This is a genomic window from Phenylobacterium sp. (genome assembly GCF_037189685.1).
Taxonomy (GTDB): Bacteria; Pseudomonadota; Alphaproteobacteria; order Caulobacterales; family Caulobacteraceae; genus Phenylobacterium.
Window position 1 is genome coordinate 1 of record NZ_JBBCIT010000015.1, and the last position, 100,376, is coordinate 100,376.

98 protein-coding genes and 1 pseudogene are annotated in these 100,376 nt (G+C 71.0%); 53 read left to right on the top strand and 46 right to left on the bottom strand.

What is annotated here, in order from left to right; genetic code table 11:
- Positions 1–52: 52 nt before the first annotated feature.
- The 5 genes from WG212_RS11520 to WG212_RS11540 all read left to right on the top strand — a co-directional run bounded on the left by WG212_RS11520 (position 53) and on the right by WG212_RS11540 (position 5,991).
- Entirely contained in the window at positions 53–625 is a 573-nt protein-coding gene (locus WG212_RS11520; protein WP_337187241.1) for a hypothetical protein, read from the top strand.
- A complete protein-coding gene (locus WG212_RS11525) occupies positions 625–1,530 on the top strand; it encodes a hypothetical protein (RefSeq protein ID WP_337187242.1) in 906 nt (301 codons plus the stop codon). The genes WG212_RS11520 and WG212_RS11525 overlap by 1 nt, the downstream gene beginning before the upstream one ends.
- A gap of 199 nt (positions 1,531–1,729) precedes the next feature.
- Entirely contained in the window at positions 1,730–4,348 is a 2,619-nt protein-coding gene (locus WG212_RS11530) for a hypothetical protein (protein ID WP_337187243.1), read from the top strand.
- 4 nt (positions 4,349–4,352) lie between these two features.
- The gene (locus WG212_RS11535) at positions 4,353–5,366 is read left to right on the top strand and encodes a DUF4402 domain-containing protein (protein ID WP_337187244.1); all 1,014 of its coding nucleotides are present in this window, start codon (positions 4,353–4,355) and stop codon (positions 5,364–5,366) included.
- A 67-nt stretch (positions 5,367–5,433) separates the two neighbouring features.
- On the top strand, positions 5,434–5,991 hold the full coding sequence (locus tag WG212_RS11540; RefSeq protein WP_337187245.1) for a peroxiredoxin: 558 nt from the start codon (positions 5,434–5,436) through the stop codon (positions 5,989–5,991).
- 8 nt (positions 5,992–5,999) lie between these two features.
- On the opposite strand, the gene WG212_RS11545 is transcribed toward WG212_RS11540, so the two are convergent.
- Complete coding sequence (locus WG212_RS11545; protein ID WP_337187246.1) at positions 6,000–6,476, bottom strand: DUF2059 domain-containing protein; 477 nt, start codon at positions 6,474–6,476, stop codon at positions 6,000–6,002.
- A gap of 233 nt (positions 6,477–6,709) precedes the next feature.
- On the opposite strand from WG212_RS11545, the gene rpsF reads away from it, so the two are divergent.
- The 5 genes from rpsF (at position 6,710) to alr (ending at position 10,829) form a co-directional block, all read left to right on the top strand.
- Entirely contained in the window at positions 6,710–7,072 is a 363-nt protein-coding gene (gene rpsF, locus WG212_RS11550; RefSeq protein WP_337187247.1) for a 30S ribosomal protein S6, read from the top strand.
- Between the two features lie 18 nt (positions 7,073–7,090).
- Positions 7,091–7,372: a 30S ribosomal protein S18 gene (gene rpsR, locus WG212_RS11555; RefSeq protein WP_293379161.1), complete on the top strand. Its 282-nt coding sequence runs from the start codon at positions 7,091–7,093 to the stop codon at positions 7,370–7,372.
- A gap of 14 nt (positions 7,373–7,386) precedes the next feature.
- Complete coding sequence (rplI, locus tag WG212_RS11560; RefSeq protein ID WP_337187248.1) at positions 7,387–7,977, top strand: 50S ribosomal protein L9; 591 nt, start codon at positions 7,387–7,389, stop codon at positions 7,975–7,977.
- Between the two features lie 254 nt (positions 7,978–8,231).
- Complete coding sequence (locus tag WG212_RS11565; protein WP_337187249.1) at positions 8,232–9,734, top strand: replicative DNA helicase; 1,503 nt, start codon at positions 8,232–8,234, stop codon at positions 9,732–9,734.
- Between the two features lie 6 nt (positions 9,735–9,740).
- Complete coding sequence (alr, locus tag WG212_RS11570) at positions 9,741–10,829, top strand: alanine racemase (protein ID WP_337187250.1); 1,089 nt, start codon at positions 9,741–9,743, stop codon at positions 10,827–10,829.
- A gap of 25 nt (positions 10,830–10,854) precedes the next feature.
- On the opposite strand, the gene WG212_RS11575 is transcribed toward alr, so the two are convergent.
- Positions 10,855–12,024: a Yip1 family protein gene (locus tag WG212_RS11575; protein ID WP_337187251.1), complete on the bottom strand. Its 1,170-nt coding sequence runs from the start codon at positions 12,022–12,024 to the stop codon at positions 10,855–10,857.
- 131 nt (positions 12,025–12,155) lie between these two features.
- Between WG212_RS11575 and radA the strand changes: the two genes are divergently transcribed.
- The 5 genes from radA to WG212_RS11600 are packed head-to-tail and all read left to right on the top strand — an operon-like array spanning position 12,156 to position 17,442.
- Positions 12,156–13,577, top strand: coding sequence for a DNA repair protein RadA (gene radA / locus WG212_RS11580; RefSeq protein WP_337187252.1), 1,422 nt, complete (start codon positions 12,156–12,158; stop codon positions 13,575–13,577).
- Positions 13,574–14,176 (top strand): CvpA family protein, encoded by a 603-nt coding sequence (locus WG212_RS11585; protein WP_337187253.1) that lies wholly within the window; start codon positions 13,574–13,576, stop codon positions 14,174–14,176. Before radA ends, WG212_RS11585 begins: the two co-directional genes overlap by 4 nt.
- The gene (purF, locus tag WG212_RS11590) at positions 14,173–15,666 is read left to right on the top strand and encodes an amidophosphoribosyltransferase (RefSeq protein ID WP_337187254.1); all 1,494 of its coding nucleotides are present in this window, start codon (positions 14,173–14,175) and stop codon (positions 15,664–15,666) included. The genes WG212_RS11585 and purF overlap by 4 nt, the downstream gene beginning before the upstream one ends.
- Positions 15,663–16,646, top strand: a complete 984-nt coding sequence (locus WG212_RS11595) for a bile acid:sodium symporter family protein (RefSeq protein WP_337187255.1) — start codon at positions 15,663–15,665, stop codon at positions 16,644–16,646. The genes purF and WG212_RS11595 overlap by 4 nt, the downstream gene beginning before the upstream one ends.
- A 34-nt stretch (positions 16,647–16,680) precedes the next feature.
- The gene (locus WG212_RS11600; RefSeq protein ID WP_337187256.1) at positions 16,681–17,442 is read left to right on the top strand and encodes an SDR family NAD(P)-dependent oxidoreductase; all 762 of its coding nucleotides are present in this window, start codon (positions 16,681–16,683) and stop codon (positions 17,440–17,442) included.
- On the opposite strand, the gene der is transcribed toward WG212_RS11600, so the two are convergent.
- The 9 genes from der to WG212_RS11645 form a co-directional block, all read right to left on the bottom strand.
- Complete coding sequence (gene der, locus WG212_RS11605) at positions 17,390–18,973, bottom strand: ribosome biogenesis GTPase Der (protein ID WP_337187257.1); 1,584 nt, start codon at positions 18,971–18,973, stop codon at positions 17,390–17,392. The genes WG212_RS11600 and der overlap by 53 nt on opposite strands.
- 22 nt (positions 18,974–18,995) lie before the next feature.
- Entirely contained in the window at positions 18,996–20,384 is a 1,389-nt protein-coding gene (locus tag WG212_RS11610) for a PQQ-binding-like beta-propeller repeat protein (RefSeq protein WP_337187258.1), read from the bottom strand.
- The gene (locus WG212_RS11615; protein WP_337187259.1) at positions 20,381–21,130 is read right to left on the bottom strand and encodes a tetratricopeptide repeat protein; all 750 of its coding nucleotides are present in this window, start codon (positions 21,128–21,130) and stop codon (positions 20,381–20,383) included. The genes WG212_RS11610 and WG212_RS11615 overlap by 4 nt, the downstream gene beginning before the upstream one ends.
- A gap of 91 nt (positions 21,131–21,221) precedes the next feature.
- Entirely contained in the window at positions 21,222–22,202 is a 981-nt protein-coding gene (locus WG212_RS11620; RefSeq protein WP_337187260.1) for a sensor histidine kinase, read from the bottom strand.
- A 188-nt stretch (positions 22,203–22,390) separates the two neighbouring features.
- A complete protein-coding gene (panB, locus tag WG212_RS11625) occupies positions 22,391–23,218 on the bottom strand; it encodes a 3-methyl-2-oxobutanoate hydroxymethyltransferase (RefSeq protein ID WP_337187261.1) in 828 nt (275 codons plus the stop codon).
- Between the two features lies 1 nt (position 23,219).
- Positions 23,220–23,594: a hypothetical protein gene (locus tag WG212_RS11630; RefSeq protein WP_293379116.1), complete on the bottom strand. Its 375-nt coding sequence runs from the start codon at positions 23,592–23,594 to the stop codon at positions 23,220–23,222.
- Positions 23,587–24,198, bottom strand: coding sequence for a sigma-70 family RNA polymerase sigma factor (locus WG212_RS11635; protein WP_337187262.1), 612 nt, complete (start codon positions 24,196–24,198; stop codon positions 23,587–23,589). Before WG212_RS11635 ends, WG212_RS11630 begins: the two co-directional genes overlap by 8 nt.
- A gap of 28 nt (positions 24,199–24,226) precedes the next feature.
- A complete protein-coding gene (locus tag WG212_RS11640) occupies positions 24,227–24,610 on the bottom strand; it encodes a DUF6249 domain-containing protein (protein WP_337187263.1) in 384 nt (127 codons plus the stop codon).
- Between the two features lie 144 nt (positions 24,611–24,754).
- Positions 24,755–25,102 (bottom strand): ArsC family reductase, encoded by a 348-nt coding sequence (locus WG212_RS11645; RefSeq protein ID WP_337187264.1) that lies wholly within the window; start codon positions 25,100–25,102, stop codon positions 24,755–24,757.
- 61 nt (positions 25,103–25,163) lie between these two features.
- Between WG212_RS11645 and WG212_RS11650 the strand changes: the two genes are divergently transcribed.
- Positions 25,164–25,433: a DUF2164 domain-containing protein gene (locus WG212_RS11650; protein ID WP_337187265.1), complete on the top strand. Its 270-nt coding sequence runs from the start codon at positions 25,164–25,166 to the stop codon at positions 25,431–25,433.
- Here WG212_RS11650 and WG212_RS11655 read toward each other — a convergent pair.
- The 8 genes from WG212_RS11655 to WG212_RS11690 form a co-directional block, all read right to left on the bottom strand.
- Positions 25,423–25,977: a 2'-5' RNA ligase family protein gene (locus WG212_RS11655; RefSeq protein WP_337187266.1), complete on the bottom strand. Its 555-nt coding sequence runs from the start codon at positions 25,975–25,977 to the stop codon at positions 25,423–25,425. The two genes, WG212_RS11650 and WG212_RS11655, sit on opposite strands and share 11 nt — an antisense overlap.
- Before the next feature lie 96 nt (positions 25,978–26,073).
- On the bottom strand, positions 26,074–26,523 hold the full coding sequence (gene rpiB, locus WG212_RS11660; protein WP_337187267.1) for a ribose 5-phosphate isomerase B: 450 nt from the start codon (positions 26,521–26,523) through the stop codon (positions 26,074–26,076).
- A 5-nt stretch (positions 26,524–26,528) separates the two neighbouring features.
- A complete protein-coding gene (gene guaA, locus WG212_RS11665; protein WP_337187268.1) occupies positions 26,529–28,103 on the bottom strand; it encodes a glutamine-hydrolyzing GMP synthase in 1,575 nt (524 codons plus the stop codon).
- A 184-nt stretch (positions 28,104–28,287) separates the two neighbouring features.
- On the bottom strand, positions 28,288–29,565 hold the full coding sequence (locus WG212_RS11670) for an RsmB/NOP family class I SAM-dependent RNA methyltransferase (RefSeq protein ID WP_337187269.1): 1,278 nt from the start codon (positions 29,563–29,565) through the stop codon (positions 28,288–28,290).
- A 4-nt stretch (positions 29,566–29,569) separates the two neighbouring features.
- Complete coding sequence (locus WG212_RS11675) at positions 29,570–29,974, bottom strand: MAPEG family protein (RefSeq protein ID WP_337187270.1); 405 nt, start codon at positions 29,972–29,974, stop codon at positions 29,570–29,572.
- 24 nt (positions 29,975–29,998) lie between these two features.
- Entirely contained in the window at positions 29,999–31,459 is a 1,461-nt protein-coding gene (guaB, locus tag WG212_RS11680; RefSeq protein ID WP_337187271.1) for an IMP dehydrogenase, read from the bottom strand.
- 71 nt (positions 31,460–31,530) lie between these two features.
- On the bottom strand, positions 31,531–32,721 hold the full coding sequence (locus WG212_RS11685; RefSeq protein ID WP_337187272.1) for an MFS transporter: 1,191 nt from the start codon (positions 32,719–32,721) through the stop codon (positions 31,531–31,533).
- Positions 32,718–33,515 (bottom strand): class I SAM-dependent methyltransferase, encoded by a 798-nt coding sequence (locus WG212_RS11690; protein WP_337187273.1) that lies wholly within the window; start codon positions 33,513–33,515, stop codon positions 32,718–32,720. Before WG212_RS11690 ends, WG212_RS11685 begins: the two co-directional genes overlap by 4 nt.
- Before the next feature lie 54 nt (positions 33,516–33,569).
- On the opposite strand from WG212_RS11690, the gene WG212_RS11695 reads away from it, so the two are divergent.
- Positions 33,570–34,475: a LysR family transcriptional regulator gene (locus WG212_RS11695; RefSeq protein ID WP_337187274.1), complete on the top strand. Its 906-nt coding sequence runs from the start codon at positions 33,570–33,572 to the stop codon at positions 34,473–34,475.
- Positions 34,476–34,539: 64 nt separating this feature from the next.
- Positions 34,540–35,409, top strand: a complete 870-nt coding sequence (locus WG212_RS11700) for a sulfurtransferase (RefSeq protein WP_337187275.1) — start codon at positions 34,540–34,542, stop codon at positions 35,407–35,409.
- 9 nt (positions 35,410–35,418) lie between these two features.
- On the opposite strand, the gene WG212_RS11705 is transcribed toward WG212_RS11700, so the two are convergent.
- Both WG212_RS11705 and WG212_RS11710 read right to left on the bottom strand, forming a co-directional pair.
- The gene (locus WG212_RS11705; protein WP_337187276.1) at positions 35,419–36,123 is read right to left on the bottom strand and encodes an RlmE family RNA methyltransferase; all 705 of its coding nucleotides are present in this window, start codon (positions 36,121–36,123) and stop codon (positions 35,419–35,421) included.
- Positions 36,120–37,232 (bottom strand): Ppx/GppA phosphatase family protein, encoded by a 1,113-nt coding sequence (locus WG212_RS11710; RefSeq protein ID WP_337187277.1) that lies wholly within the window; start codon positions 37,230–37,232, stop codon positions 36,120–36,122. The genes WG212_RS11705 and WG212_RS11710 overlap by 4 nt, the downstream gene beginning before the upstream one ends.
- Positions 37,233–37,394: 162 nt before the next feature.
- On the opposite strand from WG212_RS11710, the gene hspQ reads away from it, so the two are divergent.
- Both hspQ and phhA read left to right on the top strand, forming a co-directional pair.
- Entirely contained in the window at positions 37,395–37,724 is a 330-nt protein-coding gene (hspQ, locus tag WG212_RS11715; protein WP_337187278.1) for a heat shock protein HspQ, read from the top strand.
- A gap of 105 nt (positions 37,725–37,829) precedes the next feature.
- On the top strand, positions 37,830–38,699 hold the full coding sequence (gene phhA / locus WG212_RS11720; RefSeq protein WP_337187279.1) for a phenylalanine 4-monooxygenase: 870 nt from the start codon (positions 37,830–37,832) through the stop codon (positions 38,697–38,699).
- 67 nt (positions 38,700–38,766) lie between these two features.
- On the opposite strand, the gene WG212_RS11725 is transcribed toward phhA, so the two are convergent.
- Together WG212_RS11725 and WG212_RS11730 are read right to left on the bottom strand one after the other, a co-directional pair.
- Positions 38,767–40,077, bottom strand: a complete 1,311-nt coding sequence (locus tag WG212_RS11725; protein WP_337187280.1) for an amidohydrolase — start codon at positions 40,075–40,077, stop codon at positions 38,767–38,769.
- Between the two features lie 11 nt (positions 40,078–40,088).
- Positions 40,089–41,213, bottom strand: a complete 1,125-nt coding sequence (locus WG212_RS11730; RefSeq protein WP_337187281.1) for an anhydro-N-acetylmuramic acid kinase — start codon at positions 41,211–41,213, stop codon at positions 40,089–40,091.
- A 248-nt stretch (positions 41,214–41,461) separates the two neighbouring features.
- Here WG212_RS11730 and tyrS point away from each other — a divergent pair, with 248 nt between their 5' ends.
- The 4 genes from tyrS to WG212_RS11750 all read left to right on the top strand — a co-directional run bounded on the left by tyrS (position 41,462) and on the right by WG212_RS11750 (position 44,896).
- On the top strand, positions 41,462–42,718 hold the full coding sequence (tyrS, locus tag WG212_RS11735) for a tyrosine--tRNA ligase (protein WP_337187282.1): 1,257 nt from the start codon (positions 41,462–41,464) through the stop codon (positions 42,716–42,718).
- Between the two features lie 40 nt (positions 42,719–42,758).
- The gene (locus WG212_RS11740) at positions 42,759–43,220 is read left to right on the top strand and encodes a peroxiredoxin (protein ID WP_337187283.1); all 462 of its coding nucleotides are present in this window, start codon (positions 42,759–42,761) and stop codon (positions 43,218–43,220) included.
- A 106-nt stretch (positions 43,221–43,326) separates the two neighbouring features.
- Positions 43,327–44,481 carry a M23 family metallopeptidase gene (locus WG212_RS11745; RefSeq protein WP_337187284.1) on the top strand — a complete coding sequence of 385 codons (1,155 nt, stop codon included), beginning with the start codon at positions 43,327–43,329 and terminating at the stop codon, positions 44,479–44,481.
- Positions 44,462–44,896 carry a polymer-forming cytoskeletal protein gene (locus tag WG212_RS11750; RefSeq protein ID WP_337187285.1) on the top strand — a complete coding sequence of 145 codons (435 nt, stop codon included), beginning with the start codon at positions 44,462–44,464 and terminating at the stop codon, positions 44,894–44,896. Before WG212_RS11745 ends, WG212_RS11750 begins: the two co-directional genes overlap by 20 nt.
- A gap of 36 nt (positions 44,897–44,932) precedes the next feature.
- Here WG212_RS11750 and prfB read toward each other — a convergent pair.
- The 3 genes from prfB to WG212_RS11765 all read right to left on the bottom strand — a co-directional run bounded on the left by prfB (position 44,933) and on the right by WG212_RS11765 (position 49,802).
- Positions 44,933–46,043, bottom strand: a protein-coding gene (prfB, locus tag WG212_RS11755; RefSeq protein ID WP_337187286.1) for a peptide chain release factor 2 whose coding sequence is annotated in 2 segments (ribosomal slippage) — positions 44,933–45,973 and positions 45,975–46,043 — 1,110 coding nt in all. Because the reading frame shifts where the segments join, the coding sequence is not laid out codon by codon here.
- Positions 46,044–46,107: 64 nt separating this feature from the next.
- A complete protein-coding gene (locus WG212_RS11760) occupies positions 46,108–48,489 on the bottom strand; it encodes a penicillin-binding protein 1A (protein WP_337187287.1) in 2,382 nt (793 codons plus the stop codon).
- 155 nt (positions 48,490–48,644) lie between these two features.
- Positions 48,645–49,802, bottom strand: coding sequence for an N-acetylmuramoyl-L-alanine amidase (locus WG212_RS11765; protein WP_337187288.1), 1,158 nt, complete (start codon positions 49,800–49,802; stop codon positions 48,645–48,647).
- Between the two features lie 484 nt (positions 49,803–50,286).
- On the opposite strand from WG212_RS11765, the gene WG212_RS11770 reads away from it, so the two are divergent.
- From WG212_RS11770 to WG212_RS11780, 3 genes are all read left to right on the top strand, one after another.
- A complete protein-coding gene (locus WG212_RS11770; protein ID WP_337187289.1) occupies positions 50,287–52,932 on the top strand; it encodes a ribonuclease E/G in 2,646 nt (881 codons plus the stop codon).
- 171 nt (positions 52,933–53,103) lie between these two features.
- Positions 53,104–54,495: a M48 family metalloprotease gene (locus WG212_RS11775; RefSeq protein ID WP_337187290.1), complete on the top strand. Its 1,392-nt coding sequence runs from the start codon at positions 53,104–53,106 to the stop codon at positions 54,493–54,495.
- Between the two features lie 37 nt (positions 54,496–54,532).
- Positions 54,533–55,270, top strand: a complete 738-nt coding sequence (locus tag WG212_RS11780) for a DsbA family protein (RefSeq protein WP_337187291.1) — start codon at positions 54,533–54,535, stop codon at positions 55,268–55,270.
- Positions 55,271–55,349: 79 nt separating this feature from the next.
- Here WG212_RS11780 and WG212_RS11785 read toward each other — a convergent pair whose 3' ends face one another.
- The 4 genes from WG212_RS11785 to WG212_RS11800 form a co-directional block, all read right to left on the bottom strand.
- A complete protein-coding gene (locus WG212_RS11785; protein WP_337187292.1) occupies positions 55,350–56,717 on the bottom strand; it encodes a HAMP domain-containing sensor histidine kinase in 1,368 nt (455 codons plus the stop codon).
- 4 nt (positions 56,718–56,721) lie between these two features.
- Complete coding sequence (locus WG212_RS11790) at positions 56,722–57,405, bottom strand: winged helix-turn-helix domain-containing protein (protein ID WP_337187293.1); 684 nt, start codon at positions 57,403–57,405, stop codon at positions 56,722–56,724.
- The gene (locus WG212_RS11795) at positions 57,402–57,863 is read right to left on the bottom strand and encodes a hypothetical protein (RefSeq protein WP_337187294.1); all 462 of its coding nucleotides are present in this window, start codon (positions 57,861–57,863) and stop codon (positions 57,402–57,404) included. The genes WG212_RS11790 and WG212_RS11795 overlap by 4 nt, the downstream gene beginning before the upstream one ends.
- Before the next feature lie 62 nt (positions 57,864–57,925).
- Entirely contained in the window at positions 57,926–60,145 is a 2,220-nt protein-coding gene (locus tag WG212_RS11800) for a TonB-dependent receptor (RefSeq protein ID WP_337187295.1), read from the bottom strand.
- Between the two features lie 281 nt (positions 60,146–60,426).
- Between WG212_RS11800 and WG212_RS11805 the strand changes: the two genes are divergently transcribed.
- Entirely contained in the window at positions 60,427–61,917 is a 1,491-nt protein-coding gene (locus tag WG212_RS11805; RefSeq protein WP_337187296.1) for an FAD-dependent oxidoreductase, read from the top strand.
- Positions 61,918–62,015: 98 nt separating this feature from the next.
- Complete coding sequence (locus tag WG212_RS11810; protein WP_337187297.1) at positions 62,016–63,419, top strand: aldehyde dehydrogenase family protein; 1,404 nt, start codon at positions 62,016–62,018, stop codon at positions 63,417–63,419.
- Between the two features lie 39 nt (positions 63,420–63,458).
- Here WG212_RS11810 and WG212_RS11815 read toward each other — a convergent pair whose 3' ends face one another.
- Genes WG212_RS11815 through thiS form a run of 3 tightly spaced genes read right to left on the bottom strand, consistent with a single transcriptional unit; the run spans position 63,459 to position 64,931 of the window.
- Complete coding sequence (locus tag WG212_RS11815) at positions 63,459–63,941, bottom strand: DUF6882 domain-containing protein (protein WP_337187298.1); 483 nt, start codon at positions 63,939–63,941, stop codon at positions 63,459–63,461.
- Positions 63,938–64,729, bottom strand: a complete 792-nt coding sequence (locus tag WG212_RS11820; protein WP_337187299.1) for a thiazole synthase — start codon at positions 64,727–64,729, stop codon at positions 63,938–63,940. Before WG212_RS11820 ends, WG212_RS11815 begins: the two co-directional genes overlap by 4 nt.
- A 1-nt stretch (position 64,730) precedes the next feature.
- Positions 64,731–64,931: a sulfur carrier protein ThiS gene (thiS, locus tag WG212_RS11825; RefSeq protein ID WP_337187300.1), complete on the bottom strand. Its 201-nt coding sequence runs from the start codon at positions 64,929–64,931 to the stop codon at positions 64,731–64,733.
- Positions 64,932–65,229: 298 nt separating this feature from the next.
- Between thiS and aroQ the strand changes: the two genes are divergently transcribed.
- Genes aroQ through accC form a run of 3 tightly spaced genes read left to right on the top strand, consistent with a single transcriptional unit; the run spans position 65,230 to position 67,538 of the window.
- A complete protein-coding gene (aroQ, locus tag WG212_RS11830) occupies positions 65,230–65,667 on the top strand; it encodes a type II 3-dehydroquinate dehydratase (RefSeq protein WP_337187301.1) in 438 nt (145 codons plus the stop codon).
- 30 nt (positions 65,668–65,697) lie between these two features.
- Positions 65,698–66,189, top strand: coding sequence for an acetyl-CoA carboxylase biotin carboxyl carrier protein (gene accB / locus WG212_RS11835; protein WP_337187302.1), 492 nt, complete (start codon positions 65,698–65,700; stop codon positions 66,187–66,189).
- Positions 66,190–66,194: 5 nt separating this feature from the next.
- Positions 66,195–67,538 (top strand): acetyl-CoA carboxylase biotin carboxylase subunit, encoded by a 1,344-nt coding sequence (accC, locus tag WG212_RS11840; protein WP_337187303.1) that lies wholly within the window; start codon positions 66,195–66,197, stop codon positions 67,536–67,538.
- Positions 67,539–67,759: 221 nt separating this feature from the next.
- On the opposite strand, the gene WG212_RS11845 is transcribed toward accC, so the two are convergent.
- From WG212_RS11845 to WG212_RS11860, 4 genes are read right to left on the bottom strand one after another with little or no spacing between them, the layout of a single operon-like run.
- Entirely contained in the window at positions 67,760–69,118 is a 1,359-nt protein-coding gene (locus tag WG212_RS11845; protein WP_337187304.1) for an ATP-binding protein, read from the bottom strand.
- Positions 69,115–69,789, bottom strand: coding sequence for a response regulator transcription factor (locus WG212_RS11850; RefSeq protein WP_337187305.1), 675 nt, complete (start codon positions 69,787–69,789; stop codon positions 69,115–69,117). Before WG212_RS11850 ends, WG212_RS11845 begins: the two co-directional genes overlap by 4 nt.
- A gap of 19 nt (positions 69,790–69,808) precedes the next feature.
- Positions 69,809–70,324, bottom strand: coding sequence for a PepSY domain-containing protein (locus WG212_RS11855; RefSeq protein WP_337187306.1), 516 nt, complete (start codon positions 70,322–70,324; stop codon positions 69,809–69,811).
- Between the two features lies 1 nt (position 70,325).
- Positions 70,326–71,516: a glycosyltransferase gene (locus tag WG212_RS11860; protein ID WP_337187307.1), complete on the bottom strand. Its 1,191-nt coding sequence runs from the start codon at positions 71,514–71,516 to the stop codon at positions 70,326–70,328.
- A gap of 113 nt (positions 71,517–71,629) precedes the next feature.
- On the opposite strand from WG212_RS11860, the pseudogene aat reads away from it, so the two are divergent.
- Positions 71,630–72,232 (top strand): annotated as a pseudogene (gene aat / locus WG212_RS11865) (leucyl/phenylalanyl-tRNA--protein transferase); the annotation flags it as partial.
- Here the strand turns inward: aat and WG212_RS11870 are convergent.
- On the bottom strand, positions 72,217–73,203 hold the full coding sequence (locus WG212_RS11870) for a DUF2155 domain-containing protein (protein WP_337187308.1): 987 nt from the start codon (positions 73,201–73,203) through the stop codon (positions 72,217–72,219). The pseudogene aat and the gene WG212_RS11870 sit on opposite strands and share 16 nt — an antisense overlap.
- A 2-nt stretch (positions 73,204–73,205) precedes the next feature.
- Positions 73,206–73,610: an NADH:ubiquinone oxidoreductase subunit NDUFA12 gene (locus WG212_RS11875; protein ID WP_337187309.1), complete on the bottom strand. Its 405-nt coding sequence runs from the start codon at positions 73,608–73,610 to the stop codon at positions 73,206–73,208.
- A gap of 184 nt (positions 73,611–73,794) precedes the next feature.
- Between WG212_RS11875 and WG212_RS11880 the strand changes: the two genes are divergently transcribed.
- A complete protein-coding gene (locus WG212_RS11880; RefSeq protein WP_337187310.1) occupies positions 73,795–76,281 on the top strand; it encodes a ribonucleotide reductase in 2,487 nt (828 codons plus the stop codon).
- A gap of 87 nt (positions 76,282–76,368) precedes the next feature.
- On the top strand, positions 76,369–77,352 hold the full coding sequence (locus WG212_RS11885; RefSeq protein ID WP_337187311.1) for a pentapeptide repeat-containing protein: 984 nt from the start codon (positions 76,369–76,371) through the stop codon (positions 77,350–77,352).
- 48 nt (positions 77,353–77,400) lie between these two features.
- Here WG212_RS11885 and aspS read toward each other — a convergent pair whose 3' ends face one another.
- A complete protein-coding gene (gene aspS / locus WG212_RS11890; RefSeq protein WP_337187312.1) occupies positions 77,401–79,182 on the bottom strand; it encodes an aspartate--tRNA ligase in 1,782 nt (593 codons plus the stop codon).
- Positions 79,183–79,362: 180 nt separating this feature from the next.
- On the opposite strand from aspS, the gene WG212_RS11895 reads away from it, so the two are divergent.
- Together WG212_RS11895 and WG212_RS11900 are read left to right on the top strand one after the other, a co-directional pair.
- Complete coding sequence (locus tag WG212_RS11895) at positions 79,363–80,790, top strand: amidohydrolase (RefSeq protein WP_337187336.1); 1,428 nt, start codon at positions 79,363–79,365, stop codon at positions 80,788–80,790.
- Entirely contained in the window at positions 80,787–82,145 is a 1,359-nt protein-coding gene (locus WG212_RS11900) for an amidohydrolase family protein (RefSeq protein ID WP_337187313.1), read from the top strand. The genes WG212_RS11895 and WG212_RS11900 overlap by 4 nt, the downstream gene beginning before the upstream one ends.
- Here the strand turns inward: WG212_RS11900 and WG212_RS11905 are convergent.
- Both WG212_RS11905 and WG212_RS11910 read right to left on the bottom strand, forming a co-directional pair.
- Positions 82,100–82,969, bottom strand: a complete 870-nt coding sequence (locus WG212_RS11905; RefSeq protein ID WP_337187314.1) for a hypothetical protein — start codon at positions 82,967–82,969, stop codon at positions 82,100–82,102. The two genes, WG212_RS11900 and WG212_RS11905, sit on opposite strands and share 46 nt — an antisense overlap.
- Before the next feature lie 12 nt (positions 82,970–82,981).
- Positions 82,982–84,343, bottom strand: coding sequence for a serine hydrolase domain-containing protein (locus WG212_RS11910; protein WP_337187315.1), 1,362 nt, complete (start codon positions 84,341–84,343; stop codon positions 82,982–82,984).
- A 100-nt stretch (positions 84,344–84,443) separates the two neighbouring features.
- Here WG212_RS11910 and WG212_RS11915 point away from each other — a divergent pair, with 100 nt between their 5' ends.
- The gene (locus WG212_RS11915; protein ID WP_337187316.1) at positions 84,444–84,935 is read left to right on the top strand and encodes an NAD(P)H-dependent oxidoreductase; all 492 of its coding nucleotides are present in this window, start codon (positions 84,444–84,446) and stop codon (positions 84,933–84,935) included.
- Positions 84,936–84,950: 15 nt separating this feature from the next.
- The gene (locus tag WG212_RS11920; protein ID WP_337187317.1) at positions 84,951–85,814 is read left to right on the top strand and encodes a TauD/TfdA family dioxygenase; all 864 of its coding nucleotides are present in this window, start codon (positions 84,951–84,953) and stop codon (positions 85,812–85,814) included.
- On the opposite strand, the gene WG212_RS11925 is transcribed toward WG212_RS11920, so the two are convergent.
- Positions 85,780–85,950 carry a hypothetical protein gene (locus WG212_RS11925; protein WP_337187318.1) on the bottom strand — a complete coding sequence of 57 codons (171 nt, stop codon included), beginning with the start codon at positions 85,948–85,950 and terminating at the stop codon, positions 85,780–85,782. The two genes, WG212_RS11920 and WG212_RS11925, sit on opposite strands and share 35 nt — an antisense overlap.
- A 240-nt stretch (positions 85,951–86,190) precedes the next feature.
- Here WG212_RS11925 and WG212_RS11930 point away from each other — a divergent pair, with 240 nt between their 5' ends.
- From WG212_RS11930 to WG212_RS11960, 7 genes are all read left to right on the top strand, one after another.
- On the top strand, positions 86,191–86,979 hold the full coding sequence (locus WG212_RS11930; protein ID WP_337187319.1) for a hypothetical protein: 789 nt from the start codon (positions 86,191–86,193) through the stop codon (positions 86,977–86,979).
- A 182-nt stretch (positions 86,980–87,161) separates the two neighbouring features.
- Positions 87,162–88,289, top strand: coding sequence for an NAD-dependent epimerase/dehydratase family protein (locus WG212_RS11935; RefSeq protein WP_337187320.1), 1,128 nt, complete (start codon positions 87,162–87,164; stop codon positions 88,287–88,289).
- 64 nt (positions 88,290–88,353) lie between these two features.
- The gene (locus tag WG212_RS11940; protein WP_337187321.1) at positions 88,354–89,334 is read left to right on the top strand and encodes a sensor histidine kinase; all 981 of its coding nucleotides are present in this window, start codon (positions 88,354–88,356) and stop codon (positions 89,332–89,334) included.
- Positions 89,335–89,588: 254 nt separating this feature from the next.
- On the top strand, positions 89,589–89,936 hold the full coding sequence (locus tag WG212_RS11945; RefSeq protein ID WP_337187322.1) for a glycine zipper 2TM domain-containing protein: 348 nt from the start codon (positions 89,589–89,591) through the stop codon (positions 89,934–89,936).
- Positions 89,937–90,033: 97 nt separating this feature from the next.
- Positions 90,034–90,960 carry a DUF481 domain-containing protein gene (locus tag WG212_RS11950; RefSeq protein ID WP_337187323.1) on the top strand — a complete coding sequence of 309 codons (927 nt, stop codon included), beginning with the start codon at positions 90,034–90,036 and terminating at the stop codon, positions 90,958–90,960.
- A 54-nt stretch (positions 90,961–91,014) separates the two neighbouring features.
- Positions 91,015–91,404, top strand: coding sequence for a hypothetical protein (locus WG212_RS11955; protein ID WP_337187324.1), 390 nt, complete (start codon positions 91,015–91,017; stop codon positions 91,402–91,404).
- A gap of 141 nt (positions 91,405–91,545) precedes the next feature.
- Positions 91,546–92,007 (top strand): HtaA domain-containing protein, encoded by a 462-nt coding sequence (locus WG212_RS11960; RefSeq protein ID WP_337187325.1) that lies wholly within the window; start codon positions 91,546–91,548, stop codon positions 92,005–92,007.
- Between the two features lie 52 nt (positions 92,008–92,059).
- Here WG212_RS11960 and WG212_RS11965 read toward each other — a convergent pair whose 3' ends face one another.
- Positions 92,060–92,584: a PEPxxWA-CTERM sorting domain-containing protein gene (locus WG212_RS11965; protein ID WP_337187326.1), complete on the bottom strand. Its 525-nt coding sequence runs from the start codon at positions 92,582–92,584 to the stop codon at positions 92,060–92,062.
- Between the two features lie 152 nt (positions 92,585–92,736).
- Here WG212_RS11965 and WG212_RS11970 point away from each other — a divergent pair, with 152 nt between their 5' ends.
- The 4 genes from WG212_RS11970 (at position 92,737) to WG212_RS11985 (ending at position 95,696) form a co-directional block, all read left to right on the top strand.
- A complete protein-coding gene (locus WG212_RS11970; protein ID WP_337187327.1) occupies positions 92,737–93,750 on the top strand; it encodes a LuxR C-terminal-related transcriptional regulator in 1,014 nt (337 codons plus the stop codon).
- 391 nt (positions 93,751–94,141) lie between these two features.
- Positions 94,142–94,894, top strand: coding sequence for an SDR family oxidoreductase (locus tag WG212_RS11975; RefSeq protein ID WP_337187328.1), 753 nt, complete (start codon positions 94,142–94,144; stop codon positions 94,892–94,894).
- A 102-nt stretch (positions 94,895–94,996) separates the two neighbouring features.
- Positions 94,997–95,257, top strand: coding sequence for a hypothetical protein (locus WG212_RS11980; RefSeq protein ID WP_337187329.1), 261 nt, complete (start codon positions 94,997–94,999; stop codon positions 95,255–95,257).
- A complete protein-coding gene (locus tag WG212_RS11985; RefSeq protein WP_337187330.1) occupies positions 95,232–95,696 on the top strand; it encodes a hypothetical protein in 465 nt (154 codons plus the stop codon). The genes WG212_RS11980 and WG212_RS11985 overlap by 26 nt, the downstream gene beginning before the upstream one ends.
- Positions 95,697–96,135: 439 nt before the next feature.
- Here the strand turns inward: WG212_RS11985 and WG212_RS11990 are convergent, their stop codons facing one another.
- Positions 96,136–96,639: a PEPxxWA-CTERM sorting domain-containing protein gene (locus WG212_RS11990; protein WP_337187331.1), complete on the bottom strand. Its 504-nt coding sequence runs from the start codon at positions 96,637–96,639 to the stop codon at positions 96,136–96,138.
- 289 nt (positions 96,640–96,928) lie between these two features.
- Here WG212_RS11990 and WG212_RS11995 point away from each other — a divergent pair, with 289 nt between their 5' ends.
- From WG212_RS11995 to WG212_RS12005, 3 genes are all read left to right on the top strand, one after another.
- Entirely contained in the window at positions 96,929–97,144 is a 216-nt protein-coding gene (locus WG212_RS11995; protein WP_337187332.1) for a hypothetical protein, read from the top strand.
- Positions 97,145–97,200: 56 nt separating this feature from the next.
- Entirely contained in the window at positions 97,201–97,605 is a 405-nt protein-coding gene (locus WG212_RS12000; protein WP_337187333.1) for an SDR family oxidoreductase, read from the top strand.
- An 86-nt stretch (positions 97,606–97,691) separates the two neighbouring features.
- A complete protein-coding gene (locus tag WG212_RS12005) occupies positions 97,692–99,356 on the top strand; it encodes a hypothetical protein (RefSeq protein ID WP_337187334.1) in 1,665 nt (554 codons plus the stop codon).
- Here the strand turns inward: WG212_RS12005 and WG212_RS12010 are convergent.
- Positions 99,353–100,291 (bottom strand): IS481 family transposase, encoded by a 939-nt coding sequence (locus tag WG212_RS12010; protein ID WP_337187335.1) that lies wholly within the window; start codon positions 100,289–100,291, stop codon positions 99,353–99,355. The two genes, WG212_RS12005 and WG212_RS12010, sit on opposite strands and share 4 nt — an antisense overlap.
- Between the last annotated feature and the right edge of the window lie 85 nt (positions 100,292–100,376).

The following is a 100,376-nucleotide window of genomic DNA, read 5'->3' on the forward strand; positions in this document are numbered from 1 at the left end:
CGGCGCGGCGGCCCTTGCGCCCCCGCCGCGCCGGGGTCCAGGTTGTCCTGGCATGACGCGCGTGTTCCCTCCGTCCGGCCTTTCCGCCGCCCTCCTCCTGGCCAGCACCCTGCTGGTCAGCGCCGCGCTGGCCGGAGCCTCGCCCGCCCGCGCCGCCGACGCGACCGCGCCGGCGCGGGCCGGCATCGTGGACCCTGCGATGCTGCGCCTGGCGTGGCCCACCGCCATGCCGAACGTCAGCGAGGCAGGCGCCGGGCTCTCGGGCGCGCAGTTCACCGGTGAGATCCCATCGATGGGGATGGCCAACACCATGCCGGCCAACGCGCGGCTGGTCATCCGCAGGATCGATGACACGGGACAGGTCGTGACGGCGCCCGTCGGCTTCCGGGTGATGGCCGGAACCGGCCGTCGCGACCTCGTCGTGCGGACCAGCCCAGCGAACATCACGACGCAAGAGGCGCCCTCGGTCGACCGCCCGGCCGACAGGAGCGCCGACGGCCTGATCGTCGGCGGGGGCCTGATCGTGGGCGGCGCCCTGGGCGGCGACGCGGCGGCCAGCATCGGCGTGGGTCTCGGCCCGGACCTGGCGGCGACCACCCTGGCCGTCGTGGTGCAGTACAACTGATGTGGCGCCGCCGCCTCCTCGCCGCGATCGCGGCTCTCAGCGCGCTCGCGGCGGCGGCGCCCGTTTCCGCCCAGGAACCGGCGGCGTCCGCGACGGGCGCCTACCTCAACCTGACGCCCAAGCGCGTCACCCTCGATCGGGGGCGACGCAACAGCGCTGTTTACCTGGTGAACCAGGGCGACCGGCCGGTGACGGTGGACATCGCCCTCGTCGACCGGGTGATGCTGCCTGACGGGCAGATCTCGGCCGTCGATTCATCCGAGCGCCAGGCCGAGGTCCAGGCCGCCGCCGCCGGCCTGAAGTCGGCGCGCGCGCTCCTGCAGGTCTCGCCCCGGCGTGTGGTGTTGCAGCCCGGCCGCCCCCAGACGGTGCGGGTGCGCCTGTCCTCGATGCCCGAAGCGGCGGCCGGCGAGCACCGCAGCCACCTGACCATCACCACCCTGCCCCCGCCCGAAACGGGCGCGACGGCCGAGGCCGCCGCCGGTGGTGGCGCAGCGGGCGAGCTGCGCTTCCAGATCGCCGCGGTCTACGGACTCTCCATCCCGGTCATCGTGCGGCCGGGGGAGCCCGACGTCGCCGCGCGGATCGAGAACGCCCGGATCGAGCACGCCGCGGCGGCAGGCGACGGCGGGCCGCCGGTCCGGCGGATCACCCTGGTCGCCTTCGACGTGGTTCGGACGGGGACCAGCTCGACCTATGGCAACTTCGAGGTCCGCATCGCCGGCGCGCCGAAGTCGGCCGAGCCCCTCGGCCTCGCCCGCGGCGTGGGCGTCTATCCTGAAACGGCGCGCCGGGCGGTGCGTATCCCGCTGACCCGCGAGCCCGCGCCCGGCGAGCGCCTGGAAGTGACCTTCACGGACGACGACACATCACCGGGGAAGGTTCTTGCACAAGCCGCGCTCTAGAGCGCGGCGGGCCAGAGCGGACGCCCGTTTCGCCCCAGGATCGCGTTCCGACATATCGAGGTCCTGGCCGGCTCATTGCGCCGCAGCGTTCCTCTGCGCCGGCCTGGCCGTTCCGGCGACGGCGCAGAGTCCCCAGGCTGCGCCTGCGGCCGCACACCGCGGGCTGGATCCCGACACGCTCCTGCTCTTCTCGGCCACGTTGCAGAACCTCACCCTTAGCGAGGGCCTCGGCGCCTACGGCGATCCCGAGGATCCCCTGCTGCCCGCGGGCGAACTGACCCGGCTGCTCGAAGCCGACATCGACGTCCTGCCCGGCGAAGGCCGCATCGTCGGACGTCTCGGCCAGGCGCGCCGGCCCGTCCTCATGGACCTGAACGCCGGCGTCCTGCGCACGGGCGGGCGGGACACCGGCGGGCGGGAACAGGCGCTGGCGCCCGGCGACGCGGTGGTCACGCCGACCGAGATCTATGTCCGCGCGTCGGTCCTGGGTCTTCTCCTCGACACCCGGCTCGACGTCGCAAGCGACGAACTGGCGCTTCGCCTGCACCCTCGCGAGAAGTTCCCGGTGCAGGCGCGACTGGAGCGGGCAGGCGCACGCCCCGGCGGCCGGACGGCCGCCTTCCAGGACGAGACGCTGCGGATCGAACAGCCCTATGCGGCCTTCACCCCTCCGGGGATCGACGTCGTGCTGGAGGGCGGCGTGGGCCAGGGCCGCCGCGACAGCACCTTCCGCTACGACCTGCGCCTGGCCGGCGACCTCTTCTGGTCGAACGCCCAGGCCTACCTCGCCTCGGACGAGGACGGACGCGCCACCAGCGCCCGCCTCCTGCTCCAGCGCCGCTCGGCCGAGGGGGCCATGCTGGGTCCGCTGCATGCGCGCGAGATCAACCTGGGCGACGTCTACGCACCGGCCATGTCGATGGGGCCGCGCACCATCGCCGGCCGGGGATTCACCGTCTCCACCGCGCCGATCGAACAGGCCAGCGTCTTCAACAGCATCGACCTGCGCGGCGAACTGCCTCCCGGATTCGACGTCGAACTCTACGTCAACGACGTGCTGCGCGCCTCGACCAACCAGGCCATCAACGGCCGCTATGAGTTCCTCGACCTGCCGCTGTCGCCGGGCCTGAACGTCGTCCGGGTCGTCACGTACGGCCCACGCGGCGAGCGGATCGAGGAAGTCCAGGTTATCAACGTCGGCGCGGCGCTGCTGCGGCGCGGAGAGGCCCAGCTCGCCTTCGGGCTGGTCGATCAGAATCAGCCGCTGTTCCGGCTGCGGGACAGCGGCGTCCCCGTCATCGGCGACCCCCGGCTCTTCGCCGGCGACGGCCTGCGCGCGGTGGCCACGCTGAACTACGGCCTCACCGACCTCGTCAGCCTGGCGGCGGGCGCCGCGCGCGTTCCCCAGCCGGCGGGCGGGGGGCTGGGCGTCTTCAGCCTGGGCGCCCGCACGTCGCTCTTCGGCCTCGCGACCCAGGTCGACGGCGGCTGGGATTCGCGGGGCGGACGCGGCGCCGCCCTGGGGGCCGCTGGACAGTTCGGCGACGTGGCCGCCGTCCTGCGCCATGCCGAGTACCGGGGCGGCTTCGTGGACGAGAACAACCTGGGGATCGACGCCCGCTTGCAGCTCCGGCGGCGGAGCGAACTCACCCTCGATTCCAGCGTCGATCTCCGGGGCCGCATCATCCCCGTCTCGATGCGGGCGATCCGGAACGAATACGCGGGCGGGTCCTACGATCTCCTGGCCGCGACCCGCGCCTCGACGGGGCTCGGCCAGGTGCTGCTGTCGACCGGCCTTGAGTACGAACGGCGCGCCCTGCGGCCTGCCGCGGTGTCGGAGACTCTCAAGGGCTATATCTCGGCCTCGACGTTCCGGAACTACCGGTGGCAGATCCGCACGTCGTTCGACTACGACATCCTGCCCGACTTCAAGGCGCGCTTCTTCAGCCTGGTGGTGGACCGCCGCCTGTCGGACACCTGGGCGCTGCGCTTCGGCCTCGGCCAGCCGCTGGACCGCGCGAACGACTGGAACGTCACGGTCTCCAGCATCTACGGCGCCCCCTTCGGCGACCTGGCCCTCACCGGCGAGTACGACAACACCCGGTCCGACTGGCGCATCGCGGCGCAGTGGAGCTTCGGCCTGGGCTACGATCCCGACCGCGGCTGCTACGAGGTGCTGCGCCCGGGCCCCGGAACCGGCGGGTCAGTGCTGTTCAACGCCTTCCTCGACGAGAATGGCGACGGGGTGCGCCAGGCCGGGGAGCCGGCGACCGCCAATGTCGGCCTGAACGGCGGCGTCGCCCGCGAGACCGTCACTGGCCCGGACGGCCGGGCGATGGTCACCGGACTGGGCGCCGGCCCCTCGGCCTATATGGACGTGAACCTGGAGCGGCTCGAGAACGCCGCGGTCTCGACTCCGCCCACCCGGCTCCACCTGCGGCCCCGGCCGGGATCGGTGACACGGGTCGACTTCCCCCTGCAGCCGACCGGCGGGGTGATGGTCCGGGTCGAACTGCTCAGGGACGACGGCCAGCGCGTGGGCCTGGCCTCGGTGCGACTGCAACTCGTGCGGGGAGAGGGAAAGCCGGTGGAGGGCGTCACCGAATTCGACGGCTCGGCCGTCTTCGATGCGGTGCCCAAGGGTTCCTGGCGCCTCCGGCTCGAACCGGCCCAGGCCGCGAAGCTGCGGATGCGGCTGCTGGAGGAGCCCGCTATCGTCATCGGGGGCGATGGCGACTTCGCCCCCGACGTGACGGTCCAGGTCCGGTTCGAACCGGCCGCAAAGGACACCACCACGGCGCAGACGGGAGGCGGCTAGGGCGATGCGGACGAAGCTCTCTTCCAGGCGCCTCGCCGGCCGGACGCTCGGACTCCTCGCGGCCCTCGCCGCGCCGCCCGCGCAGGCGGCGGTCTATACGGTCAACGTGGAGAACCCCATGGACATCGGGACGGTGGCCTCGGCCGCGGCCGGCGACACCGTCTTCCGCATCGACCCGGGCAGCGGGGCCGTCACGGTCCTTTCCGGCGGCGGGCGGCGGCTGACCGCGGGCGGCGCACGGGCCTCGGTCACGGTGACCTGCCGCCACACGCGCGCCGGCGAGACGACCTGCGACACCGCCAACGTCCCCATCCGGGTGGCGGCCATCGGCGCGACCACCGGCCGGGCCCGCGCCTTCCAGGCGTTCAGCGTGACGATGGGCACCGCGACGCTGGTCGGGCCGCCGACGGGGGGACAGCCGCTGGACTTCTCGATCGCCCCCCCGGGGCACAATTCCCCCAAGACCTTCTTCGTCGGCGCCGACTTTCCGGTGGCCGGCGACGATTCCGGGCTGCCCACAGGGATGGGCGAAAACACCTTCTCGGTCAGCGCCCTGGACGGCGCGGGCTTCTCGATGGGCGGCGACGCCGACCGCGGCCGGGCCCGCACCTACCGCGGCCTCTCGGTCGCCGCGACCTCGGACCTCAACTTCGGCCGCATCCAGCTTCCCGCGACCGGATCCAGCAAGATCACCATCGACCAGAGCACGGGGAACCGGACGGTGACGGGCGGCGCCTTCGCCTGGCCCACGCCGGCGCCGACCCGCGGCGCGTTCACGATCAGCGGCGAAGGCGGCCAACTGGTCTCCGTAACCATCCCCACGGCGGTCACCCTGACGGGACCGGGCAGTCTGACCGTCAACCTGACCGACACCGCCCCCGCCAGCCCGCGCCTCAGCGGCGCGCTGGGCGCGGCGGGGGCCTACAGCTTCAACATCGGCGGCGTGCTCACGATCACGCCTGCGACGCCGACGGGCGCCTATTCCGGCGTGATCACCGTCAGCGTGGACTACAACTGAGGTCGTTGCGTCGCGCGGAAGCTGATATTCAAGGAGCCGACGCCGTACAGGCCCGGAGGATACGCCCATGACCCGCCACGCCCTGATGAACCAGGCCCTCATCGCGGCGTTCGCCGCCGCGCTCGTCGCCTCGCCCGCGCTGGCCGCCCTCAAGCCGGGGGACAAGGCTCCGGACTTCACCGCCCAGGGCTATCAGGCCGGCAAGGCGCTGACGTTCTCGCTGGCCGACGCGCGAAAGAAAGGCCCGGTGGTGCTGTATTTCTTCCCGGCCGCCGACACCAAGGGCTGCAACCTCGAAGCCAAGATGTTCGCCGACGCCATGCCCGAGTTCGCCGCCAACGGCGCGACCGTCATCGGGGTGACCGCCGGCAAGCTCGACAAGCTCCAGCAGATCTCGTCCGACACCGACAAATGCTCGGGCAAGTTCCCGGTCGCCGCCGATCCGGGCGCGAAGATCGCCAGGTCGTACGACTCGGTCATGACGGCGATGCCGAACCTGTCGGACCGGACCTCCTACGTGATCGCCCCCGACGGCTCGGTCATCCACGCCTACTCCAAGCTGGACCCCACCGAACACGTCGCCCAGACGCTATCCGCCGTGAAGGCCTGGAAGGCGAAGAAGTAGATCTTCCCCTAGCAGCCGATCTCCTTGCAGATGCGTTCGTGCATGTCCCGCTCCATCCGGGGCATCAACGCGTTCAGGGCCGGGACCGACCTGGCCATGAACGCGGGCGTCTTGGCGATCAGCGACTGGCCCAGCGGGCTCTCGTAGTAGTCGACCGCCGCCTGCAGCTCCTCCCGTGTGAAGGTCTCCACGGTCGCCGGGATCATGGCCTCCATCAGCATGGGGGTCACGGCCCGCATGGATTCCGCAGCGGCGTGCGTGACAGCCTCGGTGAGTTCGGCGTTCGGCCGCTGCCCCCGGGCCTTCGCCGCGCGCTCGATCATGGCAGGCATCAGGTTGTTCATCATCGCGCTCACCTGGCTCTCCATGCGGAGCGCCGCCATGTAGCGCCGGGCCAGATCGCGCGCGTCGTCCGACGGCTCGGCCCAGGCCGGCGTCCCGAAGGCAAGGCCGGCCACGAACCCCACCAGCACCCATTTCCGCATGTCGCTCCTCCCCGATCGGCGGCAGGATCGGATGGCCGCCCCCGCACTGCAAGGCCGTAACACCCTTGCCCTCGCGAGCCTTTTCCCCTAAGAGCCCGCCTCTTCTACGGAAGGCGGTCTCTCGCGGAGCCTGAATGGGTCGGGAAACACCCGGCCGCCGCGGGCAGAGCCATCGTTTCCGGCGGGCTTCCGCCGCCGGACGCGCCGCCTTCCACAACGGAAGAAGGAAACTCATGGCGCTCTACGAGCACGTCGTCATCTCGCGGCAGGACATCTCGCCGCAACAGGCCGAAGCCCTCAACGATCAACTCAAGACCCTCATCGAGGAAGGCGGCGGCAACGTCGCGAAGATCGAATACTGGGGCCTTCGCAACCTCACCTACCGGATCAAGAAGAACCGCAAGGGTCACTATTCCCTCCTGGCCATCGACGCCCCGGCGGACGTCGTGAAGGAGATGGAACGCCAGCTCAGCATCAACGAAGACGTGCTGCGCTACATGACCGTGCGCGTCGAAGAGCTCGATCTGGAGCTCTCGCCGATCCTCGCCCGCCGCGATCGCGAACGCGAACGCCGCGACGACGCCCCGCAATTCTAGGAAAGGGAGGCTGACTCCATGAGCGAAGAGACCTCCGCCGCTCCGGCTCCGGCCGCCGGCGCCTCGGCCGGCGCCCCGCGCCGCCCGTTCTTCCGCCGCCGCAAGGTGTGCCCGTTCTCCGGCGCCAACGCCCCGAAGATCGACTACAAGGACGTGAAGCTGCTCCAGCGCTACGTGTCCGAGCGCGGCAAGATCGTGCCGTCGCGCATCACCGCGGTGTCCGCCAAGAAGCAGCGCGAACTGGCCAAGGCCATCAAGCGCGCCCGTTTCCTGGCGCTGCTTCCCTACGTCGTGAAGTAAGGGAGGCTAGGCACATGAAAGTCATTCTGCTCGAACGGCTGGAAGGCTGGGGCACGCTCGGCGACGTCGTGAACGTCAAGGACGGCTACGCCCGCAATTTCCTGCTGCCCCGCCAGAAGGCGCTGCGCGCCAATGCCGCCAACCTCAAGGTCTTCGAAGCCCAGCGCGTCGAGATCGAGGCCCGCAACGCCAAGACCAAGGAAACGGCCGGACGCGCGGGCGAAAAGCTGGACGGCACGCAGTACATCCTGATCCGCCAGGCCGGCGAAAGCGGCCAGCTCTACGGTTCGGTCACGGGCCGTGACGTGGCGGACGCGGTCAACGCCGAAGGCGGCAAGATCGAGCGGGCCATGGTCGTGCTGGACAAGCCGATCAAGACGCTCGGCATGCACGAGGTGAAGGTCCGGCTGCATTCGGAAGTGGCGGTCACCGTCACCCTGAACATCGCCCGCAGCCAGGACGAGGCCGAACGCCAGGCCCGCGGCGAGAACGTGATCGCCTCGCAGTTCGAGGACGAGCGTCAGGCCGCCGAAGAGGCCGCCGCCGACCTCCTCGAAGGCGGCGCCGGCCAGGCTGCGCAGGACTACGCGCCCGCCGACGCCTGAGGACGGCGCCGACACCGACGACATGAAGCGGCGCGGGGGATGCCCTCCGCGCCGCTTTCGTTTGGCCACCAGCTCCAGACCGGCCCTACGTCCGATTCTGACGTCGGCGCGGGTGAGACTCTGCACCGTTCGTCTGTGCGGCTCTCCGTCCCGCACCGCCTTTGTCCACAGGCTCGAAACTGTGTGTGGACAGGTTGGGCCGGCGCGGGCGCGCCGCCGTGATCCGGAGGCTCACCTTGGCTATCGATAGACCCATGGCCCTCGTCCCGGCGCTCGACCTCCGCCCCCCCCAGCCCACCGCGTCCAACGACGTGTCGATCCCGCACGCGCCGGCCAACGTCGAGGCCGAACAGGCGCTGCTGGGCGCCCTGCTCTACGACAACGCCGCGTTCGAGCGGCTGGGCGACCACCTGCAGCCCGAGCACTTCTTCGAGCCGCTCCACCAGCGGCTGTTCCAGGCCATCCAGACCAATATCCGCAAGGGCCAGCTCGCCGAGCCGATCCTGCTGGCCGAACACTTCGCCCGAGATCCGGCGTTCGAGGAGCTGGGCGGCCTGCGCTACCTCGCCGACCTGGTCGACCGCGCCCCGCCCGCCGCCAACGCGCCCGACTACGCCAATGCGGTCTACGACCTCGCCCTGCGGCGCGACCTGATCCGCATCGGCGGCGACATCGCCGCGACCGCCCAGCGCGGCGACGCCGAGCTCGACGCCCGCGACCAGATCGAGGCGGCCGAACAGCAACTCTACCAGCTCGCCGAGACGGGCGGCGTCTCCCAGGGCTTCGTGAACTTCGCCGACGCCCTGCGCGGCGCCGTGGCGATGGCGGCCGAGGCCCATAGCCGCGACGGCGGCCTGGCCGGCCTCTCGACCGGCCTGATCGACCTCGACCAGAAGATCGGCGGCATGCACCCGTCGGACCTCATGATCCTGGCGGCCCGGCCCTCGATGGGAAAGACGTCGCTCGCCTGCAACATCGCCTTCGACGTGGCGCGGCACTACGCCTGGGAGCCACAGCCCGACGGATCGCGGAAGACCGTCCGCGGCGGCGTCGTGGCGTTCTTCTCGCTCGAAATGTCGGCCGAGCAGCTCGCCATGCGCCTGCTGGCCGAAGCCTCGGGCGTCTCGGGCGACCGGCTCCGCAAGGGCGAGATCGACGCCATGGAGTTCGGCCGCATCCGCGATGCGGCGCTCGAGATCCAGGAGGCCCCGCTCTATATCGACGCCACCGGCGGCATCACCCTGGCCAAGCTGACCGCCCGGGCCCGGCGGCTGAAGCGTATGGTCGGCCTCGACCTGCTGATCGTCGACTACCTCCAGCTCATCACCACGGGCGCCGGCGGCCCCGACAACCGGGTGCAGGAGGTCTCGATGATCACCCAGGGCCTGAAGGCCCTGGCCAAGGAGCTCGCCATCCCCGTGCTGGCGCTCTCGCAGTTGAGCCGCCAGGTCGAGAACCGCGAGGACAAGAAACCCCAGCTTTCGGACCTGCGGGAATCCGGCTCGATCGAGCAGGACGCCGACATGGTGATGTTCGTCTACCGCGAGGAATACTACCTGAGCCGCCTGGAGCCGCGGGAAGGCACGCCCGAGCACTTCACCTGGCAGGAGCAGGTCGACCAGGTGAAGGGCCTGGCCGAGGTGATCATCGGCAAGCAGCGCCACGGCCCGATCGGCACCGTGAAGCTGTCGTTCAACTCCGACACCACCAAGTTCGGCAATCTGGCCCGTGACTCCGGCCGCTACGATCCACATTAGGCGCGGATGATCCCTTCCGACCGCGCGCGGCTGGTCATCGACCTCGACGCCCTGGCCCACAATCTCGCAACCCTTCGCGACGTCACGCCCGGCGCGGAGGTCGCCGCCGTGGTCAAGGCCGACGCCTACGGCCTCGGGGCCGGGCCGGTGTCACGCCGCCTCTGGGCCGAGGGTGTCCGGCGGTTCTTCGTGGCGCGCGTCTCGGAGGGCGAGGCGTTGCGCCGGGAACTGGGCGACCGCGAGGCCGCCATCTACGTCTTCGACGGCCTGCCGCCCGGCGCGGCCGGCCGGTTCGACGCCGCGCGCCTCACGCCCGTGATCGCCACCCTGCCCCAGGCGCACGCGGCGCTCGCCCTGGCCGCCGCCCGGGGCGGCTACGAGGCCGCCGTGCAGATCGACACCGGCATGAACCGCCAGGGGCTGACCCTGGAGGAAGCCCGCGCGCTGGCCGGCGCGCCGCGCGGCCTGGGCGCGCTGGATGTGCCGCTGCTGGTCAGCCACCTGGGCTCGGCGACCGATCCGGGCGAGGCGCGCAATCCCGAACAGCTCGCCCGCTTCCGCGAGGCCCGCGCCCTGTTTCCCGAAGCCAGGACCAGCCTGGCCGCCTCCGGCGGGGCGTTCCTGGGCCCCGAGTACCGGCATGAGGTCGTGCGCGGCGGCGTGAGCCTGTTCGGCGGCGGCCCCGAGGAACGCCCCGACCCGCGCCTTCGCGCCGTCGCGACACTCACCGCGCCCGTCCTCGACGTCCGCAACCTGCGCTCCGGCGACCGCCTGAGCTACGGCGAGGCTTTCACGGCCGACCGGCCCATGCGCGTGGCCGTGGTCGGCGCGGGCTATGCCGACGGGGTGATCCGCGCGGCGACGGGACGGGGCCGGGCGTGGGTCGCCGGCGCCTTGCGGCCCTTGCTGGCCGTGAACATGGATCTGCTGGTGGTCGACATCGGCGACGCGCCCGTCTCGCCCGGCGACCCTGCGGAAGTCCTGGGGCCGAACGCCCTGCTGGACGACCTCGCCACCGCAGCCGGCACCGTGGCGCACGAAGTGCTCGTCCGCCTGAGCCATCGGGCCGAGCGGATCTACCTCGGCGAAGCCTGACGGCGCGCCGAGGTCTCCGAAGTCGTCAGTCGGCCTTCGCCGCCGCCTCCAGACGGTTGAGGCCGACGGCCGCGACCGCCGACTTCAGTTCGTCCATGGTGACGCCGTCGCCCTGGGCTCTCACCCAGAAGCGCTGGCCGACGAGCACCCCGTACTCGCCCCGGCGCGCCTCGCGGTCGTAGCTTTCCTGGGTCAGCCGGCCATCGACCTGCCCCATCTTCTCGTAGCCCGTCGCCGTCTCCTTGGACGAGCGCGCGTTGAAGGCGCCGGCCAAGCCAACCAGGGCCGCCGCACCACCCGCATCGGTGACCTCGAGGGTGATCCGCGAATCGCCCCGGGAATACTCGGCCTCGGCCTGCGCGCCCTGGATGGCGCCGACGCCGCCGGCGCCGGTGCTGACATCCCCGCGTGTGAAGCCCGCGAAGCCGCCCGGAAGATAACCCTTCAGCGCGTCGGGATCGGAGACCGGCCCCGGCTCGCCCTTCTCCAGCGCCTTGCCGAGCGCCTCCAGCTTGGCGACGTCCACCTCGCCGGCGCCCGGGATGTTCACCTTGCCGCTGACCTCGACGTCGCCCAACGCCCCGCGTCCGCCGCCCGTCATGGACGTCACCGCGCCGGTCACCATGCCGATGACGAGACCCAGCACAACGGCGATCACAACGACGACCACGGTGTAGGGCACGGCCTTCTCTTCCGGCGTCTTCATCAGACGGGGGAGGCCCTTGCTCAGGAGAAACAGGCTGTAGAGCGCGCCCAGAAGCCCCACGATCCCCAGCATCGGGATCAGCGAGAACACACCGGCGACCCAGGACGCCGTGGAGGCGTAGGCCGCGACCTTCAGCGCCTGGAGCCGATCCTTCTGGCCTCCGAAGGTGGGCGCGAGGCCGTCGATGATCAGGGCGACCACATAGACCATCACCAGGCTCAGCACGAAGCTGACCACCGCCTGGGTCACTGCGCTCGCCGGCGACAACTTCACCGTAATGCCCATGGCACCGGCGCCGAGCACGGCCATGCCCACCGCGCCGCAGACCGCCGGGATCGCCGCCAGCGGCGCGATATAGCCCGTATAGAGCTGTCCCACGGTCGGCCGCTCGCCGTCGATCACGTCCCAGGTGGGCGAGGGCTTGGTCAGGATGTCCTTCACCCGCGCGACCAGCCCCGCGCCGGCCGATCCGGGTTCCACTACGCTCATGATCTCGCCTCTCCCTGCGTCCGAAACTGTCGTAGGGGCACCGTAACCCTTGAGCCCGCCACCGCAACCCATCGCACAGACCGTTCCCTCGGCCTGGGCTAGAGTTCCATACGCTCGAATCAGGAGACCTCATGGCCCGCGACGGCGCCGTCTATGCCTGCCAGTCCTGCGGCGCGACCCAGACCCGCTGGTCCGGCCAGTGCCCGGCCTGCGGCGCCTGGAACAGCCTGGTCGAGGAACTGACCACCCGCCCGCCGGGCGGGCTGAAGCCGGCCTCGAAGGCGCGCACCCGGCAACTGGCGTTCCAGGGCCTGGACGAAGCCACGCCGGCGCCGCCCCGCATCGCGACGGGCGTGGACGAGTGGGACCGTGTCTGCGGCGGCGGGGTGGTGCCGGGCTCCGCCATCCTGGTCGGCGGCGACCCGGGCGTAGGCAAGTCGACCCTGCTGCTCCAGGTGGCCGCCAGCGCCGCGCGGCGGGGCGTGCGCGCGGCCTATATCTCGGGCGAGGAGGCCGTGGAGCAGGTGCGCGGTCGCGCCCACCGCATGGGCCTGGCCGACGCGCCGGTGCGCCTGGCGGCCGAGACCGGCCTGCGGGCCATCGTGGACGGCCTGAAGGCCGATCCCTTCGACCTCGTCGTGATCGATTCGATCCAGACCCTGTGGAGCGACGCCCACGAGGCCGGCCCCGGTTCGGTGACCCAGGTCCGCGCCGCCGCGGGCGAACTCGTGCGGCTGGCCAAGTCGCGGGGCCTGGCGGTGATCCTCGTGGGCCACGTCACCAAGGAAGGCGCCATCGCGGGGCCTCGCGTGGTGGAACACATGGTCGACGCCGTCTTCGCCTTCGAGGGCGAGCGCGGCTATCCGTTCCGCATCCTGCGCGGCGCCAAGAACCGCTTCGGCGCCACCGACGAGATCGGGGTCTTCGAGATGGGCGACGCGGGCCTCGCCGAGGTGAAGAACCCCTCGGCCCTCTTCCTCGACACCTCGGGCGAGCGGGCGGCCGGCGCGGCGGTGTTCGCCGGTATCGAGGGATCGCGCCCGGTGCTGGTGGAGATCCAGGCGCTGGTGGCGCCTTCGACCTACGGCACGCCCCGGCGGGCGGTCGTCGGCTGGGATTCCGGGCGGCTGGCGATGGTGCTCGCCGTTCTCGAGGCGCGCTGCGGCCTGGGATTCGGGGACCGGGACGTCTACCTCAACGTCGCCGGCGGCCTGCGCATCTCCGAACCCGCGGCCGACCTGGCGGCGGCGGCCGCCCTCGCCTCCTCCGCCTTCGATGTCGCCCTGCCCCAGGACTGCGTGGTCTTCGGCGAGATCAGCCTGTCGGGCGAAGTGCGACCGGTCAGCCGGATGGACGGGCGCCTCAAGGAGGCCGCGAAGCTGGGCTTCCGTCGCGCGCTGGGGCCGCTGGACGCCGACGCCGGCGCTCTCCTCGCGCCCCCGATCGCCCCCATGGGCGTCGGCCGCCTGGCCGACGCCGTCCAGAGAATCCAGGATGCCCGGTGGACCCCAGGGGGAACCCCCAAGGGGACACTGGGCGGAAGACGCCCGTGACCCAGTTCGATATCCTCGTCCTGGCCCTGCTCGCGATCTCGGCGGCGGTCGGCTTCGCGCGCGGCGCCGTACGCGAGGTGTTCGCCCTGGTCGCCCTCGTCGCGGCGGCGGGCCTCGCCATCGTCGCCCTGCCGGCCTTCGGTCCCTCGGTGCGCGACGTCATCCCGGGTTGGCTGGGGACGGTGGCGACCCTCGTCCTGGTCTTCGCCGTGGCCTTCGTCGCCCTGCGGCTTATCGGCGCGGGCGTCGCGCGCCAGGTCCAGAACACCCAGATGCTGGGCTTCCTCGACCGCTCCCTGGGCCTTCTGATCGGGCTGGGGCGTGGCCTGATCGTCCTGGGCGCCCTCTACCTCATGTTCAACGCCGCCACGCCCGAAGACCTGCGCCCGCGCTGGATCACCGGCGCCCAGACCTGGCCCGCGGCCGCCAACATGGGCCGCCTCCTCCAGTCCCTCGCGCCCCGTGGACTGGACCTTGCCGACAGCCTCCGCCCCGCCTTTGATCGCGCCATCGGCGACGGGTCAGGTGACAGAACGGCGACAGAGAGGTACGAGGCCCGCGAATCCGCCGCCGCCGACCGTCCGGAGCCTTCCCGATGAGCCTGACTCACGCCGCCGAGCGTTGGTCGCAGCCCCTGCGCGACCCCGACGACGACTCGCCCCGGCTGGAGTGCGGCGTCTTCGGCATCTACGAGACGCCCGAGGCCTCCGGGATCACCGCGCTCGGACTTCATGCTCTCCAGCATCGGGGCCAGGAAGCCTGCGGCATCGCCTCGTTCGACGGCCAGCGGTTCCACACCGAGCGCCACATGGGCTACGTCGGCGACGCGTTCGGCGGCGGCGACCTGGGCAAGCGCCTGCCGGGCCGCACCGCCATCGGCCACACGCGCTACTCCACCGCCGGCGGCAGCTTCATCCGCAACGTCCAGCCGATGTTCGCCGACCTCGAGGCCGGCGGCCTCGCGCTGGCCCACAACGGCAACCTGACCAACTTCCTGGCGCTGCGCGCCCAGCTCGTCTCGGAAGGGGCCATCTTCCAGTCCACCTCGGACTCGGAGGCGATCCTGCACCTGATCGCCCGCTCGCGCCGGGCCCGGTTCCTGGAGCGCTTCACCGAGGCGTTGCAGCAGATCGAGGGCGGCTACGCCCTGGTCGCCATGACCAACAAGAAGCTGATCGGCGTGCGCGATCCCCTGGGCATCCGCCCCCTGGTGCTGGGCGACCTGAACGGCAAGGCGGTGTTCGCGTCCGAGACCTGCGCGCTCGACATGGTCGGCGCCACGTTCGTGCGCGACGTCGAGCACGGCGAGATGCTGGTGGTGGACGAGAAGGGACTGCGCAGCTTCCGGCCCTTCCCGGCCCAGCAGGCGCGGCCCTGCATCTTCGAGTACGTCTATTTCGCCCGCCCCGATTCCGTCGTGAACGGCCAGTCCGTCTACGACGTGCGCAAGCGCATGGGACGGCGGCTGGCGCAGGAGACGCCGGCCGACGTGGACGTGGTGGTGCCGGTGCCCGATTCCGGCGTGCCCGCGGCGCTCGGCTTCGCCCAGGAGGCGAACCTCCCCTTCGAGATGGGCATCATCCGCAATCACTACGTGGGCCGCACCTTCATCCAGCCCACCCAGGGCGCCCGCGAACTGGGCGTTCGGATGAAACTGGCGCCCAACCGGTCGGTGCTGGCGGGCAAGAAGGTGCTGCTGGTGGACGATTCCATCGTGCGCGGCACCAATTCCGTGCGGGTCGTCCGCATGGTGCGCGAAGCCGGCGCCGCCGAGGTCCACCTGCGCAGCGCCTCGCCGCCGATCAAGTGGCCCGACTACTACGGCATCGACATGCCCGACCGAGACAAGCTGCTGGCGGCCAACCACGACGTCGACGAGATCGCCCGCATCCTGAACGTGGACTCGATGGGCTACCTGTCGGTCGACGGCCTGTATTGGGCGATGGGCGCCGAGCGCGACCCGGCCAACCCCAAGTTCACCGACCACTACTTCACCGGCGACTATCCCACCCGGCTGCTCGACCGCGAGATCGCCGAGGGGCGGAACGAAATCTCCCAGCGCCAGCTCTCGTTCCTGGTCGACGCGTGAGCGGTAAACCCGCCCTCCTCGGGCGGATCAAACCGGACTGGTACCTGATCCTCATCATCTCGGCCGGCGCGCTCGCCAGCGTCCTGCCCGCGCGGGGCGACGCGGCGGAGGGCCTGGGCCTCGCAACGAAGATCGCCATCGCGATGGTCTTCTTCCTGCACGGCGCGCGGCTCCCGCGCGAGGCGGTGCTGGCGGGCCTGACGCACTGGCGGCTGCACCTGACCATCTTCGCGGCGACCTTCGTGCTGTTCCCGGCCCTGACGCTGGGCTTCACCCGCCTGCCGGCCTGGATCAGCCCGCCCGAGCTGGCCGCCGGCCTCATCCTCCTGGGCTGCCTGCCGTCCACGATCCAGAGTTCGATCGCCTTCGTGGCGGTCGCGCGCGGCAACGTGCCCGCCGCCGTGGCCGCGGCCTCGGCCTCCAACCTCGTGGGCGTGTTCCTGACGCCGGCTCTGGTGGGCCTCCTGATGCGCGCCGAGGGCGCGATCAGCCCCGGCGCGTTCTGGAGCATCATGATCCAGCTCCTCCTTCCCTTCGTGACGGGTCAGGTCCTGCGGCCCTGGATCGGCACGGCCGTCGCACGCCACGGCGCCCTCCTCGGCAAGCTGGACCGGGGCACCATCATCCTCATCGTCTATGTGGCCTTCTCCAGCGCCGTCGTGGACGGCGTGTGGAGCCGGCTGAGCGGGCTCGACCTCGTTCGCCTGCTGGCGATCTGCGCGGTCCTCCTGGCGGCCGTCCTCGCCATCACCACCGTCGCGGCGCGCCGCCTCGGCTTCGACAAGGCCGATGAGATCGCCATCGTCTTCTGCGGCTCGAAGAAGTCGCTCGCCAGCGGCGCGCCCATCGCCGCGGCGCTCTTCACCCCCGCCATCGCCGGAGTGGCCATGATCCCGCTGATGGTGTTCCACCAGCTCCAGCTCATGGTCTGCGCCGCGCTGGCCCAGCGATACGCCCGACGCCCCGATACGACGCCCTGACACGACACTCGAAAGCGGCTAGAGACGCCGCCTCATGTCCGAACGCCCCCTCCACGACGCCCCCCTTCACGACCACGTCGCCCTCGTCACCGGCGCCAGCCGCGGCATCGGCAAGGCCGCGGCCCTGGCCCTGGCCGCGGCCGGCGCGCACGTGATCGCCGTGGCGCGCACCCAGGGCGCGCTGGAAGCCCTCGACGACGAGATCCGCGCCCTCACCGGCCAGCCGGCCACCCTGGTCCCGATGGACATCGGCGAGGTGGACGGCCTGGACCAGCTCGGACTGGCGATCCACCAGCGGTTCGGCCGGCTGGACATCCTCGTCCACGCCGCGGCCCTGCTCGGCCCCATGACGCCCGTGGCCCATATCGAGCCCAAGCACTGGGACCGGAACATCGCGGTGAACCTCAGCGCCACGTTCCGCCTGATCCGGTCGGCGGAACCCCTGCTGCGCGCCTCCGCGCGGCCGCGGGCTATCTTCCTCACCAGCAGCCGCGCCCAGCGGCCGAAGGCTTTCTGGGGAACCTACGGAGCCACGAAGGCCGCCGTCGAGAACCTGGTCCGCACCTGGGCCGACGAACTGGAGCAGACGAAGGTCCGCGCCGTCCTCCTCGACCCCGGCGCCATGCGCACCCGCATGCGGGCCGAAGCCATGCCCGGCGAAGACCCGGCGAAACTGCCCGACCCGGCCGAGATCGGCCCCCTGATCGTGGAACTGGCCCAGGTCGACCTGGGCCTGCCGACCGCTAACGTGGCTTTCGCGGACTGGAAGACGGCCGGGACGCCCGCTTCGGCTTGACGCCGGGCCGGGCCAGCTTGGCCGCACGCCCACGCGGGGTTCCCGCCTTGGGCTTCTTCGCCTTCTGCGGCGCCTTCGGCCTGCCCTCGGCGCCCTCCCGCGCCTTTTCCGCCGCCGCCTTGCGGGCCTTGGCCGCCAGGCCGGTCCGCGCCGACGACGGAGCCGTCCGCGCCGGGCCCGGGCCGCTCTTCTCCTCGCCCTCGGCGTAGGGGTTCTTGTTCGAGCGCACCGACAGGCGGATCGGAACGCCCGGCAGGTCGAAGCTCTCGCGGATCGAGTTGATCAGATAGCGCCGGTAGTGGTCCGGAAGCTGGTCGGCGCGGCTGGCGAACAGCACGAAGGTGGGCGGGCGGGCCTTGGTCTGGGCCACGTACTTGGGCTTCACCCGGCGGCCGTTCACCGCCGGCGGCGGGTGCCGTTCGACCGCCATCCGCAGCCAATCGTTCAGATCGCGCGTCTTGACCTTGGTGGTCCAGTCGCCGTGCGCCTTGAGCACCGCCGGCAGCAGCCGGTCCAGCCCCCGCCCCGTCTCGGCCGACAGCGCCACCATCGGCGAGCCACGCACCTGGGGCAGCAGCCGGGTCACCTCTTCCTGCAACTCGGCCAGACGCGCCGCCGCGTCGGGGATCAGGTCCCACTTGGCCAGCACGAAGACCAGGGCCCGCCCCTCACGCTCCACGAGGTCGGCGATCTGCAGGTCCTGGATCTCCAGCGGGTGCGTGGCGTCCATCACCAGCAGCACGACCTCGGCGAAGGTGATGGCGCGGATGGAGTCGCCGGTGGAGAGCTTCTCCAGCTTCTCCTGAACCTTGGCCTTGCGGCGCAGCCCGGCCGTATCCACCAGCCGTATGGGACGGCCGTCCCATTCCCAGTCCACGGGGATGGCGTCGCGGGTGATTCCGGCCTCGGGGCCCGTAAGCAGCCTGTCCTCGCCGATCAGGGCGTTCACCAGCGTCGACTTGCCCGCGTTCGGCCGTCCGACGATCGCGATGTTGATCGGCTTGACGCCGGCCTCTTCGTCGTCCTCGGCGTCGGGATCGGGCGCGAGCGCGGCCACGGCGGCGTAGAGATCTGCCATTCCCTCGCCGTGCTCGGCCGAGATCGGCACCGGCTCGCCCAGGCCCAGCCCGAAGGCCTCGAGCACGCCGGCCTCGGAGGCCTTGCTCTCGGACTTGTTGGCCGCCAGCACCACGGGCTTGCCCTTGCGGCGCAGGAGTTCGGCGAAGATCTCGTCGGCCGGCGTCACGCCCTCGCGCGCGTCGACGACGAACAGGGCCACATCCGCCTCGTCCACCGCCAGTTCGGTCTGGGTGCGCATCCGCGCTTCCAGGCTCTCGTCGGTGACGTCCTCGAAACCGGCGGTGTCGATGAGCTGGAGATCCAGGTCGCCCAGCCGGCCGGTCGCGAACCGGCGGTCGCGCGTCACGCCCGGCTGGTCGTCCACGATGGCGAGCTTCTTGCCCGCCAGCCGGTTGAACAGCGTGGATTTGCCGACATTCGGCCGCCCGACGATCGCAAGTTTGAGCGCCATAGGGCGAAGTCTACCTGACCGGTCAGCGGATCGCGATCAGATCGGCGTCCTGGGTCACCACATACAGGGTGTCGCCCATGGCGATCGGCGAGATGGTGGCCGAGCCCTTGAGGCCGATCCGGCGCTGGATCTCGCCCGTCTTGGCGTTGAGCACCACCATGTCGCCCGTCTGGCCGGTGATCAGCAGGCGCTCGCCCGCCAGGAGCGGGCCCGACCACAAGGGGCGGTTCTGCCGCTGCCCGCTGATGCCGAAGACGCCGCCGACCTTCTTGCCCTTGAAGCCCTCGTTGAGGTCGCGCATCCAGTAGATCTGGCCCGTCTCGCGGCTGGCGCAGATGACCTCGCCGCCCTTGGAGACCACATAGACCACGTCGCCCGCCGGCCACGGGGCCGTCACACCCACCACCGGCAGGCTCCAGAGGGCCTGGCCCGTGCGCAGGTCGGTGGCCGCGAACACGCCCGAATGGCTGACCGCGAACACGTCGCCCTGGTAGATCACGGGGCGACCGGCGATGTCGCGGATCTCGGACAGCGCGCTGGTGCGGCTCGCGCGCGAAAGCGCCTCGTTCCACAGATCGTTGCCGTTGGCCGCGCGAAGCGCCACCAGCTCGCCCGAGCCGAACGCCGCCACGACGGTGTCGCCCGACACCGCCGGGCTGGACGCCGCCAGGATCCGGGCGGGCTCGGACAGCGCTTGGTAGGTCCACGACGGCGCGCCTGTGGCCGCATCGAAGGTCAGAAGGGTGTTGTCCAGCGCAATGGCCATGACGCGGCCCGCAGCCACCGTGGGTGCGCCGTGGATGGCTTCCGGCGTCCTGGACCGCCATCCGATGGCCCCTGAACGGGCGTCCATCTGGAGCACTTCCCGGTATCCGGTGGCCACATAGAGCTTTCCGTCGGCGTAGGCCATGCCGCCGCCGAAGGCCAGACGGTCGCGCTTGTTGTCGCCCGGATTGGTGCTCGTACGCCAGACCTGCGCGCCCGTGCGGGCGTCCAGGGCCGCGACGCGCCCCTCGGAATCCATGGCGAAGACCTTGCCGTCCGCCGCCACGGGGGGCGCCGTCACATAGCGGCCCCGCTTCGAGCCGTCGCCGAAACTGCGGCGCCACGCCACCGCCAGGTTCTCGCCGAGCGCCACGTTGCCCAGCGCCTGTTCCGGCGTCCCGCCGGGCAGCGGCCAGGCCGCCACCGTCTGGGGTTGCGGCAGAGCGAAGTCGACCCCTTTCAGGGCTTCGGCCGGCTCAAGGATCTGGTCAGCCGGAACGATCGAGATGCGCTGGCCCTCTCCCGCCATCTCCGAGGGGCCGTCGTCATCGCGGTCGAACGGGTTCAGGCGGCTGATCGTGGAGCAGCCGGACAGGCCGATCGCGATCACGGTGACGGTCGCGAGGATCGTGGAACGGCGGATCATTGCGGCGCGACGTCCTGGGCTTGCGGGACGGCCCCTTGCGGGCCCACGACGGGCGGCGGCAGCGCCTGGGCGGCCTTCACCACGGCGGCGACCTCCTTGGCCGAACCGGAATCGATCAGGCCCATGGCGGCGCGCGCCCGCGACTGGGCGCCTTCGCCCGCGTCGAGCGATTGCGAGATGACGACGAAGTCGCTGCGGGCGCCCGAAAGGTTCCCGGCCCGGATCTTGGCGAAGGCCAGCGCCTCGCGCGCCTGGATGCGGTATGGCCGGCCGTCTTCCATAAGGGGCTTCAAGCGCGCCTCCACGTCGGTGAAGCTCGCCGTGTCGAGGAGGGCCAAGGCGGATTTGAGGCGGGCGGCGTCGCCCAGCGCGGCGTCAGGCGCGGCTTCGGCGGCCTGATCCAGCAGCTTCACCGCCTCGTCCGTCTTGTTCTGCGACATCTGGTAGGCCGCCAAGTGCATCAGCGACAGGGCCTTGTAGCCCGGGGCCTGCGACTTCGAGGTCTCGGTCCAGACCTGCAGCGCCTTCTCGCGATCGCCCGCCTGCAGGGCGTCGATCGCCTCGGCGTACTGGTCCGAAGCCTTCGCGATGTTGTTGCTGCGCCAGGTGTCCCAGCCCCAGTAGGCCAGGGTGGCCACCAGGGCCAACGCCGCGATCCCGAGCACCCACGGCAACACCTTGCGCCCAAGTTGCTTGTAGCGGTCGGAGCGAAGCTGCTCTTCGACCTCTTCGAAAAGATCGGTCACGTGTGGGGGGCTCCGGGGCGCCGCATAAACGAGGGGCGGAACCTATAGCGCGCCGCCCGGCGCCTCAAGCCTTCGGAAGGGGCCACCCGACTCATCCGCTCAGCGTCGTGGCGTACGGCGTTCCCGGAGCCACCGCCGGGGCGTCGGCGTCGGCGGCCGGAATGCTCAGTTCGCAGACCACGCCCTCGGGCTCGAACCGTCGCTCGGCCTTTCCGCCCTGGGGCCTGAGCACCACCTCGAACAGCCGTGCGCCAAAGCCCTGCCGGGACGGCGGGGTCAGGGGCGGCCCGCCCCGCTCCACCCAATCGAGCCGCGCGCCGTCGCCCTCGACGGACCACCGCACCGCGATGCGGCCCTGCGGCGCCGCCAGCGCGCCGTACTTCACCGCGTTGGTGGCCAGTTCGTGGAACAGCAACGCCAGGCCGGCCGCCACTTCGGCGGAAATCCGGAACGGCGGGCCGGCGATGTCGAAACGTTCGCGGTCGAACGGCGCCAGCGCCAGCGCGACGACCCGATGCAGGTCGGGCGCCCCGCCTTCATCCTGCACGACGAGATCCTGCGCCCGCAGAAGCGCTTCCAGGCGGGCGTTGATGACCGTTTCGGCCTCGGCAGGAGAGGCGGCGTTTCGCGCGCTCTGGCGGACGATGGCCATGATCACGAACAGCGCGTTGCGATTGCGGTGGGCCAGTTCGCCGACCAGCGTCCGGAGCTGCGCCTGAGCCTCTCCCAGACGCGCCTCGCTGAGCCGGAGCTTCCGGACGCTGTCGGCCATGCCGGCGGCGACGGCGACGACCAGCGCGCCGGCCGTCCAGAAGCCGAGATGAACCGCCAGCGTGTCGGCCGACACCGGCAGCAGGAAGAGCGCCGCGCCGGCTCCACCGACGACCAGGCAGGCGCTCCCGCCGACATATCCGCCGAGGATGGCCGCCAGCAGCAGGGCCGGGAACATGGGCAGGAACGGGACGTTTCCACCCAGCAGGGTGTCGGCGACCACACGGATGCCGACCGCGACACCGCCGAACACAGCGCCCAGCGCGATGGACCGCCACGGTGGGGGCGCCCTTTCGGGCAACCAGGCTCGCCAAGCCACATGCATCTCCCTGCAGGCATCAAGGCCCGTGACGGGCTTCGGCGCAACCTCAAGTTTGCGGGAGGCTCCCCACACGCGACGTCTTAGCCCTCCGCGCGCACCGTGGCCGTCGGCAAGACGACGCAACGAACGCCGGGCCCCCGTCGCAAGTCCGGTCGATCCTCCCGAGGTCAGCCGGCCTTGGCGAAGTAGATCTCGGCGGGCCCGGGGAAGCGCCGGTTGCGCACGTCGTCCGCATAGGCGGCGATCGACTGGGCGATCTGGCCGCGGATGTCGCCATAGCGGCGCACGAACTTGGGCGTCCAGTCGAACAGACCCAGCATGTCGTCGGTGACCAGGATCTGGCCGTCGCAGCCGGCCGAGGCCCCGATGCCGATGGTGGGAACCTCGATCGTCTCGGTGATCTCGCGGGCCAGGCCCTCGGCCACGCCCTCCACCACCACGGCGAAGGCGCCCGCCTCGGCCGCCGCACGGGCGTCCTCCAGGATGCGCACCCGCTCCTGATTGGTCTTGCCCTTCGCCCGGAAGCCGCCGTCCACCATGATCGCCTGGGGCCTGAGGCCCACATGGCCCATCACTGGAATCCCGCGCTTGACCAGATACTCGATGTTCTCGGCCACGGCGGGACCCGCCTCGACCTTCACGGCCGAGCAGCCGGTCTCCTTCATGATGCGCGTGGCGTTGGCGTAGGCGGTTTCGGCCGAGCCCTCGTACGAGCCGAAGGGCATGTCGACCACCACCATCGCCCGCCGGGCGCCGCGCATCACCGCCTGGCCGTGCAGGATCATCATCTCCATGGTGACGCCGACGGTGTTGGGGAGGCCGTGGACCACCATGCCCACACTGTCGCCGACCAGCAGCAGGTCGCAGTGCTCGTCCAGCAGTTCGGCCATCGGCGCCGTGTAGGCCGTCAGGCAGACGATGGGCGTCTGCCCCTTGCGCGCGGCGATGTCCGGCGCCGTCAGGCGCCGCACGGCCTGTTCACGATGACTCGACACTCTAGATCTCCTCGATCACCCGCGAGACGGCGAAACCCAGCGTCACCACCGCCAGGCCGACCGCAATCCAGACGCCATAGCCTCCGGAGAGCGCCGACACCATGTCGGAAGCCGGTGTGACGCGCGCAAGGCCCTGTCCCAGCACACGGGCCGAGTGCTCGGCGGTCTCCATGCGGTCGAAGAGATTGGACAGGACGAGTTGGCTGGCGCCGACCACCCCGCCGGCCAGACCCGCAGCCCCGATGAGCCAGCGGCGCAGGTTCCAGCCGCGGTCGAGCCGGCGTTCGATGCGCTCGGCGAACCCACGCGCGTCGGGCAGTTCGGGCGCGTCGGCGAAGAGCCGCTCCAGCCGGCGTTCGAATTCGAGATCAGCCATTGCCCCGCTTCCCTTCCACCGCAGCGCCATCCGCCTGTTCCGGAGGCGGCGCCAGTCGCGTTCGGAGCTTCTCCAGACCACGTTTGACATGGGATTTGACCGTTCCGAGCGGCAGGTTCAAGGCGTCCGCCGCCTCGGCGTGGGACAGGCCCGCGCCGTAACACATCGACACGCACATCCTCTCGGGCCGGGACAGCGCCTTCAGCGCCTCGTCCAGGTCGAGGCGGCGCTCGGTGTCGCCGCCGGCGCCCGCTGCGGCCCCGCCCTCGGCCTCGTCGCGCGCCTCCTCGGCCACATAGCCCGCCAACCGCTTCTCCCGTTGCAGACGCCGCAGATACTGGCGCGCCGCGATCCGCTTGACCCATCCCGCGAAGGTCCCCTCCCCGCGGAATTCGGCGATGCGCTCGAACGCGGCCAGCAGCGCATCCTGGGCCACGTCGTCGGCTTCGGCGCCCTGCGCGCCCATGCGGCGCAGCAGATGGCGGATGGCCGAGCCATGCCGGCGCGCAAGCTCTCCGAAGGCGCGCCGTTCGCCGGCCGCGGCGCGGGCGCAGAGCTCCACGTCGTGCAGACTGGCGAGTATGGCGTGGCCGGCCCCCGGCATGGGCGAACTCTCCCTCTCCCGCGCCGGCTCAGGACGACTTCGACTTGCCGAGGACGCCCAGCAGGATGAACGCCAGGCCGATGAAGATGGGGAACGCCGAGACGCCCAGCATCGGGTAGAGGGCGTCGGCCTCCTCGAAGCTGACGGCCACCCCGAAGCAGGCCAGGCCGACACCGATGCCCAGCCAGATGATGCCCGTGCGCAGGTCGCGCTGGGGCGACGGCGGCAGGCCCTTCGAGCCGGTATCGGTCTGAAGCGCGTCGATCAGTTCGGGCGGCAGCGGCTCGCCCCGTTCGAGCGCCACGCGAAGGGTGTCCGCCACCTTCTGGCGCTCGATGCTCTTGAAGTAGCGCGGCACGATCACCAGCGCGGCGATCATCGCGAACAGCGCCAGGGGGACCAGGATTTCCATCGGAGTTTCTCCATCTCCAACTCGTCGTCGGCGGGCCGTTCTCGCCCGTCTCGTCAGCTAGAGCCTCGGCCGTAGGGCAACGGATGCAGCGCCGCGCATGAAACCTTGGTCATGTTCCGGCCGCGCCCGCCGAAGCCGCCCGGCTCAGAGACCCAGGGCGGCGTAGGTGTCGGGCTTGAAGCCCACCGTGAGACGGCCGTCCACCTCCAGCACCGGCCGCTTGATCATCGAGGGCTGGGCCAGCATCAGCCCGATCGCCTTGTCCCGATCGACGTCCTGGCGATCCGCCTCGGGCAGCTTCCGGAAGGTGGTCCCGGCCCGGTTCAGCAGGGTTTCCCACCCCACCGCGTCCGCCCAGCGTTCAAGGGTCGCGCGGTCGATCCCACTCTTCTTGTAGTCGTGGAACGTGTAGGCGACGCCGGCCTGGTCCAGCCAGGTCCAGGCCTTCTTCATCGTGTCGCAGTTCCTGATACCGTACAGCGTCGCAGCCAAAGCACCCTCTCCCCAAAAGCATTCTCGCCCCAAAAGCCCTCGCCCCAGAGCATTCTCTTCCATGCGCAAGATCGAACTGCCCAAGGCGACGCACGAGGCCCTGACGAAGGCCCTGTCACGCTACCTCAAGGACGAACTGGACCTGGAGGTGACGGGATTCGACGCCGTCTTCCTCACCGACTTCATCATCGGGACGATGGGGCCGCACGTCTACAACGAGGCGCTGGCCGACGCCCAGGCCCTGCTCGGGAAGAAGCTGGAAGAGCTGGGCGAGAGCATCCTGGCGCTGGAGCGCCCGACTTCGGAACGCCCCGCGCCGCTCAGCCGCTGAGCGGGAAACGGGCGGCCACCTCGTAACGCCCCTCGCCGTGGACGGCGTGGACCAGCACGAACTCCGTCACCCGCCAGTTCAGGGGCGGGACGACCTCGTCGGGAGCCTCACCGGGGTCGCGCAGCAGGGTCATGTGCGGTTCGAAACGGGGCTCCCGCCGGGGCGCCATCCCGAAGCGCACCAGAGCCTTGTGGATCGCGGAATAAAGGCCGTTCACCCCGATCACGCCCTCCTCGCCCCACAGGACCAGCGGCCGGCCCGTCGCGCCCGGCGTCCACGAGGCCAGCCGGTTGAACTCGACCGTGAACGGGCGGGCGGCCACAGACTTCGCGGCGTCCGCCGCCTTGTCGATCACCGGGCCCGGCGGTCTCTTGAAGGCGCCGACCCCGTTCAGCGACACGTGCAGGCGGGCGGCCGCCACGGGCTTCGCCTTCAGGCCGTGCCGTCGGCGCGCCGTCTCGGCGATCGCCAGCGCCGCCGCGGCCGCCCCGGACGGCGGCAGGAGCGCGAAGTAGAGGACATGCTTGCCGGCGACGAAGGACATGGCGGCAGCCTTGCGTTACGGCCTCCCGGCCAGGCCCGCCGGTCTAGCAGGCCTCAGGCCGCCGTCGGAAGCCCGCGACGCCGGCGCGGCGGCGGGCTACGCCTCGAGCGCCCGGATCATCTCCACCCGCGGCGCATGCCGGCCGCCGTCGAACGGAGCGGCCAGGAACGCGTCCACGATGTCCAGCGCCAGCCCCTCGCCCACCACCCGCGCGCCGATCGCCAGCATGTTGGCGTCGTTGTGCTGGCGGATCATCCGGGCCGAGAAGGCGTCGGAGCAGACGCCGCAGCGGACGCCCCTCACCTTGTTGGCCGCCATCATGATCCCCTGGCCGGTGCCGCACAGGATGACGCCGAACCGACAGTCGCCCGAGGCGACCCGCCGCGCCGCCGCCGCGCCATGCTCCGGATAGGGCGTGCTCTCCGGCGTCGTGGGCCCGATATCCACCACCGTCCACCCCTGGGCCGCAACATGGGCGGCGACCGCCTGCCGCAGCGCGATGGCGGTGTGGTCGCTGGACAGGACGATGCGGTTGCTGTCGGTCACGCGCCCTACTCCCACTCGATGGTGCCGGGGGGCTTGCTGGTCACGTCGTAGACGACGCGGTTCACGCCGCGCACCTCGTTGATGATCCGCGTGGCGCAGCGGCCCAGGACCTCCCACGGGAACTCGAAGAAGTCGGCGGTCATCCCGTCGGTCGAGGTCACGGCGCGCAGGGCCAGGACGTCCTCGTAGGTGCGCGCGTCACCCATCACGCCCACGGTCTTCACCGGCAGCAGCACGGCGAACGCCTGCCAGATCGAGTCGTAGAGGCCCGCCTTGCGGATCTCGTCGAGGTAGATCGCGTCCGCCGCCTGGAGCACGGCCACCTTCTCCCGCGTGATCTCGCCGGGGATGCGGATGGCCAGGCCCGGCCCGGGGAACGGATGGCGGCCCACGAAGGGCGGCGGCAGGCCCAGTTCGACGCCCAGCGCCCGCACCTCGTCCTTGAACAGCTCGCGCAGCGGCTCGACCAGCTTCAGCTTCATGTAGTCGGGCAGGCCGCCCACGTTGTGGTGGCTCTTGATCACCGCCGAGGGGCCGCCCCGCGCCGAGACGCTCTCGATCACGTCCGGATAGAGCGTGCCCTGGGCCAGGAAGGCCGCGCCCTCGATCTTGCCGGCCTCCTTGTCGAAGACGTCGATGAACAGCCGGCCGATGGTCTTGCGCTTGGTCTCGGGGTCGGTGACGCCCGCCAGCTCGCCCAGGAAAAGGTCTGATGCGTCAACGTGGACCAGCGGAATGTTGTAGTGGTCGCGGAACATGGTCACCACCTGCGTCGCCTCGTCCTTGCGCAGCAGGCCGGTGTCCACGAACACGCAGGTGAGCTGGTCCCCGATGGCCTCGTGGATCAGCACCGCGGCCACCGACGAATCCACCCCGCCCGACAGGCCGCAAATCACCTTGGCGTCGCCCACCTGTTCGCGGATCTTCGCCACCTGCTCCTGGCGGTACGACGCCATCGTCCAGTCGCCCGTCAGGCCCGCGATCCGGTGGGTGAAGTTGCGCAGGATCAGCGCGCCGCGCGGGGTGTGCGCCACCTCTGGGTGGAACTGGATGCCGTAGAAGCGCCGGCCCTCGTCGGCGATCACCGCGAACGGCGAGCCCTCCGACACGGCCACGGTCTCGAAGCCGGGCGGCAGGGACGTCACCTTGTCGCCGTGGCTCATCCAGACGGTCTCACGGTGCCCGGCGCCGCCCAGGCCCTCAAGCAGCGGGCTCTCGCGCACGATCTCGATCTCGGCGCGGCCGAACTCGCGCGTCGTGCCCGGCTCGACCTTGCCGCCCAGCTCGGCGCACAGGGTCTGCTCGCCGTAGCAGATGCCCAGCACCGGGACCCCGGCGTCGAACAGCGCCCGGGACGCCGCCGGGCTCTCGGCCTCGTGCACGCTGGCCGGCCCGCCCGAGAGGATGATCGCCCGGGGCCGCAGGGCCGCCAGCGCCGCCTCGGCCTTGTCGTAGGGATGGATCTCGCAATAGACGCCGCTCTCGCGCACCCGCCGCGCGATGAGCTGGGTCACCTGGCTCCCGAAATCGACGATCAGGACGCGCTCATGATGGGCTTTGGCGTGGTGGGCGTCTGTCATGGCGTTCCGTTCGTCGGGGTCGTTCGCGCGTCGGCGCTGTTTGGAACCATATAAAACACAGAAAAAACGGGATGATACGCGGATATTCTTCGGAATTGAGCCCAGGTCCGTTCGGTGTTTTCTGTGTGTTCCGTGGTTTGAATAGGGGGCGCCTGCGGCGCGCAGGGAAGACCGATGGCAAGGCTCATCCCGCCTTCTCCAGCACCGCGACGTAGAAGCCGTCGGTGTCCGAGGTCCGGGGGGTGAGGCGCAGGTCGCCGGCGGGGGTGAGGAACGGCGTCACGGCGGGGTCGGCCGTCGCCGGTCGGCGCACGAAGCCCGGCGCACGGGCCAGGAACGCTTCGACGCGGTCCTCGTCCTCATCGGGCAGCACCGAACAGGTGACATAGACGATCCGGCCGCCCGGCTTGACGAAGGTCGCGCCGGCGTCCAGCACCGCATCCTGATCGGCCTGCCGCTTCGCCAGGGCCTCGGGCGTCAGCCGCCACTTGGTGTCGGGATGGCGCCGCCACGAACCGGTCCCCGTGCAGGGGGCGTCGATGAAGACCACGTCCATCCGCCCCTCCAGGCCCTTCAGCGGGTCCTTGTTGAGCGGCGTCCGGACCTGGAGGCTGCGCACCCCGGCCCGCTCGCCGCGCCGCACCGTGTCGGCCAGCCGCCGCGCGTCGGAGTCGTAGGCGTAGATCTGCCCGGTGTTGGCCATCGCCGCCGCCAGGGCCAGGGTCTTGCCGCCGCCGCCGGCGCAGAGGTCCAGCACCTGGGCGCCCTTCACCTCGCCGGCGGCCAGGGCGGCGATCTGGCTGCCCAGGTCCTGCACCTCGAACCAGCCCTTGCCGAACTGCGGGATCGCCTCGACCGCGCCCGAGCGCGCCGCCGCGTCCGGCGCGGGAATGCGCACCGCGTTGGGCGCGAGCCCGGGAACGACCGGATCGAAGGGCCCCAGCGCCTTCAGCGCCCGCGCCGGATCGGTCTTCAGCGTATTGACCCGCAGGTCCACCGGCGCCCGTTCGGCCAGCGCCGCCCCCTCCTGGGCCCGCGCGTCGCCGAACGCCCGCGCCATCGCCGCGTCCAGCCAGTCGGGATAATCGCCGCGCACCGAGGCCGGCGCCTCGTCCAGGTCGCGCGACGACTCCAGCGCGGCCCGTTCGTCGTCGGTGAGAGGTCCCGGCCCGTGCGGCGCCTCGTCCGCCGCCTCGGCCACCCGTTCCACGGGCCAACCCCAGGTGAAGCGAAGCGCCGCCAGCGCCGCGGCGCGCGAGCCGTCCCGCCCCATCCGCCAGCCCAGCGAGCGGCGGCGGCGCAACACGTCCAGCACCAGACCCGAGACCCAGGCCCGGTCCTTGGCGCCGGCATAGCGCGCCGCGTCGCCCCAGGCCTTCAGGGCGAGGCGCACGGGCCGACGCCGCGTCTCGATCTCGTCCAGGACCTCTATGGCCGCGGCCAACCGCCCGCCGTCACGCATCGAACTACCTGACGAGCGCGAAGAGCAGCATCGCCAGCCCGATCATGGATACGAACCAGACCAGCGTCCGCGCGAGCGGAACGCCCGAGGCGTACAGCGGGGCGTAGAGCGCCCGTCCCGCCACATAGAGGCCGGCGCCCCACACCGTCAGGTCTCCGCCCAGCCGCCCGGCGGCCGCGCAGCCCAGGACCGCCGCGGCGAAGAAGGGGAAGGTCTCGGCGAAGTTCCAGAACGCCCGGTGCAGGCGCGCCGCCACGCCGGTGATCGGCATGGGCGTGTCGCGCGGGCCCGCCGCCCACTTCAGGTCCTGCTGCCGGCGCGCCGCGGCGGCCGCCCACAGGAGCTGGACCAGCCCCAGGATCGCCGCCACCCCCAGGAGCTTCAGCTCCACCGCCACCTCGCCGCCCATGACCGTCTCCCCTCTCGCTCCGACCTAGCCGGCGCTCGGATAGTTGGGCGCCTCACGGGTGATCATCACGTCGTGGACATGGCTTTCGCGCAGGCCCGCATTGGTGATGCGGATGAACCGCGCCCGCTCTCGGAACTCGGCCAGGCTTGCGCCGCCCACATAGCCCATCGCCGCGCGCAGCCCCCCCACCATCTGGTGCAGGATCGGGCCGATCGGCCCCTTGTAGGGCACCTGGCCCTCGATGCCCTCGGGCACCAGCTTGAGCGCGTCCTTCACGTCCTTCTGGAAGTAGCGGTCGGCCGAGCCCTGGCCCATGGCGCCCAGCGAGCCCATCCCGCGATAGGCCTTGTAGGACCGCCCCTGGTACAGGAACACCTCGCCCGGCGCCTCGTCGACGCCGGCGAACACCGAGCCCATCATCGCCACCGAGGCGCCCATGGCCAGCGCCTTGGCCAGGTCGCCAGAATACTTGATCCCGCCGTCGGCCACGACCGGCACGTCGGTGCCCGCCGCCGCGCGCACGGCGTCGGCGATGGCGGTGAGCTGGGGCACGCCCACGCCGGCCACGATGCGCGTCGTGCAGATCGAGCCCGGCCCGATCCCCACCTTCACCGCATCGGCGCCCGCGTCGATCAGGGCCCGCGCGCCGTCGTAGGTGGCGACGTTGCCGGCCACCACCTGCACCCGGTTGCTCTCGCGCTTCACCCGGGCGACCGCCTTGGCCACCTCGGCGTTGTGGCCGTGGGCGGTGTCGATCACCACCACGTCCACGCCGGCCTCCACCAGCGCCATCGAGCGCTCGTAGCCCGCGTCCCCCACCGTCGAGGCGGCGGCCACCAGCAGGCGGCCCTGGGCGTCCTTGGCCGCATTCGGGTGCGCCTGGGACTTCTCCATGTCCTTGACGGTGATGAGCCCGACGGCGTGGCTGTCCTCGTCCACGACGATCAGCCGCTCGATCTTGTGCCGGCGCAGCAGGTCGCGCGCCTCGGCCTGGGTGACGCCCTCGCGGACCGTCACGAGCCCTTCCTTGGTCATCAGCGCCTTGGCCGGGATGTCGTCGCGCGCCTCGAACCGCATGTCGCGGTTGGTGAGGATGCCGCACAGCCGGCCGGCGCCGTCGACCACGGGGAAACCCGAGATCTTCCGCCGGGCCATGATCTGGCGGACCTCGCCCAGCGTGGTGTCGGGATGGATGGTCAGCGGGTTGATGACCATGCCGCTCTCGTACCGCTTCACCTCGCGGACATGGTCGGCCTGCTCGTCCACCGTAAGGTTCCGGTGCACCACGCCAATGCCGCCGGCCTGGGCCATGGCGATGGCCAGACGGCTCTCGGTGACCGTGTCCATGGCGGCGGACACGAGCGGTATGTTCAGACTGATTTCGCGCGTGAACCGGGTGGAGACGTCCACCTGCGTGGGCATCACGTCGGACGCCCCGGGTTCGAGCAAAACATCGTCGAAGGTGAGCCCTTCGCGAATCTCCATGAGACTCTCCGTTTTGCGGGACGCGTATAGGGGCGCCGCGGCGTCGGGAGCAAGGGGCCTGAGGGGCGCGTTCATGCGATTGCGGTCTCCTGTGCTGGACGGCCGCGCCGGGCGAGGCCGAAGGTCATGGCGAACATCACGAGGCAGAGGGCCGAGGTCATGAGCACCGCCCCCGTGGGCGAACGCTCCAGGGCCAGGGCGAAGACGGTGGGGCCGAAGACCTGCGCGATCAGCGCCGGCCGGCCGAGGATCGCCGAGCGGTACGCATAGTCGCGGTCGCCGTAGAGGCTGAGGGGCAGGACGCCCTTGGCCACCGCCAGCATCCCGTTCCCGGCGCCCTGCCCCAGCGCCAGGGCGGCTCCACCCGCCTGGCCGCCGGCGGCCAGGAGGCCCAGGACGCCAGCCGGGTGCATCAGCGTCGCCGCACGGGTCGTCGCCACCGGGTTCAGCCGGCGCAGCACCGTGAACTCCAGGAACCGCACGCTGACGGCCGCCACCCCCACCAGACCCGCGGCCGCCGCGGCCTGGGTGATCGTCAGGCCGAAGTGCGCCAGCAACCGCGGCAGGTGGGCGCTCATGCAGGTCGAGACGAACCAGGCGCAGGCGAAGAGGACAGCGAGCTGGATCATCGTGCGATCCCAGCGCACGGCGCCCGTCGCCGCGTCGTGTCGGGGACCGCCGCGCGTGCGCGGACAGAGCCAGGCGGAGAGCGGCAGGCAGAAGAGCAGTTGGACGCCCGCCCAGGCGAAACAGGCGCCGCGCCAGCCGAACGCCTCGGCGAACCCGGCGGTCAGCGGCCAGCCCAGGGTCGAGCCCAGCCCGCCGATCAGGGCCACGCCGGTGATCGGGCGGCGCGCGGCCTCGCCATAGAGCTGGACCAGGATGGCGAAGGGCGTGGGCGACAGGCCCAGCGCCTGGCCGGCGCCGACCACCGCCATCGCGACCGCCAGCCCCACGCCGTCCCCCGCGACCCCGGTCAGGGCCAGGCCGGCGGCCAGGACGACATGAGAGGACAACAGCACCGGCTTCCCGCCCCGCGCGTCGATGTGCCGGGCCACGCGGGGCGCCACCAGCGCCGGGACGGCCAGCGACAGCGAGACGGTGGCGAAGACGAACGCCGTGCTGACGGAAAGGTCGCGGGCCACCGCGTCGCCCAGGACGCCCATGAGGTAGAAGCTGCATGCGAAGGCCACGACCTGGCCCAGGCCAAGGCCGGCCACCACCGCGGCGGGATGCCGGCGCTGCGCTTCGCCCTCGCTCATTCCGCGCCGTCGCCGTGCGCGAAGACTATGAAATCGCCATAGGTGGGCTTCTCCGCGACCGCTCCCGCCGCCAGATCGGCGTCCAGCCGGGCGAAGCCTTCGACCAGTTCCGCCTCGGAAAGGTGCTCGAACACCGACACCGCACGCAACTTCAGCCGCGCGACCGCAGCGGCCATGTCGCCCTCGAACGGCAGCTCCATCTGGATGGAGGCCATCGTTCGGAAGCCCGCCGCCTCGAACAGCGCCCGGGCCTCGGCCTCGCTGGGGAACATGGCGCGCTCCACCTCCCAGCTGCCGGGGAAGTAGCCCCGCCACCAGTGATCGGGAATCCGGTCGCGGAAGGTGCTGCGCAGGATCAGCCGGCCACCGGGCTTCAGGACACGGGCGATCTCTCGCGCCGCGGCCGGTTTGTCCTGCACATGGTGATAGGACAGGAACATCAGCACGAAGTCGGCCTGAGCATCGGCCAGCGGGATCGCCTCGGCGCGGCCGGCCACGTAGGCGACGCTGTCGTGCCGGCTGCCCGCCTCGGCCGCCCGGCGCATCCCGTCCGCCGGCTCGACGCCGTGGATCGGACCGCCGAAAGCCTCGGCGAGCGCCGGCGTGAACCGCCCGGTCCCCGAGCCCAGATCGACGCCGGTCAGCGGCCGCCGCGCAGGCAGGTGTTCGGCGAAGACGGCCATGTAGCGGGCGATCGCGTCGGCCGGCAGGGCGCGGCCCTGGGCGTAGTGCGGATGCTGGACCTTGTCGTAGTCCACCCGGGCGAGAGGCTGACGGGGCGTGGGGTCTTCCATGACGAGCCTATGCCCGGATTGCCCGCGCGAGGAAATCGACTTATCTGACATCTGATGTTCCAAAATCTCACATCCGGAACACTGCCGTCCCTCAACGCCCTGCGCGCCTTCGAAGCCGTGGCGCGCACCGGCCGGGTGACGCTGGCCGCCGAGGAGCTGTCCGTCACCCACTCCGCCGTCAGCCGTCAGGTGAAGGCGCTTGAGGCCGCCCTGGGCGTGAAGCTGTTCTCCGGCCCGAAGAACCGGCTGGAGCTCACCGACGCCGGCCGGGAGCTGATGGCGCCGCTCACCGAAGCCTTCGACCAGATCGCGGGCGCCGTGCGGCGCGTCCGCACCGGCGCCGAGGACCTGCACATCGCCGTCAACGCCAGCCTGTCGGTGAAATGGCTGATCCCGCGCCTGGGCGGCTTCCAGGCGGCCCATCCCGAGGTGCGCCTCCACCTCTCGGAGCTCGCCGCCCACGCCACGGCCCACCGCGGCGCCCAGGCGGTCGTGCGCATCGTGCCCCTGGCCCGCGCCACGGCGCCGGACTGCACGCCCTTCATCCGCAACGCCCTGGGCGCGGTCATGTCGCCCGAGATGGCGGCGCGATGCGGGAACGATCCCCTGCGCGCGCCACGCCTGGCCGCCGCCACCCATCCCGAGGCCTGGCCGGTCTTCGCCGAGCACGCGGGGGTCGAACTGCCCCCCGCCGCCGAGCGGGCGTTCCCCCACGTCCACTTCGCGCAGGACGCGGCCCTGGCCGGCCTGGGCGCAGCCGTCGTCTCCTGGCCCCTGTGCATCGGCGAGGTGCAGTCGGGCCGGCTCGTCGCCCCGCTCGGCTTCCTGGCGTCGGGCAGCGCCTTCGCCATGCTGACGGCGCCCGGCGCCGAAGGCCGCGCCCTGAGCCGCTTCCGCGACTGGCTCGTCGCCGAAGGGATGAAGACGCCTCCGCCGCCCGGCCCCGCCCTTCGCGCCTGACGCCTTCCTACCCGACGCCTTCCTGCCTACCCTGTCGCCAGGCAGCACGACGGGAGGACTTGCAATGGACGGATGGGACGGTCGGGGCCTGGTCTCGACGGCATGGCTCCAGGCGCACCTGGACGACCCGGACCTGCGGATCTTCGACGCGACGGTCCACCTGCGCCCGGCGACGCCCGGCCCCTATCGCGTCGAGAGCGGCCGCGCCGACTACGAGGCCGCCCACATCCCCGGCGCCGCCTTCCTCGACCTCGCGGCCGACCTCTCGGACACGGCCTCGCCGCTCACCTTCACCCACCTGCCGGCGGCCTCCCTGGCCGAGGCGCTGGGCGCCGCGGGCGTCGGCGCAGACTCCCGTGTCGTCATCTACAGCAGCACGACGCCCATGTGGGCCACGCGCCTGTGGTGGATGCTGCGCGCCGCGGGCTTCGACGCCGCGGCGGTGCTGGACGGCGGCCTCGTCGCCTGGACGGCCGAAGGACGGCCCACGGAATCGGGAACGCGCCGCTATCCGCCCACGAAGCTCGCGCTCGCCGACCGCGCGGACGCCTGGGCCGGCAAGGCCGAGGTCCTGGCCGCCATCGGCGACGGCGGAGTCTGCACGATCAACGCCCTTCCGCCCGGCGTCCACAGCGGCGAATCCGGGACGAACTACGGCCGCCCCGGCCACATCAAGGGCAGCGTCAACGTGCCCTACGCCGGCCTGCTGGATGAGGCCGGCCGGTACCGGCCCGACGCCGAGCTGCGTGGCCTGTTCGAGGCGGCGGGCGCGCTCCAGCGACCCCGCGTCATCTGCTACTGCGGCGGCGGCATCTCGGCCACGATGGACGCGCTGGCCCTCGTCCGCCTGGGGCATCCCGCCGTGGCCGTCTATGACGGCTCCATGTCGGAATGGGTGCGCGATCCCGACCTGCCGATGGAGACCGGCGCCTGAAGCCCGTCCTCACCGTCCCCTGAAGCCGGTGGCGACGAAGAAGACTTCCGACGAATCCTGTCGGCTGGCCTTGGGCTTGATGTTCCGGACCTCCCGGAAATGACGCTTCAGGCGCGCCATGAGGTCGTCGGCGCCGCCCCCCTGGAACGCCTTGGCCACGAACGCGCCCCCCGGATTGAGCACCTCGACGCCGAAGTCGATCGCCGACTCGATGAGGCCCATGATGCGCAGGTGATCGGTCTCGCGATGGCCGATCGTGTTGGGCGCCATGTCCGACATGACGAGGTCGGGCGGTCCGCCCAGGCGCGCGATCAGTTCGGGCGCGCAGGCCGGATCGGTGAAGTCCATCTGCAGGATCTGGGCGGGCGGCAGCGGGTCGACCGGCAGCAGGTCCACGCCCACGATGTCGGTGACCCCGCGCTCGATGGCCACCTGGGTCCACCCGCCCGGCGCAAGGCCCAGGTCCACCACCCGCGCGCCCTTGCGGAAGAAGTGGAAGCGGTCGTCGATCTCGCTGATCTTGAACGCCGCCCGGCTGCGATAGCCCATGTTGCGGGCCTTGGCCGCGAAGGGGTCGTTGATCTGGCGCTCCAGCCAGGCCTGCTGGCTCTTGGTGCGCTCCTTGGCGGTCTTCAGGCGCGCGGGCTTTCCGCGACCGCCTTCCTGCCCGCCGCTGGGCGGGCGCACCATGCGCTTGCGGGGAGGCTCGGTCATGCGGCGTCCGCGGCGGGCGCGCGCCCGCCGCCCTTCCCCCGCCGGCGCCTGCGGCGCTTGCGCGCGCTGCGGTCGGACATGAGCGACAGCAGGATGCCCTCGCGCAGGCCCCGGTCGGCCACGCGGACCCGGTCGCACGGCCACAACTCCTGAACCGCCTGAAGGATCGCCGCTCCGGCCAGCACCAGGTCGGCGCGGTCGGGGCCGATGCACGGCTGCGCCGCCCGCTCGGCGGCGCTCAGGCCCAGAAGCCGCCCCGCCGCGGCATCGCAATCGCGCCGTGTCATCCAGATGCCGTCCACGCGGTTGCGATCATAGCGCGGCAGGTCGAGGTGCAGCCCGGCCAGGCTTGTGATGGCCCCCGACGTCCCCACCAGATGCGCCCGGCCGGCCTCGAACACCGGACGCATGGGATCGGCCCGGCGGAAGGCGGCGATCTCGTCCTTCACATGCTCCACCATCTGCCGGAACCAGCCTTCGGTGGCGACCTCGCCCTCGGGGAACCGCTCGGCCAGGGTCACGACGCCGATCGGCGCCGACATCCAGGCCCGCACCGGCGGCGAACCCACGGGCGGTGCGGCCTTGAGGTCCACCCAGGACAGCTCGGTGGACCCGCCGCCGACGTCGACCACCAGAGCGGCCTCATGATTTCCATCCAGGAGATTGAGGCAGCCGGCCACCGACAGCCGCGCCTCCTCCTGCGGCGTGATGACCTGGAGGCGCACGCCCGCCTCGTCGGCCACGCGATCGACGAAGGCCTGGCCGTTGTCGGCGATCCGGCAGGCCTGGGTGGCGATGGCGCGGAACTTCGCCACCCGGCGGCGGCGCACCTTCTCGCCGGCCACCTTCAGCGCCGCGACCGCGCGGTCCATCGCCGCCTCCGACAACCGACCGCTCTGGGTCAGGCCCTCGCCCAGCCGCACGATACGCGAATAGGCCTCGACCACCCGGAAACCATGAGGCGCCGGCGTGGCGATCAGCAACCGGCAGTTGTTCGTCCCGAGATCCAGCGCCGCATAGCACGCCGGCTCGCCCGCCGGCCTCTCCCGGCCGTCCGATCCTTCCCGGCCGCGGCTCGCCGGCGCGGGCGCGCGCAGCGCCTCCCCCATGGACCTCACCCGTCCTACGCAGATGCAGGCCCCGGCGGGGCGCGCCTCATTTCGAGGCGACTGTAGCAAGGACGCCGCGCCCCCGGAAGACGACGGTTGAATGACGGTCAGCCGGCATTACGTTCACCTTCCAGTCAGCACGGGGGGCTTAGATTCGCGGTCATGAGCACGCGACTCGCCAAATTCACCATCGGCCAAGTCGTCCGCCACCGCGTCTATCCGTTCCGGGGCGTGATCTTCGACGTCGATCCGATCTTCTCGAACACCGAGGAGTACTGGCTCTCGATCCCGGAGCACATCCGGCCGCACAAGGACCAGCCGTTCTACCATCTGCTGGCCGAAAACGACGAGGCGGCGTACGTCGCCTATGTCTCGGAGCAGAACCTCGAGGTGGACGAAACCGGCCAGCCGGTGGGCCATCCCCAGGCCTCGCTGATCTTCGACGCCTTCGACGAGGGCCACTACAAGCTTCGCCCCGGCATCGGCCACTGACTCCCCCGCCAAGGCGGCCGATCGGCGCATGATTTTTCCGGCGAAAAGCCGGATTCACGGTCATTTCGAACGGAACTTGCGCCAGCTTGAGGCCATTCTCGGCGCATGGCCGTCACGACCGACATCGCGCCGCCCGCTGGCGCCCGCGCCGACTGGACGATCGACCAGCACTGGGAGCGCTACGCCCCGGCCGAGCACGAGGTGTGGGTCACGCTGTACGAGCGTCAGGCCGCGCTCCTGCCCGGCCGCGCCTGCGATCCCTTCCTTCGGGGCCTGGACGCGCTGGACCTGCACCGCGCCGGCATCCCCGACTTCGCGCGCATCAGCGAGGAGCTGCGCCGCCTGACCGGGTGGAGCGTCGTGGCCGTGCCGGGCCTCGTGCCCGACGACGTCTTCTTCGACCACCTGGCCAACCGGCGCTTCCCGGCCGGACAGTTCATCCGCCGGCCCGACCAGCTCGACTACCTCCAGGAGCCCGACGTCTTCCACGACGTCTTCGGCCATGTGCCGATGCTCACCGACCCCACCTTCGCCGACTACATGCAGGCCTATGGCGAGGGCGGCCTCCGCGCGCTGGGCCGCGGCCAGCTCCACCAGCTCGCCCGGCTCTACTGGTACACGGTGGAGTTCGGCCTGATGCAGACGCCGGCCGGCCTGCGCATCTACGGCGCCGGCATCGTCTCCAGCCGCGCCGAATCCGTCTTCGCCCTCGACGATCCCTCGCCCAACCGCCTGGGCTTCGACCTCGAGCGGGTGATGCGCACCCCCTACCGGATCGACGACTTCCAGCAGGTGTATTTCGTCATCCCGTCGCTGCGGACCCTCCTCGACGCGACCCTCCAGGACTTCGGCGGTCTCTACGCCCGCCTGGCCGGAGCCGAGGACGTCCCCATCGACGCCGTCCTGCCCGCCGACCACGTCGTGACGCACGGAACCCAGGCCTACGCCGGCGCCCGGCCACTCACCGGGCGATAGCGCCAGGCCCTCGATCATCGGGTCCTCGACCGTCGGGCCCGCCGCAGCGGAGTCCGACGACGGGAGGTCACTTCTTCTGGCCGGCCAGATAGTCCAGCGCCGTGAGGACCTGGGCCCGAACGCCGACCTCCATCGCGCCCTCGTCGGCCACGTGGAAGAACGGCGAGTGGTTGACGCCCTTCGGGAAGCCGATGCCGAGGTTGTAGAACAGGCCCGGGATCTGCTGCTGGTAGTAGGAGAAATCCTCGGCGCCGGTGATGAAGTCGATGTCGTCCTTGACCTTGCCGCGCGCGGCGCGGTCCAGCGACGGCTTCATCCTCGCGGAAAGGGCGGGGTCGTTGGTGGTGACCGGGTTGGGCGTGCCCCAGTTGATTTTTCCCGTGCCGCCGTAGCGGGCCGAGATGCTCTCCACCGCCTTCTCGGCGCGGGCCATGACGTCCTTGCGCAGCGCCGGGTCGAACGTGCGCAGGGTGCCGGCCAGCTCGAAGTCGTCGGGGATGATGTTGTAGCGGACCCCGCCGTGGACCGTGGCCACCGTCAGGATGGTGGGCGTGCGGGTGACGTTGATCTGGCGGGCGGCGATCTGGTTGAAGGCCAGGACGATCTCGGCCTGCATCGAGGCGATGTCGATCCCGGCCCAGGGGTTCGCGCCGTGGGTCTGCTTGCCGGTGAGCGTGACGGTGTAGCGGTCGGACGCGGCCATCATCGGGCCCGGCCGCCAGGCCAGGGCCCCCGGTTCGCCCGGCACCACGTGCAGGCCGAAGATCGCCGAAGGCCTGGGGTTGGCGAACACCCCTTCCTTGAGCATGAGCGGCGCCCCGCCCTCCTCGCCGACGGGCGGCCCCTCCTCGGCCGGCTGGAAGACGAAGACCACCGTGCCCGGTATCTGGTCGCGCATGCCGGCCAGGACCTCGGCCGCGCCCATGAGGATGGCCACGTGGGCGTCGTGGCCGCAGGCGTGCATGACGTTCACGGTCTGGCCGTTGTAGGTCGCCGTCGCTTTCGAGGCGAACGGCAGGCCGGTCTGCTCCGCCACCGGCAGGCCGTCCATGTCGGCGCGCAGGGCCACGACGCCGCCGGGCCGGCCGCCCTTCAGAACGCCGACCACGCCGGTCTTGGCGACGCCGGTGCGCACCTCGATCCCCAGGCTGCGCAGATGGTCGGCGACCAGCGCGGCGGTGCGCACCTCCTGGTTGCCCAGCTCGGGATGCTGATGGATGTCGCGCCGCCAGGCGACGACCTTGGGCTGGACCTTGGCGGCGGCGGCGAAGACCGCGCGATCGAAGGCCTGGGCCGCGGCCGGGGCGCCCGCCCCCAGGCCGGCGCCGAGGGCCAGAACCGCCGCCAGCGCCGCACCGGTCAAACGAAGTCGCGTCATGGAACTCCCCCTCAAGGTCTGATGATACGGCCGCCCGTCATCGGTCGAGCGACGCCCGTCGTGGCCGGGAACGAGATCGGCAGGCCGCGCAAGCTGCGGACGGCCAGCAGGGCGATGGCTTCGGCCTCGATCGCGTCGCCGCGCCAGCCCGCTTCCTCGGCCGCGACCACGGGGGCTCCGGCGCACTCCGCCAGGGCGGCCATGATCTGGGGGTTGTGGCGACCTCCGCCGGTGACGATCACCTGGGACGGCTTCACCGGGCTGCGCTCCAGGCCCAGTCGGACGGTCTCGGCGGTGAACGCCACCAGCGTCGCCGCGGCGTCCTCGATCTGGAGGGCGTCGAGAGGCCCCATGTCGAAGTCGTGGCGGTCCAGCGACTTCGGCGGCGGCGCGTCGAAATAGGGGTGGGCCAGCAGGGTGCGCAGCACCGTCTCGTCCACCCGGCCCACGCTGGCGTACTTGCCCTCGGCGTCGTAGCGGCCCGCCCGGCGGGCCTGCATGAGCAGGTCGATCATCCCGTTGCCGGGGCCGGTGTCGAAGGCCGACAGTTCGCCCGGCCCGGTCCAGAGGGTGAGATTGGCGACGCCGCCCACATTGAGCACAGCCAGCGGCGGGGCCAGCCCGGACTCGCGGGCGCGCGCCTGATGGTAGACAGGAGCCAGGGGCGCGCCCTGTCCGCCGGCCGCGACGTCGGCGCTGCGGAAATCGAACGCCACCGGCCGCCCGCACAGGCGCGCCAGGACCGCAGCGTCGCCCAACTGGACCGTACGCCCCGGCCGGTCGCCGTCCGGGCGCTCGTGCAGCACCGTCTGGCCGTGCATGCCGATCAGGTCGAAGTCGGGCCACGACAGGCCGTGAACCTGGAGGAAGGCCTCGGCGGCGGCGAAATGCTCCTCGGCGACCATCTGGGCGGCGTGGTGGAAGATTGGGGGCTCCGACGCGCCGCGGGGCCATTCCCGCGCCTGGCGCGTCGCTTCCAGAAGCACGTCGCGCACGGCGTCGGTCAGCTTGCGCTCGCCGGCCGGGCCGAAGGCGAGGATCTTCTCGCCGTCGGTGTCGAGCACCGCCATGTCGACGGCGTCGAGCGAGGTTCCCGTCATGAATCCGAGCACGAGCATGGCCGCCTTGACTGCCATGTCCGTCGCCGGGTAGCTAGCCGGCATGATCGACCGCCGCCCCACCACCGGCCGCTATTACCGCCTGCCCCTCTAGCAGGCGACCGATCCCACGCGCCTGCCCTTCCCGGCCGGCGCCTCGACGAACCTTCCAGAGCGCCGGCCTCCATCGCCAGAGGAGTCCGTCCGTGAACCCCGCCATGTCCCTCGAAATCACCGCCGCCCCCGTGCTAGAGCGCGCCCGTCCAACACCAGAGACCCCGCCGCAGATGCCCGACGACGCCTTCCAGTCCGAGTTCCTCAAGACGTTGCAGGCGCGCGGCTACATCAACCAGGCGACCCATCCCGAGGAACTGGACGGCCTGGCCGCCAAGGGGCCGATCGTGGCCTACATCGGCTTCGACGCCACGGCGGCCAGCCTGCACGTGGGCCACCTGTTCTCGATCATGACGCTGCGCCGGCTCCAGCAGACCGGGCACAAGCCCATCGTGCTGATGGGCGGCGGGACGACCAAGGTGGGCGACCCCACCGACAAGGAGGGCCAGCGGCCGCTGCTCACCGACGAGCAGATCCAGGCCAACATCGCCTCGATCAAGACGGTGTTCTCCCGGTTCCTGACCTTCGGCGATGGGCCGACCGACGCGGTGATGGTCAACAACGCCGACTGGCTGGAACAGTTCGGCTACGTCCAGTTCCTGCGCGACTACGGCGTCCACTTCACCATCAACCGGATGCTGGCGTTCGACAGCGTGAAGCTGCGGCTGGAACGCGAGCAGCCGATGACGTTCCTCGAGTTCAACTACATGCTGATGCAGTCGGTGGATTTCCTGGAGCTGTCGCGCCGCCACGGCTGCGTGCTGCAGATGGGCGGCTCGGACCAGTGGGGCAACATCGTCAACGGGGTGGAGCTGATCCGCCGCGTGGATGGCAAGCCGGCGTTCGGCCTGACCACGCCGCTGCTGGCGACCGCCTCGGGCCAGAAGATGGGCAAGACCCTGGGCGGCGCCGTGTGGCTGAACGCCGACCTGCGCAGCCCCTACGACTACTGGCAGTTCTGGCGGAACACCGAGGACGCCGACGTGGGCCGCTTCATGCGCCTGTTCACTGACCTGCCGCTGGACGAGATCGCCCGGCTGGAAGCCCTGCCGGGGGCCGGGATCAACGAGGCCAAGAAGGTGCTGGCGAACGAGGCCACGCGCCTGCTGCACGGCGCCGAGGCGGCGGCGACGGCCGAAGCGGCCGCCACGGCGGCGTTCGAACAGGGCCGGCTGTCGGACGACCTGCCGACCCACGAGGTCGACCGGGGTGTTCTGGACGCCGGCGTGGCCTTGGCCGCCCTCGCCGTCGAGGCCGGCCTCGCGGCGTCCAAGGGCGAGGCGCGCCGCCTGGCCAAGGGCGGCGGCCTGCGCCTGAACGACAGGGCCGAGACCGACGGCGACCGCCTGGTGACCGACGCCGACATCGTCGACGGCGTGGTGAAGCTGGGCGCGGGCAAGAAGAAGATCGTGCTGGTCAAGCCTGTGTGAAACGTCCCGCTCCCAGGCGGGGCGGGACAGGAGATTTGAGATGACCCAACTCGCCGATGGCGCCGAGGCGCCGGACTTCGACCTGGAGACGCCCGACGGCCGGGTGAAGCTGGCGGACTTCGCCGGCCGGACACTGGTGCTCTATTTCTATCCCAAGGACGACACCTCGGGCTGCACCCGGGAAGCGCAGGACTTCACGGCCCTGGCGGACGACTTCGCCGCTGCGGGGGTGACGGTGGTGGGCGTCTCCAAGGACAGCGTGGCCTCGCACCGCAAGTTCGCGACCAAGCACGGACTGGGCGTGGTGCTGGCTTCCGACCCCGGAGGGACGGTGGTCGAGCGCTACGGGTCCTGGGTGGAGAAGAGCCTCTACGGTCGCAAGTACATGGGCATCGACCGCTCGACCTTCCTGATCCGGGACGGCCGGATCGTGAAGTCCTGGCGCAAGGTGAAGGTGCCGAACCACGCCGCCCAGGTGCTGGCGGCGGCCCGGGCGGCATGAGGCGCCTGTCGGTTTTCCGACGTTTGTTTGACCGAACGGGTTGCCTGTCGGAAAAAAGTCGTCGCATATCGCGGCGGTCCAGGGGCGCGGGGACTTCAGCGTACGCATGCAACGACTGACTCAGCTCAGCCGCTCGCTCGTAGAGCTATTTCCGGAACGCCATCTCTATGTGCGTTCCGGCGGGGCCATGAAGGCCTTCGTTCTGACGACCCGAAAGCAGCTCGTCCTGGCCGGCGGCGTGGCCGTGGGCGCCCTGTGGCTGGGCGTCAGCACGGCGGCGCTGTTCGTCAACCTGATGTCGGCCTCGGCGGCGGATCGCGAGATCGCGCGGCTCAAGGCCCAGTCGGAACGCTATGTCGCCGACCGGCAGGCGCGGCTGGACAGCGCGATGGCGCGGTTGAACGCCGCCACCGGCTCGAACGGCGACATGGCCGCCGCGATCGAGAAGCGGCACGCCGCGCTGGCCCTGCTGCTCACCGACATCAAGGGCGCGCCGGGCGCCGCAGAGGCCCTGACGCCCGCCATCAACCGCGCCCTGGCCAACCAGGACGCCAGCCCCCTGCGCCGCGTGGAGCATGTGCGCATCGGCCAGGAACAGCTTCTGGAAGCCGCCGACTCCTTCGCCAAGGACCGCGCCGACCGGCTGCGGCTGGCCTTCCGCATGGCGGGCCTCTCGCCCTCGTCGTTCGTGGACCGCAGCGGGGCCCTGGGCGGGCCGCTGATCGAGTCCCGCGACCCGCGCGCGCTGGCCGCGGTGCTGGACGTGGACGAGGACTTCGCCGTGCGCATCCAGCGCGCCGCGCGCGAACTGCGGGAAGCCGAGTCCCTGGGCGAGGCGGTGGACGACCTGCCGCTGGGCGTCCCGACCCGCGCCGCACGCCAGACCAGCGGCTTCGGCGTCCGCCTCGACCCCTTCACCCGCCGGCCGGCGTATCATTCGGGTCTGGACTTCGCCGGCGGCCACGCGACCCCCATCCATGCCACCGGGCCGGGCGTGGTCTCATACGTCGGCCGCCGGTCCGGCTACGGGAACGTGGTCGAGATCGACCACGGACGCGGGCTGAAGACCCGCTACGCCCACCTCTCGGGCTTCGCCGTGCGGCCGGGACAACGGGTGGCCGTGGGCCAGCGGATCGCGGCGATGGGCTCCACCGGCCGCTCGACCGGCACGCACCTGCACTATGAGGTCTGGGTCAACGGCCGCGCCCAGAATCCCGGCCGTTTCCTGAAGGCGGGACAGTATGTTCAGCAGGGCGACTAAGGCCACCGCCGCAGAACCATCCCACCCGCGGAAACTCGCCTCCGCGCCGCCGGTCGCCGCTTCGCTGGTCGCCGAGGGCGTCCGCATCGCCGGCAACCTGGAGACGTCCGGCGACGTCCATCTGGACGGCGCCGTCGAGGGCGACGTCCGCGTGGGCATGCTGGTCATCGGAGAGGCGGGCAGCGTCAACGGCGCCATCCACGCAGACGCCATCGAGGTGCGCGGCCGGGTCACCGGCGTGATCTGCGCCCGACGGGTCAAGCTGTGGGCCACCGCCCACGTGGACGGCGACATCAGCCACACCGAACTGGCCATCGAGGCCGGCGCCCACTTCGAGGGCCGCAGCCTGGCCCTGGTGCCACCACAGACCCCCGCTCTGGAAGCGCCCACTCCCCTCAACGTGGCGGCGGAATAGTCCCGCCCTGACCCCCGACAGGATCAGGCGGCGGGGTCAGGTCCGGGTCGCGCCGACGCGCTGGGCCAGGGCGGCGCCCATGAAGGGGTCGAGGTCGCCGTCGAGGACGCCCTGGGTGTCCGAGGTCTCCACGTCGGTGCGCAGGTCCTTCACCATCTGGTACGGCTGGAGCACATAGCTGCGGATCTGGTGGCCCCAGCCGATGTCGGTCTTCTGGTCCTCCAGCGCCTGGGCGGCGGCCTCGCGCTTCTCCAGCTCGGCCTCGTAGAGGCGCGCCTTCAGCATCTTCCAGGCCTGGTCGCGGTTCTGGTGCTGCGAGCGCTGGGTCTGGCAGGCCACCACGATCCCCGTGGGGATGTGGGTCAGGCGGACGGCGGAGTCGGTCTTGTTGACGTGCTGGCCGCCCGCGCCCGAGGCCCGGTAGGTGTCGGTGCGCACGTCGGCCGGGTTGATCTCGATCTCGATGGTGTCGTCCACCACCGGATAGACCCACACGGACGCGAAGCTGGTGTGGCGCTTGGCGGCGGCGTCGAAGGGCGAGATGCGGACCAGGCGGTGGACTCCGCCCTCGGTCTTCAGCCAGCCATAGGCGTTGGGTCCCTTCACCTGCAGGCTGACCGACTTGATGCCCGCCTGCTCGCCGGGCGTCTCTTCCAGCAGCTCGACCTCCATGCCGTGGGCGTTGGCCCAGCGGCTGTACATGCGCAGCAGCATGCCGGCCCAGTCGTTGGATTCCGTGCCGCCCGCCCCGGAGTTGATCTCCACGAAGGCGTCGTTGCCGTCGGCCTCGCCCGAGAGCAGGGCCTCCAGCTCGGCCCGGCCCGCGCGCTCGCGGATGGCCTTGAGCTGCCCCCTCGCCTCTTCGAGGCTGGCCTCGTCGCCTTCCTCGTCGGCCAGTTCGGCATAGCCGATGGCGTCGGCAAGGTCGCGCTCCAGCGACTGCACGGCCTCGACCTGGGCCGAGAGGCGCGAGCGGTCGCGGCTCACGGCCTGCGCCTCGCCCGGATTGTCCCAGAGGGTCGGGTCCTCGACCCGGGCGTTCAGCTCATCGAGTTTTCGAAGGGCCGGTTCCCAGTCAAAGACGCCTCCTGAGCAGTTCGATCGACTGCTCGATGTCGGCCTTGGCGGCCTCGACATCCGCTCTCATGGAGAGACTCCCAATACGTAAGGCCGGCGGGTCTAGCCCGCCCGGCGCGCCGGAACAAGGCCGGCTAGAACAAGTCGGACAGGTCGTCCCGCTTCTTCGGCGGCGGCGGCGCGACGGCCGCGCCGGCGTTGGGCGCGCCGGTCAGGCCGTCCTGCCAGACCTTGTCGTAGGGCTGTGGTCCCGAAGCGGCGCCCGCGGCGCCCAGTTCCTCGATCTGGAGCGACGGCTCGGTGCCCGGCCGGAAGGCCTCCCGGATGCCGCGGACCAGGGCGTACTTGGCGTTGGCCGGCGCCTTGAAGGGCGTCGCCGGCTCCTTCTCCAGGGCGGTCTTCATGAAGTCCACGAAGATCGGCACCGCGGCCACGCTGCCGGTCTCGTTCCGGCCCAGGCTGCGGTTGTCGTCGAAGCCGATGTAGACGCCCACCACGAGGTTCGGGGAGAACCCCATGAACCACGCCGAGCGGTAGTCGTTCGTCGTGCCGGTCTTGCCGCCCAGCGGCTTGCCGAGGGACGCGGCCTGGGTCGCCGTGCCGCGCAGCACCACGCCTTCGAGGAAGGAGGTGACCTGATAGGCGGTGACGGGATCCATCACCTGATCCCCGCCACGCGGGATGCGGGGGCTTTCCGATCCGGTGAACCCCGCGTCGCAGCGGAGGCAGTCGCGTCGGTCGGCGCGCCAGATCACCTTGCCGTTGCGGTCCTCGACCACCTCGATCAGGTGCGGCTGCACCAGCCGGCCGCCATTCACGAAGGACGAGTAGGCGCCGGACATGCGGTAGACCGTGGTCTCGCCCGCGCCCAGGGCCATCGCCAGGACCTTGTCCATCTTGGGCGTCACGCCCATGCGCACGGAGAGGTCCGAGATCTTGGTCATGCCGACGCTCTGGGCCAGGCGGACGGTCATGGTGTTGCGCGAGAGTTCAAGGCCCCGGCGCAGCGTGAGGGCGCCGTAGTAGTCGCGGCTGTAGTTCTCCGGGCTCCAGTCGCGGCCGCCATATCCGCGCAGGGTGATGGGCGCGTCCATCACCGTGTTGGCCGGCGTGTAGCCGCTCTCCAGCGCCGCCGCATAGACGATGGGCTTGAACGCCGATCCGGGCTGGCGCAGCGCCTGGGTGGCGCGGTTGAAGCTGGAGAGCGAGAACGAATAGCCGCCCACCATCGCCAGCACCCGGCCCGAATAGGGCTCCATCGCGACGATCGCGCCGTTCACCGCCGGCACCTGGCGCAGGCGATAGCTCTGGCCGTTGTCGGTCGCCTCGACGAAGACGAGGTCGCCGACGCCGATTCCCCGGCCGGCGCGGGCCCAGGAGACGTCCTGGCCGACGACAGGTCCGGTCTGGCCCTCGATCAGGCGCACCTGGACGCTCCCGCCCGCGACACTGGTGACGACGGCGCGCTTCCAGTCCTGCCGCTCGCGCGGCTTGATCGTCTTGCGGGCGATGTCCTCCCAGCCGTCCAGCGTCTCGACCTTGCCCCAGGCGCCGCGCCAGCCGTGGCGGCGGTCATAGGTCTCCAACCCCTTCATGAGCGCCTCCTTCGCCGCGCTCTGCAGGCGCGGGTCCAGGGTGGTGCGCATGTAGTAGCCGCCGGCGTTCAGCCGCTCGTCGCCCAGCTCCTCCATGTTGAGGGCGATGCGGCGCACCTCCTCCACGAAATAGTCGGCGTCGCGGTACTGCGAGCGCGTGGGCGCGGGCTGGACCTTCAGGGGCTCGGCCTTGGCCGCCTCGGCCTCCTCGCGGGTGACCCAGCCCAGGCCGGCCATCTGGTCGATCACCCAGTTGCGCCGCCCGACGGCCGCCTCGGTGCGGCGCAGCGGATGATAGTTGTCGGGCCCCTTGGGCACCGCCGCCAGATAGGCGCTCTCGGCCAGGGTCAGCTCGCTGAGCGACTTGCCGAAGTAGTTGTACGCCGCGGCGCCGACGCCGTACGAGCGATATCCCAGCCAGATCTCGTTCAGGTACAATTCGAGGATCCGCTCCTTGGAGAGCGTCTGTTCGAGCTGGGCTGCGAGGATCGCCTCCTTCAGCTTGCGGCCGATGGTGGCGTCGCTGGTCAGCAGGATGTTCTTGGCCACCTGCTGGGTGATGGTCGAGCCGCCCTCCAGCCGCCGTCCCTGGGCCAGGTTGACCACGTTGCGGATCATGGCCCGCGCCAGGCCGCCGAAGTCGACCCCGCCGTGACGGAAGAAGCTCTTGTCCTCGGCGGCCAGGAACGCCTGGGCCGTCTGTCGCGGGATGGCGTCGTAGGGGACGAAGATCCGCCGCTCGCGCGAGAACTCGCCGATCAGGGTGCCGTCCCAGGCATAGGCGCGCGTGGCGGTGGGCGGATGATAGTCCACCAGTTCGCCCGCATCGGGCATGTCGTGGAACAGCCACGCCGCATAGACGCCGAGGGCCGCCGCGGCGACAGCGATGAAGCTGAGGATTCCGACGCCGGCCAGCGCCAACCAGCGCGAGGGCCTCGGCAGGCCGGGTTCTGGGCGGATTGGCGAAGTCAACGTGCGACGGAACCTCGGCGGACTCGGGCGCGTCGCAAGGGCGCGTCCGCCCGTCGTCTAGCCTGTGTCGGTGCGGGCGCCAACGCCGCCCGATCACGCCTGCGTCAGCGGGACGCCACCTTCATGGGCTCGCCGAAGTGGGTGTCGATGGCCGAGGCCACCGCCTTCACGAGGCGTTTGCGCGCGGCGGGATCGCGTAGCCGCGCCTCGTCCTCGGGATTGTTGATGAAGCCCATCTCCAGCAAGACGGCCGGAACGTCCGGGGCCAGCAGGACCATGAAGCCCGCGTCGCGATGGCTGCGGCGCAGCAGCGGAGCCTCCCCCTCCAGGTTGGACACCAGGGTCTGGGCGAAGACCGCCGAACGGTTGCGGGTGGCGCGCTGGGTGAGGTCGAACAGGATGTCGCGGACCCCCTGGTCGCCGGAGAGGCTGGCCTTCATGAACCAGTCGTCCTGGCTGACGAACCGGGTCGCGCGCGCCGAGGCCTGGTCGGAGAGCGTATAGACGCTGGCGCCCTGGAGATTCGTCTCGGGAGCCGAGTCCGAGTGCAGCGAGATGAACAGGTCGGCCCCCGCGCGCTGGGCGATCCGCACCCGCGATTCCAGGGGGATGTAGACGTCGGTGGTCCGCGTCATCACCACCTTGTAGCGCCCCGAGCGGTTCAGTTCGTCCGAAAGGGCCAGGGCGGCGGCGAGGTTGATGTCCTTCTCGAACCCATGCGCCCCCTGCGCGCCGACGTCCTTGCCGCCGTGCCCCGCGTCGATCACCACCACCTTCTTGAGCGGCAGGGGCGGCTTGCTGGCCGGCAGGAACTTCTCGCGGATCTGCGGAGCCGCGGCCTTCCGGGGGGCGGATGTCATCACGGCGTCGGGCGCGGCGGCCACGTCGATCACATAGCGGTAGTTGGTGATCCCGTCGGCGGGCGGCAGGAGGAAGCGGCGCTTCAGGCTGGCGTCGCCCGCCAGCTCCATCTGCAGCAGGGCTCCGCCCTGGGCCTTCTCGATCGTCCAGGCGCGCACGACCCCCCGGCCGGCGCCCTGCTGGGGCTGGGCCGTCTCGACGCCGTTCAGCAGGATCGAGACCCGGCGGTCGGACGAACCGTCGGCGAGCACGCGCGCACTGGTCGCACCGTCGAGGTCGACGACGAGGCGGGTCTCGCGGCCGTCGCCGCCGGTTCGGACCTTGAGCAGCGTCGCGGTCTGGGTCGCGGCGTGGCCCACGGCGAAGACGGCCAGGCCGAATGCGGCCACGGCCGCGGCCATGATGGCGCGCGCCCTGCCGCCTCCTGCCATGCCCTTCAGCCGCCCGATCATCCTAAGGCCCCGAAAAACCGGAGATTCGCAGAAAGCGGACCTCATGGCCATATAGTCCGACGGCGCGTGGACAAAGGGTTAACGAGGTCTTGCCGCCCGATGCCGGGCATGCAGCCCGCGCTTTCCTTTTGGCCCGCGGTGTTGCTAATGTCCGCCCGCGCTGCGCCGGAGCGCCCGACACGGGCCCGAAAGCCGCGCGCCAACAACCACCGGCGCCCGTTTCGTCCGTGTATTCGGCCGCGGCGCCCAATCCGATCCGCGCCCTCCGGGACGCGCCTAGGAACACACCCGATGAGCTGCGCAGCTCGAGCCCCTTCCGGCCACCAGGCCTCCCGAGCCGCCGTTCCCGGCGCTCTGGCCGGCCATGCGCGCGCTCGTCCCCATTGCCGGCAGCGCCCGGGCGTCATCGCCCCCGCGCGCCGCGGAGAGACTTATGCCCAAGACGATGTTGATCGACGCAGCCCACGCGGAAGAGACGCGTGTGGTGGTCGTCGACGGGAACCGCGTTGAAGAGTTCGATTTCGAGAGCCAGAACAGGAAACAGCTTCGGGGGAACATCTATCTCGCCAAGGTGACGCGCGTTGAGCCGTCGCTGCAGGCGGCCTTCGTCGAGTACGGCGGCAACCGCCACGGCTTCCTGGCCTTCAACGAGATCCACCCCGACTACTACCAGATCCCCCACGCCGACCGCGAAGCCCTGCTGCGCGAGGAGGCCGAGGAGCACGAGGACGACCGTCCCGAGCCCAAGGCCCGCAACCCCGAGGACGAGGACGAGGTCGACCTGGGCGGGGCCGACGACGAAGACGACGTCATGGAGGAGGAGCTGGCGCGCCGCCGCCGCCGGCTGATGCGCCGCTACAAGATCCAGGAGGTGATCCGCCGCCGGCAGATCATGCTGGTCCAGGTCGTGAAGGAAGAACGCGGCAACAAGGGCGCTGCGCTGACCACCTACCTCTCCCTGGCCGGCCGCTACGGCGTGCTGATGCCGAACACGGCGCGCGGGGGCGGTATCAGCCGCAAGATCACGACGGCCACCGACCGCAAGCGGCTGAAGAGCGTCGTCGCCAGCCTCGACGTGCCCGCCGGCATGGGCCTGATCGTGCGCACGGCCGGCGCCAAGCGGACCAAGGCCGAGATCAAGCGCGACTACGACTACCTGCTGCGGCTCTGGGAGAATATCCGCGAAACGACCCTGCACTCGATCGCGCCGGCGCTGATCTACGAGGAGGAAGACCTCGTGAAGCGCACGATCCGCGACCTCTACGACAAGGATATCGACGAGGTCTGGGTCGAGGGCGAGGCCGGCTACAAGGAAGCCCGCGAATTCATGCGGATGCTGATGCCTTCGCAGGCCAAGAAGGTGATGGCCTATCGCGAGCCCACCCCGCTGTTCGTGAAGCACCGGGTCGAGGACCACCTGAGCCAGATCTACTCGCCGGTCGTGCCCCTCCGCTCGGGCGGGTACCTGGTGATCAACCAGACCGAGGCCCTGGTGGCGGTCGACGTGAACTCCGGCCGCGCCACGCGCGAGCGGAACATCGAGGCCACGGCGCTCAAGACCAACATGGAGGCCGCCGAGGAGGCGGCGCGCCAGCTTCGCCTGCGCGACCTGGCCGGCCTGATCGTCATCGACTTCATCGACATGGACGAGTCGAAGAACAACCGGGCGGTCGAGAAGAAGCTGAAGGACTGCCTGAAGGACGACCGCGCGCGGGTCCAGATGGGCAAGATCAGCCCCTTCGGCCTGATGGAGATCAGCCGCCAGCGCCGCCGCACCGGCGTGCTGGAAGGCACCACCCACGTCTGCGAGCACTGCGGCGGCACCGGGCGCGTGCGCTCGGTGGAGTCCAGCGCGCTGGCCGCGCTGAGGGCGCTGGAGATCGAGGCGCTGAAGGGCGGCGGCGAGGCCACCCTGCGCGTGCCGCGCGCCGTCGGCCTCTACATCCTGAACGAGAAGCGCGGCCATCTGGCCCGCCTGCACCAGTCGTTCGGCCTCTTCGCGACGGTGGTCATCGAGGACGAGATGGCCCACGCCGAGCACGCCATCGAGCGGACGGCGATGGAAACCCGGCCCGACCACGCGCCGCCGCCCGCCCCCGCGCCCGTCCAGGCCTACGAGCCGCCGGCGGAGGACGAGGACGACTTCGACGACGAGGCGTTGGAGGACGAGGAAGAGGACGCGGAGGACGAAGACGCCCTCGAGCGTGAGGATTCCGACGACGACGAGGCCCATGCCCGCAATCCGCGCGAGGACCGGCGCCGGGACGACGACGAGGGGCGGCGCGGCCGCCGCCGCCGTCGCCGCGGCCGGCGGGACGACGAGCGCCCCGAACGACCCGAACGCGCCGAAACCGGCGAGCGTGAGGCGCGCGCGCCTCGGGCCGAAAGCGACGAGGACCGCGACAGTCGTCGTCGTCGTCGGGGCCGTCGCGGCGGCCGCCGCACGCGCGACGACGGGCGGCCGCAGGACATGTTCTCGTGGGTCCGCCCCTGGGTGCCCTACGGCGACGATCCTTTCGTCTGGCATGATCCGGCCGAGGACCTGAAGCCGGCCGCCGACGTCGACTCCGTCGCCGCCGAGGTGGCGCCTGTTCCTGAACCCGCCGCCGTCCCGCAGCAGACCGAGGCCGCGCCCGTCGCAGCCACGGCCGAGGACGACATCTGGGTCGAACTGCCGCCCGCCGACGAGAAGCCCAAGCGCAGCCGCCGCACCCGGGGCCGCGGTCGCGGCCGGGCCGAGGCGGACGACGCGCCGGAAGCCGCGGCCGAACCCGCCCCCGCCCTGCCGCCCGAGCCCGAATCCGAGCCCGAACCGGCCGCCGAGGCGACGCCCGAGCCTGTCGCCGCCGAGGCCGAACCTGCGCCCGCCAAGCCGAAGCGCACCCGCGCCCGCAAGGCGGCGGCTCCGGCCCCTGAGCCCGCACCCGAGCCTGCGGCCGAACCGGTCGCCGAGGCTGCGCCAACGCCCGAACCGGAACCCGTCGCGGCGGCAGCGCCCGCCGCCCCGGCCGAACGCGACCCGAACGAGATCAGCGGGCCGTCCCCGGCCCCGCGCCGAGGCTGGTGGCGCCGCGGCTGATCCACGGACCAGGGCCCGCCACGCGGCGGGCCCTGACCTCGCCGCCGGGTGTCCGGCCTTCGGCCCGCCGGACGCGGGGGAGACAGGTTTCCGCTCGGGGTTCCACTGGGGCGTTTTGCGCTCTAGCATCAACGATCATGGGGGCGATTTCGGACGTAACGAGTGTCGAGCATGATCTCCCCATTCCGGTCGGCCCCCCGCCTCGCGCTCGCGGCCCTCGCGGCCGTCAGCGTGGCGTTCGCCGCTCCAGCGGCCTCGGCCCAGACGCTGATCCGTGACACCGAGATCGAGGAGACGCTGGCGAAGTATGCCGAGCCGATCCTCAACGCCGCCGGCATCAACCCCGACAACGTCGAGATCCTGCTCATCGGCTCGAAGGAGCTGAACGCCTTCGCCGGGCCGCGGGTGATGGGCTTCAACACCGGCCTGATCCTCCAGGCCAAGGACCCCAACGAACTGCAGGGCGTGATCGCTCACGAGGTGGGCCACCTGGCCGCCGGCCACAGCGCGCGGCGCGGCGAGATGAGCTCGGCGGGGATGAAGCCGTTCCTGCTGACCATGGGCCTGGGCGTGCTCGCCGCCATCGCCGGCTCGCCCGAAGCGGCCGCGGGCCTGGCGGGCAGCGCCAGCTATTTCGGCACCCTGGGCGCCCTGGGCTACAGCCGCGAGCAGGAAGGCCGCGCCGACCAGGCCGGCGCGATGCTGCTGGACAAGGCCGGACTTTCGGGCCGCGGCCTGGCCGAGTTCTTCGACAACTTCCGCTACCAGGAGGTCTTCGACGAGGCCCGGCGGTTCGCCTATTTCCGCAGCCACCCGATCTCGTCCGACCGGATCGAATCCCTGCGCCGCAAGGTCCAGGTCCAGCCGAACTACGACAAGAAGGACAGCCCCGAGCTGCTGGCCGAGCACGCCATCATGAAGGCCAAGCTGGACGGCTTCCTCAATCCGCAGATCGCGATCACCAAGTACGACGAGAAGGCCACCGACTACCCGTCCCGCTACGCGCGCGCCATCGCCTACTACCAGCTCAGGGAACCCGACCACGCGATCCGGCTGATCGACGACCTGCTCGAGGAACAACCCGAAAATCCCTACCTCTGGGAGCTGAAGGGCCAGATCCTGTTCGAGTTCGGCCGGACCGCCGAGGCCGAGGAGCCGCAGCGGCGTTCGGTGCAGCTCAAGCCTGAGGCTCCGCTGTTGCGGGTCAACCTGGGCCAGACCCTGATCGCGCTCAACAGCAAGGCGAAGATCGAGGAAGGCGTCGGCGAGCTGAAGCGCGCCCTCACCCAGGAGGAAGACAACGCCGTCGCCTGGCGCCTGCTGGCCGAGGCCCACGACAAGCTGGGCGAGGACGGCCTGGCCCGGCTCGCGACCGCCGAGTACAACTTCTATATCGGCGACAAGCGTCAGGCCCGGGTGTTCGCCATGCGCGCCCGCGAGATGCTGAACCGCGGCACCCCCGAGTGGCGGCGCGCCACCGACATCGTCCTGGTCGCCGAACCCACCCGCGACGACCTGCGCGACCTGGCCCGCGAGGGCTCGGTGAACAGCACGCGGCGTTGAGCCGGCCCCCAACCCCGATTATCTGCACGCGATGAGAATGATCCCGACACTCGCGGCGGCCCTGGCCGCCAGCCTCGCCCTCTCCGGCTGCCAGAAGGCCAGCGACGACGCGTTCGGCGAGAAGGTCCGCGCCTATCTCCTCGCACATCCCGAGGTGATCGAGGAGGCGATCGTCAAGCTGCGGCAGGGCCAGATGCTGGAGCAGGCCAAGGCGTCGGCCACGACGGTGGAGAAGCATCGTCAGGCGCTCGAGCGCGACGGCCGCGACCTGGTGCTCAACCCGAACGGCGCGTTCACGGTGGTGGAGTTCTTCGACTACCGCTGCGGCTACTGCAAGGTGGTGGCCCCCGAGGTGCTCAAGCTGGCGCAGGAGAACCCGGACGTACGGGTCGTCCTGAAGGAGTTCCCGATCTTCGGCGAAGTGTCGGACAGCGCCGCCCACCTGGCGCTGACGCCTCAGGTGAAGGCCAAGGGCGCAGACCTCCACAAGGCCTGGATGGCCGACCGCGGCCTGGACGAGGCGGCCCTGGACCGCCACCTGACCGAGGCGGGCCTGGACCCCAAGGCGGTGCGCAAGGCTGCAGCCGACCCGGCCATCGAGGAACACATCCGCGACACCCGCCTGCTGGCCGGCGCGCTGGGCCTCCAGGGCACTCCGGCCTTCGTGGTGGGCGACTACGTCATCCCGGGAGCCGACATGGACGCCGTCCGCGCCGCTCTGGCCCGCACGCGCGCCGCGGCGATGAAGCCGCCGCCGGGGACGCCGGCCACCTAGGGCGCGCGGTGGCCGCCGAGACGGTGTTGCTCTCTCGGCCGGCGATCACCTTCCGCGAACGGGCGGCGAGCGCCCGCGGCTATCCGGGCGCGGCGCGGGGAAACCGGACTTCCACGCGGAGCCCCGGCCGCAGGTTGGAGATGGAGATGACGCCGTGATGCAGGTTCACGATCGCCGCGGCCAACGTCAGCCCCAGTCCTGTTCCGGCGCCGCTCCGGCTGTCGTCCACCCGATAGAACCGGAGGGTGAGGTGCGGAAGATCGTGTTCCGGCACCCCCGGGCCGTCGTCTGAGACCGCCAGCACCACGTCCTCGAGGTCGGAACGGACCTCCACAGCGACAACGGCGCCGGCCGGCGTATGGCGCAGCGCATTGTCGACCAGGTTTCCGAGCAGCTGGCTCAGCAGCCGGGCGTCTCCCAGGACCAGGCATGGCCCTTCCAGCTTGCCGAACAACGTGCGACCGCCCTCCTCGGCCGCGGGCTGAAAGGCTTCCACCGCCCGCTCCGTGATCTGCATGAGGTCGACCGGCCTCATCTCGCAACGGATACCGCCCGACTCCAGCTGGGCGAGACGCAACATGGTGTTGAACTGCAGCAGCAGTTCATCCGCCTCCCCTATCGCGTCCTCGATCTGCGTCGCCTGCGCCTCCGACGCGGCATCCAGCTCTTCCAGCCGGTTTCGGAGACGCGTCAGGGGCATGCGCAGGTCGTGCGCGACGTCGGTGGAGACCTGCCGCATGGCCATCATGGCCGTTTCCAGCCGTTCGAGCATCGCGTTGAGGTTCCGGGTGAGATCATGGAATTCCTGGCCGAAGCCGATCGGTGGAATCCGCTCGGAAAGGTTGCCTTCCATGATCCGGCTGGTGGTTTCGTTGACGAGCTCCAGCCGCCGGAGGAACAGCAGCCCGGCGATCGAGCCCGCGGCTATGGCGAGCAGGATCAGAGCGCCGCCGCCCCAGAGGGCGATCGCGTGAAGGCCGGCCCGCAGATCTTCCAGCGGATAGCTTTCGCGGCCGACCGCCAGGACCGTCCCGTCCGACAAGCGCTCGGTGAGGACCAGCATCTCCACCACGTTCGCCGCCGCCTTGGACGGGACGTCGGCCGCGCGCGCCTTGACGTGGCCAAAGCCCCGGAGGCGGACGGCGTCTTCGGGGATACCGCTGTTGAAGCTGGGATGGTCGGGCGGAATGACCAGATAGCGATACCGGCTCACGGTGTCGGTGCGGACGTGTTCTGCGAGGATGTTCGCCAGCGCGGCTCCGCCTTCGAGCTGGGCGTCGGCGCGCATGATCGCCATCTGATGGCGCAGGGCGTTGTGCAGTTCGCGTTCGGCGAACCGGGCGATACTGAAATCGAGCACCAGCAGCAGCAGCACCGCGCCGACGCCGAAGATCGACGCGAAGATGACCGCGAACCTGAACGTCGCGGTGCGCCAAAGGCCCGACAAAGGCTCAGCCCGGCGCATCGATGACGTAACCTACGCCGCGCAGGGTATGGAGCAAGGGCGCGTCAAAGCCCCGGTCGATCTTGGCGCGCAGCCGGCTGACATGGGCGTCGATGATGTTGGTGCGGGTGTCGAAGTCGTAGCCCCACAGGCCTTCGAGCAGCATCGTGCGGGTCACGGTCTGGCCCACGCGCCGAACCAGGAACTCGAGAAGCCGGAATTCCTGCGGCGTCAGGTCGAGCCGGCGCCCGGCGCGGACGACACGCCGGTTTCGCAGGTCCACCACAAGGTCGCCCACGGCGATGTGGCCCGGCTCCGTTGCGCCCGCCTCGGCGCCGCGACGATGGAGCGCGCGCACGCGGGCCAGCAGTTCACTGAAAGCGAACGGCTTGCCCAGGTAGTCGTCGGCGCCGATTTCCAGCCCCTGGACACGCTCCTCCACCGAGGAGAGTGCGGTCAGGATCAGAATGGGCGAGCCGACGCCCTCCGAACGCAGCGTTTCCACGATGGCGAACCCCGACTGTCCGGGCAGCATGCGATCGATGATCAGGACGTCGTATCGGCCCGTGCGCGCTTCCGCCGCCCCGGCCGGCCCGTCCTTCTCCCACCGGACCAGATGGCCGCGCTCGGTGAAACCCCGCACGATGAACGCGCCGGTCTTGTGGTCGTCCTCGACAAGAAGGACGTTCACGACGACCCTGGGGTCCGGCGAACCGGCATGCCGATGCTGTCTGTTCGATGTCCGCCGCTCGGATAGCTGTAGAGCGTCTGGACGGGCAGAGGCATGCCCAGGTCCTTCAGCAGTTCCGCACAGTGGAGAAGAGACGTCTTCAAGCCGAGATCCCCGAGATCGCAGGTGCGCAGGCCGCTGCGTCGCTGGGCTTCGGCCAACCAGCGCAGGACTGTCAACTCGCCCGTCGAGACATACTTCGAGCCAACCGCCTCGACTTCCAGCCCGTTTCGACGCGCGAACTCGCGAAGGCACGCGAAGTGAACCTTGCAATAGTCGTCCAGGGGAGGACGTCGGCGCGCATGGGTCCGGATCGCCGGACCACGCGCGTCGAACGCCACCGGTTCTCCCCGGAGCAGGCAGAGGGCCTTGCGCTCGTAGACGTTGCGCCGCTGAACAGGCTGGTTGGGGTTGGCCATCGCCATCTCGACGGAACCGGCGCCTGCGCGCCCGGATATGGGCGCTCAGGCGCCGGCCTCGACTAGAAGCTCACGCGAACGCCGCCGCCCACGTAGCGGGCGGGGTTGCCGCGCGCGCCATCGGTGCCGCGATGGGTGATCTTGCGCTCGTCGAAGAGGTTCTCGACCCGAGCATAGATATCCACCGACTGCGTGATCGCGTAGGACGCGGAGACGTCGGCGGTGAACAGGTTCTGGGTCTTCAGGAAACGCGTATCCACGCCGGCCCGGCCACAGGTCGTGTTGATGCAGGTCCCGTCCGAGTAGTTGAACGCGAGGTTCAGCTTGAAGCCGACGTCGTGATCCACGCCGAGTTCCAGTCGACCGATGTGCTTGGGCGTATAGTCCAGCACGTCGCCCTTGCGGACCCCGGACGCGATGTCGGCCGCGCGGGTGTACTCCCCGTCCGTGTAGGTATAGGCCAGTCGAAGAGGGACCCGGAAACCCTCGCCCTCGAACAGGTTGGCGAAGACGCCGACCTCGAGCCCATAGACCTCCTTGGCGCCGTCCTGCTGCACGCCATCCACCGACCCGTCGGCGCACGGGTTGGCGAAGAGGCAGTTGCGCAGCGCGTTGTCGTAATCCGTGTAGAAGCCGATCACGTCGATCCCGAGCCCGCCCCGACGGAAGCGCAGCCCGCCCTCGAGGTTGGTGCTCTCCTCCCCCTTGCTCCCCTCGACCGCCCCTGAGCCGGGAGGCGCGAAGCCCTTGTGAAGACCGGCAAGGACCGTCCAGTCCTCACTGACCTGATAGTTGAGCCCGACACCCCAGGTGGTCTTCTTGAGAGCGTTTCGGGCGCTTGTCGGCAGCGCCACGTTCGCCCGCGTCTTGACGTTCTCGTGCCGCACCAACGGAAGCAGGGTGAGCCCGCCGATACGGACCCGATCCGCGATCCAGAACGAGGTCGCCCGGGCGTATCCGCGGTTCGGCGTCCCCGGATCTCCCCGGCTGAACACGAGGCTGCCGTTGACCTGGTTGTAGATGACGTTCGAGATCGTGGCCGTGTTCTTGGTCGTGTCCTTGTGGCGGCGAACGCCGCCGAGCAGCTCATGCTCGAGTCCACCCGTCGAGAAGGCTGCGCGCCCTTCGAACGAGAGGCCCTTGGCGATGAAGGTCTGGAAGTTGTTCCCGTAGCGGACGCCGTTGGCGTGGGTGGTGTTCTGCGTGCCGTCGAGGATGCCCTGAAGGAAGGCGGCGTTGGCGGCGCCGTTGTTGATCTGCGCGGTGATGCCCGTTCCGCTGACGGCGATGCCGTTGATCTGGTTGAGGCGGGTGTAGTTGCGGAACGTGTCGGTGTAGTAGGCCGTCGAGATCAGGGAGATGCCGGGCGTGAACTGGATCTGGTGCTGAAGACTGGCGGCCTCCCGGCCCTGATCCATGCGCTCCAGTTCGCCGAGGCCGTAGCGGCGGTCTGGGTCCCGCCGGAAATCGGCGTCGGTCAGCCCGAGGTACGAGACGTCCGCTTCGTTGTCCCCCTTGAAGAGCTTCAGGTCGAGTTGCTGCTGGATCACGGCCCCCTCGGGCGCACGCCACCGGAGCTTCAGCATGTACTCGCGCACGTTGTTGCCGGCCGTGCGGCTGGAACGGTCGATATTCTGGAAGCCGTCCGTCCTGTGCTGGTAGGTTTCGATGAGCGCGCCCACCTGACCGGACATGCCTCCGGCCCAACCGTGGAGCCGGCGCGTGTTCCAGCCACCGATCTCGGCGTTCACGAAGCCCGAGGGCTCGCTCGGAATCCGCGTGGACAGAAGATTGATGGCGCCGGAGGTGGTCTGCGGCCCGTAACGCAGGATCTCGGGGCCCTTGAGCACTTCCACGCCGCTCATGCGGCCAGCCGAGGGGAAGTAGTAGGCCGACGTGTTCGCATAAGGCGCCATGGCGGCGGGGATGCCGTCCTCCATGATCGAGATTCGATCGCTGCGGCCGGAGGACGAGGCGCGAATGCCGATCCGCGGGAAGGTGCCCAGGCCGTCCTCCTCGCGGACATAGACCCCCGGCGCGCTGCGCAGGATCGAATGGATATTGGCGAACTCGAACGTCTTCAGCTCCTCGGGGCCGATGACGACAGCCGAGCCGGTCGAAAGCCGCGCCTCTTCCAGCGTGCCGATGACGACGACCCCATCCACCTGGACGGCGCTTCCCCCGCCCTCCTCCGCGACGGCGGCGCTCGACAGCCCGAGCGCCAGGGTTGCTACGCCCGAAAGGAGTTTCGACAGAGTCGTGGAAGTGCAGTGGCGACGCATTGAAAGAAGTCCCGGTTCCTGAAGGCGAAAGCGCGATTGCGAATGACTTGCAGGACAGGCTGGTAACTGGCGGCGATGACGCGTCGCAACGAAGGATCGCGAACCTGCGAAACTTGTAATTCCGCCGTCAGGATGTTGTCAGATTGGCCGGAAGACCTGCCGCACGACACGATCCAGGCCCACCGGGATCACTACGGACGCCAACCTCGCCGCGCGCCGCCCCAACGTAAACTCCGACCTCTGCTAGACTCGCCCTCGCCTCGGAGATGGAGCGGAGCGGCATGACGGAACGGGTGGTGGTGGTCGGCGCGGGGATGGCCGGCCTGTGGAGCGCCATGGCGCTGGCCGCGCCCGGCCGCGAGGTCGTGGTGCTGGACCGCGACCCGCCGCCGCCCGAGGGCGGGGCCGACGCCGCGTTCGACAGCTGGCAGCGGCGCGGCGTGGGCCACCTGCGGCACAGCCACGCCTTCCTCGCGCGCCTGCGCACCATCGTGCGCGACCGGCACCCGGCGCTGCTGGACGCCCTGCTGGCGGCGGGCTGCCGGGAACTCGGCTTCGAGGGCTCGCTGACGGCCAAGCACAAGGAACGCTACGTCCCCGCGCCCATCGACCGCGACCTGGCCATCCTGACCAGCCGCCGCACCACCCTGGAACTGGAGATGCGGCGCTACGCCGAGCGGCTGCCCGGCGTCGAGATCCGCCCCGAGACGTTCGTGAAGACCGTGGTCGTGGAAGCGGGCTCGCCGCCGCGCGTCACCGGCGTACGCCTGGAGGACGACAGCCTGCTGACGGCCGATCTGGTGGTGGACGCCGCCGGCCGGACCTCGCAGGCGTTCGAGCAGCTCGCCGAAGCCGGCGTCACCATCCCCGAGACGTCCGAGGCGTGCGGCGTGATCTATTTCACCCGCCACTACCGCCTGAATCCCGGCTGCGAGGAGCCGCCGCGCGGCCGGGCGGGCTCCACCGGCGACCTCGGCTATCTCAAGTTCGGCGTCTTCCCCGGCGACAACGGGTGCTTCTCGATCACCCTGTGCGCGCCCGAGGTCGAGGAGGAGATGCGCAAGGCCATCGTCGACCCCGAGGTGTTCGACGCCATGTGCCGCGAGCTGCCCGGCGTGGCGCCCTGGATCGATCCCGAGCGGGCGACGCCCACCAGCCGGGTGTTCGGCATGGGCCAGCTCGAGAGCCGCTGGCGCGAGATGGCGCCCGAGGGCCGGCCGGCGGTGACGGGCTTCTTCCCCGTCGGCGATTGCGTGGTGCGGACCAACCCGCTCTATGGCCGGGGCTGCTCGTTCGCGGCGGTGAGCGCCCACCTGCTGCGCGATGTCCTGGACGCCGGACGCGACCCAGGCCAGCGCCTGATCGCCTATCGCGCCGGCCTGGAGCGGGAGCTGCGCCCCTATTACGAGGTGATGAAGCAGTCCGACCGGGCCGCCATCCGCCGCGCGCGCGCCGCCCTGCTGCCGGGCTCGAAGCCCAGCTTGCGGGGACGCGTCATGAAAAGCTTCCTGGAGGACGGCGTGGCGGTGGCGATCCGCGAGGACGTGGACCTGCTGCGCGAGTTCCTGCGTGGTTTCCACATGTTGGAGCATCCCCAGGCCTGGCTGCGGCGGCCGCGCAACATGGCCAGGATCCTCCGCACCTGGGCGCGCGGGAAAGCGCGGAACGCCGACCTCTATCCCGCCAGGGGCGGGCCCGATCGGACCGAGATGCTGCAGAAGGTCGGCGTTTCGGTGACGGCGGACAGGGAGCGCCTTCAGGCTGCGGCCTGACGCGCGATCCCGCTTCCCGCCGTGGATAGAGCCCTCGGCTTGACCGCCCCGACGTAAAGGGTCTTGCCTCCTCCCGAAGAGATCCCGGGAGGACACCCATGTCGGACTACAGGCTTCTGATCGGCGGCGAACTGGTGGCGGGCGACGCCACGCTGGACGTCGTGAACCCGGCCACCGAGGAGGTGTTCGCCACCTGCGCGCGGGCCTCGAAGGCGCAGCTCGACCAGGCGGTGGCGGCCGCCCAGGCGGCCTTCCCGGCCTGGAGCGGCGCCCCGATCGACGACCGCCGGGCGGTGCTGGTGAAGATCGCCGACGCGATCCAGGCCAATCTCCAGGACCTCGCCCGTCTCCTGACCCAGGAACAGGGCAAGCCGCTGGCCGACGCCACCGGCGAGATCTTCGGCGCCTCGGCGTTCTTCCGCTACTTCGCCACCCTGAGCCTGGATTCGAAGGTGGTGCAGGACGACGCGTCGGGCCGGATCGAGGTGCGTCGCCGCCCCCTCGGCGTCGTGGGCTGCATCGTGCCCTGGAACTTCCCCGTGATGCTGATGGCCTTCAAGGTCCCCGCCGCCCTCCTGGCCGGCAATACGGTGATCGTGAAGCCGGCGCCGACCACCCCGCTGACGGCGCTGAAGCTGGGCGAGATCATCCGGGACATCGCGCCGCCGGGCGTCGTGAACATCATCGCCGACGCCAACGACCTGGGCGGCGAGATGACGAAGCATCCGGGCATCCGCAAGATCAGCTTCACCGGCTCGACCGAGACCGGCAAGAAGGTGATGGCCGGCGCGGCCGATGCGCTCAAGCGCGTGTCGCTGGAGCTCGGCGGCAACGACGCCCTGATCGTCCTGGACGACATGGACCCCAAGGAGACGGCGCCCAAGGTGCTGGGCGCGGCCATGCAGAACGCCGGCCAGGTCTGCATCGCGGCCAAGCGCATCTACGTCCACGAGAGCCAGTACGACGCCATGTGCGACGAGCTGGCCCGGCTGGCCGGCGAGATGGTGGTGGGCGACGGCCTCGAACAGGGCGTCCAGATGGGGCCGCTGCAGAACCGGCAGCAGTTCGAGAAGGTCATGGGCTTCATCGAGGGCGCGAAGAAGGACGGCAAGGTCATCGCCGGCGGCGGCCGCAAGGGCGACAAGGGCTATTTCATCCAGCCCACCATCGTCCGCGACATCGAGGACGGCGCGCAACTCGTCGACGAGGAGCAGTTCGGCCCGGTGATGCCCGTCATCAAATACTCCGACCCGGCCGAGGCGGTGCGGCGGGCCAACGCCTCGATCTACGGCCTCGGCGGCTCGATCTGGGCCAAGGACACCGAGAAGGCGTGGGGCCTGGCCGAACAGATGGAATCCGGCTCGGTGTGGGTGAACAAGCACGCCGACCTCAAGCCCCACCTGCCCTTCGGCGGCGCCAAGTTCTCCGGCGTCGGCTCCGAGCTCGGCGAAGAGGGCCTGAAGGAGTTCACCCAGGTCCAGGTGCTCAACATGGCGAGGTAAGCCACCCATCCCTCCCCTTCATGGGGAGGGATGAGGCGTTCAGGTCAGGCGGCCGATGGTGACGGGACCGAAGGTCATGAAGACATATGTCGAGCCGCTTGGACCTCGATAGGCCCCGGTCGCGCCGGCCAGATGGCATGCGACGGCCGTGAACTGCCACGCGGCCTGCTCGTCGCACTCCACTTTCCGACGCGTGTAGTCCGAGAGGCCATGCTCCTCGCCAAAGCGGCGGGCCAGTTCCGCGTCGCGCGCCAGTTCGGGCAGGACGGACGGGTGGTCCCAGCCCCACAACCAGGTTCCGTCTTCGGAACTGTAGGTCCCGATCACCTGGACCGCAGCCGATACGATCCGCCCATCCCCGCTGAAGGTGATAAGGCCCGACTCCAGGCTGACGTTCCAACGCTCGGTGCTTCCGAGGCCCCAGGCCATGTTCGACCGGGTCTTCTCCTGCAGCGCCGCCATGCTCCGCGCGAGCGTGGCCTCCGGCTCGCGCGGCCCGAACGGGTCGCGCCTGCGCGTCATATCAGCCCGCTGAGCGGCGACGACGGGTCGGCGTAGAGGCGCTTGCCCATGCGGCCGGCGAGGTAGGCTTCGCGGCCGGCGATGACGGCGTGCTTCATGGCGCGGGCCATGCGGAGGGGATCCTTCGCCTCGGCGATGGCGGTGTTCATCAGGACCGCATCGCAGCCCAGCTCCATGGCGATCACCGCGTCCGAAGCCGTGCCGACGCCGGCGTCCACCAGGACGGGGACCTTCGTCTGCTCGATGATGAGGCCGAGGTTCAGCAGGTTCTGGATGCCGCGGCCCGATCCGATGGGCGCCGCCGCGGGCATGATGGCCGCCGCGCCGGCGTCCTCCAGCTTCCTCGCATAGACCGGGTCGTCCGAGCAGTAGACCATCACCTGGAAGCCGTCGGCGATCAGCAGCTTCAGCGCCCGCAGCGTCTCCTCCATGTCGGGCAGCAGGTGCGGGGTATTGGACAGCACCTCCAGCTTCACCAGGTCCCAGCCGCCGGCCTCGCGCGCCAGGCGCAGGGTGCGGACCGCGTCCTCGCCGGTAAAGCAGCCCGCGGTGTTGGGCAGGAAGGTGAAGCGGTCGGGCTTCACATGGTCCACCAGCATCGGCTGGCTGGGGTCGCTGAGGTTCACGCGCCGCAGCGCCACGGTGACGATCTCGGCCCCCGCCGCCTCGGCGGCGGCGGCGTTCTGAGCGTAGTCCTTGTACTTGCCGGTGCCGACGATCAGGCGCGAGCGGAAGGTGCGACCCGCGACGGTCCAGGTATCCTCGGTCTTGTGGGTCGCGCCGTCCACGTCAGCCGCCTCCGATGAAATGCACGATCTCGATCCGGTCGCCGTCGGCGAGCGGGGTCTTCGCATAGGCCGAACGCGGCACGATCTCCAGGTTCCGCTCCACGGCCACCTTTCGCGGATCCAGTTCAAGCGCCGCCACCAGCGCCGCCACGTCGGCGACGCCGGGAAACGCGCGGCTCTCTCCGTTGAGCGTCAGTCGCATGGCCCGCTTGTGGCCCCCCGCGGTGACGAAGACAAGGCGCCCGGTCCCGCGAGGCCGCGAAGCGGCGCCCCCTGAGTTTCGAGAACCACGAAAGACACGAAAGGCCACGAATAAGGTGTGTGCCGCGGCCCGTCGGGATCACTCCAGGGGATCCAGAGCGCTTTCGTGGCCTTTCGTGCCTTTCGTGGTTCCATGACGGAGCCTCCGCTCGCGCGGCGGCTCATCGCATATCCCGCCCGTCCTTGTGAGCGCCGCCGTTGATGGCTACAAGTCCGGCGGAATCGAGCGGCGGAGCCGAATGCCGAAACCGATCTATGTGCTGAGCGGTCCGAACCTCAACCTGCTGGGGACGCGCGAGCCCGAGATTTACGGCCACCAGACCCTGGACGACGTGCGCGGCCTCTGCGAGGCGCGGGCGCAGTCGCTGGGATTCGAGGTCGTGTTCCGCCAGTCCAACCATGAGGGCGACCTCGTCGACTGGATCCAGGAGGCCCGCGAGGCGGCGTGCGCCCTGGTGTTGAACCCGGCCGCCTATGGCCACACCTCGATCGCGCTGCTGGATGCGCTGAAGATGCTCTCCATTCCGATCGTGGAATGCCACCTGTCGAACCCCGCCGCGCGCGAGTCGTTCCGCCGGAAGACCTATGTGTCGCTGGCCGCGACGGGCGTGGTCTCGGGCTTCGGCGCCGCGAGCTATGAACTGGCCGTCGAGGCCGCCGCGGGCCTGGCCCGCTAGACCAAGACCGAAAGACAAGGGCCGACACCCATGCCGACCTCCTCGAAGGCGCCTGCCGATCCGTTCGACGCCCGCCTCGTGCGCAAGCTGGCCGACATCCTGACCGAAACCGGCCTCAGCGAGATCGAGGTGGAACAGGGCGAGTTGAAGATCCGGGTGGCCAAGACCCTCACGGCGGCTCCGGTCCAGCAGGTGCTGGCCGCGCCCGCTCCGGTGGCCGCCGCCCCCGTTGCGGCGTCCGCGCCCGCCTCCGGTTCCGCCGCCGAGGCCGCGCCCGCGGTCGCCGCGGGCGATGCCGTGAAGTCGCCGATGGTGGGCACCGTCTACCTCCAGCCCAATCCCGGGGCCCCGGCCTTCGTGAAGGTGGGCGACACGGTCGAGGCGGGCCAGACGCTGTTCATCGTCGAGGCGATGAAGACCATGAACCCGATCCCCGCCCCCCGCGGCGGCAAGATCGTGCAGATCCTGGTCGAGGACGCCCAGCCGGTGGAGTTCGGCGAGCCGCTCGCCATCATCGAGTAGCCGCCATGTTCGACAAGATCCTGATCGCCAACCGGGGCGAGATCGCCCTGCGCGTCCACCGGGCGTGCAAGGAGATGGGCATCTCCACCGTCGCCGTGCATTCCGAGGCCGACTCCAGCGCCATGTGGGTGCGGCTGGCGGACGAGAGCGTGTGCATCGGCCCGCCCCCGGCCGCCAAGAGCTACCTGCACATCCCGGCGATCATCGCCGCCTGCGAGATCACCGGCGCCCAGGCGGTGCATCCCGGCTACGGCTTCCTGTCGGAGAACGCCCGCTTCGCCGAGATCGTGAACGCCCACGGCTTCACCTTCATCGGACCCAAGCCCGAGCACATCCGCATGATGGGCGACAAGATCACCGCCAAGCAGGCGGTGAAGGCCGCCGGCATCCCCGTGGTCCCCGGCTCGGACGGCGCGGTCACCACCGAGGACGAGGCCATCGCCGCGGCCAAGGACATCGGCTTTCCCGTCCTGATCAAGGCCGCCGCCGGCGGCGGCGGGCGCGGCATGAAGGTGGCGAAGACCGAGGCCGACCTGGTCGAGGCCGTCCAGACCGCCCGCGCCGAGGCCAAAGCCGCGTTCGGCGACGACGCGGTCTACATGGAGCGCTACCTCCAGACCCCGCGGCATATCGAGCTTCAGGTCGTGGCCGACAGCCACGGCAACGTGGTCCACCTGGGCGAGCGCGACTGCTCGCTCCAGCGCCGCCACCAGAAGGTGCTGGAGGAGGCCCCCTCGCCCGCCATCGACGCCGCCGCCCGCGCGAAGATCGGCCAGGTGGTGGTCGATGCGGTCCGGGCCATCGGCTACCTGGGCGTCGGCACCATCGAGTTCCTGTACGAGAACGGCGAGTTCTTCTTCATCGAGATGAACACCCGCCTCCAGGTGGAGCACCCGGTCACCGAGGCCATCACCGGCATCGACCTGGTGCGCGAGCAGATCCGCATCGCCGCGGGCCTGCCGCTCAGCTTCAAGCAATCGGACGTGGTCTTCGAGGGCCACGCCATCGAGTGCCGGGTGAACGCCGAGAACCCCCGGACGTTCGCGCCCTCGCCCGGCCTGGTGACCGACTATCACGCCCCCGGCGGCCTGGGCGTGCGCATGGATAGCGCGCTCTACGCGGGCTATTCGATCCCGCCCTACTACGACAGCCTCGTGGGCAAGCTGATCGTCCACGGCCGCGACCGCGAGGAATGCATCGCGCGCCTGAACCGCTGCCTGGGCGAAATCGTCGTGGGTGGCATCGACACCAACATCCCGCTGTTCCAGGACCTGCTGCAACAGGACGACATCCTGAAGGGCGCCTACGACATCCACTGGCTCGAACGCTGGATGGCGAGCCAGGCTTAGGCGCGCGCCCCCCGAAGAACACGAACGGGTGGAGCTTGTCTCCCACGCCTCCGCGCGAGCGGAGGCCCCGCTATGGAAAACCACGGAAAACACGGAATCGCAGCTTCGCCTTCCGTGTCCTTCCGTGTTTTCCGTGGTTCCTTGAGTCTAGAGAGCCGCCGCTTCGCGGCCTTTCAGGATCGGGCGTCGGCGATCCCGGCTTGCGTTCGTGGTTCGCGCGCTCAGGCGCGAAAGGTCAGGACGACGCGGAGGCCCGGCCCGGCGTCCTCCAGGCGCACGTCGGCGCCCTGATGGCGCGCGGCCGCGCGGACCAGGCTGAGGCCCAGGCCGAACCCGGGCTCGCTCTGACCACCCCGGTAGAACCGCTCGAACACCCGCTCCCGGTCCTGCGCCGGCACGCCCGGCCCGTCGTCGGACACGGTCACCTCGACCCGCTGGTCCCGGGTGCGGCCGGCCGCCAGCGTCACCGTGCCGCCCGCCGGCGCGAACTTGACCGCGTTGTCCAGCAGGTTCGAGACCATCTGGAAGATGAGGTCGCGGTCGCCCGGCGTCGTCAGGTCCGGCGCGATGTCCAGTTCGACCGTCTGGCCCTTCTCCTCGGCCGCCGGCTGATGCAGCTCCACCGCGTCCTTGAGCAGGGGACTCAGCGCGACCGACTCCAGGTCGCCCCGCGGACCGCTCTGGAGTCGGGCGATGCGCAGCAGGGCCTCGAACATGGACTGGAGGCGGGCCGCCTCGTCCAGGGCCGCGGCCGAACGCGCCTCGACCTCGGCGCGGTCGTCGGTGGAGGCCGCCAGTTCCTCCAGTTCGGCGCGCAGGCGGGTGAGCGGCGTGCGCAGTTCGTGGGCGATGTTGTCCGAGACCCGGCTGATCGACGAGACCAGTTCCTCGATGCGGCCCAGCATCTCGTTCAGGGTGGCCGAGAGCTGGTCGAAGTCGTCGCCGCTGCCATGCAGGGGGATCCGGCCCGACAGGTCGCCGCCGATCACGGCCCGCGCCGTCCGGTTGATGCTCTCCAGGCGCTTGGAGACGGCCCAGGTCATCACCAGACCGCCGATGAGCCCCAGCGCCAGGCTCATGCCCGAGCCCCAGAACAGCGCCTCCTCGATCAGGTCCTCCCGCTCGTCGAGGTCCTCGGTGTCCAGGCCCACCAGCAGGCGATAGCCGCCCGAGAGCAGCACGTCGCGGACCACGGCCTCGTGCTCCTCCTCGGAACCGCTGGCGTAGGTGTCGAACTCGTACCGGAGCCATTCCTCGCCGCGGTTGACCGGCCAGCTCGCCAGATTGACCGCCACCACGGCGCCGTTCGGCGCGATCAGCACATGGTACGGCATGCGAAGCGAGGGCGCGTTCGCCCGCCTGTCCAGCGCCAGGATGAGCGCGTCGCGGCCCTTCGTCTCGAAGATCCGGACCAGCTCGTCGCTCTCGTCCTGTATGCGCGCCTCGACGACCTGAAGCGGACGCCAGACGCCCGCCACATAGGCCACGCCCAGCATCACGCCGATCGAACCGCAGAACAGCGCGATGTAGATCAGCGTCAGCCGCAGCGTCAGGTGACGCAGAGGATTGCGCAGCCTCATGCGCGCAGCGTGTAGCCCATGCCCCGCACCGTCTGGAGCAGCGGCGGGTCGAAGTCCTTGTCGATCTTCTGGCGCAGGCGGCTGACGTGCTGGTCGATGATGTTGGTCTGGGGATCGAAGTTGTAGTCCCAGACCGCCTCCAGCAGCATGCTGCGGCTGACCACGCGCCCGGCGTTGCGGAGCAGATACTCCAGCAGCAGGAATTCGCGGGTGGTCAGGTCGATGGACTGACCCTGCCGGGTGACGGTGCGCGACAGGAGGTTCATCTCCAGGTCGGCCAGGCGAAGCTCGGTGGCCTCCTCCTGGACCACGCCCTTGCGCCGGCTGAGCGCCTCGACGCGGGCCAGCAGTTCGGAGACGGCGAAGGGCTTGGCCAGGTAGTCGTCGCCCCCGGCCCGCAGGCCCTTCACCCGGTTGTCCACGTCGCCCAGGGCCGAGAGGATCAGCACCGGCGTGCTGTCGCCGGAGGCCCGCATGGTCTGGAGGATCTTCAGGCCGTCCACATTGGGCAGCATGCGGTCGAGGACGATCACGTCGTACGTCTCGGACGCCACCTGGAACAGCGCCTGGCGGCCGTCGGCCACATGGTCGACCAGCCAGCCCTCGCCCTTCAGGCCCTTGACGACGTGGCTCGCCACCCGCGCGTCATCCTCGACCACCAGCACATGCATGCCCGACTCCGCGGCCGCCTCAGTCGCCGATCAGGGGCATGATGGCGCCCGTACGGACATCCACAAGCACGTCCCGATCCTGGGCGCCGATCAGCTCGACCTCGTAGTAGTGCCGCCCGCCCCGGCGCTCCAGGCCGATCTCGGTGACCTTGCCCTTGGTGGCTTCCTCCACCGCGGCGATGGTCTGGCTCAAGCTGCGCGGCGCGGTCTGGACCGCCCGCAGGTGCTCGCGCGGAAGCATCGGAATGCGGGCGCGGAGCGGCGTGGACTGGCGCACGATCCGGCCCGTCTGGGCGTCGACTTTCACCTCGATCGGCTTGCCGTCCTTCACCAGCTCGATCTCGTAGACCATGTCGCCCAGGTCCATGTCGAACTCGGCGTCATAGGCGCGGGCGCCAAGCTCGCGCTCGGCGGTGGCCACAGCCTGGGCCAGGGTCACCTTGGGGCGCACCACCTGAGCGGCGGCCGGGCCAAAGGCCGGGACGGCCAGCATCATGGCGGCCGAAAGGCCCAGAAGGGTGGATCGCAACATCATCTCAGAACTCCGTATTGGGCCCCCGCAGCGGATCGGATAGCCGGGGCGGCTGACGCTCGCCTTCCGCGCGGATTTGAATTTCGTCATGCGCCGGGCGCGCGCCCAGCACGACGGCGCACATGCGGTCCAGCACCGCCTCCAGGTCGAAGTCCTCGGCGCGCGCGCCGGGCAGGATGCGGTGGCGGGGGTTCAGTTGCAGGGCGATGGCGTCCGCCAGGGCGTCGGGGTCCCGCGCGTCGGCCAGCCGGCCGAACCGGCCCTGCCCCAGGACCTCGGCGGCGTTTCCCGCCCCGTCGCCGGCCACCACGGGCGCGCCGCAGGCCAACGCCTCCAGCAGGCTGTTGGAGGCGCCTTCCCACAGCGACGGCAGCACGAACGCCGCCGCCCGCGCCACGATGGGGAACGGATCGGCCGTCTCGCCCTCGAACCGCACGGCCGAGGCCACGCCCAGTTCGCGGGCCAGTCGCCGCAGGGGCGCCACATGGGCCGCCGGCGCCTTGCCCAGGATCAATAGACGCAGATCGGAGCGGCCCGTGGCGTGCAGCCGCGCCAGCGCGTGGATCAGCGCCCCGTAGTTCTTCTGCGGATGCACCCGGCCGACAGCCACCAGGTAGGGGCGGCTGTCGTTGGTCCAGGCATGGAGGCCGGGACGGGCGGCGCACGCGCGCACGCGCGCGACATCCACGCCGTTGGCGAGGGCCACGACCCGACCGTCCCGGTGGGCGCGCCGGAACGCGCCGAGGCGTGAGAGGGCCTCCGACACGCAGACCAGCCGGGTCGCGTCTCCGGCGATCAGCCCCAGCCCCGCATGGCGCAGCATGCGACGCAGGCCGAGTCGGCCGTCATGGGCCGGGTCGTTGCTGATGCGGTAGATCCGGGGGATGCCGGGCTGCCCGCGCAGCGCCGCCCAAAGGGGCAGGTGGGCGTGGTTGCCCATCGACACCACCACGGCCGGGTCCAGCGCCAGGATCCGCGCCCGAAGCGCGGCCACCGCCGCGGCCAGCGCCAGGCCCCGGGGTCCGCGCCCGCGGCCCAGGCAGGTGAGCGAAGGGCCGCGCAGCTCGCGCGCCAGGGCGCCGCCTTCCAGGCAGATCACCTCGACCGCCACGCCCCGCCGGGCCAGGGCGTTGGCCAGATGGACGGTGTTGCGGGCGACGCCATCGGCGGCGAGCCCACCGCAGAAGAGGGCCACGGGACGATTTCCGGACATGGTCCCAGAATGGCCGGCGCCCCTGACGGCCACGTCGCCCCGACATTTGCTTTTCGCCATGTTCGCCGTGCGGGGCTTCGCGTTAGACGTCGGGTATGGCCGCCTTCGACGCCGACGACCTTCTCGACTGCTACGCGCGGGGCGTGTTCCCGATGGCCGACGCGCGCGAGGATTCCCGCGTCTTCCTGATCGACCCCGAGCGGCGGGGCGTGATCCCGCTGGACGCCTTCCACGTGCCGCGGCGGCTGGCGCGCACCGTGCGCGGCGATCCGTTCGAGGTGCGTATCGACACCGCGTTCCATGCCGTGATCCTGGCTTGCGCCGCCTCGGGGCCGGGGCGCACCGAGACCTGGATCAACCGCCCGATCGAGGCGCTCTACCTCGACCTGCACCGCCTCGGCCACGCGCACAGCGTGGAGTGCTGGCAGGGCGGCGCGCTCGTGGGCGGGCTCTATGGCGTGTCCCTGGGCGGCGCGTTCTTCGGCGAGAGCATGTTCTCACGGCGGCGCGACGCCTCGAAGGTGGCGCTGGTCCATCTCGCCGGGCGGCTGATCGCGGGCGGTTACCGTCTTCTGGACACCCAGTTCCTGACCGAACACCTCACGCAATTCGGCGCCGTCGAGATCGCGCGGGCCGACTATCACGCGCGCCTGCGCGCCGCCGTCGCGGCGGCGGGCGACTTCTACGCGATCGGCGCGGGCGGCTCGGATGGCGCGGCGGGCGGAGGCGCCGGGGCTGGCGCGGAGGGCGCCTCGGGGGCCGGCGCCGGAACCGGGACGGTCGGCGGCGGGAGCGTCAACGTCGGGGAGGCCGGCGACGGGGCGGCCTGCGACGGGGCGGCCTGCGATGGGCGGGCCGTCGGCTGGGGTCCCGGCGGGAGTGTCGGCGCCTTGACGGGCGGAGCCGCCGGATTTCCGACGTCGGCCGGCGCGGCCTTGGGCGCCGGCGTCGGCGCGGCGGCGACCACCGGCGAACTGGTCCTGCAGCTGATCGCCCAGGCGTCGTAGATCGGGTGTTCCAGCGGGTTCAGGCTGGGCGAGGCCGCGAACATCCAGCCACGGAACGCTTCGCGCGCCGGCGGCGTCGGACGGCCCGGCTGCGGGCGCGGCTGGGCGTCGATGGTCAGATAGACGATGGAATCGGCCACCGCCTCGTCCGGCGCCGAGCGCTCGCAGGCCCGGACCGTGAAGACCAGGCCCTTCCAGCGCACCGGCGCGCCCACCCGCGCCTCGAACCGCAACGTCTCGGCCGTGATCTTGTCCAGCGCCTGGATGACCGCCACCTCGTAGCGGGCGCGCCGGGTCGGGGCCTCCACCGGCTTCTCGGCCACCTGGTCCTTGGGCGGCGGCGCAGGCGCCACCTCCCCCGGCTGGACGGGGGGCGCGGCGACGGGCGGTGGCGGCAGCGCGATCGTGACGGGCGGCGCCTCCTCGGCGACGGGCCGTCCCGGCTCGGGGGCGACGGGCGTCTCCACCGGGCCAGGCGCCGCAGAGCCGGGCGCCCCGGAGCCGGGCGCCCCGGAGCTGGGCGAAATGGGGCTGGGCGAAATGGGGGCCGCCGGCTGCGCCACCACGCCACCCGCCACGACCAGTCCCGTCGCGAGCGCGGCGACCCCGGCGCCCGCGAGGGCGATCGGCAGGACGCGACGGTGGCGGCGGGGGACGCTCACGCTTATTCCGGCGACCAGGCCTCGTAGTCGCCCGCGGCGCGCTGGCGTTCGCCTCCGCGGGCGAGCGCGCCCTGAGGGCGGCGGGCGTAGATCGTGCCAGTCAGGTTGGGGAGATGATCCTTCTCCCACGCCTGGCGCCGCAGCGGCGCCTCGGTCGGCGGCTCGTCATAGGTGTAGCGCAACCAGCCGTGCCAGTCGGGCGGCACCTTCGAGGCGTCGGCATAGCCCTTGTAGACCACCCACCGCCGCTTGCGGCCGCGGTCGTAGCTGTCGCGGTCGTCACGGGCTTCGTAGTAGCGGTTGCCCAGCTCGTCCTGGCCGACGAAGCGCCCGCGGCGCGAGATGGTGAAGAGGACGCCCGGCGTGGCGCCGTTCCACCAGGTGAAGATCGTCTTCAGGACAGACACGCTCGGGCCCTTCGGGGTCGGAAATTCGCGCGGACTATAGGCGGGCGCCCCCGGAGCGTCCAGCGTCGGCCCGACGCGGCGGCGCCTTCAATATGTTGGGGATGAACGCCCCTCGGCCCGCTACATCTATTGTCGGAGCCGCGAGCGGCGCCCTACCCTTCCGCTCGTCAGGGAGTCGGACCGGATGGACAGCGAGACACCGCGCGCCGGAATCGAGGGGCGCATCCTGGAACTGGCCGACCGGCTGGTCGAGGTCGAGGCGCCGATCCACTTCACCAATGCGCGGGTCGAGGCCTGGATCGAATGGGCCGGCGGCCGGACCGACCTGGCCACCGCCATCGCCGACCACGCCCACGAACTGGCCGCGCGCGCCCAGGATCGGGGCCTGACACGGAACCTGCGCGAACGGACGCGGCTGCGCGAATCCGTGGCCGAGGGCCTGCGCCTGGGTTGGCTGGCGCTGGCGCCTCGCCGGCCGCCGCCGCTGCGGCTGGAAGGCGGCGCGGGCGCCCTCGACCGCATGGTGGCCGACCACCGCGGCCGGCAGGCGGCGAATGCTGCGGCGGCGGCGATGGCGGCGCGGCTCCAGGCCGTGATGGATGCGGTCCTGCGCTGCGCGGGCGAACCCGAGGCGTGCGCCGATCCCGCTCGCAACCCGGGCCTGGCGCGTGCGGCCGAAGCGGCGCGCACCGCCGGCGCGGACGACTCCCTGATCCTCGACGCCGTCGCCCTGGCCCGCTCGGGCGTGGGCGACTGGCCGACTCCGCCGCGCGCCGGGGCGGCCGAACCCCTGTCCGGGACGTGTGTCGCGGCCTGCGACGACCCCGCCGCCGCGGCGCGCGCGGCGTGGGCGACCGGGAGACTGATCCTGGCCGCTTCCGGAGACGCCGCTGCGATCGCCGAAGCCGAAGGCCTGGCGACAGCCGGCGTCGAACTCATGGCCTGGTGGTGTGACGGCGCGTTTTCGGCCGAAGCCTTCGCCGCGGCCGTCCGGGTCGCGGCGACCGCGCTCGCGGCCAGCGACGAGGGCCCTGGCCGGCTGGGCCTCGCGGGCCTGGGCGACTGGCTGGCGGCCCACGGGTTCGACTACGACAGCGACGCCGCCCGCGCCGCGGCGGCCAATCTCTTCCGGGCCGCCCGCGAGGCGATCTCCGACCTGGACGCCGATATCCGCCTGGCGCTGGTCAGCGATCCCGAGCTGGCGCTGCGCCTGGGGGCTCCGCTGGACGGTTCGGCCTGGTCCGGACCCGTCGCCCACGCCGAACTGGCCGCCGGCGAGACCGTGCGGGTCCTCTCGGAAGCCGGCGTCCACGCCCTGGCCGCGCACGGCATCGGCCTGGACGACGCGCGCCCCGCCCTCCTGGGCCATCGCGCGCTGGCCGGAGCGCCCGGCGTCAATCCCGAGACCCTCGCGGCGCGGGGCTTCAGCGCGCTCGAGATCGAGGCCGCCCAGGCGGAGCTGCCTTTCGCGCCCACGCTGGCGGCGGCGTTCTCGCTCCAGGTCCTGGGCGAGGGCTTTGTCCGCGACGTCCTGGGGGCGACGCCCGAACAGTTGGCCGACCCCCGGCTGGACGTCCTCGCCCTCGCGGGGTTCACGGACGACGAGGTGGCGGCGGCCGAGGCCTACGCCCTCGGGCGCGACGGCTTCGCCGAAGGCGGGCCGGCGGGCGAAGCCGTCCGCCGCGCCCTGCGGCCCGCCGGCCAGCTTCCGGCGGCGGCGCACGCCGCCCTGCTGCGCGCCGTGGCCGGAGCGGTCGACGTCCCCCCGGTCCTCAACGTCACCCTGCCCTGGAACGCGACGCCCGGCGACGTCGAGGCCATCGTCGAAACGGCCGGGGTCGAAACGGCCGGGGTCGCCGTGCGGGTGCGGCGCAACGCCGCGCCGGCCGACGCCGCGCTGGCGATTCCGGCCGCCCCCGACCGGCCCGCGCGGGCCGACGCGCCCGTCGCGGAACGCGTGGTCGAGGAACGGATCGTCGAGCGGGTGATCGAACGCGACCGCACCCGCCGTAAGCTGCCCGACCGGCGCAAGGGCTACATCCAGAAAGCCAGTGTCGGCGGCCACAAGGTCTATCTGCACACCGGCGAGTACGACGACGGCGAGCTGGGCGAGATCTTCATCGACATGCACAAGGAAGGCGCGGCCTTCCGCTCGCTGATGAACAACTTCGCCATCGCCGTGTCCCTGGGCCTCCAGCACGGGGTGCCGCTGGACGAGTTCGTCGAGGCGTTCGTGTTCACGCGCTTCGAGCCGGCCGGCCCCGTGACCGGAAATGATTCCGTGAAATCAGCGACGTCCATCCTGGACTACATCTTCCGCGAGCTGGGGGTCAGCTACCTGGGCCGCGACGACCTGGCCAACGCCGATCCCGGCGAACTGAACGCCGACGGCCTGGGCCGCGGCAAGGCCGACGACGTGGCGGGCCTGGACGGCGAGCCTGAGATGCATCCCGCCTCGCGCTTCATCTCGCGCGGTTTCGCCCGCGGGGCGGCGCCCGACAACCTCGTCTTCCTGCCCGGCGCCGGCCGGCCCGCGGGGCCGGCCGCCCTGGCCGCCGCCGAGGTCTGCGCGGCCTGCGGGGACATCGCCGTGGTGCGCAAGGGCCAGGCCATGATCTGCGAGACCTGCGGCGCACGGGCGGCCCGCGCCAACGACGACCTGGCCGGCTGACCCGCACCACGTTACCGCGATTTAAGTGGCGCCCGGCCGCGCTTTGCGGGCAGAGCACAAGCATGACGCATGGGATTCCGTCCTGACATGACGCGCACCGCCCGCCGTTTCGCGGTCGACGCCGCCGCCGTCCTGGTCCTGGCCGCCGCCACGCTGGCCGGCCCGGCGCTGGCCAGCGACAAGGCGATCCAGCGGCAGACGTCGTTCGGGGGCTCGTGCGTGAAATGCGAGCTGGCGGGACGCAACCTGGCCGGCGCGCGGATCGTGGGCGCCAATTTCGCCGGGGCGAACCTGATGGGCGCCAACCTGCGCGACGCTAGGTTCCACGCCTCGAACTTCGCCGGCGCCGACCTGACCAAGGCCGACCTCACCGACTCCGCGATGGCCGGCGCCAACTTCTCCGGAGCCGACCTGTCGAACGCCCGCCTGCGCTCGGCCGAGGCCAACGGCGTGGCGTTCGTGGCCGCGACCCTCTCCCGCGCCGACCTCACCGACGCCCAGGCCTCGGGCGCCGCCTTCCGGCGCGCGGTGCTCGTCGGCATGGTCGCCCGCAACGCCAAGCTGCGCGGCGCCAACTTCGACGGCGCCCGCCTCGCGTCGGCCGTGCTGCGCGGCGCCTCGCTCCAGGGCGCGAGCCTGTCCAGGGCCGAGGCCCAGGGCGCCGAGTTCCGCGACGCCGACCTGACGGGCGCCAACCTTTCGGGCGGATCCTTCGCCGACGCCTCGTTCCGCTCCGCCGACCTCAGCCAGGCGAACCTGAGCGGCGCCGGGTTCGACGGGGCCGACTTCCGCGACGCCGGACTGCGTCGGGCCCTGCTGCACGGCGCCGACCTGGCCAACGCCCGCGGCCTGAAGCAGGACCAGCTCGACGACGCCTGCGGCGACAGCCGCACCAAGCTGCCCCGCGGGCTTTCGGTGCGTCCTTGCACCGGCGTGCGGCTGATCGTGAAACCCGGCGTCGTGCAGCACCGGGCGCTGCAGATGGTTCCGGCAGTGCCAGCCTCGCCGGTCTCGCCGCCCAGTCCCCCGTCGCCGCCCAACCCGCGCTACATCACCACCGTCAGCCCCTGAGGGCGTCCAGGTTGAGGGCGTCCAGGCTGAGGGCGTCCAGGGCCGCGCTCAGACCTTGATCGGCGGGGCCAGCCGGATGTGCAGCTCCTTGAGCTGCTTCTCCGACACCTCCGAGGGGGCGTTCATCATCAGGTCCTGCCCCTGCTGGTTCAGCGGGAAGGCGATGACCTCGCGGATGTTGCTCTGGTTGGCCAGCAGCATGACGATCCGGTCCACGCCGGGCGCCAGGCCCCCGTGCGGCGGCGCCCCATAGCGGAAGGCGTTCAGCATGCCGCCGAACTCGCGCTCGACCGTCTCGGCCGAATAGCCGGCGATCTCGAACGCCCGCAGCATGATGTCGGGCCGGTGGTTCCGGATCGCGCCCGAGCACAGCTCCACGCCGTTGACGACGATGTCGTACTGGTAGGCGAGGATATCCAGCGGGTCCTTGGTGTTCAGGGCCTCCAGCTCGCCCTGCGGCATCGAGAACGGGTTGTGCGAGAAGTCGACGTGGTTCGTCTCCTCGTTCATCTCGTACATCGGGAAGTCGACGATCCAGACGAAGTCGAAGCGGTCGTCGCTGACCAGGCCCAGGTCCGTGCCCACCTTGGTCCGCGCCAGGCCGGCGAACTTGTAGAAGGCCTTCGGGTCGCCGGCGACGAAGAAGGCCGCGTCGCCATGACCCAGGCCGAGCTGGGTCATCAGGCCGTCCGTGGCCGGGGCGCCCAGGTTCTTGGCGATCGGCCCGCCCCAGCCGCCCTGGTCCTCGCTCCAGAACACATAGCCCAGGCCGGGCTGGCCCTCGCCCTGGGCCCACGCGTTCATGCGGTCGCAGAAGGCGCGGCTGCCGCCCTTCGGCCCCGGGATCGCCCAGACGGCGTTCTTCGTGTCTTCCAGGATGCGCGCGAAGAGGCCGAAGCCCCCGCCGCGGAACCGCTCCGAGACGTCCTGCATCACCAGCGGGTTGCGCAGGTCGGGCTTGTCGCTGCCGTACTTGGAGATGGCCTCGCGGTAGGGCAGGCGCGGGAACGGATACGGCGTCACCGTCTTGCCGTTCGCGAATTCCTCGAAGACGCCGTGCAGCACCGGCTCGATGGCGGCGAACACGTCCTCCTGGGTGACGAAGCTCATCTCGACGTCGAGCTGGTAGAACTCGCCCGGCGAGCGGTCGGCGCGGGCGTCCTCGTCCCGGAAGCACGGCGCGATCTGGAAATAGCGGTCGAAGCCCGCGACCATCAGCAGCTGCTTGAACTGCTGCGGCGCCTGGGGCAGCGCGTAGAACTGGCCGGGATGCAGGCGCGAGGGCACCAGGAAGTCGCGCGCCCCCTCGGGCGACGACGCCGTCAGGATGGGGGTCTGGAACTCGTTGAACCCCTGCTCGGTCATCCGGCGACGGATCGAGGCGATCACCTGCGAGCGCAGCAGCACGTTGCGGTGGATCGTCTCCCGCCGCAGGTCGAGATAGCGGTGCTTCAGGCGGATCTCTTCCGGATAGTCCGGCTCGCCGAAGACCGGCAGCGGCAGCTCGCTGGCCTCGGACAGCACGTCGAGACCCCGCACCCGCACCTCGATCTCGCCGGTCGGCAGGTTCGGGTTCACGGTCTCGGGCGAACGGGCCACCACCTCGCCGTCCACCTTGATGACGCTCTCGGTGCGAGCCCGCTCGATCAGGTTGAAGCCCGGCGTCTCGGGGCTGATGACGAGCTGGGTCAGGCCGTAGTTGTCACGCAGGTCCACGAAGACCAGGCCGCCGTGGTCGCGCTTGCGGTGGATCCAGCCCGAGACCCGAACGGTCTGGCCGGTGTCGGCGGCGCGAAGCGCGCCGCAGGTATGGGTGCGGTAGGCGTGCATTTCTTCAGGTGAAATCGGGGTGATCTGCGAGGCGCGGAAGGGCGCATGTAGGGGGGGGAAAGTCAAGGCTGGCGGCCCGGGGCGTCCCCGGGGCGTCCCCGGGGCCTCCTCGCCTTGACACCCTCACCTCCGGGCCGTCCCATCGCAGGGTCTGACTGGGGGATTCCCGTGAACCATCCGATGGGAGCCGCTGCGGCGGTCCTGGCGAGCCTCAGCCTCGCCGCCTGCGCCACCACAGGCGAAAAGCCCGCGACCGGCAAGTCCGCCGCCACGTCCTCGTCCTCCTCGCCGCTGCCCAGGGGGCTGGACCCCGCGAAAGATCCGTTCCCGTCCACCTACCGGCCCTTGCCCGGTCGCAACCTGGCCATCGTGGGCGCGACGGTCCTCACCGGCACGGGCGAGGAACTGCGGAACGGCGTGGTGCTGGTCCGCGACGGACGCATCCAGGCGGTGGGAACGGGCCTCGCGCCGCCCGAGGGCTACGAGGTGGTCGACGGTCGCGGCAAATGGGTGACGCCGGGCCTGATCGACCTGCACTCGCACCTGGGCGTCTATCCCTCGCCCAGCGTGCCGGCGCACTCCGACGGCAACGAGGCCACCGACCCCAACACCGCCCAGGTCTGGGCCGAACATTCGGTGTGGCCGCAGGACCCCGACTTCAACACCGCCCGCGCCGGCGGCGTGACCACGATCCACGTCCTGCCCGGCTCGGCCAACCTCTTCGGCGGGCGCGGCGTCACCCTGCGCAACGTGCCGGGCCGGACGGCCCAGGACATGAAGCACCCGGGCGCGCCCTATTCGCTGAAGATGGCCTGCGGCGAGAACCCCAAGCGGGTCTACGGCAGCCGAAGCCGAAGCCCCGCGACGCGCATGGGCAACGTGGCCGGCTACCGCGCCGCCTGGATCAACGCCGCCGACTACATGCGCAAGTGGGACGACTACCGCGCCAAGGCGGGCCGCGGCGAAAAGGCCGACCCGCCCAAGCGGGACCTCCAGCTCGACACCCTGGTCGGCGTGCTGAAGGGCGAGATCCTGGTCCAGAACCACTGCTACCGGGCCGACGAGATGGCCCAGATGATCGATATCTCGAAGGAGTTCGGCTACCGGATCACCTCGTTCCACCACACGGTCGAGGCCTACAAGATCGCCGACATCCTGGCGCGGAACGACATCTGCGCGGCGAGCTGGACCAACTGGTGGGGCGCCAAGCCCGAGTTCTTCGACGCCATCGAGGCCAACATCCCGATGGTCGAAGCCGCCGGCGCCTGCGCCATCATCAAGTCGGACGATCCCGACACCATCCAGCGCCTGAACCAGGAGGCCGCCGAGGCCCTGGCCGCCGGCCGCGACGCGGGCCTCGCCATCACCGAGGCCCAGGCGATCCGCTGGATCACCTCGAACCCGGCCAAGGCCCTGGGCCTCGCCGCCGAGACCGGGAGCCTGGAGCCCGGCAAGCGCGCCGACGTGACCCTCTGGGACGCCAGCCCGTTCTCGATCTACGCCCGCGCCCAGCGGGTCTGGATCGACGGCGGCCTGGCCTACGACCGCAACGACCCCCGCTACCAGCCGAAGTCGGACTTCGAGCTGGGCCTGGAGAGCCGCCGATGAGCCGCCGCCTCACCCTCCTGCTGGCGGGCGCCGCGGTCGCCCTCGCCCTGCCCGCGCAGATCCAGGCCGCCACGGTGGCCATCGTCAACGCGCGCATCCTCAACCCCGGCGCGCCCGAGATCGCCAGCGGCACGGTCGTCGTCCGCGACGGCAGGATCACCGCGGTCGGCGCCGGCGTGTCCGCGCCCGCCGGCGCCCAGGTGGTGGACGCCAAGGGCGGCGTCGTCACGCCCGGCCTCGTCGCCGTGAACAGCGGCCTGGGCGCCGTCGAGATGCCGATGGTCGGGACCGACCTGCGCGTCCGCGACGCCGGCGTGGGCGCCGCCTTCGACGTCCAGTACGCGCTGAACGCCGACTCCGTGGTCATCCCCGTGGCCCGCCTCGGCGGCATCACCAGCGCGGTGGTCACGCCCCAGGCCGAAGGCGGCCAGGGCGGCGCGGGCGACCACCACGACGACAGCGGCGACCACCACACCTCGGGCGCGGCGACCTCGGAACGCGCGCCCAACCTGTTCGCCGGCCAGGCCGCGGTGATCCAGCTCGCCCAGGGGCGCGAGATGCTGGTGAAGCCGAAGGTCGCGATGGTCAGCCCGTTCGGCGACGCGGGCGCCCGGGTGGCCGGCGGCGCGCGCGGGGCCAATTTCGTGCTGCTGAAGGAGGCCCTGGCCGATGTGCGCGCCTATGCGCGCAACCGCGCCGCCTACGAGCGCGCCGGCTACCGCGACCTCACGCTGTCGCGCGCCGACCTGGAGGCCCTGATCCCCGTGGTCGAGGGCCGGACGCCGCTGGTCGCCGTCGCCAACCGCGCCTCGGACATCCGCGCCGTGCTGAAGCTGGCGCGCGACGAGAAGCTGAAGCTCGTCCTCACCGGCGCCGCCGAGGCCTGGCGCGTGGCCCCCGAGATCGCCGCCCAGGGCGTGCCGGTGATCCTGAACCCGGTCCTGAACCGGCCCACCAGCCTGGAGACCCTGGGCTCGACGATGGAGAACGCCGCCCGGCTCGAGAAGGCCGGCGTGACCGTGATCATCGAGGGCGCCGGCGGCGCCCATCGGGCGCACGAGATGCGCTACAACGCCGGCATCGCGGTCGCCAACGGCATGAGCCGCGAGGGGGCGCTGGCCGCCGTCACGATCAATCCGGCCCGCGCCTTCGGCGTCGCCGACCGGCTGGGGTCGCTGGCGGCGGGCAAGGACGCCGACCTGGTGCTCTGGACCGGCGACCCCTTCGAGCCCCTGTCGCGGCCGCAGCTCATCCTGATCCGCGGCGAGGCCCAGCCCTTGCGCTCGCGCCAGCTCGACCTTCGCGACCGCTACCTGGACCTCAAGCGGCCGATGCCGCCGGGGTATGCGCACTGACGGCCCTGCGCGGCCACGACGGCCGCCCCGAGCCAGAGGCCGAGAATGGGGCTCACGGCGATTCCGACCAGCGGGACGGGAAAGTGACCCACCTCCGGGACCAGGGCGGTGGACACCGCATAGCTCGCCAGCGCCAATGCCGCGGCGGTCTGCCGCGTTCGGGCCAGCGCCAGTGAAGCCGTCGCGCCCAGCAAGGCGACCCACGCGACGACCGCGACCAAGGGTGAGATCGCCCAGGCCAGCCGCATGATCTCCTCGACCTCGGGCACGGGCGCGAGGGTGTCGAGGCGGAGCCAGCTCACGGCGACCGCCACGCCGAGCAGCCCCATCGCGGCGGCGCGCGCCGGGTAGGATCGCCGAACCGTCGCGATCACGGCCATCAAGGCCACGCCGAACGCCGTCGCCTGCGAAGCGTCCGGCTGGGCGATCAGCAGGGCCATGACCACCGCTGCGGCCAACCACGGCCAGGCGCGATCCCGCCCCAGGACGGCGAGCGCCACGATCGCGGGCGGCAGCGCGATTTCGGCCGCGTTCAGTTGCGCGGCCCCGACGTCGAGCCACCGATGCACGCCCTGCTGTCCCGGGCCGAGCAGGCTGGCGGCCAGGCCGACGGGCGCGGCGACCAGGAAGCCGACCAGCGCGCGCCGGCGTGCGAAGGCCAGGATCGGCCCGGCCAAGACCGCCCCCAGGAACCAGGCCGCCGGATTTCGGACCCAGACGGGCCACGGAACCCCGCTGGCCGCGGCCACCGCGCAGCCCGTCGCCACCGCGGCCAGCGACAGGACGCCGAACAGCGCGATGAAGCGCCGGGCCGGCAGCCTCAACGCGTCCTCGCCCTACTTCTCCGGATTCACCAGCGCCTGATACGTCAGCGTCCGCGCCGCGCCGCCCAGGTCGTCCCCGCCCGAGCCGCCCAGGCGCTGGATCATGCCCACGAAGATCACGTCGTTGGTCGGATCGACCCAGAACCAGGTGCCGGCCGCGCCGCCCCAGCTCATGGTCCCCTTGCCTTCCAGCGAGCCGGCCGCGCGCGGGTCGTTCACCACCATGAAGTCCAGGCCGAAGCCCACCGCCTCGTTGAAGCGCGCCCCGGTCGTGCCGTTGGAGCTGACCAGCACGTCCTTGGCGATCATGTTGGTGCCCATCATCTCGACCGAGGCCGGCGACAGGATGCGCACGCCGTCCAGCTCGCCCTTGTTGGCCAGCATCTGTGCAAACCGGGCGTAGTCCATGGTGGTGCCGACGAGGCCCCCGCCACCGGACTCCAGGGCGGGCTTCTCGAGGTAGGACGGCAGCGGATTGCCGAAGATCTCCTTCGCCTCCTCGATCTTCCCGGTGTCACGGTTGAGGACATAGACCGGCGACAGGCGGGCGGCCTTGTCGGCCGGGGCGTAGAACGCGGTGTCGGTCATCTTCAGGGGCTTGAAGATGCGGCTGTCGAAGAACTCGCCCAGCGTCTGCCCCGACAGCTTCTCGACCAGATAGCCCTGGATGTCGACGCTGACCGAATAGCGCCACGAGGTTCCGGGCTGGAACACCAGCGGGATCGTCGCCGTGCGGTCGATCAGGTCCTTGGGGTTGTCGGCGCCCAGCACCCGCTTCTCGCGGAACAGCTTGTCCACGGGATGGTCGTCCTGAAGGCCGTAGCCGAAGCCGGCGGTGTGGGCCATCACCTCGCGCATCGTCGGCGGCCGGGCCATGTCCTCCAGCACCATCGTCCCGTCGGGATTGATCGACTTGACCACCTTCAGGGTCTTGAATTCCGGGATGTGGCGGGTGACCGGATCGTCCAGCCGCCACTTGCCTTCCTCGAACAGGATCATCATGGCCACGCCGGTGATCGGCTTGGTCATGGAATAGATGCGGAAGATCGTGTCCTCGGTCATCGGCGCGCCGGTGGTCAGGCTGGTCTTCCCGTAGGTCTTGAAGCTCACCACCTTGCCGTGCCGGGCCAGCAGGGTGGTCATGCCGGCCACGCGGCCCGAGGCGACCACGCCCTGCATGTAGGCGTCCAGCTTTCCGAGCCGGGCCGAGTCGAATCCGACCGACTCCGGGCTGGCGGCCTTGGCGAGCGCCGGCGCGGACGCGGCCGGCTTGCGCGCCGCCTGGGCCCAGCTCGCGGACGGCGCCGTCATCGTACCGGCCACCAGCGCGACAGCCGTCAACGTCGCGGCGAACCGCGTCCCCACCTGTAGCATCCCAACTCCCTCCCAGCATGTGTTGCGCGAAGCTTAGGCGCGCCGGACAAGCGCGCAAGCCCGGGTGCGTTTCCAGCCGGAAATCCGGTATGCGTGGACCATGAAGCGGCTTCTGATCGTCTGGCATTCGCGAACCGGCGCCGCGCGCGCCATGGCGGGCGCCGCCGCCGACGCCGCGGCCGCCGAAGACGGGATCGAGGTGGTCTCGAAACCGGCCGAACAGGCCACGGCCGACGACCTGCTGGGCGCCGACGGCTACCTCTTCGCCGCGCCCGAGAACCTGGCGGCGCTGTCGGGCGAGATGAAGGCCTTCCTCGACCGCGCCTACTACCCTGTCCTGGAGCGCCTGAACGGGCGGCCCTACGCCGCCATGATCGCCGCCGGCAGCGACGGGAGCGGCGCGGCGCGCCAGCTCGCCCGCATCGCCACGGGCTGGCGCCTGAGGCCCGTGGCCGAGCCGGTCGTCGTCTGCACCCACGCCCAGAGCCCCGAGGCGATCCTGGCGCCGAAGCGCCTCTCCGAGGCGGACCTGGCGCCCTGCCGCGAGCTGGGCGCCGCCCTGGCCGCGGGGCTGGCGATGGGCGTTTTCTGAGGTCTAAGTTCGCTCATGGCCGACGGCCCGCTCCGGATCGCTCCCCTGCCCGCCAGCTTCGGCGCGACGGTGACGGGCGTGCGCCTGGCCGCGCTCGACGACGGCGCCTTCGCGCGGATCCACGCCGCCTGGCTCGAGTTCGGGCTGCTGGTGTGCCCGGCCCAGTACCTCACGCGTGAACAGCAGGTGGCGGTGGCGCGCCGCTTCGGGCCGATCGAGTTCGCCAACATCCCGATCAGCAACGTCCGCGACGACGGCCGCCTGCGCGACCCCGACGACGCCTGGGTCCGCGTGCTGAAGGGGAACCAGGGCTGGCACATCGATTCCACCTACGTCCCCGTCCAGTCCCGGGGCGCCCTGCTCAGCGCCCAGGTGACCCCGGCCGAGGGCGGCGAGACCGAATGGGCCGACCTGGCCGCCGCCTACGACGCCCTGACGCCCCGGATGCGCGCGCGCGTGGGCGAGCTCTCGGCCTTCCACTCGATGAAGCGCAGCCAGGCGATGACGGGCGACGACTATCGCCCCGGCGCGGATCACGGCGGCTACGGCGCCGACGCCGCCCCGCCCCTCAGGCCGCTGGTGAAGACACATCCCGAGACCGGACGCCGGTCGCTGGTGATCGGCCGCCACGCCTATGGCGTTCCGGGCCTGGCCGAGGCGGAATCCGAACGCCTGCTCGCCGATCTCGTCGACATGGCCTGCCGGCCGCCGCGGGTCTGGCGTCACGCCTGGCGGCCGGGCGACGTGGCCATCTGGGACAACCGCCGCACCATGCATCGCGGCCTGCCGTGGGACCTCTCCCGGCCGCGCGTGCTCCACCACACCCGCATCGCGGGCGATCCGGTCACCGAATTCGCGCCGTCACCCCCGAGTCCGTGACATCGCGGTCCGTGACGTTGCGGTCCGTGACGTTGCGCCTCACCGGCCGGTCCCCGGGCAGGGCCGGCCAGATGGCGAAGACCGCGTCGTCGCCCACCACCGTCACCGCCGGCCGCCCCCGCGCGGGCTGCGCCATCAGTTGGTCAATATGTCGGGCCAGTTCAGCGCGCTCGTCCGCGCGGCCCGCTTCTCGCGGGTCGGCCTTCGGCGGGGCGGCCTCTGGCGGGTCGCGATGTCTCATACCTGCCAAATGGGCCCGGCCTGCCACAGGTTCCCGCGCGGGTTGCAGCGCTTCGCCTCATGCTGGCGCTGACGTTGCGTCGGAAGAGGTTGCGGGCCACTCTCGGGGTCCGGTTTCTAGGGAGGCTGCAAGGCGGTGTTGCGGATCGAACTCTCGGCCTTGAGCGCGCAGGAGCTGAAGCGCCTGCTCGACCAGGCGCGGGCGCGCGATCAGTCCGCCCTGGTCCAGCAGCTCGTGGCCGAGCTGGAGGCCCGGCCCAGCCGCGCCGACGAATGGCGCTCGGCGCCCCGGCCCATGACATGGACCCCGGCCTACGAAGACCTGCTCGAGCCCGAGCCCGAGGCCCCCGTGTCCCGGCGCAACGGCGTCATGGCCGTCACCGCGGTGATCGCCGCCGTGGTCTCGGCCGCCGTGACCTGGGGCCTGAGCATCCCGCCCGAGCGCACGGGCGAACGCCCGCCATCGGCCGAACCGCCCCGCGCCGCGGTGATCCTGGCCTCCGTGGCGCCCATCGGGCCGCCGGCCGCGCCCGCCCAGACGCCTGACCAGATGCCTGACCAGGCCCTTGGCCAGACGCCCGACGAGGCGCCGCCGGTCACCGCAGCCGCCGAACCGAAGCTGCACGTCGCATCCCGGTCGACGCCTCGGCGCGAGAACCCCTGCTACGACCTTCCCACGGCGGCCGAACGGCTGGTGTGCGGCTATCCCAGCCTGGCGATCCGCGACCGCCAGATGCGCGTGGCCCTGGCCCGCGCCCGCGCCGGCGGCGGCGACCTGCGCGCTCTGGAGGCCGAACAGGCCAGCTTCCGGGACGTCAGCGAGGACATCACCGATCACAAGGCCCTGGCCGACCTCTACGATCGCCGCATTCGCCAGATCGACGAGACGGCGGCCCGCGCCCGCGCCGCCGAACCCCTGTTCTAGGCAGGGCGATCGCAGAGATACGCGGAGGAGTCCGGGGCTGCGCGAGCGCTCTGCATATCTCCGCGATCTCCGCGGTTCATGACGGACGGCGGCGACGCCCACACGCCATGGGCGATCGCCCTGCTGTTCCAGGGGATCGCGACGGCATTTCCTCCGTCGCCGGCGCGGCCTAGGCTGCCTCCATGATCCGGAGCCCCTCACGTCGCGAATTCGCTGCCATCGCCCTGGCCGCCGCGCCCCTTCCCGCGCGGGCGGCGGCGCCCGGTCCGATGCGCCTGCTGATCCTCGGCGGCACCGGGTTCATCGGACCGCATCAGGTGCGCTACGCTCTTTCGCGGGGGCACAAGGTCACGGTGTTCAACCGCGGCCGCCGCCCGCAGGACTGGCCGGGCGAGGTCGAGGAGCTCACCGGCGACCGCAACTCAGGCGACCTTGCGGCTCTCGAGGGGCGGAGTTGGGACGCCTGCATCGACAACCCCACCACCCTGCCGTTCTGGGTCCGCGACGCCGCCGAGATCCTGGGCGGGAAGGTGGCGCACTATCTCTTCGTCTCCACCATGTCGGTCTACGCCGACAACGCCACGCCCGGTCAGGACGAGGCGGCCCCGCGCCTGACCTATCCCGACGGCGACCCCCTGGCGGCGCGGGACGCCTCGGCGCCGATGGCCTACGGGCGGCTCAAGGCGGCCAGCGAGGCCGAGGCGCGCCGAGGCTTCGGGGCCGGGAAGGTGGCCGTCGTCCGCCCCGGGCTGATCGTCGGCCCTGGCGATGAGACCGACCGCTTCACCTACTGGCCGGCGCGCCTCGCCGGCGCGGGCCAGGCCTGGGGCCCCAGGGTGCTGGCGCCGGGCGACGGGACCGATCCGGTCATGCTGATCGACGCCCGCGATCTCGCCGAATGGACGGTGCGCCTCGCCGAGGCGCGGACGGCGGGGGTGTTCAACGCCGCCGGCCCGGACCGGCCGCTGTCCATGAAGGCCTTCCTGGCGGGCGTCGCCGAGGGCGTGGGCGCACGGCCCGACCTGGCCTGGGCGCCCGCCGGGTGGCTGGCCGAGCGGAAGGTCGCCTACTGGAGCGACATGCCCGTCTGGCTGCCGGGCGAAGGGCCCACGGCCGGCTTTCACCGGCGCAGCCTCCGCGCCGCCCTGGGCGCAGGCCTCACGTTCCGGCCGCTGCCGGTCACGGCGAGGGACACCCTGGCCTGGTTCCGGACCCTGCCCGCCGAACGCCAGGCCCGGCTCAAGGCGGGTCTGACGCCGCAGCGGGAAGCCGAACTCCTGGCCGACCTGAGTCCCCCGACGCAGGGTTGAGGCCCGCCGCAGGGCGCGCCATTGTCGCGCTCGTCCCGCCCCCTTTCCGAGGCATGTGGCCCAGGTGACCGACTTCCTCGTCCGGCGCATCACCGGCCAGCCGAGACATCCGCTCGCCCGCGTCGGGATCGGCGTGGGTCTCGCCGGCCTGGTCATCGCCGCCCGCCTGGCCCTGGTGCCGTCGATGGGCCAGGGCATGCCCTTCGTCGCCTTCATCCCCGCCGTGCTCCTGGCCACCCTGCTCGGCGGCGGCCTCTCCGGCGTCACGGCCGCTCTCATCCTGGCGTTCGTCAGCCCGTTCGTCCTGCTGCCGCACGATCAGCAGATCGGGGCGTTGCGTCGCCTGGTCCTGGGCGAGGCGCTGTTCCTCGGCAGTTCGGGCTTCGTCATCTGGATCGTGGCCACCCTCCGCGCCACGGTGGCGCGCGAGGTGGCGGCGCGGGAGGCCGAGGGACTGCTGCGACTGGAACTGCATCACCGGGTGAAGAACACCCTGGCCGTGGTCCAGGCCCTGGCCGACCAGTCCTTCCGCGAGGGCGGCGACCCCGACGCCGACCGGCAGGCGTTCCATGCCCGCCTCTCGGCCCTGGCCGGCGTCCACGACGTGCTGGTCGAGCGCGCGTGGCGCAGCGTCGCGCTGGACGCGCTGGCCGAGCGGGCGCTGGCCCCCTTTCGCCCGGCGCGGCCGGACGCCCTCGTCCTGTCCGGCCCGCCCGTCGCCATCCCCCCCGAGGCTGCGGTGGCGCTGGCGCTCTGCCTGCACGAACTGGCCACCAACGCCGCCAAGCACGGAGCGCTCTCGTCCGACCGCGGACATGTGCGGCTGAGCTGGCGGATCGACGGCGACGCCGATCCGCCGCGTCTGTCCCTGGAGTGGCGCGAAACCGGCGGCCCCGCGCCCGCCCCGGACTCCAGCCGGCGGCAAGGCTTCGGCGCACGCCTTCTCGCCCGTGCGCTGGCGGCCCGGCCCGGCGCGCAGGCCGCCCTGGAATTCCTGCCGGACGGGGCGCGTTGGACGGCGGCCTTCGACCTGGACGCCGCCTAGAGGCCGTCAGGGACCGAACGGTCCCGGGTCGGCGCCTGCCCTCCTCCCGTTGATCGTCATCGGCGGGCTTGAACTGCTCGAAGCCATACGGCCCCTCCCTGGAAATCCCGCCTGGGAACCTCTGCATGGGGTCGACCGTTGCGATGGCCACGCCGCCGCGCGCCGAGCCCCCTTGGCGAGGCCCCCCTTTGGCCAGGCTCCTGGCCGAGCCTCTTGAGGGGACACCCGGTCCCGGCGAGACGAGGAGACACGCCATGCGCAAGCTGGTCCTGGCGGCCACCATCGCCGCCTTCACCCTGCCCGCCCTGCCCGCCGCGGCCGATCCGCCGCACGGCAAGCACCACCACCGCTACGATCGCCAGGGCCGATATGTGGAGCCTGTGCCGGTCAGCCGCGACCGGGTCTGGCGCGGGCGCGACGGCCGCTACTACTGCAAGCGCGACAACGGCACGACGGGCCTGGTGATCGGCGCCGCCGTGGGCGCTCTGGTCGGCCGCGAGATCGACGGCGGCGACAACCGCACCGCCGGCACGATCCTGGGGGCCGTGGGCGGCGGCCTGCTGGGCCGCGAGATCGACCGCGGCCCCGTGAAGTGCCGATAGGGCCTCCTGGCGGGTAAGCTGGGCGCGTCGACTCGCGCCCCATCCTCGCCCTGTTCTGCGGCGATGCGGGTCGGCCCGACAGCGAATCGAGGCCCGTATGCGTATCCGCCCCCTTCTCGCCGCCAGCCTGGTCCTCGCGGCCGCCGTCTCGGTCGCCCCCGGCCGCGCCTCCGCGACGCCGGGTCCGCCGCCCCCGCCGCCGCTCCCGCCCGAAGTGGCCCGGATGCTGGAGGCCGCGGCCGCGAGCGGCCAGCTCGGCCCGGTGGCGGACGTGGCGCGGCGCGCCTATCCCGGCTCCGCCGGCGAGATCGACGCGCGGGTGGCCGATCTGCGCGCCCGCGCCGAGGCCGAGCGCGCCGAGCGGCTGGCGTCCCAGCGCCTCTACCAGGGCTGGACCGGCGAGGGCCAGGCGGGCGGCTTCGTGAGTTCGGGCAATACCGAGGACGTGGGCGTCACCGCCGGCCTGTCCTTCGCCAAGGAGACGCTGCGCTGGCGCCACGACATCAAGCTGGCGAGCGAGTACCAGCGTTCGCGCGGGGCCGTCTCCAAGGAGCGCTACGCCGCGGGCTACGCCGGCCAGTGGAAGCTGAACGGCCGCGCCTTCGTCGCCCTGGCGCTGTCGGGCGAGCGCGACCGCTTCGCCGGCTACAAGAGCCGCTTCAGCGAGAGCGTCGGCATCGGCTATCGGCTGGTCGACCGGCCCGACCTGCGGCTCGACGTCCAGGCCGGTCCGGCGCTGCGCCAGATCAGCTACTACAACGCCCCCGACGAGGTGGCCTTCGCCGGCCGCTTCGGAAGCGACCTCTCCTGGACCCTGCGGCCCGAACTGGTGCTGACCCAGAACACAACGGCCTTCCTGGATTCGGTGAGTTCCACCCTCACCTCCACCACCGCCCTCACGACCAGGCTGCGCAACGACCTGTCGGCGCGCACCGCCTTCGACCTGCGGATGGAGAGCGATCCCCCCGCCGGCCGCAAGGGGACCGACACCACCTTGCGCACCAGCCTCGTCTACAGCTTCTGACAGCCCGCCGGCGCGGTGTAGGCTCCTGCGACTCCTCCTTGCCCGGGACGGCCGATGAACGATCCGATCGACGACGATGACGGCGGCGGCTTCGATGTCGACGACTGGAGCCGGCTGGCCGCGTTCTCCGGGCGGGTCGCGGCGCTGGAGGACGTCGAGGCGCGGCGCGCGGTGTTCGCCCTGGGCGACACGGTCGACCCGAGGGCCATCGACATGCCCTTGCCCCAGCCCGTGATCTGGTGGGCCGACGACGGGGAGCAGGCCGCGGTGGCGGTCCAGGCCGAAGCCCACACGTCCGAAGACGGCGAGGTCATGGAGGTGCTGGGCCTGATCCTGGCCGATGGCGAGGGCGTGGTGGCGCTGCTGGACGACGTCGACCTGGTGGACGACACCGATCCGACATGGCGGGGTCTTGTCGCCGCCGCCGTGGGCGACGCGGGCTGATCGCTCCGGCTTCGGAACCGTGTTTCGGAACCGTGTCCGGGGCCGGCGGCGCCCTCACGGCGGCGGCTGGCGCCTCTCCCGCCTGGAGGGCGTCCGCCAAGCGCGCTATGGGTGGGTCGCAACCCCGCGGGCGAGACGAGAATGGCGATCAAGAGGCTGATCTGGGGCGTGAAGCAGAGCTTCCGGGCCTATGTGGAAGGTTCGGGCGGAACGATTGCCGTCAGCGACGGCGCCGGGCGGGCCGACGACGGGACGTTCGCCTTCGAGGCGGCCGACGACAGCGATCTGGCCTTCGGCGCCGACGGGACCTTGTCGGGGGTCGGGCGCTTCCGCGGCCAGGTGGCGTTCAAGGCCCACGGCGGGATGCTGTCGGTGACGCTGACCGACCCCTGGGTCGAGGCGACGGACGCCGGCCTGGTGCTCAGCGTCGCCGAGACGGCCGCGCGGCGCACCGCCATCGCGAAACTGGACACCGCCGCCCTCGCCCCCGCCGCCGACGGAACGGCCGAACTCCCCGCGGTCATCACCCTCGACGGCATGACGATCGTGGGCGACCACTACCCCCCCGGCACCCCGCTGGATCCCGTCCGGCTGCAGGGCTGAGCCCCCAGGCCAACCGGAGCTCAGGCCGACCGGAGCTCAGGCCGACCAGATCTCAGGCCGGCTGCCGCGCGCCCGGGTTCGCCCCGCGACGGCGCAGCGCCGCGCCGGCCAGGCCGAGGCCACCGATCATCAGCGCCCAGGTCGCCGGCTCGGGCACGGCGCCCCCCGGCCCCACGCCCGGATCGGGCTGGCCGCTCACCGTGAGCGTCGACCGGAAGATCACCACCCCGCCATCGGTGATGACGTCCTCGTAGGCCCCGGGCGTCGAGAACGCGCCCGTCGGGAAGTAATAGAAGCCCGTGCTGCTCCCGCCGCCCGAATACGAGATCTTGAACGCGAGCGTGTCCGCGAAGGGGCTCGCGACCTCGTCCGGATGGAACCGGGCCTCGCAGGTCACGCCCTCGGCGACGCAGCTCGCGTTTCCCGTCAGGTCGACCAGCAACGGTCCCGTCACATAGCCGGGGCTGACGTAGTCGAACGCGAAGACCCCGCTCTCGAAGGCGTAGGTGACCGCCGCCTGGGCAGGCGCGGCGACCAGGGCCGCCCCGACGGCGACCGCGAGGACCTTGGATTTCATGACTCACCCCATGCCTGAACTGACGCCGGCGAACCGGCCGGACCGGGAAAGGCTAAGGCGGGGCGCGGGACCGCAGAATAGGACGAACATACCATGCCGCCGCGTTTGAGGGCTGTTCGCCGCCCCCGCTTCGGCCTTAGGTAGCCGCAGTCATGGACCGCGCAGGCGTACCCTCCCCCCGGCCCGGCGACCGCGCGGACGCCATTCTCGTCGATCTGTACGGCGGGGTGTTCGGCCAGCCGTTCGAGTCGTTCCGCACGGCCGCCCTGGCGCTGCTGCGGCGCGCCATACCGTTCGACGCGGGGGTCTGGGGCTCGGGGATCTATTCCACCAACCACCTGCACGCGGTCAGCCTGCTCGACTTTCCGGTGTCGGACATGATGGTCTACGCCGAGCGCTGGCAGGCGCACGATATCGCCCGCGCCGCCATCGTGGCCCGGCCGGGCCACGCGCTGCGCAACGAGGACGTGATGGCGCCCGAGGCCTATCGCGAGACGCCGATCTACCGCGAATTCTCCCGGGCCGCCGGCATCGAGCATGCCCTGGGCATCGTCGAGCACGATCCGCTGACCGACCTGGGCGAACTGATCACCCTGTTCCGCGCCGACGTCGCCCGCCCGTTCGGCAAGGACGACTGCGCGACGCTGGAAGCCCTGTCACCCCACCTGATGACCGCCTGGCGCCAGGCCCAGATCGCCCACCACTACCGCGCCCTGGCCGGAGGCGCCGACGCGGGCTTCTTCGAGCCCGAGAGCTACGCGCTCGCCGACGCCCAGGGCCTGCTCCACGCGGCCGGCGCCGAATTCCACCGGGCGCTCGCGGATGTGGCCCCCGGCTGGACCGGCCCCGTCCTCCCCCGGGTGCTGGCGCCACTGCTCGCGGAGGCGGACGGATCGCTGGCCATCGATCACTGGGACTTCACCGCGCGGCCACAGGGGGCCATGCGCCTGCTGGCGGTCGCCTCCGGCGGCGGGACGCTGGGCCTGACGCCGGCCGAGACGCGCGTGGCCCGCCTCTACGCCGCCGGCCTGACCCAGGGCGAGATCGCTCGCCGCGCCGGCGTCAGCCCCTCGACCGTGCGCAACCAGCTCGCCTCGGCCTACATGAAGCTCGAGGTGCATTCGAAGGTCGGCCTGATCCGGGCCCTGGCCCGCAGGTCGGACTAGGGCGCCTTCCGGCGAAGCGGGACCGGTTCGCCGTTGGGGAGCGCGCCAGATATCCGGAGCGCCGCCCCCTTCCACGGGCGGGAGACCGCCCCGAGGGGCGATGGACGGAACGACGGCCAGCACGGAATGACCGGCGCCCATCCACCCTGCGGGGCAGGGTCCCCGCTCCCCGAGGGGAAGGCGGTGGGGAGAAGGCGGTCGGCGTCGCCGCGACGCGCGCCGGAGGGCGAATGGCTATCACCGGCGCGCGGGGCGCTGAATAGGACGAACCTACTATGGCCGTCGCTCGCCCCACCCGCCCGTCCCGGCCACGCCGCGCCCCGCGTCCGATCTGCTAGGGTCGCGGCAAACGAAGCCGGAAGCAGGGCCGGAAGCGGGCGGGAGGCGGACCATGACCATACTCATCACCGGCGGGACCAAGGGCATCGGCCTGGCCATCGCCGAACACCTGGCGCCGCGGGGCGAGCCGCTGGTGCTGGGCTGGCATGCCGACGCCCAGGCGGCCGACGCCGCCGTGGCGCGCCTGGGGCCGCTGGCCCGCGCCGTGCGCGCCGACGTGGGCGACCCGGCCGACTGCGCCCGCCTGGTGCGCGAGGCCGGCGAGCTGGGTGACGGCGAATTGGGGGGCGGCGCGCCGCTGCACATCGTCCACAGCGCCGCGGCGATCTACCCGACCACCCTGCTGGGCGCCGACCTCCCCGCCTTCGAGGCCGCGATCCGCACCAACGGCCTGTCGCTGCTCTATCTGGTCCAGGCCGCCCGGCCCTGGCTGGCGCGGGGGTCCAGCATCGTCTTCGTCACCAGCGCCGGCGCGCGCCAGGCGCTGCCCAACTACGCCGCCCTGGGCTGCGGCAAGGCCCTGGCCGAGAGCCTGATCCGCTACCTCGTCCCCGAACTGGCCCCCCTCGGCGTCCGCATCAACGCCGTCGCCCCGGGCCTCGTCGCCACCACCTCGGTCGCCAGGATGGCCGGAAGCCAGGACGCCGCCGAACGCGCCCTCGACCGCGGCGCCCGCGCCAACCCCTCCGGCCGCCTCACGGAAGGCGCCGACTACGCCGCCGTGGTCGACTTCCTGCTGGGCGACGGCGGCCGGTTCGTCCAAGGGCAGGTGATCCACGCGAACGGCGGGGCTTGGGTGGGGTGAGAGAAGAGACGTCGAACGCGCACGCCGTGCGCGGGGATCGCCAGGACTCGACGGAATCTCGGACTCGGGCGTTTACTGGCGCAGGCAACCATCAGGGGTCACATGAGCGTCCTTGCGAAGGACATCGCGGCATTCACCGATATGCGCCGGGAACTGGAAGCCCAGCACCTCAAGGAATGGGTCGTCTTCCATGAGGGGCGGTTCGAGGGTGCGTTCGCCGATTTCGAGACCGCCGCGGAGTCGGCCCAGGCCCGCTTTGATCGTGGGCCATACCTCATCCGACAGGTCGGCGCCGGGCCGGTCCAGTTCTCCGGCGGCATGATCCTGCGGCCCGTGTATGCGAACAACGCAGGCGGGGTTTAAGCGCGGCCGGGGCGCCGAGACGCCCGCCGACCTTCTGGTCAAGCTGGGGCCGACGCTTCTCGTCGATGTGGGCCATCGCTCTCGCGCAGCGCCGGACGCGCCGCCCAACCTGCCGGCCAAGCGCATCCGCGCGCTGCTCGACACGGGCGCCGGCATGGACGGCATCGACGAAACGCTCGCCCGCGACCTGAACCTGCCCGTCACCGACGAAATGGAGATCAGCGGCATCGGCGGGCGTCACCGCACGCTGGTCTATCTCGCCCGCCTCTACATCCCGAGCCTCGAAAGGCTTCTGTTCCAACCGTTCGCCGGCGTGAAGCTGGAGGAAGGCGACCAGTGGCACCGGATCATCCTGGGCCGGAACTTCCTGCGCGGCTATCGCACCACCTATGACGGGACGATGGGCGACGTGATCCTGGCGGAGGTCGAGATCGAATAGCGTGTCGGCCCGACTGCAGAGGCTGTGGCAAGGCCCTGGCCGAGAGCCTGATCCGCTACCTCGTCCCCGAACTGGCCCCTCTCGGCGTCCGTATCAACGCCGTCGCCCCGGGCCTCGTCGCCACCACCTCGGTCGCCAGGATGGCCGGAAGCGAAGACGCCACCGAACGCGCCCTCGACCGTGGCGCCCGCGCCCACCCCTCAGGCCGCCTCACGGAAGGCGCCGACTACGCCGCCGTGGTCGACTTCCTGCTGGGCGACGGCGGCCGGTTCGTCCAGGGGCTGGCATCCACGCGAACGGCGGGGCGTGGGTGGGGTGAGGCGGCGGCTCGCCATCAGCCTCGACGGCATGATCATCGCGGGGCGACCCCGACCCGCCGGGGACCGTGCGGCCCCGGTCCGGCGGGTTCCCGGAGAATGCCGGACCGGCGTTTGCGGCTTCAGGCCGGCCGGCGAACGCTCCGCCGGCGCAGCGCGTGGCCGGCCAGGCCGAAGCCCGCGATCATCAGCACCCAGGCGCCCGGTTCGGGCACCCCGCCCGGATCCGGCCGGCCGCTGACCGTCAGGGTCCCTCCGGCGAAGAGCCAGGACTCCCTGTCGAAGAAGGCGTCCTGGTAGGTTCCGGGGGTCGAGAACGCGCCGGTGGGGAAGTAGAAGTAGCCGATCTGGGTAAAGCCTGCCGGCTCGGCGACCGTGAACGAGAGCGTGTCCGCCGGGTTTCCGGCCAGGTCGGGCGGGAAGAACGCCGCCGAACAGGTGCGCCCCAAGCCGACGCAGCTCGGGTTGCCGGTCAGATCGACGGCGAGCGGGCCGGTGACGTAGTCGGGGCTGACGTACTCGAACGCGAAGTACGTGCTCGAGAAGGCGTAGGTGACCGCCGCCTGGGCGGCCCCGGCGACGAGGAAGGCCGCCGCCGCGGCGGCTGCGAGGACCTTGGATTTCATGAACGCCCCACTCCTGAAAAGCCGCCCGGCGCGCTGCGGCCGGCTCGACAGGGCTAACACCCGAGGCGGGCGCGCAGAATAGAACGAACCTACCATAAAGCGCCGGTTTGGGGGCTGCACGGGCGGCTGCGCTGCTTGTGGACGTGGTCCTCCGCTCGCTCGCGCCGCCGGGCGAGACGCCCGACCTGCCCGCCAAGCGCGTTCATGCGCCGACACCGGTGCGGGCGGAGAGGGCATCGATGACGAACTCGCCCGCGCGCTTCGCCTGCCCGTCACCGAGTCAGGTCGGATGGTGAGCGGCATCGGCGGCCGGCATCAGGCGGTGATGTATCTCGCACGCCTCTACGTTCCGACTTTGGAGCGCTTGGTCTTCCAGCCTTTCGCAGGCGTGAGGCTGAGCGAGGGCGACCAGCCACATCGGATGATCCTGGCGCGCGCGTTCCTTCGCGGCGACCGCACCACCTACAACGGGACCACCGGCGAGGTCGAGTTGGCGGAGGGGTGAGGCGCATTCCGGAGCCCAAACGCTCCGCATGGCTCCCGGCACGGCGCGCGCAAGTATTGTGCGTCCCTACATTCGCCCGGCCCTGGCTGGCGCGGGGCTCCAGCATCGTCTTCGTCACCCGCGCCGGCGCGCGCCAGGCGCTGCCCAACTACGCCGCCCTGGGCTGCGGCAAGGCCCTGGCCGAGAGCCTGATCCGCTACCTCGTCCCCGAACTGGCCCCCCTCGGCGTCCGCATCAACGCCGTCGCCCCCGGCCCGGTCGCCACCACCTCGGTCGCCAGGATGGCCGGAAGCCAAGACGCCGCCGAACGCGCCCTCGACCGCGGCGCCCGCGCCAACCCCTCCGGCCGCCTCACGGAAGGCGCCGACTACGCCGCCATGGTCGACTTCCTGCTGGGCGACGGCGGCCGGTTCGTCCAGGGGCAGGTGATCCACGCGAACGGCGGGGCTTGGGTGGGGTGAGGACGGAATAGGCTTCACATCCCAAGACGAAGTTGTCACCGAATCGTAATGCAGCCCATAGTTATCGGCTCCACAGGGTTCGAATCATGACGCGCGACCAACCTCACGACAATCAACTCAGACTCAATGACATCCTCATCGGTGAAATCGACGCGAAGAACGAGATAATCAAGCAAGCTGAGATCGACGGGGCTGTCTTCCACAACGGCTTCTTCATCCCGCCCAACTACGATGCTGCCGCCATCGATTCTGGCGCAACAATGTTCATCGTCGGCTTCAAGGGCACCGGAAAGACCTCGCTCCTTCGCTGGATGGCAAACCGCCGCACCAAGGACGGAAACTACTCCCATTTCTTGCTCTTCAAGTCCGAACTACTTGAAGAAGACCGACAAGCGATGTCGCGAGGCGTCTGGTTTGAAGTTCTACCAATTCGGAAGGATCTTTCGGGAATTGAGCAAGATTTTAAGTATGCATGGTCCTGGATACTAATCGAACGATTGTTCGACGCCTTCCTGAAGGATCGCAATGCGTGCATCCGAGATGAGCAATTTACAAATTGCGCTCAAGTTATTGGATACGACATTGGCGCTGGGAGGTCTGTTCTCACGCGACAGTACGGTAGCCTCATGCCCCGCTTGGATGGCGGGAATGTAGAAATACAATTCCCGGCCGCCAGTGCCGGCGGGCTCGCGCCTCGCAGCACCGAGAGGGATCGCATCCTCGTCCCGTTCGGAGACTTGGTACGTGCCGCCCGCGCCGCAATTTCCAAGATCACATACACGGGTAAGAAGGTCTTCCTTTTCATCGACGAATTAGAAGCATTCAGCACCTTCAAGGAAAATTACGATCGCGACATCAGAATGATCCGCGACCTTTTATTCGCCGTCTACGATTTGAACGTTTTATTTCGCGAGAAAAGAATACCAGTTTATATTGTTGCATCAGTTAGATCAGAAATATTAAGCATTGTAAATAAATACGGAGAAGAGGTTGGGAGAAACGTACAAGATTTCTCCATGAAGATCGACTGGAGCAAGGGTCGACGATCGCCAGAACATCTCCTCATCAAGCTCATCGAGCAGAAGATCAAAGGGTCTGAGATTCATCGTTGGGGATATCAAAAGAACTTTGAACCCATAAAGACATATTTTCCCACCAAGGTGGGAGGCATGCCAGTGTATGCATACTTGCTAGATCAATCAATGTATCGACCACGCGATGTCGTACGACGACTAGGGATCGTGCGCCGGGATACGCCTAACGCTTGGGTGTTTAGTGATGACGCTCTGAGGACAAGCGTGGGTGAGTACTCCCGACAAATGTGGCAGGAGGCTCGTGAGGAGTTGGTAGCGAGCTACGCCTCCGATGAGGTTTCTGGCCTTGAGGAGGCTTTCGTCGGCTTCACCAGATACTTCCATCTAAGGCAATTTGAGGATCGACTTCGGGAGACAGCGCGACGGAACGATTCACTGCGGCAACTTCTGGATCGTCACTCCCCCCAACAAGTACTTCAGGACTTCTTTCGCCTCGGAGTAGTCGGCAATCACATCAGGGCAGGCAACGCGAACCGCACGGAAATAAGGACGAGATGGGCCTTCCGTGGCGACACAACGCTGGCACTTGACCGTCGCATGGCGTTTCATCAATCGCTATGGCCCAACTTCTCGCTTTTGGAAGCTGGGATGTCTGACAATGTCGGCTCGCTCCGCCCTCGGAAACCCAAGAAAGACCATCCGAAGGGTGCGCGCTAGCTGTCGTTTCCAAGAAGGTTGTTCACCCTGGACCAGGGCGTGAGGCCGCCGATGCCTGAGTGGGGTCGGGTGAGGTTGTAAGCGTCGGTCCAGGGGCGCATGGCGGCGGTCCGCGCGTCGGAAGAGCTGTACGGCCTGGCGTAGGCCCATTCGCGCAGGCTGGTCTGGATGAAGCGTTCGGCCTTGCCGTTGGTCCTGGGCGTGTAGGGCCGGGTGCGGACGTGGTGTGCGCCGGCGGTCAGCAGGGCTTGGCGGAAGAGCTTGGAGCGATAGGCCGAGCCGTTGTCGGTCATCACCCGCTGGACGCTGACGCCGTGTCGGCCGAGCCAGGCCAGGGCGCGCTCGAGGAAGGCGGTGGCGTCCTCCTTGCGCTCGCTGGGCAGGATCTCGGTGTAGGCCAGGCGCGAGGCGTCATCGACGCAGACGTGCAGGAAGTCCCAGCCTGCGCGCTTGGAGCGGCCAGCTCGGCGGTCGCCGGTGGCGCGGTGGCCGGCGACGTCGAAGCGGCCGAGCTTCTTGATGTCGAGGTGGATCATCTCGCCGGGCGCGGCGCGCTCGTAGCGGATCACCTCGACCTTCGGCCCCAGGGCCTTCAGCTTACCCAGCCCCAGCCGCCGCAGGATTGCCCCGACCGTCGAGCGCGCCATGCCCAGTTGCGTGGCGATTGCCGGCCCGGTCATCCGCTGACGGCGCAGCCGCTCGATCTCGGCGATCCGCGACGGACAGACCCTGCGCGGACATCGGCGGGGCGCCGAGCTGCGGTCGTGATGCCTTCGCTCGTCGCCCCGACGATGCCGGCCGATCCACTTGCGCGCCGTCCGAAGCGACACCCCGGCCGCCTCTGCAGCCGCCTTCGCCGTCCAGCCGCTCGACACACGCCCAGCCAGCAGCGCTCGACCCGAAGGCGTCAGCCGGGCATTCTTATGCACGTTCATCCGGGGTCTCCCGGTCAGAGGTTGGAGCTTCGCAACCCCACTCTCTCAACCCGATCCCGGGTGAACAACCTTCGTAGCTTCGACA

What these genes read in the sequence shown, in the direction of transcription:
- WG212_RS11980 (WP_337187329.1), top strand. Translation starts at nt 94,997, where the DNA reads ATGAGCGTCCTTGCGAAGGACATCGCGGCATTCACCGATATGCGCCGG.
- WG212_RS11520 (WP_337187241.1), top strand. Translation starts at nt 53, where the DNA reads ATGACGCGCGTGTTCCCTCCGTCCGGCCTTTCCGCCGCCCTCCTCCTG.
- WG212_RS11910 (WP_337187315.1), bottom strand. Translation starts at nt 84,343, where the DNA reads ATGCTACAGGTGGGGACGCGGTTCGCCGCGACGTTGACGGCTGTCGCG.
- WG212_RS11805 (WP_337187296.1), top strand. Translation starts at nt 60,427, where the DNA reads ATGACGGAACGGGTGGTGGTGGTCGGCGCGGGGATGGCCGGCCTGTGG.
- WG212_RS11600 (WP_337187256.1), top strand. Translation starts at nt 16,681, where the DNA reads ATGTCCGAACGCCCCCTCCACGACGCCCCCCTTCACGACCACGTCGCC.
- WG212_RS11675 (WP_337187270.1), bottom strand. Translation starts at nt 29,974, where the DNA reads ATGGGCGGCGAGGTGGCGGTGGAGCTGAAGCTCCTGGGGGTGGCGGCG.
- WG212_RS11670 (WP_337187269.1), bottom strand. Translation starts at nt 29,565, where the DNA reads ATGCGTGACGGCGGGCGGTTGGCCGCGGCCATAGAGGTCCTGGACGAG.
- WG212_RS11990 (WP_337187331.1), bottom strand. Translation starts at nt 96,639, where the DNA reads ATGAAATCCAAGGTCCTCGCAGCCGCCGCGGCGGCGGCCTTCCTCGTC.
- der (WP_337187257.1), bottom strand. Translation starts at nt 18,973, where the DNA reads ATGGCGCTCAAACTTGCGATCGTCGGGCGGCCGAATGTCGGCAAATCC.
- WG212_RS11915 (WP_337187316.1), top strand. Translation starts at nt 84,444, where the DNA reads ATGAAGCGGCTTCTGATCGTCTGGCATTCGCGAACCGGCGCCGCGCGC.
- WG212_RS11885 (WP_337187311.1), top strand. Translation starts at nt 76,369, where the DNA reads ATGACGCGCACCGCCCGCCGTTTCGCGGTCGACGCCGCCGCCGTCCTG.
- WG212_RS11525 (WP_337187242.1), top strand. Translation starts at nt 625, where the DNA reads ATGTGGCGCCGCCGCCTCCTCGCCGCGATCGCGGCTCTCAGCGCGCTC.
- WG212_RS11935 (WP_337187320.1), top strand. Translation starts at nt 87,162, where the DNA reads ATGATCCGGAGCCCCTCACGTCGCGAATTCGCTGCCATCGCCCTGGCC.
- tyrS (WP_337187282.1), top strand. Translation starts at nt 41,462, where the DNA reads ATGCCCGACGACGCCTTCCAGTCCGAGTTCCTCAAGACGTTGCAGGCG.
- WG212_RS11575 (WP_337187251.1), bottom strand. Translation starts at nt 12,024, where the DNA reads ATGAGCGTAGTGGAACCCGGATCGGCCGGCGCGGGGCTGGTCGCGCGG.
- WG212_RS11640 (WP_337187263.1), bottom strand. Translation starts at nt 24,610, where the DNA reads ATGGAAATCCTGGTCCCCCTGGCGCTGTTCGCGATGATCGCCGCGCTG.
- WG212_RS11745 (WP_337187284.1), top strand. Translation starts at nt 43,327, where the DNA reads ATGCAACGACTGACTCAGCTCAGCCGCTCGCTCGTAGAGCTATTTCCG.
- alr (WP_337187250.1), top strand. Translation starts at nt 9,741, where the DNA reads ATGATCCCTTCCGACCGCGCGCGGCTGGTCATCGACCTCGACGCCCTG.
- rpsF (WP_337187247.1), top strand. Translation starts at nt 6,710, where the DNA reads ATGGCGCTCTACGAGCACGTCGTCATCTCGCGGCAGGACATCTCGCCG.
- WG212_RS11610 (WP_337187258.1), bottom strand. Translation starts at nt 20,384, where the DNA reads ATGATCCGCCGTTCCACGATCCTCGCGACCGTCACCGTGATCGCGATC.
- aroQ (WP_337187301.1), top strand. Translation starts at nt 65,230, where the DNA reads ATGCCGAAACCGATCTATGTGCTGAGCGGTCCGAACCTCAACCTGCTG.
- aspS (WP_337187312.1), bottom strand. Translation starts at nt 79,182, where the DNA reads ATGCACGCCTACCGCACCCATACCTGCGGCGCGCTTCGCGCCGCCGAC.
- WG212_RS11540 (WP_337187245.1), top strand. Translation starts at nt 5,434, where the DNA reads ATGACCCGCCACGCCCTGATGAACCAGGCCCTCATCGCGGCGTTCGCC.
- WG212_RS11800 (WP_337187295.1), bottom strand. Translation starts at nt 60,145, where the DNA reads ATGCGTCGCCACTGCACTTCCACGACTCTGTCGAAACTCCTTTCGGGC.
- WG212_RS11705 (WP_337187276.1), bottom strand. Translation starts at nt 36,123, where the DNA reads ATGACCGAGCCTCCCCGCAAGCGCATGGTGCGCCCGCCCAGCGGCGGG.
- rplI (WP_337187248.1), top strand. Translation starts at nt 7,387, where the DNA reads ATGAAAGTCATTCTGCTCGAACGGCTGGAAGGCTGGGGCACGCTCGGC.
- radA (WP_337187252.1), top strand. Translation starts at nt 12,156, where the DNA reads ATGGCCCGCGACGGCGCCGTCTATGCCTGCCAGTCCTGCGGCGCGACC.
- WG212_RS12010 (WP_337187335.1), bottom strand. Translation starts at nt 100,291, where the DNA reads ATGAACGTGCATAAGAATGCCCGGCTGACGCCTTCGGGTCGAGCGCTG.
- WG212_RS11950 (WP_337187323.1), top strand. Translation starts at nt 90,034, where the DNA reads ATGCGTATCCGCCCCCTTCTCGCCGCCAGCCTGGTCCTCGCGGCCGCC.
- WG212_RS11900 (WP_337187313.1), top strand. Translation starts at nt 80,787, where the DNA reads ATGAGCCGCCGCCTCACCCTCCTGCTGGCGGGCGCCGCGGTCGCCCTC.
- purF (WP_337187254.1), top strand. Translation starts at nt 14,173, where the DNA reads ATGAGCCTGACTCACGCCGCCGAGCGTTGGTCGCAGCCCCTGCGCGAC.
- WG212_RS11975 (WP_337187328.1), top strand. Translation starts at nt 94,142, where the DNA reads ATGACCATACTCATCACCGGCGGGACCAAGGGCATCGGCCTGGCCATC.
- WG212_RS11815 (WP_337187298.1), bottom strand. Translation starts at nt 63,941, where the DNA reads ATGACGCGCAGGCGCGACCCGTTCGGGCCGCGCGAGCCGGAGGCCACG.
- WG212_RS11970 (WP_337187327.1), top strand. Translation starts at nt 92,737, where the DNA reads ATGGACCGCGCAGGCGTACCCTCCCCCCGGCCCGGCGACCGCGCGGAC.
- WG212_RS11880 (WP_337187310.1), top strand. Translation starts at nt 73,795, where the DNA reads ATGGACAGCGAGACACCGCGCGCCGGAATCGAGGGGCGCATCCTGGAA.
- WG212_RS11685 (WP_337187272.1), bottom strand. Translation starts at nt 32,721, where the DNA reads ATGAGCGAGGGCGAAGCGCAGCGCCGGCATCCCGCCGCGGTGGTGGCC.
- WG212_RS11925 (WP_337187318.1), bottom strand. Translation starts at nt 85,950, where the DNA reads ATGGCGCAGCCCGCGCGGGGGCGGCCGGCGGTGACGGTGGTGGGCGAC.
- WG212_RS11565 (WP_337187249.1), top strand. Translation starts at nt 8,232, where the DNA reads ATGGCCCTCGTCCCGGCGCTCGACCTCCGCCCCCCCCAGCCCACCGCG.
- WG212_RS11740 (WP_337187283.1), top strand. Translation starts at nt 42,759, where the DNA reads ATGACCCAACTCGCCGATGGCGCCGAGGCGCCGGACTTCGACCTGGAG.
- guaA (WP_337187268.1), bottom strand. Translation starts at nt 28,103, where the DNA reads ATGACAGACGCCCACCACGCCAAAGCCCATCATGAGCGCGTCCTGATC.
- WG212_RS11765 (WP_337187288.1), bottom strand. Translation starts at nt 49,802, where the DNA reads ATGGCCGCGGCCGTGGCCGCATTCGGCCTGGCCGTCTTCGCCGTGGGC.
- WG212_RS11985 (WP_337187330.1), top strand. Translation starts at nt 95,232, where the DNA reads ATGCGAACAACGCAGGCGGGGTTTAAGCGCGGCCGGGGCGCCGAGACG.
- WG212_RS11775 (WP_337187290.1), top strand. Translation starts at nt 53,104, where the DNA reads ATGATCTCCCCATTCCGGTCGGCCCCCCGCCTCGCGCTCGCGGCCCTC.
- WG212_RS11725 (WP_337187280.1), bottom strand. Translation starts at nt 40,077, where the DNA reads ATGACGCGACTTCGTTTGACCGGTGCGGCGCTGGCGGCGGTTCTGGCC.
- WG212_RS11770 (WP_337187289.1), top strand. Translation starts at nt 50,287, where the DNA reads ATGCCCAAGACGATGTTGATCGACGCAGCCCACGCGGAAGAGACGCGT.
- WG212_RS11945 (WP_337187322.1), top strand. Translation starts at nt 89,589, where the DNA reads ATGCGCAAGCTGGTCCTGGCGGCCACCATCGCCGCCTTCACCCTGCCC.
- WG212_RS11795 (WP_337187294.1), bottom strand. Translation starts at nt 57,863, where the DNA reads ATGGCCAACCCCAACCAGCCTGTTCAGCGGCGCAACGTCTACGAGCGC.
- WG212_RS11850 (WP_337187305.1), bottom strand. Translation starts at nt 69,789, where the DNA reads ATGCATGTGCTGGTGGTCGAGGATGACGCGCGGGTGGCGAGCCACGTC.
- WG212_RS11630 (WP_293379116.1), bottom strand. Translation starts at nt 23,594, where the DNA reads ATGGCTGATCTCGAATTCGAACGCCGGCTGGAGCGGCTCTTCGCCGAC.
- WG212_RS11845 (WP_337187304.1), bottom strand. Translation starts at nt 69,118, where the DNA reads ATGAGGCTGCGCAATCCTCTGCGTCACCTGACGCTGCGGCTGACGCTG.
- WG212_RS11650 (WP_337187265.1), top strand. Translation starts at nt 25,164, where the DNA reads ATGCGCAAGATCGAACTGCCCAAGGCGACGCACGAGGCCCTGACGAAG.
- WG212_RS11750 (WP_337187285.1), top strand. Translation starts at nt 44,462, where the DNA reads ATGTTCAGCAGGGCGACTAAGGCCACCGCCGCAGAACCATCCCACCCG.
- WG212_RS11995 (WP_337187332.1), top strand. Translation starts at nt 96,929, where the DNA reads ATGGTGAGCGGCATCGGCGGCCGGCATCAGGCGGTGATGTATCTCGCA.
- WG212_RS11635 (WP_337187262.1), bottom strand. Translation starts at nt 24,198, where the DNA reads ATGCCGGGGGCCGGCCACGCCATACTCGCCAGTCTGCACGACGTGGAG.
- accC (WP_337187303.1), top strand. Translation starts at nt 66,195, where the DNA reads ATGTTCGACAAGATCCTGATCGCCAACCGGGGCGAGATCGCCCTGCGC.
- accB (WP_337187302.1), top strand. Translation starts at nt 65,698, where the DNA reads ATGCCGACCTCCTCGAAGGCGCCTGCCGATCCGTTCGACGCCCGCCTC.
- WG212_RS11855 (WP_337187306.1), bottom strand. Translation starts at nt 70,324, where the DNA reads ATGATGTTGCGATCCACCCTTCTGGGCCTTTCGGCCGCCATGATGCTG.
- thiS (WP_337187300.1), bottom strand. Translation starts at nt 64,931, where the DNA reads ATGCGACTGACGCTCAACGGAGAGAGCCGCGCGTTTCCCGGCGTCGCC.
- WG212_RS11700 (WP_337187275.1), top strand. Translation starts at nt 34,540, where the DNA reads ATGGACGGATGGGACGGTCGGGGCCTGGTCTCGACGGCATGGCTCCAG.
- WG212_RS11965 (WP_337187326.1), bottom strand. Translation starts at nt 92,584, where the DNA reads ATGAAATCCAAGGTCCTCGCGGTCGCCGTCGGGGCGGCCCTGGTCGCC.
- WG212_RS11920 (WP_337187317.1), top strand. Translation starts at nt 84,951, where the DNA reads ATGGCCGACGGCCCGCTCCGGATCGCTCCCCTGCCCGCCAGCTTCGGC.
- WG212_RS11780 (WP_337187291.1), top strand. Translation starts at nt 54,533, where the DNA reads ATGATCCCGACACTCGCGGCGGCCCTGGCCGCCAGCCTCGCCCTCTCC.
- WG212_RS11545 (WP_337187246.1), bottom strand. Translation starts at nt 6,476, where the DNA reads ATGCGGAAATGGGTGCTGGTGGGGTTCGTGGCCGGCCTTGCCTTCGGG.
- WG212_RS11810 (WP_337187297.1), top strand. Translation starts at nt 62,016, where the DNA reads ATGTCGGACTACAGGCTTCTGATCGGCGGCGAACTGGTGGCGGGCGAC.
- WG212_RS11730 (WP_337187281.1), bottom strand. Translation starts at nt 41,213, where the DNA reads ATGGCAGTCAAGGCGGCCATGCTCGTGCTCGGATTCATGACGGGAACC.
- WG212_RS12005 (WP_337187334.1), top strand. Translation starts at nt 97,692, where the DNA reads ATGACGCGCGACCAACCTCACGACAATCAACTCAGACTCAATGACATC.
- WG212_RS11960 (WP_337187325.1), top strand. Translation starts at nt 91,546, where the DNA reads ATGGCGATCAAGAGGCTGATCTGGGGCGTGAAGCAGAGCTTCCGGGCC.
- rpsR (WP_293379161.1), top strand. Translation starts at nt 7,091, where the DNA reads ATGAGCGAAGAGACCTCCGCCGCTCCGGCTCCGGCCGCCGGCGCCTCG.
- WG212_RS11535 (WP_337187244.1), top strand. Translation starts at nt 4,353, where the DNA reads ATGCGGACGAAGCTCTCTTCCAGGCGCCTCGCCGGCCGGACGCTCGGA.
- WG212_RS11895 (WP_337187336.1), top strand. Translation starts at nt 79,363, where the DNA reads ATGGGAGCCGCTGCGGCGGTCCTGGCGAGCCTCAGCCTCGCCGCCTGC.
- WG212_RS11710 (WP_337187277.1), bottom strand. Translation starts at nt 37,232, where the DNA reads ATGGGGGAGGCGCTGCGCGCGCCCGCGCCGGCGAGCCGCGGCCGGGAA.
- WG212_RS11690 (WP_337187273.1), bottom strand. Translation starts at nt 33,515, where the DNA reads ATGGAAGACCCCACGCCCCGTCAGCCTCTCGCCCGGGTGGACTACGAC.
- hspQ (WP_337187278.1), top strand. Translation starts at nt 37,395, where the DNA reads ATGAGCACGCGACTCGCCAAATTCACCATCGGCCAAGTCGTCCGCCAC.
- phhA (WP_337187279.1), top strand. Translation starts at nt 37,830, where the DNA reads ATGGCCGTCACGACCGACATCGCGCCGCCCGCTGGCGCCCGCGCCGAC.
- guaB (WP_337187271.1), bottom strand. Translation starts at nt 31,459, where the DNA reads ATGGAGATTCGCGAAGGGCTCACCTTCGACGATGTTTTGCTCGAACCC.
- WG212_RS11655 (WP_337187266.1), bottom strand. Translation starts at nt 25,977, where the DNA reads ATGTCCTTCGTCGCCGGCAAGCATGTCCTCTACTTCGCGCTCCTGCCG.
- WG212_RS11955 (WP_337187324.1), top strand. Translation starts at nt 91,015, where the DNA reads ATGAACGATCCGATCGACGACGATGACGGCGGCGGCTTCGATGTCGAC.
- WG212_RS11695 (WP_337187274.1), top strand. Translation starts at nt 33,570, where the DNA reads ATGTTCCAAAATCTCACATCCGGAACACTGCCGTCCCTCAACGCCCTG.